Raw genomic sequence first — 115,343 nt, forward strand, 5'->3', positions numbered from 1 at the left:
AATGGAACTCATGCAGCTTGAATGGTAATGATGGATATGGCTCATCCTAAAGGAGTGAGTACCCGCCTCCTGCCGAACTACACACAACCTGAAATCGAAAGGCAAGCCCTTGGCTCCCACGGCGTTGGGGGTTGTTTTTTGGGCTTACGGCCAGGGTTCACTTCTGTACACAAAAGAGTTAAAATGATAATATTGATAAAAATAGTGTGCAAAGGATGGAGACCATGTCAAAACAACAAATCGGCGTCATCGGCTTGGCCGTCATGGGCAAGAATTTGGCCCTGAATATTGAAAGCCGGGGCTTTACTGTGTCCGTATATAATCGTTCCCCTGAGAAAACGCATGATCTGCTGAACAACGAAGGCAAGGGGAAAAACCTCGTCGGCACGTTTTCCGTTGAAGAGTTCGTGAACTCGCTGGAATCGCCGCGTAAAATTTTAATTATGGTACAAGCTGGTCCGGCGACTGATGCTACGATTGAACAGTTGCTGCCTTACCTGGATCAAGGTGACATCATCATCGACGGAGGCAATGCGCACTTCCCTGATACGCAACGCCGCAGTAAAGAGCTGGAAGCCAAAGGATTCCGCTTTATTGGTACCGGGGTATCCGGCGGTGAAGAGGGCGCTTTGAAAGGGCCTGCGATCATGCCAGGTGGACAAGAATCCGCTTATAAGCTGGTTGAACCGATTTTGACGGCGATTTCTGCCAAAGTAAACGGTGATCCTTGCTGTACATATATTGGTCCGGACGGAGCCGGCCATTACGTAAAAATGGTGCATAACGGCATTGAATATGGCGATATGCAGCTGATCTGCGAAGCTTATCATCTGCTGAAAGACGTGCTGGGCGTGGATGCCAAGGAACTGCACGAGATTTTCAGCGAATGGAACAAAGGCGAGTTGGACAGCTATCTGATCGAAATTACCGCCGACATCTTCTCTCAATACGATGAAGAAACCGGCAAACCGATGGTCGACGTCATTCTGGACGCTGCCGGCCAAAAAGGGACGGGGAAATGGACAAGCCAAAGCGCTCTCGACCTTGGCGTGCCGCTGTCCATGATCACGGAATCGGTATTCTCCCGTTTCCTCTCGGCGATGAAAGAAGAGCGCGTAGCCGCCAGCAAAATTCTGAGCGGACCTGCGAAACAACCGTTCAGCGGCGACAAGAAGGAATTTATCGAGAACGTGCGTAGAGCGCTGTTCGCGTCGAAGATCGTTTCGTATGCCCAAGGGTTTGCGCAAATGCGTGCGGCTTCCGAAGAGTACGGCTGGGATTTGAAATACGGCAACATCGCCATGATCTTCCGCGGCGGCTGCATCATTCGCTCCCAGTTCCTGCATAACATCAAGGAAGCGTATGACCGTGACCCTGCGCTGAAAAACCTGCTGCTCGACCCTTACTTCAAAAATATCGTGGAAAGCTATCAAGACGCATGGCGCAACGTGGTTTCCACAGCTGTGGCGTACGGCATTCCGGTGCCTGGCTTTGCCAGCGCGCTGTCCTACTATGACAGCTACCGTACGGAACGTCTGCCAGCAAACCTGCTGCAAGCGCAACGCGATTACTTCGGTGCGCATACGTTCAAACGCGTGGACAAGGAAGGCGTCTTCCACCATCAATGGTTCTAAACTACAGGTTAGGCTAAACGCGAAGCCGGAGGGACGAAAGCGTCTCTTCCGGCTTCTTTTTTCATGGTGAAAACAGGACAGCCTGTGTTATGATATGAAAAAGTTTACTCTGAACGAGTGCCTTTAGGATCGATGCAGAGCAAGTAGGTGATAACATGTTGCATCATAACATCGTGCTCATCGGCATGATGGGGACGGGAAAGTCCACCGTCGGCTCCCTGCTGGCAGCCGCAACCGGCAAAACGTTCGTTGATCTCGATCAACGGATTGTCAGGGAGGCGGGGCGGTCGATTCCGGATATTTTTGCGGCTGAAGGAGAAGCTTATTTCCGTGACCTGGAGTCTGCGGCATTGCGGAACACGCTGCAAGAGCAAGGGATTGTACTGGCGACCGGCGGCGGTGCGGTACTTCGTGAGGCAAATCGCCTGGCGATGCGAGACGGCGGCCTGGTGGTGGCGCTCCAAGCGACGGCGGACGAGATTCTCGCGCGAGTCGGGGAGGACCCGAACCGACCGCTCTTGGCCGGGGGGGCGAAGGAGCGGATCACCGCGCTGTTGGAGGAACGGAAGGAACTTTACGCTTTTGCTCATCTGACCGTGGATACTTCGGGGAAAAGCGCGGAACAAGTGGCGGCTGAGATTTTAACGCATTACCGCGGTTCTTGATTAATCACAACAAAGGGGAATGTGAACACTATGGACGTTATCGTTAGGCCTACGCTGGAGTTAAAGGGCGAAATCGGAGCATTATCCTCCAAAAACTATACAACTCGTTACCTGCTGGTTGCGGCTTTAGCGGAAGGGACAAGCACGGTATATTACCCGGCGCACAGTGAGGACAGTGACGCCATGCGCCGCTGCATCGCCGATTTGGGTGCGGTGCTGGAAGAGGACGAGGAGAAGATCGTCATCACCGGTTTTGGACGGCGGCCGAAGGACGTCAAGGAGCTGAACGTTGGGAACGCCGGGGCGGTTCTCCGGTTCTTGATGGCGATCGCGTCACTCTGCCCGGAGGTGACGTTCGTGAACACGTATCCGGATTCGCTGGGCAAGCGGCCGCATGATGACCTGATCGACGCCCTGGGACAGCTTGGTGTGGAAGTGAGTCACAACGAGGGGAAATTGCCGATCACCATTCGCGGTGGTGCGCCGAAGGGCGGGAAGATCCGCGTCTCCGGTTCGGTCAGCTCGCAGTACCTGAGCGCTTTGCTGTTCTTGACGCCGCTGCTTGACGAAGACAGCGAAATTGAGGTGCTTAACGATCTGAAATCGAAGGTCGTTGTGGGGCAAACGCTGGAAGTGCTGGAGCAAGCCGGGATCGTGATCCATGCCAGCGACGATTATATGCATTTCCGCGTGCCTGGACGGCAAAGCTATCAAGCGAAGACGTATACCGTGCAGGGGGACTATCCGGGCTCGGCGGCGATTTTGGCTGCGGCTGCCGTGACGAAATCGGACGTGAAGGTTCATCGGTTGGCCGAGCAGAGCAAGCAGGGTGAGCGCGCTGTTGTAGACGTGCTGCAGATGATGGACGTGCCGCTGACACATCAGAACGGTACGGTCCACGTGCAGGGCAATGGCCGGTTGCGGCCGGTGGAATTCGACGGCGATGCGGCGACCGACGCTGTGTTAGCGATGGTCGCGGCTGCAGTCTTTGCTGACGGGACGTCCCGGTTCTATAACGTGGAAAATTTGCGTTACAAGGAATGCGACCGGATCACCGACTTTTTGACCGAGCTGAAAAAAGCCGGCGCGAACGTCGAAGAACGCCAAGCGGAAATTATCGTCCACGGGCGTCCGACCGGCCTCGAAGGCGGAGTGACGATAAATGCGCATTACGACCACCGCGTCATTATGGCGTTGACCGTCGTCGGCTTGCGCTGCCGGGAGCCGCTGGTGATTAAGGATGCGCACCATGTGGCGAAATCGTATCCGCAATTTTTTGATCACATCACTTCGCTTGGTGCATCGATCGAACGGGTAGAATAAACTTGAACTAAGAGGCAAGGCGCTGGCTTCGCTGGCGTCGATAAAGGAGGATGGCCAAAATGGCATTTGAAAATCCAAGCCGTGAGGAAATCAAGGAGATTCTGTTGAACGCCGGTAACATTGCCGTCGTGGGGTTGTCGGACAAACCTGACCGCACCTCGTACATGGTTGCGCAAGCTTTGCAAAATAACGGCTATCGTATTATCCCGGTGAATCCGATGGTTAGCGGTGAAATTCTGGGGGAGAAGGTCTACCCAAGCTTGTCGGATATCCCGGAGCCGGTGGATATCGTCAATGTGTTCCGTCGCAGCGAGCAGACGCCGCCGGTCGCAGAGGAAGCGGTGAAGATTGGGGCTCGCGTGCTTTGGCTGCAACTGGGGATCTTCAGTGAAGAAGCGTATGAGATCGCCTCGAAAGGCGGACTCACCGTCATTATGGACCGCTGCATCAAGGTCGAAGATAGCATTCTGATCGGAAAACGCAGTTAAGCATGGCCCATCCAAGAGGACCCATCCGAATTCGGAGGGCCCTCTTTGAGTTGCGTGTTTTTTCTTTGACAAATTTAAGGGGCTAGGATTACCATAATGAAATAGATAGAGGGCATCCTATAGAGAAAGTTCAAGAATGAATAGTGCCTTAGGTTAGGAACTTACAAGCAGGACTAGGGGGTCACTACATGATACAGGGGATCGGAGCAGCAGCGGGAGTCGCCATCGGCAAAGCTTTTGTGCTGCCCGCCTGGGAATGGGACGTACCGGATCGTCGAATGGAGAAGGTGGATCTCGCCAAGGAATTCGAGCGATTGTACGAAGGTATTCGCACGTCCAAAACCGAAATCGAAGTGATGAAGAACGAGATTAAGGAGACGGTGGGTGCGGAGGAATCCGGTATCTTTGATGCCCATCTGGCGATCCTGGAGGATCCCGTATTTATGAGCGAAATCCAGGGGATTATCGAACGCCAATACAAGGCGGCGGAGGTTGCCGTCAAGGAAGCAATCGATCATTTTGTCACGATGTTTGACCTGCTGGATGACGAATATATGAAAGAACGGGCCCTCGACATCAAGGATGTCGGCAATCGCCTGCTGAAGCATTTGCTGGGAACGCCGGACATCACTTTGCCGGCGGATACGCAGCCTTATATTTTGGTGGCGAAGGAGCTTTCTCCCTCGCAGTTGGTCCATTTGAATCCGGACAACGTCTTGGGCATGGTTACGATGGCCGGCGGGAAAACGTCGCACTCGGCGATCATGGCGCGGGCACTGGGCATTCCGCTGGTATCGGGGCTTGAGAACAAGCTGACCGAGCCGTTGCAGACGGGCGATTTGCTAGTCATCGACGGCGACGAAGGGTACGTATATCTGAATCCGGAGCCGGAGATCATCGCCCGGTATACAGAGCTGGCGGAGAAGCAACGCCGCCGCAAAGAACAACTGCAGCTGCTGGCTGCTGTGGAAGCGGTCACCAAAGACGGCGTACGCATGCGGCTCGCCGGCAATATCAGCTCCGTGAAGGACTTGGAGCAGGCGTTAAAGCACGGCGCGGAAGGCGTAGGATTGTTTCGTACAGAATTTTTATATATGGACCGGTCCACTTTTCCTGGGGAAGATGAGCAATTTGAGGTGTACCGGCAGGTTGCGGAGAAGGCTGGGCCGCATCCGGTTACGATTCGGACGCTGGATATTGGCGGCGACAAGCAGCTGGAATATTTCGAGCTGCAGGAAGAGGAGAACCCGGTGCTGGGCTATCGTGGAATTCGCATCAGTTTGGACAGCCGGGAGTTGTTTCAAACCCAGCTTGCTGCGATTTTGCGCGCCAGCGCTTATGGGAAGATGAAAATCCTGTATCCGATGATCTCCTCGCTGGAGGAAATCCGTGCGGCGAATTCGATTTTGGAGGAAGCCAAGCAGGATTTGACCCGGCGGGGAATCGCCTACGATCCCGATATACAAGTTGGCATTATGATTGAAATTCCGGCCGCGGCGGCGATTGCCGATCTGCTGGCCCAAGAGGTGGACTTCTTCAGCATCGGCACCAACGATCTGGTACAGTATGTGCTTGCTGTTGACCGGATGAACGAGCAGATCGCTCACATGTATCATCCGTTCCATCCAGCCGTCTTGCGACTGTTGCGTCAAACGGTGCAAGCGGCTAAGGATGCCGGCATCACCGTAAGTGTCTGCGGTGAAATGGCCGGGGACGAGAAGGCGGTGCCGTTATGGCTGTATCTTGGCGTCACCGATCTGAGCATGTCGCCGCAGGCGCTGCTGCGGGTGAAGCACCGCATCTTGAACTCCGATTCGCGGGAGAGCAAGGAAGTGGGCGCGGCTTGCTACCGCTTACCGACCAGCAATCAAGTTGAAGCCGAACTGGTCCGCTATGCACACGAGCTGGAGCAAGAGCGTTTGAGCAAATAAAACAGGCCGTCCTTCCGGGTCAGCATGGACATCGGGGACGGCCTTGTTTTGTTATGTTGCGGCTTGGGGGCGCGTGCGGCTGGAGTGCAGATGGCGAATAGATCCCTCGCTAACTCCACGTTCGCTCCGTGCCTTCCTGAGTTGAGATGTAAAAGTGCAGTTGAGTTTTGTCGAACTCGCCTCAATCGGCTAGTTGAAATGCAAAAGTACAGTTAACTTTGGGGGAATCGGTCCGATAGCGGACTTTTCAGCCGATCTGAACTGCACTTTTGCATTTAAGACCCGAATTTCAGGATGCTCGGCGGATTTAAGCTGCACTTTTACATTTGGCGGAAACAAGATGCGCACGTCACAATCCCGCTATTCTCCGCGCCGACACACACATCTCCGCACTTATACTACCTTACGCACCATTACCCCCGGTTCGCCACCGCATCCACGAACGCTTTGCCGTAAGCCGGCAGGTCCGGCGGGCGGCGGGCCGAGATGATGTGCCCGTCCACGACAACGGGCTCGTCCACCCAAATCGCGCCTGCGTTCTGCATATCGTCGCGGATCCCTGGTGTAGACGTAACGGTCACTCCTTTCAGGATCCCCGCGGAGATGAGTACCCAGCCGGCGTGGCAGATTTGCCCGATCGGCTTCTTCGCTTGGTGCAGCTCGCGAACGAGCTGAAGCACCTTGTCGTATCGGCGAAGCTTGTCCGGCGCCCAGCCGCCGGGGACAAGAATGCCGTCATACGCGTTGGCATCGATTTCCTCGAAGGCAAATTCCGCTTCAGCGGGGACCCCGTATTTGCCAATGTATTTTTTGCCTTTCACTGGACCGGCTAAATGCACCTCCGCTCCCTCTTCGCGAACGCGGTAGACCGGGTACCATAGCTCCAAATCTTCAAACTCCTCATCGACTAAGGCAATGATCCTTTTACCATTTAATCTCAAATCCAACTCCTCCTGTCTTTTATGGCACTTGACGAAAATTCGATTCAATATTTTAATTGTATCAAAAATGATGACTCTTACTATGCCTGGCTCTTTCTGAAACCTTTCCAAATATGGCAATTTAAAGTATCTTTTGCTAACGGAAGGAGATTCTTGCGGGCGAGTCGAATAAGAACAATATTCTAAATTAAAACGTCTATCGATGTGCACGCGGTGTGTACGTTCTAAGTCACGAGTTGAGTGGAGCGGCAGTGAAATCGTTTTGCCATCTAAGGCAGCGGAGGCTCCGATACAAGAGACTTACTTATACTAGCAATATCAGTCGGAACAAAAAAAGCAGAGGACTAAGATGAGGTGGTACTGTGCGTAAGCACTGTCAGTGCGGGAAAATGATGAACCTGGGCTTCAGGCTGGTCATTTTTGAAGGAATCTATGAAATCGACCGTGTTCCAATTTACGAGTGCGAAGATTGCGACTTCTACGAAGTGCTTCCGGAGGTGAAGTCGGATTTGACGGACCTGCTGGCTGAGCTCAAGAAGGAGGCGCCGAGCGGCCGCATTTATTTTACCGAGCGGAACGAGCTGGCAGACTTGATCTTCAGCATTTATCGTCAATGGGACGGAGCGGATTACGAATCCTTTGAAAATCTGTTGGAGCAGCAATGTGAGGAACGAATCAACATGCTATTGGACCTGTACGGCGGGGCCAAGAACTTAGGCGATCTGGATTGGATGAATGAAATCTCCAAACGTCTATCCCAATTGTCTAAATTTGTAAAGAATCGACAACTTTCCAAGGCTAATTGACGATTTTACTCGATTTTTGCAAATCATTTGTAAATAAAAGTTGTATTTTCATTTCTCTTTTTGTTAAGATATCAACAGAACATCTGGAGATTCTTATTCGATCAAAAAGGGGATGAGACGTCATGTCCAAATGGATGAGAATACAATCGATCCAAGAGCTGAACGATGCTTTGGAACGCTCCGCAAGCCAGCCGTTGTTGCTATTCAAGCACAGTACCCGCTGCCCGATCAGTGCCGGGGCACATATGGAAGCGGAGGCTTATTTAAACGGAACTCCGCGGGAAGACGTTACATACGGGCTGATTTACGTTATCGAGAACCGAGACGTATCGAATGAGGCAGCCGAGCGGCTTGGCGTCAAGCATGAATCCCCGCAAGCGATCCTGATTAAGGATGGACAAGCCGCCTGGCATACGTCCCATTCTAAGATCACGAAGTCGACTTTAGAGGAGATTTTACGCTAAGTGAAGCGTTAACATTGCATTAAGTAGTATTTTGTCGTATCATAAATTTAATTGAAGCTCTGGATCTTTACCGGATGAATGAGTGAAAATCTATTGGCAATGGAGAGAAGAATGTGACGGTTACCATTTATGATGTGGCACGTGAAGCAGGCGTCTCGATGGCCACGGTTTCCCGGGTTGTCAATAACAATCCGAACGTGAAACCGCAGACCCGGAAAAAGGTTTACGAAGCGATAGAACGGTTAGGCTACCGGCCCAACGCTGTAGCCAGGGGGCTTGCCAGCAAGAAGACCACCACTGTAGGTGTGGTTATCCCCGATATTTCGAATTCGATTTTTGCGGAAATCGCTCGGGGCATCGAAGATATTGCGAACATGTATCACTATAACATTATTTTGTGTAATGCCGACAAACGGAAAGAGAAGGAGATCCGCGTCATCAACACCTTGCTCGAGAAGCAAGTGGACGGGCTCCTGTTCATGGGCGGAACCGTAACGGAGGAGCATATTCAAGCGTTCCAGACGTCTGCGGTACCGATCGTGCTGTGCGCAACGAGCGACGAGAACGGCCAATATCCATCCGTGGATATTGATCACGAAGCCGCTGCATTTGACGCCGTCAGCACACTGGTTCGCCATGGACACCGCGAAATCGCGATGATCAGCGGAACGTTGCAGGATCCGGCGAACGGCTATGCCAGATTCCAAGGGTACAAGCGTGCGCTGGAAACCGCAGGCATTCAGTACCAGGAGGACCTGGTGCGGATCGGCAACTACCGTTATGAATCCGGCGTGGAAGCAATGAAGTATTTCCTGGGGCTGAAGAAACGGCCGACAGCGATTTTCGCCGCAACGGATGAAATGGCGATTGGCGCCATCCACAGCATTCAGGACGAAGGCTTGAAGGTGCCGGACGATTTCTCGATCATCAGTGTGGATAACATCCGCATGGCTTCGATGGTACGTCCTCAGCTGACAACGGTCGCTCAACCGATGTATGATCTCGGTGCGGTAGCGATGCGTTTGCTGACGAAGCTGATGAAGAAGGAAACGGTTGAGAACCCTCGGGTCATTCTGCCGCACGAGACGATCTTGCGCTTGTCTGTTAGCCACCTGTAAGGCTATTGTTGCGATTGACGTTTCGGCTTAGAGAGATAAGTAACACATAGATATATATGAAAAAGGTTAACAACGGACAAAAAGCTCCTTGCATAAGGAGCTTTTTTGAGCATTTTGAGCGATTTTTGGTGAATCGGAGGATCGGAGGGAGGATTGAACCATGTACAAAACCATTGGCCTGATGGGGGCCATGGATGAAGAGATCGCGTTACTGCTCGACAAGGTGGAGCACCAGGAGGCGGTTGACGTGGCTGGAACGCGGTTCGTCAAGGGCGTGCTCCATGGGCAGAATGTAGTCGTGTGTAAATCCGGCGTCGGCAAAGTGAACGCGGCAGCTACAACACAAGCCCTGATCGACCGCTTTGGCGCGGATACGATCTGGTTTACCGGGGTGGCGGGAGCAGTGCATCCTGAGCTGAATGTAGGCGACATCGTCATCTCGTCAACTTGCCAGCAGCACGATATGGACGCGCGGCCGCTAGGTTTTGCGCGCGGAATCACGCCGTACCAGGATGTCTCTGACTTTCCGGCTGAATCTGGACTCATCCGCTTGGCCGAGCAAGCCTGTGCCCGTCAGTGTACAGACCATCAATATCGGGTTGGCCGGGTGCTGTCCGGTGATCAGTTTATTGCGAATCGGGAGTTTGTCAGCTCGGTGCTGTACGGGGAACTGAACGGTGCTTGCGTGGAAATGGAAGGGGCGGCGCTCGCCCAGGTCTGCCATCGGAACGGAGTGCCGTTTATCGTACTCCGCTCCATTTCGGACAAAGCCGACGGCTCTGCGGATGTTAATTTTGCCGAGTTTACGGTGCTGGCGGCCCGTCGTTCATTTGCCATTCTCAACGATATGGTTCAGCATGTGGGTGAGCGAAGTAAATCATAAAAACTCAGGTGGGGTTCACAGCGAAGCCCCACCTGAGTTTTAGGGATAATCCTGTAAAGCGACCGCGAGACTCTCGCGGTTTTTTGCTGTAATTTCCGCACGGCGGGGAATGCCCTCCCAGTGGGATAGATCATCAAGCCAAGCCGCAGGAAGCTGGAACGGGGTCTGCGGCTGCCAGCGGTTGATCCAGGCTTGCGGCAGCGGAAGCAGCGGGCTCTGAGACAGGGAAGCGATTAATGGGTTATCGCTCATCTCCAGCCATAGCAAGCTCCACGCCCGCGGGACGACTCGCCAGAAATCGTAACCGCCGCCGCCCATCGCCACCCAGCGGCCCTCACAATACGTATGGGCCAGCTCGTGCAGGATCGCCGGCATATCGCGATAGATCGCCATGCTGCAGTGCATATGCGACAGCGGATCCAGCGCATGGGCGTCGCAGCCGTGCAGACTGACAATCACATCCGGCTGAAAATGCGCGGTTAAGCGCCGAATTGACTCCTCGAAGCATTCCATCCAAGAGGCATCCTCCGTATAAGGCTGGAGCGGCAGATTCATACAAGCGCCGTAGCCTTGATGCTCGCCGCGTTCCGGAAGGAAGCCGGTACCTGGGAATAAGTATTTTCCGGTCTCGTGGATGGAATAGGTGCAAACATCGGGGTCTGAATAGAAGCTCCACTGTACCCCATCCCCGTGATGGACGTCCGTGTCAACGTACAGAACGCGTGCGCCATACTTTCGACGGGCATAGTCAATGGCCACTGCGGCATCGTTGTAGACACAGAAGCCGGCGGCTTTCGCCGACAGGGCGTGATGCAGGCCGCCGCCGAGATGCAGGGCGTGGGTGGTGGAGCCGGACAGCACGGCTTCTACAGCCGTAATCGTTCCTCCAACGACCCAGGCAGCCGCTTCATGCATGCCGGGAAAATACGGCGTATCCTCGTCCAACAGCCCGAACTGCTCGCCGCGCGTGATCCAGTCCGCCTCGGGATTCGGGCGGCTCAGCTGTTTCACCGCTTCAACATACGCTGGCTGATGGATCCATAGCAGTTCCTCGTCGGTTGCCGGGCGCGACAGGTGCATTTGCTGCGGCGTCAGTGCGCCCAGCTCCTGCAGCAAGTCCATCGTCAGTTCCAGCCGGATCGGATGGAACGGATGGCTGTCGTGAAACCGGTAGTTCATCGCCTGTTCATGGTGGACAAATAAAGCGCTTCCAGGCATGGATTCATCACGCCTTCCTTTTGAACTATCAGTACATAAAACGCTGCTGAAAACGAATCCGGTCAAACTGCTCCTCGGACGACAAAGGAACCTCCTTGCCGATCCGCACCATCAGGCAGTTGGCCGGATGGGAGCAAATTTCCGGGTCGTCAGTGGCATACCAGACCATGTCGACCGTCTTCATCAGCCGCTCCATCATGCTGCGGTATTCCCATACGGATAGCCCGCTCTTTTTCAAATCCCAGTGCCAATAATATTCAGTCGTAAAAACGATGTATTTCTCCATCTGCTCGTCTTCGAATGCAGTGCGGATCATTTTCGATCCGATTCCGAGCGACCGATAGTCATCGGCCACTTCGATCGCTCCCAGCTCGATGAGGTCAGGCATATTGCCCTGGGACCACCTCTCCATCTCGTCGGGATAGTGAAAGGTGACGTATCCTACAATGGTTGAATCCTCCCGGGCTAGGATAATCCGTCCCTCTGGAAGTCCGGCAATTTCCACCAGCGCGGCATGTTGATCAGCAGGCTTGCGGAATGCGTCCAGATCGGGATGCATGGTTAAGGTTTGAAGATGGGAAGGGGATACGGGTCCTTCCACAACAATTTCACGTTGCTGATGGGGCAGGGTGTGGCGGATATACGTTTTTTTATGCTCCATGGAACCGCCTCCTTTGCTCGTTCCCCTCACTTATAACAGAAAAAAGAAAAAATGAAAAGTGTAGCCTGTGTGTAAAAACGTGTGCTATAATGTTCTCCGACATAAAATTTTCACATTTTCAGTCCGCTCGTGTGATCGTTGTCCTCGTAAATCGCCTCAGTTGTTTAAGTTCTGTCGTTGCTTTTTCGATCAAAACGGATGCCCACACCCATGACGCTAAACAAAGCTTTCAACTTACGTTGCTATGTATCCGTTTTCATAAACTTTGATCTATTGCTTGGAGATTTCCAAAGATTAAGGGAGGATGAAACGATGAGTCAACTGCAAGGGGAAGTCATTTCATCGGGCGTTCCGTCGTCCAATATGGGCAACTACGAAGAGGCGTATAAGAACTTTAAGTGGGAGGATGTCGAGAAGAAGTTCTCCTGGTACGTCACTGGCAAAGTCAACATGGCGTACGAGGCGATCGACCGCCATGTCGATGCGGGCAAGGGCTCGCGCACGGCGCTGTTGTTCAGTGATCCGACGCGTGAGGAGTCGTACACGTACGAGGACATGCAAGGGCTGACCAACCGGTTTGCCAACGTGCTGCGCAAATACGGAATCACAAAAGGGGATCGGGTCTTCGTCTTTATGCCGCGGACGCCGGAGCTCTATGTGAGTGTATTGGGCACGCTGAAAGTTGGTGCGGTGGTTGGGCCGTTGTTTGAGGCGTTTATGGAAACGGCGGTTAAGGATCGCTTGGAGGACAGCGGTGCGGTTGCGCTGGTCACGACGCCGGCGTTGCTGCCGCGGGTGAAGCGCGAAGAGCTGCCAACGCTGCGGACGATCATCGTTGTAGGCGACGATGTGAAGGCCGGGGACGGTATCGTTAATTATAAGGCGGAGATGGAAGCCGCATCCCCTGAGGCCGAGATCGAGTGGGTGAACCGCGAAGATGGCCTGATTTTGCATTATACATCGGGTTCAACTGGCAAACCCAAAGGGGTTTACCATGTGCATAATGCCATGATTCAGCATTATCATACTGGCCATGTCGTGCTGGACCTGAAGGAAGACGACATTTATTGGTGTACGGCGGACCCGGGATGGGTAACTGGCACCTCTTATGGGATTTTTGCCCCGTGGCTGCATGGGGTGACCAACGTTGTGCGCGGCGGTCGCTTCAGCCCGGCAGATTGGTACGAAACGATTCAGAAGTACAAAGTCACCGTGTGGTATAGCGCGCCTACGGCATTCCGGATGCTGATGGGAGCTGGACAGGATATCATTAAGCAATATGATCTGTCGTCGTTGCGCCATGTGTTGTCGGTGGGTGAGCCGCTAAATCCAGAGGTTGTTCGTTGGGGGATGAAGGTGTATAACCGCCGCATCCATGACACCTGGTGGATGACGGAAACGGGCGGCCAGCTCATCTGTAATTACCCGTCGATGCCGATCAAACCGGGATCGATGGGCAGACCAGTGCCTGGCATTCAAGCGGCGATTATTGACGATAACGGGAAGGAGCTGCCGCCGTACCGGATGGGGAACCTGGCGATTCGCACCCCGTGGCCGTCGGTGATGCGGCTGATTTGGAACAACGCGCCGAAGTACGAGGAGTATTTCCGCATCCCGGGCTGGTACATTTCCGGCGATACGGCCTATATGGACGAGGACGGATACTTCTGGTTCCAGGGTCGGATCGACGACGTGATCAACTCCTCCGGCGAACGGATTGGTCCGTTTGAGGTCGAGAGCAAGCTCGTCGAGCATCCGGCTGTTGCAGAAGCAGGGGTGATCGGGAAGCCGGATCCGGTGCGTGGAGAGATCATCAAGGCGTTTATTTCGCTGCGCGAGGGCTTCACGCCGTCCGAGGAGCTGAAGGCGGAAATCGCCAGGTTCGTCAAGGAAGGACTGTCCGCCCACGCCGCTCCGCGTGAAATCGAGTTCAAAGACAAACTGCCGAAGACCCGCTCCGGCAAAATCATGCGCCGTGTGCTTAAAGCCTGGGAGCTCAACCTCCCAGCCGGCGATTTGTCGACGATCGAGGATTAAGGTATTTGGAATAGATAGGAATATCCCTTCAAGCTGAGGCTTGAGGGGATTTTTTTGGTTAAGGTGGGGGAGGGATCGGCCGTTAGGTTTGGGAGCGGGTTGAGTCTGGACTGAATTGGACTGGTCTTGTCTGTCCCGGGCTCGGTTTGGCTTGAACTGGTCTAGTCCGGTTCGGTCTGGTCCGGTCCGGGAGCACACCCTCTTCCGCCAAAACGGAATTCTATATGAAAAATCAAGTATATTCTCAGGAATCCGGCGAATTTAACCAATTCTATATGAAATTTCATATAGAATCACCCTCCTGAAGCCCAAAGCTTGAGATTCTATATGAAAAATCGAGTATATTGCCGCCAAACGGGGGGATGCCACCAAATATACTCGAAAAATCATATATATTTCAACGGACAACGGAGTTCTGGCTGAAAACTAATCCCACACAAAAAAGCAGCAGGCACACACCTGCTGCTTTTTCGCTATTTACTATACTGCACCGGCGCCGACGGCGGGGATTCACCCAGCACGTTGACGGCGGTGACTTGGATCCAGACGGAGCTGGAGTCGGTCTTGAACGAGAAGTGCGGGTCCGAGGTGGAGCCGACCTTCGTGTAGGTGCCGCCTTGGGCATCGGACACGTAGACGTTGTAGCTCGTCACCAGGTCAAGGGGACCGTTCGCATCCCAGCTCACCGTGAATCCGCGGTCGTCCTGCTTCACGCTCACGTTAGCTGGCGATGAAGGTAATGGACCGTTGTTGCCATTGTCGCCAATGATACCGCCGTCGCTGCCGCCTGGCATTTCACCATGCGTATCCGGCGTCGAACCGTCGCCCGGGAATACGCCGCCGCCAAAGACGTTAACGATCGCGCTTGGCGCCGATTCCTTGCCGGCCACATCAACGGCCGTGACGTAGTACGCGGTGGTGAAGCCAACGGATCGATCGTCGGTAATTACCGCCGGATCTCCAACCAGTGCGGCTTTCCCAGTATACTGGAACGTCACGCCGTCATCCGCGCGGTACAAACGGTAACCGACGACGTCTTTTTCCGTATTTTCATTAAACGTGATCGTCGCTGCTCCACTGCCTGCAGACAAGGCAACATTCGCCGGAGGCGCTGGTGCCTGACCATCGTCGACACGAGGATCTGGCTTGTAAGGCGCATCCTCCCCGGCATCCTTCGGCAAGTAGAAGCTCAGCGGTTTGTGACTGCCGGACATTCCGGCGAACGCCTGCTCCAGTTGTTCCTTGAGCACTTCGATCGGCGTCTCGCGCTTCACGACAACTTTCTCACGAAGCATATCCGAAGGCGTTGTTTCGAGCGGCACGTAGTTGATGCCTTCGTATGTCACGTACTTGGCGCGAATCAATACGTCGTCCGGTTCGGTTGGCACATATTTCGCATTAAAAATATCCGTAACCAGCTTCCCGGCCTGTTGGGTCAACTGGGTAGGCAACTTCCCGCTGTAGCCGGAAACTGTCTTCTTCACGATGCCGTCCGGCTTCGTGAACGCTTCGGTCGTAAACAATTCCGGTCTGCTATCGGTAACCTCGTTCATCACGAGCGCCCAAATTTTGCGCGCCCGGGATTTGCCGGCCTCCGACAGCGTGTTCACCGGTTCGCGATACCCGATCCATACGCCCAGCGTGACGTCCGGCGAGTAACCCATGAACCAGACGTCGGCATAGTTTTGTGTGGTTCCGGTTTTGCCGACAACCGGGATTTTGCCATATTTCTTGAAGTCACTCTTGATCGATTTGCCGGTGCCGTCCGTGATAACGGTGCGAAGCATATCGGTCATCAGGTAAGCCGTTTGCTCGGAGAAGACTCGCTCCGGCTTCACCTCATGTTTGTAGACGATGTTGCCTTTCGCATCGGTAATCTTCTCTATCATATATGCGTCGGTAAACTGCCCCCCGTTAGCGATAGAACTGTACGCATTGGTCAGTTCTTCAACGGTGACGCCATACTTCAAGCCGCCAAGTACACCGGTTTGCGCATGGTAATCCTCTTCTTCCAATGTGGTGATGCCCAGCTTCTTGGCAAAGTCCCAAGCTTTGTCGATGCCCACGATATTGTTGAAAACTTTAAGCGCTGGGATATTCCGCGATTCATTCAAAGCGGTCCGCGCGGTCACCAGCCCTTTATAGCCGCCGCTGGAGTTCACCGGGATGTGGAAGCCTTTTTGGTAGTCCTTCAAAATAATCGGCGAATCATCAATGATCGATGCGGGCTGAACTAACCCTTCTTCAAGCGCCGGTAAATAAGCGGCGATCGGCTTCATCGTAGAGCCGGGTTGCCGTTTCATTTGCGTTGCATAGTTCATTTGCTCCGTATAGAAGTCGCGGCCTTCGATCATGCCAAGGATTGCGCCGGTCTTGTTATCGATCATCATCGAGGCGACCTGCTCCAGCCCCTTCTTCTCACTGTACGGAGAGAAATTGTCCGCGTTCTCCGATACCTTGTGCATAGCGTTGTAGACCTTCTTGTCGATGGTCGTGTACACTCGGTATCCCCCGGTCAGCAACTCCTGCCGAGCTTCCTCGAGGATGGCGGAGTTGGCGGCAATCTCTTCTTTGGTCATCTCCGGATTGTTGAGCATCGCCAGGACAATGGCACCTTGACGTTCCGTCTCCAGCATCAGATACGGGAACGTGTCATACGCCTTCTTCGTTGGCTTGGCCAGCGATCCTTTGATATCGAAGGCCATCGCTTCATCGTATTGCGCTTGCGTGATTTTGTTCTCCTCAAGCATACGTTGCAGCACCAGCTGCTGGCGTTTGACCGCCCGCCCGAACGCCTCCTCGTTAAACTCCCCTTTGCCGTTAAAAGCGGAATAGGTAGAGGGAAGCTGAGGCAGACCCGCCAAATAGGCCGCTTGGGCGATATTCAAGTCCGACAGATTGCTGACGTTGAAGAGCCCTTTGGCCGCGGCTTTAATGCCGTAAACCTGATACCCGTTCGAACCGTTGCCGAAGGGAACCTTATTCAAATAAGCTGTAATGATTTCTTCCTTGGATAAAAAACGCTCCAACCGAAGTGCGAGCAGCATTTCCTTAATCTTCCGGTCTTCGGTCTTATCCAGGTTCAGGAACACGCGCCGCGCCAGCTGCTGAGTCAGCGTACTGCCGCCGGTCTGCACGTCCTCTTTGAGCACCCGTTGCTTCACCGCCCGCAACGTCCCCTTAAAGTCGATCCCAATATGTTCTTCAAAGTGATTGTCCTCGATAGCGATTACAGCATCGATCACGATTTGCGGGATTTCTTTATAGGTGACAGGACGGCGATCCTCTTCCGATCGCAGCTGGCCGATCGGCTGGCCGTCACGGAAATAGGCGAAGCCGGTCATTTCATTATGATTGATTTTTGCTTCAATGTCGGCACGCGACCGCACCGGATCGTCCTTAACGATGGAGGATACGTATCCGAATACGGCTCCACCGGCAAACAGAGCGCCGGCAAATCCAAACAGAACGAGCCAACCCACAATCGCCCAGGCTAATCTGCCTTTTTTGCGCTTCCGGGCGGGTTTTGCGGTTTTTTCGCTCCGTTTATTGCGCCGCAGCTTGCCGGAGTTTTTGTCGTTCTCATGATCCATGCATGATCCTCCTTTATAAACAGCAACATTATAGCATAAAAAAGGGGATTTGGATGTTTTTTCAGCGTATTTTGGCGTGTGACGAATCCGACTTCCTGCTTATGACCTAGCTTTCGTAGATTTGACTTAGGGAATGCATCTATGTTATATAATATTTTAAATTGCAAATCGACAAAGGCTTAGAAAGACTCAGTAGAAGGCGGATTCCCGCTGCTCAGAGAATCGGTGGTTGCTGCGAACCGATGAGCGGATCGCTTTTGAATTACCGTCTGGAGCCGTCCGGGGGAACGCGCGTCAAGATGCGCTAGTAGTCCGGTACCGGGATATCCCGTTATGTGAATGAAGTGAAAACCGTCATCGGTACGTCTGGCAATTTGCTGCAGGAACCGCAAGCGGTTTTAATTAGGGTGGTAACGCGAGTGCTCCTTCTCGTCCCTTGGGATGAGAAGGAGCTTTTTTGCGTTTAGATTTCTTAAGCAGGTCTAATGAATATGGAGGTAAGAAGAGCAATGAAATGGGAAGAATTAAGCGCGGCCCAGCAGGCCGAGGTGGAACGCCAGCTTCAGGTAATTTCCCGCGGTGTCGTGGAGATCGTGCCGGAGGATGAATTGAAGCAAAAAGTCATCAAGTCAGTTGTAACCGGCAAGCCGCTCAAAGTAAAGCTGGGGTTGGACCCGTCCGCACCGGATATTCATATCGGTCACACGGTGGTGATGCAGAAGCTGCGGCAGTTTCAGGAGCTGGGCCATCAGGTGCAGTTGATCATCGGCGATTTTACGGGACGGATCGGCGACCCGACCGGTAAATCGGAAACTCGCAAGCAATTATCCGAAGAAGACGTGCAACGGAATGCGGAAACGTACCGGAAGCAAATTTTTAAAATTCTGGACCCGGAAAAAACGCAAGTCAACTTTAACTCGGAGTGGCTTGCACCGATGACGTTTGCCGACGTCGTGAAGCTGTCCGCAAAGGTAACCGTGGCACGTATGCTGGAACGCGACGATTTTACGAAACGGTATACAAGCGGTCAGCCGATCAGCATCCATGAGTTTTTCTACCCGCTGATGCAAGGCATGGATTCGGTGGCGCTGGAGAGCGATATCGAGCTGGGGGGAACGGACCAGAAGTTTAACCTGCTCATGGGCCGGACGCTGCAGAAGGAATATGGCAAAGACACGCAAGTGGCCATCATGACTCCAATCATCGAAGGCTTGGACGGCGTGCAGAAGATGAGTAAGAGCCTTGGCAACTACATCGGTATTGATGAAGCGCCAAACGAAATCTACGGTAAAGCGATGTCCGTGCCGGACGAGCTGATGACGAAGTACTTTGAGTTGGTGACTGACCTGTCTCTCGAAGAGCTGGCAGAGCTTACGGAAGGTCTTAAATCGGGGGCCGTGCATCCACGCGATGCCAAGATGAAACTGGCTCATACGCTTGTCCGGATGTACCATGGTCAGGAAGCCGCCGATGCGGCGCAAGAGCATTTCGTCACTGTGTTCCAGCAACGGGCGCTGCCGGAAGATATTGAAGAGAAAGAAATTCCTGCTGCTGAACTGGACAATGGTAAAATCCGTTTGATCAAGCTGCTGACACTGATCGGATTCGCTGCCTCCAATGGGGAAGCAAGACGCAGCATCCAGCAGGGCGCGGTGAAGCTGAACGAAGCGAAGATCAGCGACCCGAATGCCGAAGTCGAGTTGACGGGCGGCGAGATCATCCAGGTTGGCAAGCGTAAATTCGCGAAGCTTCAAATAATATAATCGGATATTCACAAAGCCGGAATGGAATTGAGGATCTGACTTTATATAAAGATCCTTCTCCGATATTTGCGTACAAACATCAATAATCACAGTTAAAAGAGGAACGGAACTTTTCCTGTTCCTCTTTGGAAAGGATCTGCTATGACCGATTGTATACTTTGCGAAGTTATAAATTCGCGGGATGCCGTTGTTTTACACGAGTCCAAGTATTCTCTATGCATATTCGATCTGTATCCGGCCACGAAGGGACATTTGTTGATTTTACCAAAGCAACATATTGAGCAGCTTCATCTGATCGACGATGTTAATCTTCAAAACGATTTGTTTGATATGTTAGTTACGGTATGTAGGTGGCTTGAGGAGAGTCATTTTTGTATGGCTTACAACATAGTTCAAAGTAATGGTCCGCTAGCTGACCAAGATATCCGACATGTTCATTTTCACGTCATTCCACGGTATGAAGATGATGGAATCGTGATCGCTCTTAATGAACATACCGAACGAGCGGATCGGGAAACCTTGCAAGCGATTTGCTCGATTATCAAACTTGGAAACATACAGAAATAAATAAAACCGACCCAAGTCGTTATCGACTTGGGTCGGTTTGCTTATACGAATCTTAACGGTTGTAGAATTCGACGATTTGCTTCTCGTCGATGTCTTGCGACAGCTCGGAACGTTCTGGCAAACGGATGTATTTGCCTTCCAGCGTCGTGTCGTTGAATTCCAGGTAAGCTGGAAGATGTGTGCGGTTCTCCAGAGCTTCCTTCACGGAAGAGAGACCGCGGCTTCTTTCACGCAGGCCGATAACGTCGCCAACGTTAACGCGGTAAGAAGCGATGTCTACTTTCTTGCCGTTAACCGTTACGTGACCGTGGGATACGAGCTGACGTGCACCTGCACGAGAGTTCGCGAAGCCCAGACGGTAAACCAGGTTGTCCAAACGGCTTTCAAGCAAGATCATGAACGTTTCGCCCGCGATACCAGGCATGTGCTGCGCTTTCTCGAACAGGGTGCGGAATTGCTTCTCACCCAAACCGTACATGTGGCGCAGTTTTTGCTTCTCGAGCAATTGTGCTCCGTAGTTACTTACTTTTCTGCGTTGGTTAGGACCGTGTTGCCCCGGAGGGAACGGACGCTTCAAATCTTTGCCAGTGCCGCTCAAGGAAATGCCAAGACGGCGGCTGAGTTTAAATTTAGGACCAGTGTAACGTGCCATTGTATAGGTAGACTCCTTTGTTAGTTAAATTTCGTCTAGGGTTCTACTTGCGCGGGTTTTGTTTGGTTGAGCGAAGGATAGATCATGATACGCTCCCTGACAGGAAAGTTCAGCCGCTGTCCCGTCAGCAACAAAAACCGAGAGGGTGCTCGCATGCGTTACGCCCTAAGTAAGACTCTATCCAGTCTTCATCAACAATATATATTATATGAATTGGGGTTATAAAGTCAATAAGTGATTTTGTTGAGATGGGCTGATTTTTGTCGATAGGGCTTTAGTCCCAAAAAAATGCCTTGAACCGCAGGATTTATAATGCAAAACCCTAAATAAGGTAGTAAAATAGAGATATCAGATCGGATACGGCGGAGATGGACAAGCTTGAACTCCAGAGGGCAAGAGCTTGTCCGTTTAATATTTATTGCAGTCGAGAGGTACAATTCCAACGTAACATATAAAGGAGCATTTTTATGGCCGATCAATCCTTGGGTCAGCCGATGCTGAACCTGAACAACGTTTCCGGCCTGCCGCGGCTTGATGATCTTAACGAACATACAGATTGGTTGCGGCAGCTCGATATTACCGTCCACGATTTTCCTTATATTGATTCTATATTAAAACAGGCCTTCGCAGAATGGCGCAAGCAGATTTCCGATATGCCGGAACTCGGCGAGGTCGATGTCTTCCTTGCCGGCAGCTGCGGCGAGAAGCTGCTAATCGATTCACTAAACCCGCGGCAGCTGCTGGAACGTTCCTGGCCTAGCGGAATGGAAGAGGTCATCAAGGAGAGCCTGTGTGAACGCAAAGCCATCGCAGTCCAGAAAGCCGACGGCGTTTATGCGGCAGTACCGGTGCATACGCGCATTCATGGCGAGTTGTTTGCGATGATTGGCTGTCTCATGCGTGAGAGCTGTACATCAGAGGCGCTCTTGTTTGCCAAGATGACAGCTCGGCTGTATCAAACTTGTTTTTATCGTTGCTTTGAGGGCATGTTCATTACGGATTTGGTGCGCATCCAACAGCAAGCCAAACGGGAGGAGCAGCGCCGTTCCAAGCTGTTTCAAATGGTGCAGAAGCTTCATGATAAGATCGACGTAGATTCGGTGCTGACCGAGGTGTTCGAGCGGGTGTCCAACATGTATCCGAATGCCCGTCTGGAGTTGCTGATGTCCCAGGACCATGTAAGCTTCGATCCGCGAGTTAAATCATTTCAATTGCTTGGACAAGGCGATGAACTGCTCGTGAGGGCATTCATGGAGGGGCGCATGCAAACTAGGAACATCATAGACTCAACGGGAGATGGCGAGAGCAGTTTGGAAATCGCCGTACCTCTCAGCGGAAAACAAGGGGTGTACGGGGTTTTCCATTTGCAAATCGAACGGGAAGAGATCGATGATGTGGATTTACAGCTGATCAGCATGTTGGCCGATACGGCCGGCACTGCATTTGAGAATGCGAAGCTGTATGAACAGTCAAACTTGCTAATTAACGAGCTGAGGTTGATTAACGAACTAACGAAACGACTGAATCAAAGTTTGCGGCTCAAGGAAGTATTCCAATTTGCAACCGAAGAGCTTCTATCGATCTTCCAAGCGGAATATTGCTGCATTTCTCAAGTCAACAAACATACAGAAACGTTTGAGATTATGTCTTGCAACGTGCCGGGGCTGTCGAAAGAGCATTTTTCGATGACCTATGGATTCAGCGGGCTGGTCTATTCCACGCAGGAACCGATCATCTTGTCGGACTTCCAAGCCTACGGGAAGGTAACCTCAAGATTTATGGAGGAGACGAACTCCCGCTCGCTGATCACTGCACCTTTATTCGTCCGGGGTGAAGTGATCGGGGTCATTATGCTGGCTCACCGCAAGCCACGCTTCTTCTCCTATGATAATTATAAGCTGCTGCAGGTCCTATCCTCCCATATCGGGCTGGCCATTGCCAACGCGTCGTTGCATGCGGAGGTACGCCGGATGGCGAATCGGGATATGCTGACGGGGCTTTATGCCCGCCATTATGTTGATGATGCGATTAAGGAATTTCAGAAAAGAGACGCGAACGGTTCCTTAATCATCGTAGATATCGATCAGTTTAAGCAGGTCAATGACACGTTTGGGCACCAAACTGGGGACAAAATCCTGAAGCAGGTGTGCTCCATCGTCAAGAACTCGATCCGCAAGACCGATATCGCCGCCCGTTGGGGGGGCGAAGAGTTGGCCGTGTACCTGCCCGGTGCGAGCGCAGAGAACAGCTACGAAATCGCAGAAACGATCCGGTTGCGTGTCGCGATGGATACCGATCCGCCGGTGACCGTCTCATGCGGGATCGCTGAGTGGGGAAAAGACGATGAGAAGCTTAGTGTGGAGTCACTGTTCTATGTGGCGGATATGGCACTGTATAAAGCGAAGAACAATGGGCGGAACCAGACGCAAATCGGCTCCAGAGAAGACGCCCCTTCCTTGTAAATGGTGTAATTGGTAGAGAACGCTCTACGCCGGATTTATGGACGGCGGGAGCGTTCTTTTTTGGATCATCGGACGAACCTGCGAATAGAGCGACCGTCCCCGTGGCAGGATACTGCTAGAACTAGCATAAGGAATGCTCCGGTGGAGAACCGGTTTATTTTTTCAGGCGGGGGCTTGCGTATGAAGGGGATATCACGGAGATGGCCTACGTATAAATATCGGTTAGGGAAGGTCATCGGCGGCCTGCTAGTTACGGTAATCCTGGCGTCATGCGGGATCAACGAAGCGAGAACGCCGGAGCAGTGGTTTGACTTCACCTGGTCCGGACTGGCGGGCTGTGATACGTTGACCTTTCGCGGCTTAGCCGCCCTGCAGCGTGGAAATGGGCAAGGGCTGGAGGAGAGCTTCAGTTATACGGGACGTCTTCAAGAGCATAAAGAATTAAGTATCCGAGGCGAACCTGTGAGTCAACGGGGAGGTCACCTAGCAGGTCATCTGCAAACGGCGGGGCTCGCACAGCCGAACGGCTGGGAAGCCAAGCTCCGGTTAGAGCACGGGAACTGGCAGGTGCAATCCGATGACCACAATGCGCTGCTGCAAGGGGTGGTTCGTCTAAACCCGCTGGAACAACTAGAGGAAATCCGAATGGCCGCTAAGAAAAAGATCACTTCCGAAAGCGGCGCAGCACGAGGGACCAAGGTACTTCGAATCGAGATGGATCCGGCCGAGGCCACCATTCGGCTAAAGGATCGCTTGCTGTCGGAAATGGAGCTTATGCGTGAAGCAGGATTGGCGAAGTTAGAACAGGTGTCGGCTTCACAGCAAGAGCAGCTGCGGGATGAGTTATCGCAGATCTGGACGACGGGCAGCAAGCAGTTATCTGTCATGCTTGAGCAGATGAAAGCGACCGTCGTCTACCATTTGACGATTGATCGCAAATCGGGATTACCTTCCAGGCTGACCTCAGAGACCACACTAAATTACTTGTCCCCAAAAGGTGTGCCGCAGCGGGAGGTGCTGCGAACCGATAACCGGTTTGGGGGTTATCAGTAGGGGGAATGACTTCCTAGGTCAGGCTGACTTTCCGACCCTATCGTGCTACAATAAAGCAGAAGAATTAACCAATGGTTAAACCAACGGGGTGTTTGGACGGCCGGCACGGGTTGTAAATGCCAAATCCCACAACGAATATTGAGGAGAGTGTGAAGCCAGATGCGAGATCCTAGAATTCAGAAGCTGGCGGAAAACCTAGTTGGTTATTCCGTTAATGTACAACCGGGAGAGAACGTCCTGGTTGAAATGATTGGCGATGAACGCGATTTGCTGAAAGCGGTCGTGGAAGAGGTTGGTAAGAAGGGCGGGAACGCTTTCGTCGAGATTACGGACCGCGCTGTGCAACGTGCACAGTTAAAATACGCTACGGAAGACGGCATCAAAACGTGGGCAGAATACGATTTGAAACGGATGGAAATGATGGACTGTTACATCGGCATTCGTGCGGGTTCTAACGTCAACGATCTGTCCGACGTACCCGAAGATAAAATGAAGCTGTACAATTCGCTTTATTCCCACCCAGTACATAGCGAACAACGGGTAAAACGTACGAAATGGGTGGTTCTCCGTTATCCGAATGCCAGCATGGCTCAATTGGCCAATACGAGCACGGAAGCGTTCGAGGATTTCTATTTTGACGTATGTAACCTGGATTATGCCAAAATGGATCGGGCGCAAGACGCCTTGGCCGATCTGATGAACCGAACGGACAAAGTCCGGATTGTTGCCCCAGGCACCGATCTGACCTTCTCGATTAAAGATATTCCGTCGGTTAAATGCTCCGGTCAGAAAAATATTCCGGACGGGGAAGTGTATACAGCTCCGGTTCGCGATTCCGTAAACGGCACGATCAGCTACAATACAGCAACGCTGTATAACGGAATTACGTTTGAGAATATTAAATTCCGGTTTGAGAACGGTAAGATCGTTGAAGCTACAAGCAACGACACGAAACGGATGAACGAGATTCTGGATTCGGACGAAGGGGCAAGATATATCGGGGAGTTTGCGATCGGATTTAACCCTTATATTTTGCATCCGATGAAGGATATCTTGTTCGACGAGAAAATTGCGGGCAGCCTTCACTTTACCCCAGGTCAAGCTTACGAGGAGGCCGACAACGGCAACCGTTCCTCGATTCACTGGGATCTTGTGTTGATCCAGCGTCCGGACTACGGCGGCGGAGAAATTTATTTTGACGATGTGTTGATCCGCAAGGACGGCATTTTTGTGCTGCCTGAGCTGGAGGGGTTAAACCCGGAAAACCTGAAGTAATCCGAAATCCTCCTTGCTAGGAAAGCGGATTCAATGTATGATTGAAGTATGTTATTTCCAATGTTAAAGACGGAGGGATCCTATGGCCACGAACAATGAAGCGGTAGTCGAAATTGCCCAAACAGCAGGCAAGTTCACGTCTTCCATTGTGCTCCAAGCGGACAATAAGTACATTGATGTAAAAAGTATCCTCGGCCTCTTCACCACACTCGTAAATACGAAGAGCTATGAGCTCCACGTTCACGGACCGGATGCGGAAGAAGCGAAGAAAGCCGTAACCGAAGTGTTTGCCAAACACGGGTTGGACGTCAAAGTTGTTGCTGATTAATGTCAATGAGAAACACTCCCAACTTAGGTTGGGGGTGTTTTTTAATGCCTGCGAACAGCGGTGTTCAGCGGTTTTTCATAGATAGGTTAATTTAAGCAGGTTCTTGTATTGACCCTCGATTTCGTCTAATATTAAGAATAGAGATGAATGGTAGGCGATTTTGGACATAGGGGGGAAGAAGCATGACTTCATCTGAGTTGCAGGAGCAACTAAACCTGAAGGCACTTAATCTTCTGAAAGAAGATGCAGATAAAATTGAGAAGCTGATCGAAGTACAGATGGAGAACTTGGCCACACGTTATTGCCCTCTCTATGAGGAAGTGCTGGATACCCAGATGTATGGATTCTCCAGACAAGTAGATTACGCGATTCGCGTCGGACTTATTCAAGAAACGGTAGGGAGACAAATCCTCAGCAGATTGGAACGTAACTTGGCCTCGCTGTATGAAGCCATGAACAATAGACAACAGTAAGGCGTTTGCTGTTGCTGCGAAATAATACAAGCGTATGCTTCGGAAGTTGCCGAAGACATACGCTTGTTTTTGTTGTTGGAGGTTATACAAGATAAAACGAGACGCCGAGAATGATATACACTGCCAGCAGCAGCACCCCTTCAAACCAGTTGGTTTGGCCGTCCTGCGTGATGGACTTGGCGATAAACACCGAGACGCCAATCGCGGCTAGCTCGATGACGGTAAATACGATATCCATCGGGTTGCCAAACAGATGGCTGACGAAGATAAGCACAGGAGCCACGAACAAAGCGATCTGCAAGCTGGAACCTACGGCGATTTCTACAGCTGCCCCGATTTTGTTCTTCATCGCCAGCATGATGGCCGCGCTGTGCTCGGCGGCATTCCCGACAATCGCAACGACGAAGGCCCCGACGAACAACTCGCTCAGACCGAAATCGGCGGTCAGGGTGTCCAGCGTATGTACCAACCATTCGCTGACGAACGCAACCATCACAGTAGCAATCACCAGGTATATAATCGACTTCCCTTTGGACCAGGTGGGGGCATGTTCATGCGGAAGCTCTTCTGCGTCCTTCTCGCTAATATCTGCCAGATGATTCTTGTGCGTAATCATGGAGAAGATCAGCCAGAGGATATAGGCGACAATAAGTACGCCAGCGACAACCAAACTGAGCGTGGAACGATCCTCCTCATGCAGCACATGGGTTTGCAGGAAGATCGCTGGGACGAACAAGGCGATGATCGCTACAATCATCAGAGAGCCGTTCATGCCGGCTAACGTGACGTTATATTTTTGCACCTTGTGCTTTATGCCTCCGGCAAACAAGCTAAGCCCAAGCACGAGCAGCAGGTTCCCGATGATCGAACCGGTGATGCTGGCTTTCACCATGTCGAACAGCCCTTCGCGGACCAGCATGATGGCGATAATTAATTCGGCCGCATTCCCGAAGGTAGCGTTCAGGAAGCCGCCCAGCCGTTGACCTGCGTAATGCGCGACGCTCTCCGTTGCCCGGCCGAGAAAGCCCGCCACAAGGATGACGGCGATCGCGGAGATGATAAATTCAAGCGTTGCTGACCAATGCGCGTAATGACCAATGGCGCTGAGTGCAAAGAAAATCAGCAACAAAGCAGGTGAGATCAACTTTTTCATGGTACACCTCGAGTTAGTCATTTTTTGGCAAAAAACTGAACGTAACAATTTTACTCAAAATTAGACGAAAGGTCTACATTTGCTTTCATACGACTTCCGATTTACAATGAAATTAATGAGGTTGAAGGAGGAATGACCATGACCGAACAACTGCAGTTGGATAACGGGCTTATTCGGATTTCAGATGATGTTGTCGCCAAAATCGCCGGAATGGCTGCGCTGGAGACACCGGGGATCGCCGCGATGTCCGGTGGGTTGTCCGAAGGTTGGGCTAAACGGTTAAGCGGCAAAAATGTGCAAAAGGGCGTCACGGTCGAAGTCGGTCAATTGGAGGCAGCAATCGACCTGCGAATTATCGTGTTATATGAGACCCCCATCCACGAAGTTTGCCGGATGCTTCAGCAAAATGTTCGAGAAGCGGTAGAGAGCATGACAGGACTTAAAATTGTAGAAGTGAATGTAAAAGTCGAGGGCGTGGCGTTTAAGGACGATGAAATCTGATCGCCCCTTCCTTGACCTTCTGCAGCATACCTGAGTTTCGCTTTCGGCCTCGAATGACCGGATTGCTGGCATATGCTTAAGCATAAAGAAGACTACGGAGAATCCCTCCGTAGTCTTCTTTTATTATGGCTTTAGCCAGTTGAGCTCGCGAAGCGTGCGAAACAAAAAACCACCCGCTATGCGGGTGGAGGAACGAAGGTTTGACCAACTAGACCATTCCCATAAAATTGAGATGTTCAGGCTCAATAAAAGAAAGGAATGGTCTTAGATGGCAAACAAGAGCTATAGTTTAGCTCACACGAAGTGGATGTGCAAATACCATATCGTGTTCACCCCGAAGTATAGACGGAAAGAGATCTATAATCAAGTGAGGAGAGATTTGATCGAAATATTTAAGCGTCTGTGCAAATACAAGGGAGTGGAGATCATAGAAGGCCACATGATGCCGGATCATGTACACATGCTGGTAGCGATACCACCCAAAATCTCAGTATCCTCATTTATGGGGTATCTGAAGGGAAAGAGCTCACTAATGATATTCGAAAAGCATGCCACCCTAAAGTATAAATATGGAAATCGGAAATTTTGGGCGGAGGGATACTACGTAAGCACAGTGGGCTTGAATGAGGCCACTGTCGCAAAGTATATCCGCGAGCAGGAAGCACATGACCAGGCAATCGATAAACTGAGCGTCAAAGAGTATGAAGATCCATTTAGCAGAAACGGTAGCAAGAAAAAGTAAACCAGTTTAACTGGTAAGTGAAAGTGACAAAAACACTGAGCCTGAACAATTTTATTGTCAGGCTAGCGTCTTTAGGCGCAGTTTGGCAACAAGGGGTTATACCCCAAGAGCAAACCACCCGTTGGACGGGTGGTTATGATTAGCTTTAAATTATAAGCCGCGCCGGGCTTCTCTGCGCAGTTCGAACGGCGTTGGTTCGCGGATAATCACCGATTTCGTGCGCTCCTGCTTCATCGGCAGAGACGATTCACGCGAAATGCTAAGCACGATGCCCATCGAGACCATCATCACAAGCAACGAAGAGCCGCCGTAGCTGATGAAGGGCAAGGTAACACCAGTCACCGGAATCGTATTGGTGACGCCGCCGATGTTCACGAACGCCTGGATGGCGATCAAGCCCATGATCCCAACCCCAACTAACGTGCCAAAGGTGCTTTGGCAGCGCAGCGACACGAGCAGTCCGCGCCATATGAAATAAATATAAAACAGTAAGAAGATCAACGTACCGATAAATCCAAATTCTTCGCCAATGACGGAGAAAATAAAATCGTTATACGCATTCGGCAAATAATGCAGCTTCTGAATGCCTTGTCCAAATCCCGTACCGGTTAGTCCTCCATGGCCAATCGCAGTGAGCGATTGAATCAGGTTGTAGCCGGTTCCTTGCGTATCATGCCATGGGTCGAGGAAGGCTTCGATCCGGCCCATCCGGTAATCGCTGCTTGCAGCAACGGTGGGATCGGGTGGATTGATCTTGTCCCACAATGCTTCGACACCCAGCACAATGCTGGCACCTAAGATGAGCAACCCGATGGAACCGAGAATGTGCTTCAAATTCGCGCCGCCGGCGAAAATAATCAGCCCGGCGGTAGCCACAAGAATGAGACAAGAGCCAAGGTCAGGCTGGAGCATGATCAAGCCGGCGACAAAGCCAACGATGACCATGACCGGGATATACCCGGTTCTTAGATCCCGGAACCGCTCGCCTTTCTTGGAAATGAGGGCCGACAGGTACAAAATCGTCGTGATTTTAGCCAGCTCCGTTGGTTGAATCCCGAGCGTGCCGATCGTGAACCAACTCGTCGCGCCATTGATGCGTCCGCCGATAAACGGGACGAGCAGCAGCATAATGATGGCCAGGATGAACACAGGGATAAACAGCTTCTTATATTTCTCGTAGGGGATATTCATCGTCACGAACATGCCGACTAACCCGATTATGGCGAATATAATCTGCCGTTTCGTAAAATACATCGGGTCATAACCAAATTTGGCATCAACCAGCGTGATGCTGGAGCTGGAGCTGAACACCATGACGATTCCGAAACCGGCCATCAGCAAGGTTAAGATGAGCAATTGGAAATCGGGGGCTCCGCGTCTTGGTTTCTCTGTGCCTTCTTTCATCGCGTTACCGATTAGGCCTCAAGAAGTTCCTTTAATTCCGTCAACTTATGATTGGCGGTCTTCATGACCATCGCAGGAATCTCCGATTCATACTCCAAGCCGTGCGGAAAAGTGGCCCGCCCCATATAGACCGCTTCGATGGCCAGTACCGTGTCTGGACGTTCCAGTTTGCCTTCGACTACCCGCGTATTGATGCGGAGGTAATAGTCGCTGTTATTATATTCGATTTTATAATCGTATGTAGCGCGGTAATATTCCCATTGCCAACGGATGAAGCCTACCTTCTCCGCAGCTTCGTCTAAGTATGCCAAATCGCTTTGCAGTCCGTCCAATCCGGTATTTTCTACGATCATTGTAAAGAGTGCCCCCTTCAAAATATTGATCCAAAGTTCACGGTTCGATTTAAATGTGAACTTTTTTCATCAAAGTTATCACACTTATCCCCATGATATTATGTTTCCATCGGTTGTGCAAGCATGGGAAAACCTCGCAAATCGGCGCCTTTCCTTAATGTAAATCTGAACGAGTCACCCATTTTCTGCTACAATAAGCTAAACGAGATCGTGGAAAGAGGAGTGGGACGATGGAGGAGAAGCTGTTAAGCGATTTGTTTCCATCCATGGTGGAGCGGCGGCGTTATTTTCACCGCTATCCAGAGCTTTCCTTCATGGAAAAGGAGACCTCGGCGCTGATTGCCGATAAGTTACGGGAGCTGGGGATCGAAACGACCACTAATGTCGGCGGGTTTGGCCTTGTAGCCCGCATCCGGGGAGAGCTTCCTGGCAAAACGGTGGCGCTTCGGGCGGATATGGACGCACTGCCGATCCAGGACGAAAAAACATGCGAGTACGCTTCTCAGCACCCCGGCGTGATGCACGCCTGCGGTCATGACGGCCACACGGCTACGCTACTGGCACTCGCGGAATATTACAGCCGCACAAAAGCGAAGCTGCGCGGGGAGATCCGCCTAATCTTCCAGCCGGCCGAAGAGGTATGCCCGGGAGGGGCCAAGTCGATGATCGAGGAAGGTGCGCTGGACGGGGTAGACGTCATTTACGGGGTACACCTGTGGACACCGATTCCAGTCGGCACGGTAGCGAGTGCGCCGGGGCCGCTGATGGCTTCGACCGACGAGTTCTTCATCGATGTGCAGGGGCGCGGCGGGCATGGCGGCATGCCGCATAAAACGGTAGACAGCGTGGTGGCCGCTTCGGCCCTTGTGCTGCAGCTGCAAAGCGTGGTGAGCCGCTCGGTGGATCCGCTGGACCCAGCCGTGGTGACGATCGGCTCGATCCAAGGCGGGACGGCGCAGAATATCATCGCCGACCGCTGCAGATTGTCCGGTACGGTCCGCTGCTTCCGTGAGGAGACGCGGGAGCTCATCCGCGAACGGATTCATGCGTTAGCCCAGAACACGGCGGAAGCTTACGGCGCAAAGGCGCAGATCAACTATATGATGGGGTACCCAAGTTTAGTGAACGATGAAGGGGAATACGAGCGTTTTCGGAAAGTAGCTCCGGAGGTGTTCGGACTGCGGGCTGAGTTGTCGCCGAAGATCATGCCGGCGGAGGATTTTGCCTATTATTTGCAGCAAGTCCCAGGCTGCTTCATGTTTGTTGGGGCGGGCAATCCCGGCAAAGGCGCGATGTATCCGCATCATCATCCCAAATTCGATATTGACGAAGATGCGATGCTGCTGGCGGCGGGGCTGCTGGCGGCGATGGCGGAATCCTATCAGAACGACCGCGCATAATCGGATTCCCACTTTGGAACCCTATGTCCAAAGGAGGGATTTATGTTGAGAAAAGTCAGCGAGATTATGACGAAGAACGTCGTTACTGTGTCGCCGCAGGATAATGTATATGAAGTAGCGGTGAAAATGAAAGAGAACGACACGGGCTTCATTCCGGTAGTGGAAGGCGGAGATAAGCTGATTGGCGTCATCACAGACCGGGATTTGGTGATCCGCGGAATCGCCGAGAAGCGTCCCGGCTCGACGGCGGTTACCGAAGTGATGACCAAAGGGATCAAGACCGCTACCCAAGAGATGTCGGTAGACGAGGCCGCAGAACTGATGGCCGAGCAGCAAATCCGCCGGCTCCCGGTATGCGAAGGGGATCGTTTGATCGGGATCGTATCGCTTGGCGATTTGGCGGTGCGTAATATTTTTGCCGACAACGCCGGGGAAGCTCTGTCTGAAATCTCGGAGCAGGTCCATTAATGACGAAGAGGTAGGAAGCGGGAGAGGTTCGCAGCCTTGGCGGCGGACTTCTCTTTTTGCTGGTTGCAAGAGGCTGATCTAAAGGAGGGCATAACCGATGATAGAAACGGGAGCATGTATCGTTCAGCGAGATTTGACGGTGCTGCTGGAGAAGGAGCATCCCGGCTTCGAAACGGCGCGGGAACAGTTGTCCCATTATGCCGAGTTGGTGAAGAGCCCGGCTTATTATCATACATATCGAATCACTCCGCTCACCTTGTGGCATGCGGCTTCTTGCGGGATTGATGCAGACCGAGTGCTACAAGAGCTTAGGGCCATGGCCCGATATGGACTGCCGAGCGGCGCAGCTGAGGACATTCGTAACTGGATGGGAAGGTTCGGACAGTTGAAGCTGCGCCCGTTTCCGGATGAAGCGGAGCGATTGGAACTGGAGTATGTTGGAGCGGAAGAAGAGTTTCTGGAGCGTTTATCCCGACAACTGGATTTACCTGCAGGGACTTGGAATTTGGTGGATGAGCATCATCTTCTTCTTTCTGCGGCTTCGCGCGGCAGTTTAAAACGGGAGCTTGCCCGGCTAGGTTATCCTGTCGTGGACGAAGCGGGCTATCACCAAGGCCGCAATCTGAAGTTTGCGCTTCGAGAGGAACTGGAAGGAGGAAGGCCGTTTCGACTTAGACCGTACCAACAGGAAGCAGTCGCTGCATTTGCCGGTAAAGCTGGCGAAGGCGGAAGCGGGGTTGTCGTACTTCCTTGTGGGGCAGGGAAGACCGTAATAGGACTAGCTGCCATGGAACGGTTCCAGTGTGAGACACTGATTTTAACCTCCAATGTAACCTCGGTACGTCAATGGATCGCCGAAATTACTTCGAAAACGACTTTGCCGCCGGAAGCGGTTGGAGAGTATTCGGGAGAGAAAAAGCAAGTCAAGCCGGTGACGGTTTCAACCTATCAAATCTTGACTCATCGAGCTCGAAAAGAAGACGACTTCAAGCATATGTCCTTGTTCCAAGAACGGGATTGGGGACTGATTATTTACGATGAAGTTCATCTCCTTCCGGCACCGATTTTCCGTGCAACCGCTGATATTCAGGCGACCCGTCGGTTGGGGCTGACCGCCACCCTAGTTCGTGAGGACGGTTGCGAGCGGGACGTCTTCTCCTTGATCGGACCCAAACGGTATGATGTCCCGTGGAGAGCGCTGGAAGAGAGCGGTTTTATCGCCCAGGTCAATTGTCAAGAGATCCGGGTAGCGATGCCCGAACCGCAACAGAATCAATACGCCCGCGCAGAAGGGCGGGAGAAGTTTCGAATCGCCGCGGAGAACCCGTATAAGAACGAGATCGTGCGGCGCTTGCTGGACCGGCATCGAGATCGTCAGGTGCTTATTATCGGTCAATATTTAGATCAGCTGCAAAGCATCGCCGCAGAACTCCATGTTCCGCTCATAACCGGAAGTACGCCTCAGGCGGAACGAAGCCGATTGTTTCAGGCATTCCGCGAAGGGGAAATTCCGGTCCTGGCCGTATCTAAAGTAGCTAATTTTGCGGTGGATTTGCCGGATGCGTCGGTAGCGATTCAAATCTCCGGCAGCTTTGGTTCGCGTCAAGAGGAGGCGCAGCGCCTCGGTCGAATTCTGCGGCCGAAGCGAGACGGCGGCAGGGCTTATTTTTATACCCTCGTGTCGGAAAATACCCGTGAACAAGAATTTGCGCTCCGGAGGCAGTTGTTTTTGCTGGAGCAAGGTTATGAGTATGCCGTGCGGCGTGAGCAGGAGGGGGTCGAAGCATGAGCGGTCGGTCAGAAATGCCGGCGTACGAAGATTGTTTGGTAGATGAGCCGGTTCGAGGTCATTTAAACGAAGTGGAGATCGAGGCGCTCCGACTTCTGTTTCGGCGTTACGCTGGACAGCCGTTTCGGCTGGAGCAGGCGAATGCCGCCGCGGCTGGCAGCATGAGTGGGGCTGACGTTCGTGCTGCATTGCCGGCACTCCTGTGCTCCGGGGAGATCGCGGCGGTTCGCAAAGCTTGGGGAGAGAAGCTGTATTACATTCCGCTGGACCGTCAGCTAGACCTGTGGAAGACATGGGGGTATACGGAACTGCGGGAGCAGGACCCGGCGCGTGTGGAACTTGAACGAGAGGCCAAATCTGGATTGGCTTTAGATTTATTCCGCGCTTTGACTTGGATTGCGGGCAATGGATTGCGGATGACGGCGAAAGGGACTATCCATCAGAAGGAACGCAGTAAGCTGGAAGATCGAATTGTACTGAAAGCCGAAGATATCGCAGGTCTGCAGCTTAACTATCCACATCCAGACGTTTATTCTCCTGCGTTAGCGGTCGTCATGGATCTGCTGCTGGCGCTAGGATTGATCGCCAAGGAGAGGGCCGTTTGGCGGACGGATGTACCGGGAATGGCAGCATGGCTGTCCTTGGACGTCCCCGCAATGAACTTCGTCCTATTGCGCGAGATACTACAGCGCTATGTTCCGGCGGACGTCGGACTGCAGCATGTCGCATTACGACTCACGGCACCGGATTTGAAACGCGGCGTCTGGTATTCGGTGGAGGAACTGCTTGGTTCGCTCCAAGATCAGGGGTTGCTGGGAGCTGGGGGAGGCGACCTGTCGCCGGAGCGCGCTGCTTGGACCGAGGGTTGGCTTGAAGCTTTATGCGGCTTCGGCTGGATGGAGCTTGGCCGCCATCCAGAGGATGGCCTGATGTTCCGTTGGCTGATTGACCGGGAGACTTCTTCGCCTGAGGTTCTCCCTTCACCTCAGTCCTCCCCCTCGGTGAAGGAGAAGCTTATCGTGCAGCCGGATTTTGAGCTGTTGGTTCCGCCGGACGTGCCGTTTACGGTCCGGTTTGAGCTGGAGTTTTGCGCGGAACTGGCTTCGTCCGGCATGATGAGCGTATATCGTCTGACGCGTGCAGGTCTGGAGCAGGCCGGTCGGTTGGGGCGTACGCCGCAGGAGATCTTGCAGTTGCTGGAGGAGCATTCCGCCGGAGTGCCGGCGCCTGTTCGAGACAGCTTGCTCCAATGGGGGCGGGAAATCGGCCGCACGACGCTTACCGAAGTGAAGCTGCTCAGCTGTGCAGATTCGGAAGCTGCGGATCGTATTGCCGACTTGGCATCGCTGGCCGGCAAGCTGGAGCGAATTGGTCCCCTTCATTTTCTTGTAACGTCGGAGAGCGAAGCAGAAGTGATTAAGATTCTGGATAGTGAGCGATTGGCCCCGGCTCAACGGGGCACTTCTGTCCCTGATGATCCGGTGCTTCCGAAGCTTACGGAAATGGAGGTCACCCGGTCAAATGACAAGGAGCAGATCGTGCAGAAGGGGCAAGGTTGGATTTATAAAGGAGCAGATCTGCACTTTTATGAGCAGGAAACCCGCCCGCCAGATGTAGACGAGCTGTTCCCGGGTTTATCGGAGATCCCTGTCATGTGGTGGAAGGAATTACGGCGTTATCACGCTTCGACCGCTCGTGAACTGATCGAACGAGCTTTGGCCTGGTCTGCCAAGCTCATGCTGCAGATCGGCGGAGATACCGTGGTTTGCGTGCCGCTGGCCATCGTGGAGGGCGAATCGGATTGGCTTGTCAGAGTGCGGCAGGTTCCGTCATCAGCGGCTCAGGAGAAGGACATCTCAGAGAAGGAAGTGCAGCTGTCTCCCCGAGATTGGCAAGCGATTCGCCTAATTCTCCCAGCAGGCATACGCAAATGAGAGTCAAGGAAGGATGAACCTCTTCTGCTCACTAAAGGATTGTGGTATGATAGTGACGTCTACCTATTGGGTGGAACATTAACCGCAAAAGCGAGATGAAAATTCATGAGCGTAGTCGCGAAGAATACGGTCGACATGGCCGAAGTGCTGATCAACGCCTATGAATTGGGCGATATGATAAACCAATCCGCCGCTGTATCCGAATATTTGTATTGGAAAAAGCGCGTGGAAGAAGATAGCGAAATTCAGGCATGGGTCAAGAAGCTGGAAGCTCAGAAGGAGCTGTTCCGGGAAACCGAACGCTTCGGACATTACCATCCAAATTATCACGAAGCCAAGGAGAAAGTGGCCGAGGTGGAGCGAGAGTTAGAGCGTTTCGAGGCAGTTCGGAAGTTTAAAGCTGCTGAGAACGAGCTCGACGATATCCTTCACCAGATGTCGGAAATGATAGCACATGCCGTTTCCGATACGATCAAGGTGCCGAGCAATGATCCGAATCCAAAAGGCGGATGCGGCGCTGGTGGAAGCTGCGGTTGCGGCTAAGCGAGTAAGCAGCCGATCATTCCGGATCATTGTTACCGGAATTTCCAGGTAGTTAAGCCACGGGAGGGGAAAGTCATGTTTCCGGAGCGTACAGGATATATCATATGGGTGAGTGACTTGAAAGCGGCTAGGAACTTAGAAAAATACGGAAGCGTGCATTATCTATCCCGCCGCATGCATTACGTGGTGATGTATGTGAATGCAGATCGAGCGGAAGAGACGATGCGCAATATCCGTAAGTTATCTTATGTTCGCAAAATCGAGCGGTCTTACCGTGGGGAAATCAAAACCGAATACAGCAAGGACGTCCCGGACAAAACCCGCTTCTACGGACTCTAATTGAAGTAGATCAAGCGATTCCGAATGCCAAAAGCCGCGCAGCGAGCAACCGTTGCGCGGCTTTTTTGCGTTTGAACTCTTGCAGATTTTTTTGCGCTAAATATAGTTCTATCGACCCGTTTTTTCTTGGCAAAAAATACTTAAATCTTGTAGAAAATTAGGGATTGTTGTAATATAATAGGTAAAAGAGCTTAGTTAAAAAGTCCTAATTATTGGCAAATGACCTACTTTTCTATCCATAAAGACCTATAAAATGCGAGGTGCGGCATGAGAGACAAGGCAACGGAACGCTGGAGAACCTATGAATCCTTCTATATTCAACTAGGGGACAAGAGAGTTGCCGATATCGTAGTAACGAACCATGCCAAGCTCCGATACCAGGACAGAATTGATCGGGATAATGTCGGGTTTGAACAGATTGCCGGATGGGCTTGGGAATGTTTAAAGCAGGGACGCATTACGCCATATTATCGCAAGGAAGAGGACGTCTATTTAGTTGATGACGATCTTGTGATGGTGGCCGAATTTGCGGAAATTCCCGGCGAGTTCGACCTTGCCGGACGCCCGATGCACCGCATGATCATCGTTACCTTTCTTGGACGGATGTCGGAAACCATTGAATTACGTGATCTAAAATCTTATTATTCCTGGCTTCGCCATTCCCGGCGAATGACGCTGATGAAGAACAGTCGCAAGCGCCGCTAGGAGCTGCGGGAATAGGACAGACAAAAACAAGGCTGAAAACGAAAATGAAGATGAAAGCGAAAACAAAGAACGATCTGGAAAGAAGCAGCCGTTAACCGGTCTGCTTCTTTTGACATTTTAGCCTGTTGTGTCAAATCCGATTTCCCTGATTTTTCTGCAACTTGAATACGCCCTCTTTCGTTCCCTGACGTTACTCACGTCTACGCTTGTGTAGGGGTGTGAGGGGATAGGGTGTGATGACGGGCAGGATTAATGTAGTCTTCCCACTCCTTTTACACCATTATCCCGTTACATCAGGTGATGGAATAAGTGAAAACTGGGGATCGAAAATGCTCAGAAGTTAAGAAAGCGATAAAGGTATGAAAATAGTTGCAAGGAGCTGATCAGTACGTTTCAAAAAGGCAATTAAGTGGTTTATTGCAAAAAATATGGCTAACTCGATAAATACGAGTGACTAAATAAATACATACGGACAACTCACTAAATATGGAGTGCTCGAAACCCCTCGATTAAGCCGCATCCGCAACTGGTGAGATTACACGACTTGAGATTAACTGGCGGTAAGGGAGCGCAGGAGCAGTGAATTAAGCCGCTGTTGCAATGGACGGGTGTTTTTGTCGATGTGTAACTAACTGGTCGTAAGAGATCGCAGGAATGGACAAGCACATCTGCAGCAGGTTTTGGCGCATCTCTTCCTCGGAACAAGTCATGCGCAGGTAACGGCGGACGGTGTGCTCGTTCAAATACGCCTGCAAATGCGTTATTCCTAGCGAGACATACGTGCGTCGGATCGAGTCTCTTGCTTGTCTCACGACTCTCCGCAAGGGCAGATACATCCGATAAGCGAAAGGAAACCACCGCTTGGTTGAGGTGTGTTGTCCATCGACATACTTGTTGATGAATGCCTCAAGATCGCTCCGGTCAGCCTGTTGCTCGCCCCCTCCTCTTTTGTGCGGAATCAGTTGAATCTTCACTCGCTCGGGTTCGCCAGTCTCCGTTACCGTGCAGCCGGTAACAACCGCGGTGGCATAAGGTTGATCAGCAGGATGAAAGCGTCTGGTATCCGTCCCATATTGATCGCGGCACACTTTGACTTCTCCAGAGAGCAAAACCTTCGCATCGCATTCACCGAGGGTATGGCGGATTTTGTGCAGCATGAGCCAAGCGGTCTTGTAGGTCACTTGGATTACCTGACTCAACCGCAGCGCCGAGATGCCATCTGGGAGCAGGAACAGCTCCAGTGCTTGAAACCACTTCACCAAAGGCAAATGGGTTCTTTCAAAAATGGTGCCGACCAAAGGAGAGGCTTGATAGCCACATTTTCCGCATTCAAATAAAGGAATATGTCGAGTGGACAGACGGGTGCACTCGGTATAAGCGCAGCGCGGGCAGACAAAGCCATTTGGCCACTTCATCGCGATGATCGCCTCGATGCAGTCGGCTTCATTTTGAAAACGATGGCTGATAGCTTGATGCTCCGTATTCATGCCTAATTTCATGTCCGCTTCCTCCATTAAATGCGCACATACGTTCTCTTTTCTAAATTATACCAAACGTACGTTCTATCATCAAGAAAAAAATACACATTGACCATCCGATATTCAGAGGTTGATCGGATTTCCGGGTAACCTCCTTACCATCGGGCTTATCGGCCCCTCTTTTCTGAACAAAGGGGATAATGGTGCAAAAAGGGCGGTAAGAAGATGATCCTCCTGAATCTCCCTCTTCTGAGCAAAAGGGATAATGGTGCAAAAGAGGCGCACAAGACTATATACAAGCGCGTTTTTTTGATCCTGCATCAAATTCATGGTACGGGCACTTTATGTAGTTGGGGCGAGCATGCTATTGTTAATGGAGAGCTTTGCAATGGAGAGAAAGGGGAGTGCCGGACGATGGCGTTAAACTATCACCAGCTTCATATTTTCTATACGGTGGCGCAGCGTGGCAGCTTCTCGGCTGCAGCCCAGGCCCTGCACATGACTCAGCCTGCGGTTACGATGCAAATCCAATCGCTGGAAGATTACTTCGGCACCAAGCTACTGATCCGTTCTACCAAAAGAATCGAATTAACGGAAGCCGGACAAACTTTAATGCCGTTTGCTCGCCAAAGCGTTGAGTTAATTCGTGAAACGGAGCAGGCCATGTCGCGGCATACGTCAATGCTGGAAGGGCGGCTTCAGCTCGGCTCCAGCTTGACGATCGGGGAATATGTCCTTCCTCGGCTCCTAGGTCCGTTTGGGCAGCGATATCCTCATATTTCAATTGTGATGAAGGTAATCAATACGACGCAAATCATTGAGGAGATTCTGAATCACCAACTGAATTTTGGGTTAGTTGAGGCACCGGTTCAACATCCGGATTTGGTATCTGAACCTGTCATGGAGGATGAGCTTAAGCTGATTGTTCCCGCCGGTCACCCGCTGTCAGGGAGAAGGTCCGTAACGGTGGAGGAAGCGATTCATTACCCCTTTGTACTGCGGGAAAAAGGCTCTGGCACCCGTCAGGTGATGGAGGATGAATTGCGGAGATGCGGCGTTGACATCAACCAACTTCGTACTGTGATGGAGCTTGGCAGCACGGGGGCGGTAAAATCAGCCGTCGAGGCCGGGATCGGCATCACAATTATTTCGCCTTCTTCCGTTAAGCATGAGCAGGCGCTGGGACTGCTGGAGGTGCTGGATATTGAAGGGTTGTCTTTTAAACGGATGTTTTATTCGATCCATTTAAAATCGACGCTGTTGCCGGTCACCGCAGTGACGTTTTTGACTTTTCTGCGGGAAAATTCACAAACTGCATAAAACCATTGAGAAAATGAAGGATGGGATCACATGAAACCATTGGCAGACGAACGTTATGACCTTCATTCACATACCCAAGCTTCGGACGGGATGAATAAGCCGGCGGAAAACGTAAGGCTGGCCAAGGAAAAAGGGCTCACTGGCTTGGCTATCACAGATCACGATACCGTTGCCGGGATTGAGCAAGCATTGCTGGCCGGGCAGGAGCTTGGCGTGGACGTTGTCCCCGGCATTGAAATCAGCACAAGGGCCGGGGGCAAAGACATCCATGTGTTGGGATACTTCCTGGATTACGAGGATGAGCAGCTTCAGGAGCGCTTGGCCCGGCTGCGCTCGGTTCGGGAGGAGCGAAATCATCTAATTATCGCGAAGCTGCAGCAGTTAGGCGTTGAGATTACGATGGAGGAAGTGCAAGCTGGGCTGGACCGGCCGCTGCGTCCGGGGGAAAGCCTAGGCCGGCCTCATATCGCAGATGCCCTTGTTCGCAAGGGATATGTATCGGATATGCGCGAGGCTTTTGATCGATATTTAGCCGAAGGCAAACCCGGCTATGCTTCTCTGCCGCGCATAGCACCGGAAGAGGCCATCATGTGGATTCATGAGGGAGGCGGCGCGGCAGTGTTAGCGCATCCGGGTTTGTACGGGGACGACGAGTTGGTACGGTCAATCCTGGAGCACGGGAAGCCGGATGGGATTGAAGTGTACCATTCTGACCACGGCCCAGAAGAGGAGAGCCGTTATACCGCCATGGCCGAGCAGTACGGGCTAATCGTTACCGGGGGATCTGATTATCACGGTGTGCGGCAGGGGGTTGTTTTTCACGGTGATTTAGGTGGACGCACGGCACCGCCGGGTACGGTGGAACGGTTGAAACAGGCGGCAGAGGCGGCCAGACGGACTGCAAAGAACTGAAAAAACGGTGTTCCAAAGGGTCTATACATCTATGGACCCTAATGGAACACCGTTTTTGATTGGGCTACCAATAGCCATCAGCCGTTCTTCACCGTGTTTGGCAACGATTTAATAAGCTGCTCATCCGGCGTGACATACAACGTCCGTTGGTGGTCATAAATGACGAAGCCGGGCTTGGCGCCGTTTGGCTTGCGGACGTAGCGGATGAGCGTGCAGTCCACCGGAACGCTGCTGGATTGCTTCGCCTGGCTGAAATAAGCGGCAAGTTGCGCGGCCTCATTCAGCGTTGCGTCTCCGTATGACTCGCTGCGGATCAGGACGTGGGAACCCGGGATATCCTTCGTATGGAGCCAAGTATCGTTGGGTTTGCCGAGCCGGTTGGTGACGTATTCGTTTTGCAGGTTGTTTTTGCCGACGTAAATTTCGATGCCCTCCGACGAAGTATAGACGTGCAGCGTCGGACGGTCGTTCTTTTTCTTCTTCTTGCCCCGCTTGGCCCGGTCTCGCAAATATCCCTGCTGAGTCAACTCCTCGCGGATTTCGTCGATATCGCTTAACGTCGCATCGTTTAACTGCTGCAGCAAGCCGTCGAGGTAAGCAATTTCCTCTTTCGCCAGCTTCATCTGTTCTTCGATGACCGCGAGACTGTTCTTAAATTTGTTGTACTTCTTAAAATACCGCTGGGCGTTCTCCGATGGGGTTAGCAGCGGATCCAGTGGAATCGTCTCCATTTTCTGCTCTTCATCGTAGTAGTTGATCAGCTCCACGCTGGTGTCCCCTTTGCGAATCGCATGCAACGAAGGCAGCAGCAACTCACCCCAGATGCGGTAACGTTCGGCATCCTCGGCTTCGCTTAGATCCTTCTCCAGGTTGGTCAGCTTCTTGATGTTTTTGTTTCGCTCGTTTTGCAGGAAGCGCAGCAGGTCGCTCGTCTTCTGTTTGACCGTATCCCGCAGCGCTTTATCCCCGTAGTAATCTTCCATGCATTCACTGATCGAAGAATAGGTGCGAATCTCCCCGTGGGCGCTTGTGAGACGGACGGCGGAGAAGATGCTTTTTCCTTTGGCGTTTTCGCCGGTCATGGGGGAATAGTTCTGGCTGCGAACCTCCTCCATCAATCCGTTAAAAGCCCCCCATAACCGCTCCGCCTCCTCCGGGTTAAGCCCGATCTCGGCTGCAATGCCGCTGACTCCGGCGCGGGCGTAGATTTCGCCGGCGATTAGCGGGCTGAGCCCGGCGAAGGCATCGACCAGCCAGTTGCTGCCGGTGCCTTTGCCTTCGGCTGTTGCCGTTTGCCAGGCGCCCATAAACGCCGCCCGATCCGCTTCGAGCGGATGAAGCTTGTGCTGCTCCGGCGGCGCGGTATAGGCGAAGCCGGGCATGACGACCCGATAGCCGGAAATGGCCGGCGTCACGTGATGTATCCCGTCCAACTGGGTGCCGGTGGCCGGATCAACCAGGATGATGTTGCTGTGCCGTCCCATCAATTCGATGATGATCCGCTTGATGGATAAATCTCCAAGCTCATCGCGAGTACGGACGTCGATATGGATGATCCGCTCCATGCCGACCTGCGTCACCGCTTCGATGGTCCCGCCTTCACAGTGCTTGCGCAGCAGCATGCAGAACATCGGTGCCTCCAGCGGATTCGGAAATGAACTTTCCGTGAAGTGAATCCGCGGGTATGTCGGATTCGCCGACAGCAGAAGCCGCTTATTGCCTGCTTGCGTGCGCAAGTGAAAGACGAGGTCGCTTTCCGCGGGCTGGTGTATTTTATTGATGCGACCGCCGATGCAGGCTTGCAATTCGTGTACGATCGCTCGGGTTACGATGCCGTCGAGTGCCATTTTATGATAATCTCCTGTTCTGAAACTTTGGTATGAAAACGGCGCCTTCACGAGAAAGCCCCCTTCTATGATGCCATACTTCGGGCAAAAACTTAAGGGCTCCCCTGTGATAATTTGGGACTGGCTGGAATACATTTACCCTAGGTGGAAAAGCCTTCACGCCGATACTGCATAATAAACGGAAGGGGAATTAAGGAGGATGGAACAAAAAAACTGGCACCAGTGGAGCAGTGATGCGCTTCTGCAACACTTCGGCGTCACGCGTGAACAGGGCCTGACCGATGAAGAAGCGCAGAAGAGACGCGAGGAATTTGGCTGGAACGAACTGAAGGAAGGAGAGCGCATCTCTCCAATTCTGCTGTTCCTGAACCAGTTCAAGGATTTTATGATGCTGGTGCTGATGGGTGCCACGCTGATATCCGGTTTTCTCGGCGAGTATCTGGATGCCGTCACCATCATCGCCATCATCATTCTGAACGGGGTGCTTGGATTTATCCAAGAATTTCGTGCGGAGCGTTCCCTGCGGGCATTAAAAGAACTGTCCGCGCCCCATGCCAACGTGCTGCGCCAAGGCGTCGTCAAGCATATTCCTGCCAGAGAGCTTGTTCCAGGGGATATTGTCCTGCTGGAAAGCGGGGACCGGATTCCGGCTGATATCCGGTGGTTATCTACGAACAGCTTGGACGTGGAGGAATCTGCGTTGACTGGCGAATCGCATCCGGTGGGCAAACATGCGGGGGTGCTTAGTGAAAGCGACGTCCCGCTGGGCGATCAGAAGAACATCGGCTTCATGGGCACGATGATTACCCGCGGGACGGGCCGGGGGATCGTTATCCGCACGGGCATGGACACCGAGATGGGGAAAATCGCCGATTTAATCCAAAATACCGAAGTCCAAGAAACCCCGCTGCAACGACGTCTGGAGCAGCTCGGCAAAATTTTGATTTATGTGGCGCTTGGATTGACCGTCGTTGTGGTGCTGCTGGGGATTCTGCAGGGACAGCCGGCGGCCAGCATGTTCTTCGCCGGAGTGAGTCTCGCCGTGGCTGCGATCCCGGAAGGTCTGCCAGCTATCGTGACGATCGCGTTGGCACTAGGCGTGCAGCGTATGATCAAACGCAAGGCGATCGTCCGCAAGCTGCCGTCGGTGGAAACGCTGGGCTGCGCTACGGTCATCTGTTCGGACAAGACCGGCACGCTGACTCAAAACAAAATGACCGTAACCCGGGTGTGGCTGGAAGGCCGGTCGCTGGAAGTGACAGGCGAAGGCTACGAGCCGGTTGGCAATATTCTGGACCAGGGCAAGCCAGTCGATATGCGCAATGATCAAAGCTTGCGCCGGTTGTTGCAGATCAGCGCGCTGTGCAGCAATGCGGTGATCTATGAGGACGATCCGGAGAAGCGCGGCCGCCGCAAGACGAAGGAGGAAGCCGCTGCAGGTGGTTCGGTCTGGAAGCTGAAGGGCGATCCAACCGAGGGAGCGTTGGTAACGCTGGCGTCCAAAATGGGAATGACGCCGGGAACCTTGAGCGGAATGTATGTCCGCGATCAGGAGTTTCCTTTTGATTCCAAGCGGAAGCGGATGTCCGTCATCGTCTCCCATCAAGGCGGCAAAATGGCGCTTGTCAAAGGGGCACCGGATATGTTGCTTGAACGCTGCTCTTATATCCTGTGGGATGGCAAAGTGGTGCCCTTCACCGGCACGTTCCGGCAGAAAGTGCAAGCAGCCAACGAACAAATGGCCCGCAGTGCCCTTCGGGTGCTTGGGCTGGCCTACCGCGATTTGAAGCCAACCGAGGGGGCTGAGCATGAAGATCAAGTGGAATCCCAACTGATCTTCGTAGGCCTCACCGGCATGATCGATCCGCCGCGCCGCGAAGTGCGGGACGCGATTACCGTCTGCCGCCGGGCAGGCATCAAGACGGTGATGATCACCGGCGACCATGGGCTGACCGCCGAAGCGATCGCCGCCGATCTGGGTATTTTGCCGCGGGGCGGCACCTCGATGTCAGGCCAGCAGCTGGAGATGCTGAGCGACGAGGAGCTGGAGAAGCAGGTAGAGCACACTTACGTCTACTCCCGGGTGTCGCCGGAGCATAAGCTGCGGATCGTGAAGGCGCTGCAGCGGAACGGGCATGTGGTGGCGATGACCGGCGATGGCGTAAACGATGCGCCGGCCATCAAAGCCGCTGATATCGGCATCGCCATGGGCATGACCGGCACCGACGTCTCCAAAGAAGCGTCCTCGCTCATCCTCAGCGATGACAATTTTACGTCGATCGTCGCTGCAATTGAGGAAGGACGCAGCATTTACGAGAACATTCGCAAGTTTATTCGTTATTTGCTGGCCTCCAATGTCGGCGAAATTCTGACGATGTTCTTCGCCATGCTGGCAGGCTTGCCGCTGCCGCTGCTGCCGATCCAGATATTGTGGGTGAACCTGGTGACTGACGGTTTGCCAGCGATGGCACTCGGTGTCGATCAACCGGAAAAAGACTTGATGGAGCACAAGCCGCGCGGCAAGAACGAAAATATTTTTGCCCGTCGGTTAGGGTGGAAGATCATCAGCCGCGGCGTGCTGATCGGCGTATGTACGCTGGGGGCGTTCTGGCTGACGCTGCGCCATGCGCCGTCGGATCCGGCCCAACTGGTCAAAGCGCAATCCGTCGCCTTCGCGACGCTGGTTATGGCGCAGCTGATCCATGTGTTTGATTGCCGCAGCTCGCGGTCGATTTTCCATCGTAACATTTTGCAAAATAAATATTTAGTGGCCGCCGTCCTGTCGTCGATTGTGCTGCTGCTTGGCGTCATGTACATTGAACCGCTTCAGCCGATCTTCAAAACGGTACCGCTTGGCACGCGGGAGTGGGCAATCACGCTGGTGGCCGCAGGCATTCCGACCTTCCTAATGGGCGCGGGCAGCGTCTGGTCAGGCAATCGGAAACGGCGCAGCAGTGGGCCGCGTCCCTTTGTTACCGCGAAAAGTACAAACATTCGTGCATAAAATCAATAGCTTTTCTCCCGGGCAAAGGCGTAGACTAACCCTATCATCCAACGATGCAGGAGTGGGGTTAGCATGGAATTTACAAAAATGCATGGACTAGGTAACGATTTTCTCGTATTTTATGGTGAACAACAGCTGCCGGATAACGTATCCGAACTGGCGATCCGGTGGTGTGACCGATATTTTGGCGTTGGCGGGGACGGATTGGTATTTATTCTCCCGTCGGACAAAGCGGATTTCAAAATGCGGATTATTAACTCGGACGGTACGGAAGCAGAACAATGCGGCAACGCGATTCGCTGCGTAGCCAAATACGTCTATGACAACCGTCTGGTGGATAAAGACAGCGTAACGATTGAAACGTTGGGAGCAGGCGTTCAGCAAGTGACCTTGCAGGTCGAAGACGGTGTGGTCAAGACGGTGCGGGTCGACATGGGCGAACCGATCCTGGACGGCCTGACAATTCCAACGACGCTGAATCAAAATCCGATAGTAAGCCAGCCGATTGAGACGGACGGTCAAGAATTTAAGTTTACGGCCGTCTCGATGGGCAATCCACATTGCGTCATCTATGTGGATGATGCGTCGAATTTCGAAGTGACCACGTGGGGACCGAAGCTGGAGGTACACCCATACTTCCCGCGCAAGATCAACGTAGAATTCGCCACGGTGACGAATCGTGAGCGGGTGGAGATGCGCGTATGGGAACGCGGGGCAGGCCCAACGCTGGCTTGCGGTACAGGCGCTTGCGCTACGCTGGTGTCCTCCGTCCTAAACGGATTGACGGATCGCGCCGCCTGGATTGGACTCAAGGGCGGAGACTTGTTCATCGAATGGGATGAACGCGACAATCATGTCTATATGACGGGGCCAGCCGAAGCGGTATACAAAGGTAACGTCGAAGTTTAAATCGGAGTTTACGTGGTCGAAATAATCGAAGTATAACGTTCATCCGAGAGGACGATGAATAATTGCCGGGTTCCCTGATCGGGAGTCCGGCTTTTTTTACGGTAACTACCAGCGATCTTCACCGGCGATACCTTATCAATCAGAACGATTTATGATAAATTAATATGATAATAGTTTGCGCCGGGATTGATTCATAATGCGAGTTAACTTCACGGCAGTCAGGGGGCAGAAGCATGAAACCGGATTTGCGTGCGACTTTGGAGCGCGAAGTTATTGTCGGCGACGGGGCCATGGGGACGTATTTGTACCAGTTGGGTTTTCCGGTCGGCATTTCTTATGAAGAATTTAATTTGCTGCGCCCCGACGTGATCGGCGACATCCATCGCCGCTATCTCGATGCTGGGGCAAGGCTGTTGGAAACCAATACGTTTTCGGCAAATTACTATAAATTGTCTAAATTCGGACTGGAGGCCAAGGTGGAGGATATCAACCGGGCTGCAGTACGGATCGCGAAGCAAGCAGCGGGCGAACGTGCGTATGTTGCAGGAGCGGTTGGTTCCATCCGCGGCGGCAAGCGGGCGAACGTCACCGACCAAGAGCTTGGCAAATATTTTGAGCAGCAAATTGCTGCTTTGCTGAGCGAAGGGGTGGATGCGCTGCTGTTCGAGACGTTTTACGACCTTGGGGAAATGCGAATCGCTTTGGGACAAGCTCGCAAGCTGACAGACGTTCCGGTGATTTGCCAGTTCGCCGTCGATCAAATCGGACGCACGCTGGACGGATTTACGATTCCAGATGCGTTTGGAGCGGTGGTTGAAGAAGGGGCGAACGTGGTTGGCTTCAACTGCCATTCCGGTCCAAAAGGCATCATGGGTGTGATGGATGACGTGGAGGGGCCGCTCAACGTGCCGATGTCCGTTTTCCCAAATGCAGGTTTGGCGGACTATATCGATGGAGAATATGTATATGGAGCGACTCCGGATTATTTTGGAAAGTGTGCCCGTGCTTTCGCCGATTTAGGGGCGAGATTGATTGGAGGCTGCTGTGGTACGACACCGGAGCATATTGCCGCGATGGCCAAAGCCTTGGAAGGGTACGCTGCTCAGCCGCTGGCGAAGGAACAGAAGCTGCCTAAGCCGCAGCTGTCTGCTAGCCTATCAATCAACGAGCAGTCGAATGCCGTGCCTGTCGCCTCCAGCGACAAGGAGGCTGTATCCGGCGGCGGGGAGAACCGCAAGCTTCCGAGCTTAACCGAGCTCGTGAAAGAACGGCATACCGTTATCGTTGAGTTGGATCCTCCGCGCGACCTGGATATTGCCAAATTTATGGAGGGCGCAGCTGCTTTGAAAGAAGCGGGCATCGATGCGCTTACGCTGGCGGATAACTCGCTGGCGGTGACGCGGATGAGCAACATGGCGCTTGGACATCTCGTCCAGTCTCAGCTTGGCGTAAGACCGCTGGTGCACATCGCCTGCCGGGACCGCAATCTCATCGGTACGCAGTCGCATATGATGGGCTTCGATGCGCTGGGCATCGACCACGTGCTCGCGGTGACGGGCGACCCTGCCCGCTTTGGCGATTTGCCGGGAGCGAGCTCGGTGTACGACTTGACGTCATTTGAGATCATTCGGATGATCAAGCAGTTGAATGAAGGGATTTCTTTTTCTGGGAAGCCGTTAAAGCAAAAGGCCAAATTCGTCGTAGGCGCTGCGTTTAATCCGAATGTAAAGCATTTGCACAAAGCGGTGGAGCGGCTGGAGAAGAAGATCGCCTCCGGCGCGGATTACATCATGACTCAGCCGGTATACGATCCGGAGCTGATCGTGGCGATCAAGCAGGCAACGGCGCATTTGGACGTGCCGATCTTCATCGGCATTATGCCGCTGGCCAGTGGCAAGAACGCTGAATACTTGCATAATGAGGTGCCTGGAATCCAGCTGTCGGATGAAGTTCGCAAGCGGATGGAAGGCCTGCAAGGCGAAGAGGGACGGGCGATGGGCGTTGAGATCGCCAAAGAGCTGCTCGATACGGCGATGGAGCATTTTAACGGGATTTATCTCATGACGCCGTTTATGTTCTATGAAATGAATGTCGCATTAACGAATTATATTCGCGAGAAGTCCAAACGGGGCTCGGCCCACTTGTCTCGGTTGTCATAATCAATTACAATAGGGTAACGGATGTGATGCCTATGTCGCACAGTATGACTGGGTACGGTGGGGCCGTCAGATCATATGGCGGTTACGTCGTCCAATTTGAAATCAAGTCCGTCAACCATCGGTATGCTGAGGTTGTTCTGCGGATGCCGCGGGAATGGACGTGCTACGAAGACGGACTAAGGCGTCTGGTTCAGCGCCATATCAAACGGGGACGCATTGATGTATACATCAGTAAAGAACGCGATGAATCCGGCACCCTTCCTTACGTATTAAACCGTCCGGTCGTCGAAGCATACCTGAAGGCAGCGGGTGAGCTCGCCAAGCACTACGGTGTTGACGCGAAGCTAAGCGCCAAAGATTTGCTATCTCTGCCGGATGTCTTGACGACGCCCGAGGAAGCAGCTCCGGCCGGCAGTGCTGATCCCGGATGGGAACAGGTGCTGACCGAAGGCTTGGAGGAAGCGCTGATTGGGCTTTTAGGCATGCGGGAACGGGAAGGGAAGCATTTAGCCGCCGATTTGGGTGCGCGACTACAGCGGCTGGAAGCGATCCATGGCGAACTGGTTCGGTTGGCTCCGGAAGTTGTGAAAGAGTACCGAACCCGTCTGAAGAATCGGCTAACTGAACTGCTGGACGGGAACTACGATGAGCAGCGATTTGCGATGGAAGTGGCCGTGTTTGCGGACCGGTCGAACATCGACGAGGAACTGATTCGGCTGAAGAGTCACTTCGAACAGTGCCGCAGTCTGCTTCAAGCTTATGAACCGGTAGGGCGCAAGCTGGATTTTCTCATACAGGAAATGAACCGGGAAACCAATACGATTGGATCTAAAGCCAATCATTTGGCTCTAGTCAACCTGGTTGTCGAGATGAAGGCTGAGTTAGAGAAGATCCGCGAGCAGGCGGCGAATCTCGAGTAAGCCATCTACCCGGCGCCGGGTGAGTGAAGCAAATTAGGGGGAACTACCTGAACATGGCAATTAAACTTATTAACATCGGCTTTGGTAATATCGTATCGGCCAACCGGATCATATCGATCGTCAGCCCCGAGTCTGCGCCGATCAAGCGGATCATTCAAGAAGCGAGAGATCGCCACATGCTGATCGATGCTACATACGGGCGGCGTACACGCGCGGTGATCATCACGGACAGCGATCATGTGATATTATCGGCGGTCCAGCCAGAGACCGTCGCTCATCGTCTGTCCACCAAAGAAGAAGACAACGACGAATAAAATGGAGAGAGCTATGTCTAAAGGGTTACTTATCGTATTATCCGGACCGTCTGGCGTTGGCAAAGGAACAGTATGCACTGAGCTGCGCAAGCGGATGCCGGAGCTGGTTTATTCCGTCTCGGCCACCACACGGCAACCCCGAGCTGGGGAAGAGAACGGCGTCAATTATTTCTTCAAAACCCGTGAGCAATTCCAGGAAATGATCGAGAATGATCAGCTTCTGGAGTATGCGGAGTACGTCGGCAATTTTTACGGGACTCCCCGCGATTTCGTGGAGGAGACGCTGGCTGGCGGGAAGGATATCATTTTGGAAATCGAGGTTCAGGGAGCGCTCAAAGTGAAAGAGAAATTCCCTGAGGGCGTGTTCGTGTTCCTGCTTCCTCCATCGCTTGATGAACTGAAAGGCCGGATTCAAGGTCGGGGGACGGAGAACCAGGCGACGATCGATCACCGCATGAGCGTGGCAGCCCATGAGATCGGACTGATGGAGAATTATGATTACGCCGTCGTGAATGACGAGATCGATTTAGCTTGTCAGAGAATACAATCCATTATCATCGCGGAGCATTGCAGAATTCGCAAGTCGTGCTAGCTAACGCTTCATATGGCGATGAGTCCAAATAAGAAGAGGTGTTTTTGAACATGCTGTATCCATCGATTGACAAAATGCTTGGAAAAGTCGGCAGCAAATACTCTTTGGTTGTTGCGGCTTCCCGGCGCGCGAGACAGCTGCGTGAAGGGGAGAAGAGCGAACTGAAGCAACCGAAGTCGCACAAGCAAGTGGGCATTGCCCTCGAAGAGATTTACGGGGACTACATTAAGCTGAAACAAGATGACGTAGTGACGGAAGAGATCAACAAAGACTAACACCAGACTCATTCAGAGAACAAAGCATATACGAAAGGCCTCCGGGCTTCTTTTTACGACAACCGCGAGGTTGTTATTTTTTTCGTTTGGGGAAAGCGAGGGATAGCGATGTTAACCGGCAAGAAGGTTTTGTTAGGCGTGACCGGCGGTATCGCCGCGTTCAAAGCGGCATCCTTGTGCAGCAAGCTGGTGAAGGAAGGCGCGGAGGTTCGCGTCATTATGACCCAATCTGCGACCAAATTTATCACAGAGCTGACGATGCAGGCGTTATCGAAAAATTTCGTATACACCGATACCTTTGACGAAAAACACGCCGATTCCATCGCACATATTAATTTGGCGGATTGGGCTGATCTGGTGCTGGTCGCTCCGGCCACCGCGAACATCATCGGCAAAATGGCAGCAGGGATCGCAGATGAGATGCTCTCGACGACGCTGCTGGCGACCCAGGCGCCAATTATGCTGGCACCGGCGATGAACGTGCACATGTACGAGCACCCGGCGGTTGTCCGGAATATGGCAGAGCTGACGGCGCGCGGCGTCATGATGATCGAGCCCGGCGAAGGTCTCCTGGCGTGCGGTTATGTCGGGAAAGGACGGATGGAGGAGCCGGAGTCGATTGTCCGGGTGGTAAAGGATTATTTTGCACGGGAAGCCCGTATCGAGCAGAAACCTTTGGCCGGCAAAAAAGTTGTCGTCACTGCGGGAGGGACCGTGGAACGAATTGACCCGGTTCGCTATATTACCAACGATTCCTCGGGAAAAATGGGCTTCGCCATCGCCAAAGCAGCACAGCGCCTCGGTGCGGAGGTCGTGTTGATCGCCGGGCACACGCAGGTAGAGCCTCCAGTTGGCATTTCGGTTACCCGCGTGCAGTCGGCTCAGGATATGTTCGAGGCGGTACAAGCAGTATGGGCGAATACCGACATCCTTGTTAAAGCGGCCGCCGTTGCAGATTACCGACCGAAGGAAGTAGCCGAACAGAAAATTAAGAAATCTGGGGATTCGCTTGTGCTGGAGCTCGTAAAAAACATCGATATCCTAGAGACCCTAGGCAAGCAAAAAACAACGCAGTTCCTGATCGGCTTTGCCGCGGAAACAGAAAATGTGGAGCAGTATGCCATGGATAAGCTGAAACGCAAGAACTGCGATCTTCTGGTTGCGAACGATGTGACCGCGCAGGGAGCGGGATTTGGTTCCGAAACGAACATCGTGAACATCTACGACGCATCCGGCCTAGTTAGATCCGTGCCGCAGAGACCCAAAGATGAGGTGGCACTGCAGATTATGGAGCTGGCTGCCGAACGGTTGGCGGGAATTGACCAATGACCTACCGTATGGCCAAAGTGATTGTTGATGTGCCGAGCCGGGAAACCGACCGGCCTTTTGACTATTTAATCCCTGAATCGATGGCTGGCTGGATCGAGGTGGGCAGCCGGGTGGGTGTTCCGTTTGGGCGCCGTACGGTTCAGGGCTTTGTCGTGTCCTTACATGAGCAGCCGGAGATGGACCCGGCGCGGATGAAGCCGATTCAGGAGCTGCTTGACATGATGCCGCCGCTGCCGCCGGACCTGGTGGAATTAGCGGAATGGATGAGCCGCAAATATGCCTGCAGTCTCATTGCCGCGCTGCAAGCGATGATTCCGGCGGCGCTGAAGGGCAAGGCGGAGCGGTATATTCGCGTGGCGGATGACGCCGCTGAAGAAGGGGCGTTGACCGGGGCGGTTGGACGGGCAGAAGGCGAAACCAATAACTTCACGTTATCGCAGTTACTCACGCCGGCGGAAGAGGAAATTTTACGTTTCGTCCGAGCTTCCGACACCGTCACGATGAATCAGCTAGGCGCTAAATATCCGGAGGCTGCCGGCCTCATTAAAGATATGTTAGCCCGGGGCGTGCTGACGGAAAGCCAGGCGATCAAGGACAAGGTGCGCAAGAAGACGGTCAAAACCGTTGCTGCCGCAGTCAGCGGCGAGGCGGCGCAGGAGGCGCTCGCGTCGTTTGGCCCGCAGGCGCGTCGGCAAAAGGAAGTATTGCAATACCTGCTGGAGGTGGGGTTGCCGCAGTCGCTTCAAGACGTTCTGCAGGCGCTGCAGGTAACCGCCGGTACTGTGAAGAAGCTGGCGGAGAAGGGATTTGCCGTCATCGAGGATGTCGAGGTGTTCCGCGATCCGTACCAAGGCCGGCGCTTCCAGCGCAGTGAGCCGCTGCCGCGCACGCCGGAGCAGGAGTTGGTCTACCAACGTCTTGCGGAAACGCTGGACGCTCAGCGGCATGAAGTGTTCTTGCTGCACGGTGTGACGGGCAGCGGCAAAACCGAAGTGTACTTGCAGACGATCGAACGCTGCATTGCTTCGGGTCGCCAAGCGATCGTACTCGTGCCGGAAATTTCGCTGACCCCGCAAATGGTCGAACGATTCAAGGGGCGCTTCGGCGCGAAGGTGGCGGTACTGCACAGCCGCTTGTCCACCGGCGAACGGTACGACGAATGGCGTAAAATCCGCGAAGGCCGCGTCGAAGTAGCGATTGGCGCGCGCTCGGCGATCTTCGCCCCGTTCAGCAAGCTTGGGCTGATCGTAATGGACGAAGAGCATGAAACCTCCTATAAGCAGGAGGAAACGCCAAAATACCATGCTCGCGACGTAGCGGTGAGACGGGCCCGCCAGCATGGGGCTGCCGTGATTCTAGGTTCGGCCACGCCGTCGCTGGAAAGCTACCACGCGGCGCGTTCCGGAGGCGGCGAGTACGGGGAGTTCGCCCCGATTCTGCTGGAGATGAAGCAGCGTCCGGCCGGCAGCCGGCTGCCCGGCGTGCAAATCGTCGATATGCGTGAAGAGCTGAAGGAAGGCAATCGCTCGATGTTCAGCCGTGCGCTGCATCAAGGCATCGCCGCCCGGCTGGAGCGCGGGGAGCAAACCGTGCTGCTGCTGAACCGGCGGGGATATTCGACGTTTGTCATGTGCCGGACCTGCGGGTATGTAGCAAGTTGTCCGAATTGCGACATCTCGCTCACGTATCATCAGAAGTCAAACAACCTGCGTTGTCATTATTGCGGTTATGCGGAAGTCGCGCCCTCTGTTTGCCCGGAATGCGGCAGCGAGCATATCCGTTACTTCGGTACCGGAACCCAGCGGGTGGAAGGGGAGCTGGCCAAGCTGTTTCCCGGCATCCGCGTCATTCGCATGGACGTCGACACCACTAGCGAAAAAGGCGCCCATGAGAAGCTGCTGCAGGCGTTCCGCGAGAAAAAGGGCGATGTACTGCTAGGCACGCAGATGGTCGCGAAGGGGCTGGATTTTCCTGATGTGACGCTGGTCGGCGTCATCGCGGCGGATACGGCGCTGAATTTCCCGGATTTCCGGTCGGCGGAGAAGACGTTCCAGCTGCTCACGCAGGTTGCAGGGCGTGCAGGGCGGCACCAACTGCCAGGTGAGGTATTTATCCAGTCTTATATGCCAGAGCATTATTCGATCGTCCATGCCAGCGGCCACGATTATTTATCGTTTGTCCGCGAGGAGCTGAAGACGCGCAAGACGATGCATTATCCGCCGTACAGCCGGTTGATCCTGGTTACGCTGTCGCATGAGAAGCTGCCGCTGCTGCTGCGCATGGCTGAAAATTTTGCCGGCGATCTGCGGGCAAAAGCTCAACGCCAGGGATGGTTCGGCAGCCTGGATCGGTTCGTACCGGCGGCGCTGGACATACTTGGCCCGGTCGCTTCGCCGATCCCGCGAATCAAGAACCGTTACCGAATCCAATGCATGGTGAAATACCGCGGCGATCTTGATGCGGTAGGCCTGGTCCGGGAGACGGCCGCGGCAACGCTGGACCAATGGCGCGATGCAATGCTTCAGATCAGTATCGATGTCGATCCGCAAATGCTGATGTAAGCACGGAAGAAATGATCCATTTTTCATCCGCTAGCATATATTTGGGATAAAATAGGGAAAGAGCAAGAGAAACTATGAAAGTGAAGACGGGAAAGGGAGTGCCATCATGGCGATTCGGATTATTGTGAAGGAACCGGATGAAGTGCTACATCAGGTAGCTAAAGAAGTGAAGAAGATTACGCCGAATATTCAAAAACTGTTGACGGATATGGCGGAGACGATGTACGACGCGGAGGGCGTAGGTCTGGCTGCGCCGCAAATCGGCATCCTCAAGCGGGTGATCGTGGTTGATGTCGGCGATGAGCACGGACTGATTGAGTTGATCAATCCCGAGATCGTGTCCAAGGAAGGTGAGCAATTCGGGCCGGAAGGCTGCCTCAGTATTCCGGGATATCGCGGGGATGTTCGCCGTGCTATGACCGTTACCGTGAAGGGACTGGACCGCAACGGCAACGAAGTGACTTATACGGGCTCCGAGCTGCTAGCGCGCGCGTTCCAGCATGAAATCGACCATCTCAATGGTGTATTGTATACGGACATTGCGGAAAGAGTGTACGAAATTACCCCTGAGGGTGAAGAGAAGGAGTGAACAGCGCCCGATGAATATCGTATTTATGGGGACGCCGGCGTTTGCGGTGCCTTCGCTGGAAGGACTGCTGCGCGAAGGATACAACGTCGTAGGCGTGGTCACGCAGCCGGATCGGCCGCAGGGGCGCAAAAAAGTGCTGACGCCAACGCCGGTCAAGGAAGCCGCTTTGCGTCATGGGCTTTCGGTGCTGCAGCCGACGCGGATGCGTGCGCCGGAGGCGGTGGCGGAGGTCGCCGCTTTGCAGCCCGACTTGATCGTCACTGCAGCGTACGGCCAAATTTTGCCGAAGGGCGTGCTCGACCTGCCGAAGTACGGCTGCCTGAACGTGCACGGCTCGTTGCTGCCGAAATACCGCGGCGGGGCGCCGATCCAGCGGGCGATTATGAACGGCGAGAAAGAAACGGGCATCACCTTGATGTACATGGCCGAGGGGCTTGACACCGGCGATATGATCGCCAAGACGGTGGTGCCGATCGACGATGAGGATACGTCGGGGACGTTGTTCGAGAAGCTGAGTGAAGCCGGGGCACGGCTGCTGCTGGAGCAGCTGCCGTTGATCCTTGACGGCAAGGCAGACCGGATTCCGCAGAACGATGCGGAAGCGACCTATGCACCAAATTTGACGCGGGAGGATGAGCGCATCGATTGGAGCGCAACCTCGCGGCAAATTTATGATCGCGTGCGGGGACTGGTGCCTTTTGCCGGCGGGTTTACGACCTGGAACGGCGAGGTCTTTAAGGTTTGGGCGGTGGCCAAACCTGCGGAGACAGTAGCCTCTGCGAACGGTAAGGCATCTGAACCAGTGCCCGGGACGGTGCTGGAGCTATCGGCGCAGGGCATCAAAGTGAAAACCGGGGACGGCGCGGTATGGTTGACCCGGGTGCAGCCCGCTGGTAAGAAGGCGATGGAGGCCGGCGATTTCATTCGCGGCGGCGTAATGCAAGTTGGGACGGTCTTGTCATGAGCGGCACCGAAAAGCGGCCGGGTTCAGGCTCGGGCGGTGTCAAAGGACCTGGAATCAGCGCGAAAACAGCTGGACAAGCCAGCCGCAGCGGGGGAGTAAATAAGCCGTCTGGCACGCCTTCATCCCGCGGGGGCGGTCGAAATCAGACGGCTGCATCGGCCCGCAGCGTAGCGCTGCAAGTGCTGACCGCCGTTGAGCAGGAAGGAGCCTACAGCAATTTACTGCTGAATGGAGCGCTGCAAAGGTCCGGATTAACCGGGCCGGACGCAGGCCTGGCTACCGAGCTCGTCTACGGCACCATACAGCGGTTGAACACGATCGATTATTTTCTCGAGCAGTTTGTGACGAAGGGGCTGGCGAAATTAGCGCCTTGGGTGCGTAATCTGCTTCGACTTAGCTTCTATCAGCTGCAATATCTGGACCGGATCCCTCCGCATGCCGCTGTGAACGAAGCGGTGAACCTGGCGAAACGCAAGGGGCATCAGGGGATATCCGGCATGGTGAACGGCGTGCTTCGCAACGTGCTGCGCCGCAAAGCGGAGTTGCATTTACCGGAGGGACTGGCCCCTGTGCAGCGCATTGCCCTGGAGCATTCGCACCCGGAATGGATGGTGGCGCTCTGGATCCGGCAATACGGCGAATCTGCCGCAGAGGCGATCTGCCGTGCCAACAATGAGCCGCCTTCGGTCAGCGTTCGAGTTAATCGCACGAGAGCGAGTCGGGACGAGGTGTTGCGCCTCATGGAGGAGCAAGGGTTGCGAGCCTCGGCCTCGCCGATCTCCCCGGACGGCATCGTCGTTCACAGCGGCGGCAATATGGCGCTGACCTCCTGCTACCGGGAAGGCTTGATTTCCGTACAAGACGAAAGCTCTATGCTGGTTGCCGAAGCGTTGGATCCCCAGCCAGGGATGAATGTACTGGACTGCTGCGCTGCGCCCGGCGGCAAGACATGCCATATCGCTGAGATCATGGAAGGCCGCGGCCGGGTGCTGGCGAACGACATCCATCCGCACAAGGCGAAGCTGATCGAGGAGCATGCCAAGCGGCTGGGGCTGGACAACGTCGATACGTTGTCAGGCGACGCACTGCAGCTCGCGGAGCGGCTGGAGGCCGCTTCCTTCGACCGGATTTTGCTGGACGCTCCTTGTTCCGGACTTGGCGTGATTCGCCGCAAGCCGGACTTGAAGTGGGCGAAGACGCCGGAGGACATCACGGAGATCACCGGCATCCAGAAGGCATTGCTTGATTCGGTGAGCAGACTGCTCAAGCCGGGCGGCTTGCTCGTCTACAGCACTTGCACGATTGAGCCGCGAGAAAATGCCGAGATGGTCGCCTCCTTCCTGAGCCGCCATCCGGAATTCGAGCTGGCGGATGAGCTGATCAGCTGGAAGGAACGTGGTGCTTTGGCAGCTGCCGCTGGGCGAGTCGAGGCTGGCCTGCAGATTTTGCCGCAGGACGCTCACTCAGATGGGTTTTATATCGTCCGACTTCGCAGGAAGTTGATAGAGAAGAATTGACATGCCAAGGTCAAGCAGCCGTTTGAAACGGCGGGCTTGGCCTTTTTGCGCCGCTGCGGCCGGAAGGTCGACTTTAGTCGGAAGCCAATTTATGATAAAATGGGAAGAATGAGTGGGCAACTTTTCAAAATCGAGATGGACAGGTGTGTGAAGATGAAACCTTTTATATATGATTATACGTTGGAAGAATTACAGGAATGGGCCGTATCGCAGGGAGAACCCGCGTTTCGCGGAGGGCAGATCTTCGATTGGCTGTACGTCAAGCGCGTCAGCTCCTTCGATGAGATGACCAACCTGTCCAAGGCGCTTCGGCAGAAGCTAAATGACGAATTTGCGTTCGTTACGCTGCAGGAGATTACGAAGCTGGAATCTAAGGACGGAACGGTGAAGTTCCTGTTCGGGCTGCATGATGATCATGCTATTGAAACGGTCATCATGAAGCATAACTATGGCAACAGCATCTGCGTGACCACCCAGGTCGGCTGTAAGGTCGGCTGTACGTTTTGTGCCTCGACATTAGGGGGGCTGAAGCGGAATCTGACGCCGGGAGAAATCGTCGCCCAGGTCGTGCAGGCGCAAAAGATTCTGGACGCCAAAGGCGAACGCGTCAGCAGCATCGTGATCATGGGGACCGGCGAGCCATTTGAAAACTATGATGCCACGATGAAATTTTTACGGATTATGATCCATGAAAAGGGCTTGAACATCGGACAACGGCATATTACTGTATCAACGAGCGGGATTGTCCCGAACATTTATCGGTTTGCGGACGAGAATACGCAAATTAACTTGGCGATTTCGATCCATGCGCCAAATGATGCGCTCCGCTCGAAGTTGATGCCGGTCAACCGGCGCTTTCCGTTTGACGACGTGATGGAGGCGCTCCGTTATTACATCGCCAAAACCGGCCGCCGCATTACGTTCGAGTACGCGCTGATCGGCGGGGTGAATGACCAGCCGGAGCATGCGGAGGAACTGGCCGACGTGATCAAGGATATGCTTTGCCACGTCAATTTGATTCCAGTCAACTATGTGCCGGAGCGTAAGTATGTGAGAACGTCGCGTAACGATATTTTTAAGTTTCAGCGCGTATTGGCGGATAAAGGCATCAATGTGACCATCCGCCGGGAGCAAGGCCATGATATTGCCGCTGCCTGCGGACAATTGCGGGCGAAGCACATGGAGTCTGGTGCGAGGTGAGCGAATGTGATGAATTGTGTGTTTGTAAGTGATGTGGGACGAGTCCGTTCCGTCAATGAAGATTGTACCTGGGTGGACCAGCTGGAATCCGGATACACGCTGGCGATTGTTGCGGACGGAATGGGCGGCCATCAGGCTGGAGACATTGCCAGCCGCATGGCGGTAGATACCATTACCGAGGATTTGGTATCGCTGCCGGCAGGGTTGTCGGCGGAGGCTTGCGGGGAAGAATTGAAGAAGGCGATTCTTCACGCGAACGAAGCCGTATTCCGCAAAGCGTCAGAGCATGTGGAGTACCATAGCATGGGCACCACAGTTGTTGCGGGGATCTTCGCAGGCCGCGACGGCGTGATCGCCCATATCGGTGACAGCCGGGCCTACCATTTCCGGCAGGGCCAGCTCGTCCAACTGACGGATGACCACTCGCTGGTCAATGAGCTGCTCAAGAACAACCAGATCAGCGCGGAGGAGGCGACGGTGCATCCGCATCGGAATGTCGTAACCCGCGCGCTGGGAACCGATGAGCAAGTTGAGGTCGACTTGAACCGGGTGTCGTTGGAGCCGGGGGATATTTTGCTGCTCTGCAGCGACGGTCTCAGCAACTACGTAACACCGGAACAAATGGCTCTGACGCTAGGATCAGAAGATCTTGGGTTACAGGGCCGGGCCGACCAATTGCTCCAGCTGGCGCTGAACGCAGGAGGCGACGATAACATTAGCGTTGCCCTGCTGGAACAACATGAGGATGCCGGGTCGGGCAAAAAGGAGTGGAATTCATGATCGGACACGAATTGGGCGGTCGTTATCAAATTATCGAGAGGATCGGCGGAGGGGGCATGGCGCTTGTCTACAAAGCGCAGGACCTGCTGCTGAACCGCTACGTGGCCATCAAAGTGCTGCGTCAACAATTTGTGAACGACGAGGAATTTATCCGGCGTTTCCGCCGGGAGGCGCAGTCTGCTGCATCCTTGTCGCACCCGAATATCGTCAGCGTGTATGACGTTGGACAAGAAGATGAGATCCATTACATCGTGATGGAATACGTTGAAGGGCAGAATCTCAACGAAATTATTAAGGAGCGGGCCCCGCTGCAGGTTGAAGAAGCCGTTCGCATTGCGTCGCAAATCGCCGATGCGCTGGACCACGCCCATCATAACCAAATTATTCACCGGGATATCAAACCGCATAACATATTGATTGGACGAAACGGACGCGTCAAAGTGACCGATTTCGGGATTGCCCGTGCCGTCACGTCGGCGACCATTACGCAAACCGGCTCAGTGGTGGGCTCGGTGCATTATTTCTCGCCGGAGCATGCGAAAGGCGTAGCCACTGGGGAGAAATCCGACCTGTACTCGCTGGGGATCGTGTTGTACCAGATGCTGACCGGTCGGTTGCCGTTCCTTGGTGAAAGCCCCATCAGCGTAGCCTTAAAGCATTTGCAGGAGCAATTTGATGAGCCGCGCATGGTGAATCCGATGATTCCGCAAAGCGTGGAGAACATCATTTTGAAATCGATGCGGAAAAATCCGAACGAACGCTACCAGTCTGCCAAAGAGATGCTGCGCGACCTGGAAACCTGCTTGTTGCCGGAACGAAGAATGGAATCGAAATTGGCCTTTATAGATGATCATGACGAAGACAGCACGCGAGTCATTCCGGCGATTCGTCCGCAGTATCAACCTCAAGGTGCGGCGGCAGGGCCGTCCAAACTGTCCCGCGACGGCGGGTCAACGATGGCAGAGGAACGGGAAAATGCTCCTAAGAAAAAGGCTTGGAGCAAGCCGACGCTTTGGGTCAGCCTGACGCTGGTTGTCCTGCTCGCCTTAGCCGGTGTGGCCTGGTATGTGACGAGCTTGGTGACCGTCCCTGAAGTCGCTGTGCCAAACGTGCTTAACTTAGAAGAGCAACAGGCGATCCAAACTTTGGCCGATAAAGGGATTGCCGTCGGGGAGATCACCCGGGAATACAAAGAAGGCGTGGACGAAGGGATCGTCTATGAGCAGAGCAAGCCGGAAGGGACGATGGTCAAGGAAGGTTCGGTCATCGACTTGAAGGTGAGCACGGAGAAACCGCCGGAGAAGATGCCGTCATTAACGGGCAAAACCTATGATGATGCGCTCCAGCAATTGAAGGATCTTGGAGTAGACGAGTCCCGCGTGCAGAAAGTAGAGGAAAACAACGCCGAGATTGAGCCAGGCAATGTCCTCAGCCAATCGCCGGAAGCGGGAGAGGATTTTAACCCAGAGACGGATACGATCGTGCTGAAGGTCAGCAAGGGACCGTCTGAGGTGAAAATGCCAGACCTCGTGAACAAGACACAAGCGGAAGCGGAAAAAGCGATCCGAGACGCAGGGCTGGTGTTGGCAGAGGATGGTATCAAAGAAGAATCGAGCTTCGAGGTCGAGGCGGGCAGAGTAACGAAGCAGTGGCCTTATGCCCCGGACGATCTGGTGGCACCAGGTTCAAAAGTAACCTTGTTTATCAGCACCGGCTATCCGCAGGAAGCGATTAACTATACGTTCCAAGTACCGGCTGCACCTGCACAGGAAGGCCAAATCAGTAAATATACGATCGTGTACGGCGATGCTCGCGGGGAAGGGCGCGAATGGGGTTCGCAAAAGGTAGGCAAACCGCAATACCTGTCGGTTGACCTGGTTCTGGCGCCGAACAAGAACGGTTACGTGACGGTGACGCGTGACGGCGTCTTGCTGGACACTTACCCGATCTCGTATATCGATGCGAAGCAAGGAACCGTACCTGTGCCGCAATTCCCGGACCAAGGCGGCGGTACGGAAGATGAGAACACCATGGATATGAACTCGGGCGATAATCCGCCCGATACCGGCATGATCTTATCCGGTAAGCTGGCTTCGGTCCAGAAGGAACAAGGCATAGCCGAAGGTAAAGGAAAGGCGGGTAAACGAAACGAACATGGTAAGGGCAAAGACAAATAAGTCAGACCGATATGAAAGCGAGGCCGGCATCTATGCCTGAAGGCTTGATTGTGAAGGCATTAAGCGGATACTACTACGTGAAGCCGGCTACGGCGCAGGTTGGGGCAGCGGATGGGTATATCCAGTGTCGCGGACGAGGGATTTTTAAGAAGAAAGGTATTACGCCCTTGGTGGGTGACAGAGTGATCTATTCCCCTACCGAGAATGGGGAAGGGACCGTGGATGAAATCCTGCCAAGGGAAACCGAGCTGATCCGTCCGCCGATCGCCAACGCCAAGCTGGCGGTGCTGCTGTTCTCCCTGCGGGAGCCGGATCTCAATCTGCAGCTGCTGGACAAGTTTCTGGTGCATATCGAGCACGCGGGTTTGCAAGCCCTGATCTGCCTTACCAAGGAGGATTTGCTGGAGGAGGATGGAGCGGAAGAAACTCCAGAAATTATTCGCCAGGTCAAAGCCATGTATGAATCCATCGGCTATGAGGTTATTGTCACCAGCTCCGTGACCGGAATGGGAACCGAGGAAGTCAAATCCCGTTTGGCTGGGGAGATCAGCGTCTTCTCGGGCCAATCGGGGGTCGGAAAATCCTCGCTGCTTAACGCGATGCTCGGGTTATCGCTGGAGACAAGTGAAATTAGCCTCAAGCTGGGCCGGGGACGTCATACGACGCGGCATGTCGAGCTGATTGAGCTGGAGAACGGCGGTTACGTGGCGGATACCCCCGGCTTTAGCCAGCTGGATTTTCTCGAGTTAGGGATCGAGGAGTTATCCAGCTGCTTTCGGGAATTTACCGATTACGCGGAGGGCTGTAAATTCCGCGGCTGCAGCCATTTGCATGAGCCCGGCTGCAAGGTCAGAGAGGCTGCGGACCAAGGAGAAATCGCCGCCAGCCGTTATGAACATTACGTACAGTTCTATGAAGAGATGAAGGACAAGAAGCGGAGGTATTGACGTCATGAGCAACAACATCTATATCGCGCCGTCGATTTTGTCGGCGAATTTCGCCAAGCTGGGTGAGGAGGTCGCTGACGTAGAGCGGGGAGGCGCTGACTGGCTGCATGTGGACGTAATGGACGGTCATTTCGTCCCGAACCTGACGTTTGGTCCGCTGGTGCTGCAAGCGATCGCTCCGCAAACCAAGCTGCCGCTGGACGTCCATCTGATGATTGAGAAGCCCGAGGAGTATATCCCGGCCTTTGCCAAAGCAGGTGCGCATCTGATCACCGTACATGCGGAAGCTTGCGTCCATCTGCATCGAGTGCTGCACCTCATTAAGGAGCAAGGGGTGAAGGCAGGAGTAGCAATTAATCCAGCCACTCCGGCTTCAGCTGTTCGCGAGGTGCTGGAAGACGTTGATCTCGTGCTGGTTATGACGGTAAATCCCGGCTTTGGCGGACAGGCGTTTATTCCGGGTACGCTGCGCAAGATTCGGCAGCTGAAGGCCTGGAAGGATGAGCTGGGCTTAACAGACTTGCGGATTGAAGTGGACGGCGGGATTGCTGCGGCGACGGCGCCGCTGGTTGTCGAGGCGGGAGCGGATGTGCTGGTCGCCGGCAATGCGGTGTTTGGCCAAGCTGACCGACGTGCGGCGATGGCAGAAATCCGCGAGAGCCTGATCGGATTGGCATAGGCGCCTTAAGATGCGCATACATTGGTTACATGAGCGAAGGTTCTCATGTAGCCTTTTTTTTGTGGCGGGAATACACGGGTAAATGACATCAAACATAGAATATGGGTGAAGGCATGAGCACGATGGGGAGGGTGAACGATGAAATTTTACACATTCAAGCTGCCTAAGTTTTTGGGAGGATTCGTTAAGGCGGTACTGAACACGTTTCACAAGAACTAACGGGCGGGGCCTGAATACCCGCCCCGAGCAGCGGAAGGCGCGCCTGGCGGTTCCCGCCAACAAGGATTGCTTGGGCGCTGACTTCAAGGGAAAATGCGCAGTAAAAAAGCACCTCCATAGGAAAAGGTGCTTTTTGTCTATAATTCGTCCCGTCTGTTACACGCGGGTCACTTTACCGGATTTCAAAGCCCGAGTACTAACGTATACGCGTTTCGGTTTGCCGTCTACCAAGATCCGGACCTTCTGCACGTTTACGCCCCAAGAGCGCCGATTGCGATTGTTTGCGTGAGATACATGGTTACCGCTGCCTGGCTTCTTGCCAGTCACATAACATTTGCGAGCCATTCATTACACCTCCTGTTCCAAATACACCTGTCTTGAAAATAACACTAACACTTCAATATCACGGTTATTGACAATACTTAAATATAATATCACAGTAAAAAAAGCTCCGTCAACAGCTATTGACGTTCGACTCTTTTATTTATTTCTCTCTGCTCTTATAGTACAATATAGTTTAGTCCATAATAATTTCTATGGAAGGAGTGAGATAGGCGTGGCTGTAAATCTTACGACCGAATATGGACGAATCGATATTTCGGAGGAAGCCATTAAGGTGATCGCCGGATCGGCCGCCATGGAGTGTTATGGACTGGTTGGAATGGCAAGCCGAAAGCAGTTCAAGGACGGCATTGCCGAATTGCTGGGGCGCGAGAATTTGGCCCGGGGTGTGGAAGTGAACCTGGATAATCATCGATTAGCTATTTATCTTTATATTATAGTCAGTTATGGCACGAAAATTTCCGAGGTCGCACACAACATACAGCTCAAAGTGAAATACGTATTAAATGAAATCGTTGGACTCGAAGTGGATCAGGTGAATATCGTAGTCCAAGGTGTACGCGTATCAAGCTAGGAAGGGGAATTTTCATTGAGTAAGCGTTCTTTAACTGGAACAGATTTCACCGCTATGGTATTGGCAGGCGCGAAGCGGCTGACAGAGCATGCTGAGCACGTCAATTCCTTGAACGTATTCCCGGTACCCGATGGGGATACTGGAACGAATATGAATTTGACGATGACCGCCGGCGTAACGGAATTGAAAGATCACGGAACCGGAGGTTTGGGCAGCAGAGCAGCCACTTTATCCAAGGGCCTGTTGATGGGCGCACGCGGGAATTCCGGCGTGATTTTGTCCCAACTGTTCCGTGGCTTTAGCCGTTCTGCTGCATCATTGGAAGAGATGAATGCAGCCCAATTTGCCGCTGCGCTGCAAAGCGGGGTAGATACCGCTTATAAAGCGGTCGTCAAACCGGTGGAGGGCACGATTCTGACGGTAGCCAAGGAAGCAGCTAAGCATGCCGTCTATTATTCGCGCAGAACAACGGATATCACGGAATTGATGAGCGAGGTGCTGGCCAAAGCGAAGGAAGCGCTCGCGAATACGCCGGAGCTGTTGCCGGTATTGAAACAGGTTGGCGTCGTGGATTCGGGCGGTCAAGGACTTGTTTATATTTATGAAGGATTTTTACAATGGCTGCAAGGCGGCGCCAGCAGTGAAGCCGCTGCGACAGTGGGACAAGCCCCCGCACCCGTTGCCAAACCAGAGCTGCGTGCTCCAGCGGCCGCACCGGTGCATGCTCCAACTTCGGCACAAGCTAAGCTCGAAACAGAGGATATCGAATACCTCTATGACATGGAATTTTTCATTAATCGAAAAATCGGTGAAATCAAGGATGCTGTTTTTGACGAGGATCAGTTCCGGAAAGCGCTTTCGGTCAATGGGGATTCGATTATCGTGATCGCGGACGACGAGATTATCAAAGTCCATGTCCATTCGAAAACGCCGGGCGACGTGCTGAATCTGGCACTGCGTTACGGTGAAATTACACAAATTCATATTTTGAACATGCGTGAGCAGCACCGGGATCTGTTGATCGCGGGGATGGATGCCGCGCCGCCGATGCCGGAGCTGTTCGCCGAGATTCCAGCAGAACCGGCTCAACCGGTGGATCCAGCAGGGATTCCTGCGGATGAGCTGGCGCCTTATGGCTTTATCGCCGTTGCTTCTGGAGACGGGATTTCGGAAATTTTCAAGAGCTTAGGCGTGGATGTCGTCCTGTCCGGCGGGCAGACGATGAACCCAAGCACGGAAGATTTCGTGAAGGCGATCCGGTCGATTTCGGCTCAGCACGTGTTCGTTCTGCCGAATAACTCGAATATTATTCTGGCTGCACAGCAGGCGCGTGATTTGCTTGAAGGGGAGCGCAATGTGACAGTCATCCCAAGCAAGAGCATTCCTCAGGGGATTGCCGCAGCGTTTGCTTTCCAAGAAGAAGAAAGCGTGGAAGTCAACACGGATAACATGCAGAACGCCGTGCAACACGTGAAGACGGGTCAAGTGACGTATGCGGTCCGTGACACGATGTTTGATGATTTGGAAATTACCGCAGGTCATTATATCGGTATTGCCGATTCTAAAATTGTGGCCACTGAAGAGGGCTTGCTGGAAACGAGTCAGGGTTTATTAGCCAAGATGCTCGCTGGCGGCGATGAAATCGTTACGGTACTCGCCGGTGAAGAAGCTGACGAAGAGATGACGAATGCGCTGGTGGCCTGGATTCATCAGGAATATCCCGACGTCGAGGTAGAGGTCCATAACGGCGGGCAACCGATTTATTATTATCTGTTTTCGGTAGAGTCCTAATCCCCATGAGAGGATGAAGATACCTATGAATCAGGCTGTCATTATTGCCGACAGTACGGCGGATATCCCGCAGGCGACTGTCTCGGAATACGGCATCCACATCGTACCGATGCGGCTGGCCTTCGGAGACCAATCTTATCTTGAAGGCATCGACATCACCGCGGAAGAGTTCTACGATAAGTTGATCAAATCGAAGGAACTGCCTACCACTTCGCAGACCTCGCCGTCTCAGTATGTGGAGGTATACCGCAACTTGCTTGCCGCCTATCCCGGTTCACCGATCATTTCGATCCATATCTCTTCCGGGATGAGCGGAACTTATCAATCCGCAGTGCTGGCGAAGGAGATGCTGGAAGAAGAGCTGGGGCATCCGGTCGATGTCACGGTCATTGACTCGCTGTGTGCGACGTACGGCTTTGGCCTTCAGGTTGTGCATGCCGCGCGGATGGCGAAGCAAGGGGCTTCGGTCGAGGAGATTCGAGCCGAGGTTGAGCGGCTAGGGAAGGCGCGTCGGTTATATTTTCTCGTCGATACGCTGGAATACTTGCAAAAAGGCGGACGGATCGGTAAAGCCGCAGCCATTCTGGGCAACCTGCTGAACATTAAGCCGATCTTGTCGGTGGACCAGGAGGGCGTGATTTACGCTGTCGATAAAGTCCGAGGCCGCAAGAAGGCTATGGCCCGCGTCATCGAGTTGTTTGTGAATGATTTTGCCGGGGTGAAGGACATTAACGTGGCCGTTTGCGATTGCGTGAATCCGGAAGGCTCCGAGGAGATCCTGGCTCTGCTGCGGCAGCACTTTACGCTGCATGAGGTTGTCCGCAACAGCATCGGTGCCGTGGTTGGAACGCACGTAGGTCCGGGGACCGTGGCGACGTTTATTTGGCCGGCGAAGTGATGGGGCTAGGGGCGAAACTGGTGATGTCCGGATGAAGCAAGTCGTTGTGCCTGGACAGCAAATCTAACGGACTGTAAAGACCTTATTTGCTTATTTCCCGGATATTTCCTGCGTTAACGGACTCCGGAGACCTTATTTGGCATATACGAACGGTATCTGGTTGGTTTTGATCCAAATAAGGGCTGCTCGGTCCGTTAGAAACGGAAGTTATCGAGAACTGGTGGATTAACGCCTCTGGTGTCCGTTAGACTGCCCACCGGGCTTGCGCCCGCGCTTCATGATCCGAAGATGCGTTTTTGAACTACCTCTATAAAGTGAGGGGATGAAGTTGGATTTACATCACATCCCCGTAAAGCAAGTCAGCGGCGTGAGCGCTCTTAAACAAGAAGAGCTTCACGCCTTTGGCATCTTTACGGTGAATGATTTGATTGAATATTATCCGTTCCGGTATGAGGATTACCGGCTGCGCTCCTTGACGGAAGTGAAGGACGGAGACAAGGTGACGGTACAGGCGAAAATCATGGGGCTTCCGGTCCTGCAACGGTACGGGCGCAAATCCCGCCTCACCTGCAAAATGATCGCCGATGACTGGATGTTCACGGCGACATGGTTTAACCGTCATTTCCTCAAGGATCAGCTGACGACGGGACGAGAGATTATCCTGACCGGCAAATGGGACATGCGTCGCAGCCAGCTGACGGTGTCCGAGTCGGAGTTCCCCGACCGCGGGACGCTCCGCAGCGGCAGTTTGCAGCCGGTCTATTCGGTCGGCGGTAAAATTACGCAGCAGTGGATGCGGAAGACGATTGGACAAGCTCTGCAGCAATATGGGGAAATGATCCCGGAGATTCTGCCGCTCGAACTGCTTCGCAAATATGGGCTGATGCCCCGCAAGACGGCGATTTTGCGGCTGCACCAGCCGCAGGACAGTGAGGAGGGGCAGCAAGCGCGGCGCCGTATGGTGTACGAGGAGCTGTTCCTGTTCCAGCTCAAGCTGCAGGCGTATCGGGCGATGAACCACGAGCGGATGGACGGGGTTGCGCATGTGGTGGATAACGCCACGATTCGGGAATTCGTGCGCAGCTTGCCGTTTGAGCTGACCGATGCTCAGAAGAAGGTGGAGCTGGAAATTCTAAAGGATATGCGCTCGCCTTATTGCATGAACCGATTGCTGCAAGGCGACGTCGGTTCCGGCAAGACGGTCATCGCCGCCATCGCGTTGTATGCGGCGGTGAAGTCGGGGCACCAGGGTGCTTTTATGGTGCCGACGGAAATTTTGGCCGAGCAGCATATGCGCTCCCTGTCCCGGCTGTTTGAGCCGTTTGGTATCACGGTCGGCCTGTTGACCGGCAGTGTGACGGGACGCAAACGCAAGGATTTGCTCGGCTCGCTACAAATGGGGCTCACCGACATCGTGGTGGGGACGCATGCGTTAATCCAAGAGGACGTGTTCTTTCGGTCGCTGAGCTTGGTCATCACCGATGAGCAGCACCGGTTTGGCGTGAATCAGCGCAGCATTTTGCGGCGCAAAGGCTTTAACCCGGACGTGCTGACGATGACGGCCACGCCAATTCCGCGTACGCTGGCGATTACCGCCTTTGGCGATATGGACGTATCCACCTTGTCGGAGCGTCCGAAGGGACGCAAGCCGATCACGACCTATTGGGTGAAGCACAGCATGATGGACCGCGTGCTTGGCTTTATTGAGCGGGAGGTATCGCAAGGCCGTCAAGCCTACGTCATCTGCCCGCTGATCGAAGAGTCGGACAAGCTGGATGTGCAGAACGCTATTGACTTGTACGTGTCGATGCAGCAGGCGTTCCCGAACATGAAGGTCGGGCTGCTGCACGGGCGGATGACCGCGGCGGAGAAGGACGAAGTGATGCGCGCGTTCTACGAGAACGAGGTGCAGCTGCTCGTCTCGACGACCGTCGTAGAGGTCGGCGTCGATGTGCCCAACGCCACGCTGATGATCGTGATGGATGCCGACCGCTTCGGCTTGTCCCAGCTCCACCAGCTGCGCGGGCGCGTTGGCCGGGGGGAGCACGCGTCGTATTGCGTGCTTATCGCCGATCCGAAGTCGGAGGTGGGTCAGGAGCGGATGAAGGTCATGACCGATACGGACGACGGCTTCGAGGTGGCTCGGCGGGACCTGGAGCTGCGGGGTCCCGGGGATTTCTTCGGCACGAAGCAAAGCGGCGTGCCGGATTTTCGTGTCGCGGACATGGTCAGCGACTACGCGGTGCTGGAGGCGGCGCGGGACGACGCCGCCCGGCTGGTTGCGGGCGAAGCGTTCTGGACTTCGCCCGAGTACGGACCGCTGCGGGATTATCTGCGGCGGGAGCAGGTTTTTCAAGGTGAGCTGATCGATTAAATTTCATACGAAAAAGCAAGTATCCAACCGTTCGCGGGATCCGCGGACGGTTATTTTTTACCCGAAAATCCATCCTAAAGTTGACAGGTTGCGTCTAGCGTTGCTCTTTTTACTGGAATATCTGGGATGTCAGGCCTGAAGCGGATACGTTCTAACCTCTTCAACTAGCAAGAAGTGACATGGTTTGACATATTATTTCAACCAAAAAGTTATATATTGAAATAAAATATCAAATGAATTATAATCATGTCGAAAACACTTACAACTAGGGTTGTTGCAAACAAAGGAGTGTATCTGAAATGCTGGAAAATTTGACAACTGAGGCGAGAAACGAGCGAACGATGCGTTTGGATGAAATGGATGTAACTGAGCTGCTTACGGTGATGAACGAGGAGGACGCGAAAGTTGCTGGAGCGGTGAAAAAGGAAATCCCCAAAATCGCCCAAGCCGTGACTGCCATTACGGAATCGCTAAAAAAGGGCGGTCGACTGATTTATATGGGAGCCGGCACGAGCGGACGGATCGGCTTGCTGGATGCGGTGGAGTGTCCGCCGACATTTGGGACTTCCCCGGACCAGGTGGTTGGTCTGATCGCAGGCGGAAGCAACGCTTTTATCAAGGCCGTTGAGGGAGCAGAGGATCGGGCCGAGCTGGGGCGCATCGATCTGCAAAACCTCGAGCTTACCGCCAAGGATGCAGTCGTTGGAATCGCTGCCAGCGGTCGTACACCTTATGTCATCGGGGGATTGGAATACGCGAAGCAAATGGGTGCCAAAACGATTAGTATCAGTTGTAACAAGAATGCGGTGATTAGCACCATTTCCGATATCGCAATCGAGATCGAGAACGGTCCCGAGGTGCTGACCGGGTCGACACGGCTGAAGGCAGGAACCTCGCAGAAGCTGGTCTGCAATATGCTGTCTACCGCGTCGATGATCGGCTTAGGTAAGGTTTACGGCAATTTGATGGTTGATGTTCAGCCCACCAATGAGAAACTGGCCGATCGCGCGAAGCGGATCGTGATGGAGGCAACCGGCTGCGATGCATCAACTGCGGAGAACACCTTGCGCCTTACCGAAGGTAAACCGAAACCGGCGATTCTGATGATTTTGACGGGATATTCGTATGAGGTCGCTTTGGAGAAATTAGAGGAGAACCAAGGGTTTATCGGTAAAGCTGCGAAGTCTGCGACTGCAATACGTTAAGAAAAAAAGTTAGACCATCCTATAGAGGCAGGAGGCTTCCCAATGAGCAAATATGAAACGATGGCGAAACGGATCTTGGAATCCATCGGCGGTTCTGACAATGTGGAGCAATATACAAACTGCATGACCCGGTTGCGGGTGTCGGTCCGGGATCGCAGCCAAATTGATGAAACTGGGCTTAAACAGATCGAGGGCGTACTTGGGGCGGTGGATGATGAGACGTATCAAGTGATCCTCGGTCCGGGGGTTGTCAATAGTGTGGCGGAGGAATTTGGCAAACTTCTGAAAGCGCAGGGTCACGGCGGCGGTCAAGGAGCTGCAACTGGCGGTCAAACGGCGGCGCTCCGCGAGGGCTCGGACATCAAGGCCGAGCTTAAGAAGAAGAACAACACGCCTTTCAAAAATTTTCTGCGTAAAATCGGCAACATCTTTATTCCACTGATTCCTGCGTTGGTCGGGGCCGGGATCATTAACGGTATTGCAGGTCTGATCAACAACCTGATTACCTCCGGCAATGGGGCGGATTGGTTGCTGACGCTCCAACCGATTATCAGCGTCATTGGTTCGGCCTTCTTCGGATATTTGACGATCTTTGCCGGGGTGAATGCCGCGAAAGAGTTTGGAGGAACGCCCGCGCTTGGCGGTGCTGTGGCGGCGATTATCGTTGCACCGGCGGTGGCGAATATCTCTTACACCTATCCCTTGTTTGGGGAAATTAAGCTGAATGCGGGACAGGGCGGTATCATCGGGGCGATTTTGGCGGCAGGGTTGATCTCGGTGTTGGAAAAATGGATCCGAAAACGGATGCCGGCAGCAATTGATATCATCGTCACTCCTACAATTGCGTTGCTGCTTGCCGGCTTAGTTACCGTGTTCTTCCTGATGCCGGTCAGCGGTATTATCTCTCAAGGCATCGGACAGGCTACTACTTGGCTGCTAGCCCATGGCGGACCGCTGTCCGGATTTGTACTCGCTTCGCTGTTCCTGCCGTTGGTTATGTTCGGCTTGCACCAGGCGCTCATTCCGATCCATGCTGAATTGATTTCGCAGGTTGGATACACCGCGTTGCTGCCGATCCTAGCTATGGCAGGCGCAGGTCAAGTTGGCTCGGCGATCGCCATTTATATCAAGCTGAAGCAGAACTCCCGGATGCGCAACATGATCAAAGGGGCGTTGCCCGTCGGATTTCTTGGCATCGGTGAACCGCTCATTTACGGGGTCAGCCTGCCTCTGGGCCGGCCGTTTATCACCGCTTGTCTCGGCGGTGGTTTTGGCGGGGCTGTGCTTGGTTTGTTCGCAATGACCGGGAACTTCATCGGTTCGGTCGCGATTGGACCTTCCGGCCTTGTCCTGATCCCGCTGATTCAAGGACCGATGGGAATCGGCATGACGATTCTCGGTTACTTGGCCGGGCTCGTTGTCTCTTATATCGCCGGATTCTTGCTCACGTATTTCTTTGGTTTTACAAAGCAGATGCTTATAGAGCATAATAGATAATACAAGTCAGCAGAAGAAACGTTGGGCTGCCTTTTACCGGGCTGCCGCGTTTCTTTTGCGTTTTAGGGAATTGGAAATAAGCATCAGACGGATGGGGAAAACGGAGGGGATGCCCGTGACGACGGGAAGTATACTTACGCAAATGGAGGCCATGCTGGAACAACTGCCTGAATCGGAACGAAAGGCGGCCCAATATATTTTGGCGGCTTCGGCGGAAGTCTCCGGCTTAAGTATTCATGCAGTCGCCGATAAAGCGGGGACCAGTGCGGCGGCGATTACCCGGCTTTGCCGTTCGCTGGGGCTGAGCGGTTTTCCTGATCTGAAAATGCGTTTGTCGGTCGATAATGCCAAACCTCAACGACCGGGTTATTATGACATCGAACGTGGGGAGACGCTCCAAAACGTTATTCAGAAAACGGTCTCCAATAGTCTGCAAGCGATTCAAGATATGATGCTTCACCTGCAGCCCGGACTGATTGAACAGGTGGTGGACAGCTTCCGACAAGCTTCCGTCATCCATATGTACGGGGTAGGCGCTTCGGCAATCGTTGCGGCGGATGCTGCGCAAAAGTGGCTGCGCTTAGGGAAGCAAGCGTTCGCTCTGCAGGACGAGCACCTGATTGCGGCCGCGCTGGCCAGCGCTCCGCCGGGGGCTTTGTTTATGGGGATCTCTTACAGCGGGAACACCAAGGAAGTGCTGCAATTGTTCCGGGTTGCCCAAAAGTACGGCGTGCGCACCATCGGCTTGTCCCGTTTTGGCAATCATAAAGTAGCCGAGCTGGCCGATTTGATGCTGTATACGCCGCAGGCACCGGAAGCAACCTTGCGCAGCGGGGCGTCCAGCTCGCGGCTTACGCAATTGGTCATGATCGATATTTTGTTCTTTGCGTACGCCTCGACGCAATACGAAGAGACAATCCTCAGATTGAGTCAAACCCATGAGGCAACGGCGTTCCTCAAACAGAACTAGCGGGTTTCTTGCGTGCTTTTGGATTTTCAGGCACTATGGACAGCCTTACCGTCATATATTAGGGTTGAAGTCCGGAAATGACGGGACAGGAGGTGCTAGTCACGATGCCCAGCTATTATCAGTATGGAATCAGTCCGCAGCTGGTCGAACGGGTGAAGTTCAAAATGAAAAATCCGGCGATCAAAGAGCGGATGAAACAGGTCGTCGACGGCCTCACCCGCGCGGATTTGCAGGATCGCGTTAAGGTGCGCAGGCTCGTTAGAACGGCCGCTTCTGTGCTTGGCGAAAGATTAAGCGGCGTTCAAGAAGAGCAGATCGTCCAATTCGTTATCGATCAGCGAATCGACCCGCGAAATACGCTTCACTTGCTGCGGTTATGGGGAATGTTCCGCTAAAGTAAGTGCGCAGCGATGCAGCGGGACGGGTGATAAGGCCCTGGGGAGGTACCCCGGCGGCCTTTTGCTATTTTTTCGGAGGATGATCCGGGGACAGGCGGGATAAGCTAAACGATACATAAGCGGGGCACAGGAGCGCCAGGAGTGATTTCTGCTTGCCAATCTCCGTGTTTTGTTTTATATTGACATGATAGTAGGTCAAAAATAAGGGAGGTTGTGGCGGATGACCCCGCGTACGAAGGAACAAAATGAAGAAATCAGGCTGCGCCGATTGGCTCAAATTCGTGTCGCGGCCGCCGATGTGTTTCTGGAGAAAGGCCTGACGCTAGAGATTCGGGACGTGGCCACTGAGGCCGGGCTTGGTTACGGTACGGTCTACCACTATTACAGCAATAAAGGGGATCTGCTGTATGACGTGCTGTGGACGGCGATGGACCGGGCCGGGGAATGGATCGACCTGAGGCCGGCGGAGCCGGAAGCGGCCGCCGTTTCCCTTGTTGCAGCCGGCACTCGGCTGCTGAAGTTGTGGGCCAAGGATCACGGCGTTTATCTGTTGTATAAGCTGGCGGCGGATGGATTCCAGATGCTTCCAGAAGCGCGGGCGCTGCCGCTGGCGGAGACGTTCCGCCGTCAGGTGTTGCAGCCGTTCGCCGCGGTGCTGGAGCATGGGGGATCGCCGGGGTCCGGTGTGATCGTTGCGACTGCGAGCACAGCAGCGGCGGGACAAGAAGCCGTTGGAGAGGGCGTCCGGCAGGCAGAACGGTTGCTGGCTGCGCTGGCCGGTTGCGCCGGCTCTCCGCTGCGCCAAGGCACGCTGGACCATGAAGCGGAAGACATTGCGCGCCTGCTATTGTATCGGCTGTCGGAGCGAACCCGACAGACCCTCGAAGGAGTGAGAGCTGAATGATCATTTTAAAATCGCCGCGGGAAATCGAAGAGATGAAACGGGCGAATCAAATTGTTGCGGATTGTCACCGGGAAGTCGCCAAAATGATTCAACCCGGAGTGACGACCAAGGAAATTAATGATTTCGTCGCCCGGCATATTACGAAACTGGGCGGCAAGCAGTTTACGAAAGGATACAACGGGTTTCCGGCCGAAACCTGCGCTTCAGTAAACGATGTGGTAGCCCATGGTTTCCCTTCCGACCGGCCGCTGCAGAACGGCGATCTGCTTAAGCTGGACATCGTGGCGGAGGCGGATGGCTGGTTTGGCGATTCGTGCTGGTGTTATGCGGTAGGTCAGGTGAGTCCTGAGGCGGAAAAGTTGATGCGGGTGACGAAGGAATGTCTGGAGCTGGGGATCGCCCAAGCGATTCCGGGCAACCGGCTGGGCGATGTGACTTCAGCAATTCAGAAGCATGCGGAAGCGAACGGGTATTCCGTCGTGCGCGATCTGCTGGGTCATGGGATCGGACGCAGCCTGCATGAGGAGCCCAACTACGAGCATGTCGGCGTAGCGGGTAAGGGCATTCGGCTTAAGGAAGGCATGGTGTTTACGATTGAGCCGATGATCAATGAAGGCACGTTCCGCATCATGATTGACGATGACGGCTGGACGGCGCGTACGGCGGACGGCAAATTGTCGGCCCAATTCGAGCATACGATCGCGCTGACGGCGGACGGACCGCTGATTTTAACAGCTCAATAAGCAGCAGCAAGCAGGAAAGGAAGGCGGATGCCCAAAGTCCGAAGGGACAAGGGCTCCGCTTTTTTTGGCATGCTTTCGCTCTGCCAAATTATCCAACATAAACCTGTTGCGAAAGGGAATATTTGTTCGTATTATGAATATAATAGGAACAGACGTTCTGATTAGAGGGTGAGCATATGACAGACAGCATGAAGAAGGGAGACGCATGAGCCCTATTCCCTGGCAAACGCAGGAGGAAGCGGAGATGATCAAGCAATATGTGCTGCTTCCTCTGTTGCTTGATGTGCTGGAACGAGACCAGCGCGCATTGGCATCCGCTTCGTTGAAGCTGCCTCAGGTATACAAGGGGCTGATCCGCTTGCTGCAGAACGCCGCAGCCGCGGATTTGGCCCGGGTGCGCCAAGGCATGCGTGAGCATGGACTGAAGGTATTCGAAGAGCGGCGGACGAACCTGGGGATTGAAGCCCGCTATTTATGCCGGGGGTATACGTACGAGTTCTCCATGCTCTGGGGATTGGTGAAGGCGGAACTGATCCGTCGGCTTTGCGCCTATCTAGGGATCGATGGGACGAAAGAGGGGATGTCCTCATGAAAGGCATCCCCCCAGCGCCCTTGGAGACGGAAGAAGATCTTCAACTGGTCAAAGAATACATTCTACTCCCTCTTCTCTTGGATGTGTTGGAAAGGGATATGAGAGCATTAGGGACCGTAAAGCTAAAGATGGACGTGGTATACGCAAGAGCCTTACACACTGCCCAAGATGTGATCACTGCAGATTTGACGTCGGTTCGGAAACAAATGCGCGACAGAGGGATCAAGGTGTTCGAGCAACAACGCACTGAATTGGGCATGGAGGCCCGCTATTTGTGCAGGGGCTATCAACATAGATTTTCCATGCTTTGGAGCTTGGTGAAAGCGGAGCTTAATCAATATTTGAGTAAGTATCTTAACGTCGACTTAAGGAGCGACAGCCTATGAAAAGCGATAACAAAAGTCGAGTCATCATGCTGGCGGATTGTCAATCCTTTTACGCAAGTGTTGAAAAAGCGGCCCACCCCGAGTATGCAGACAAACCTGTTGTGGTTGCAGGAGACCCCGCGCGTCGTTCCGGGATTATCCTCGCCGCGTGTCCCCTTGCCAAGCAATATGGGATCACTACGGCAGAGAGGCTGGGAGAGGCACTTGCCAAATGCCCGGATCTTGTGGTCATTCGTCCCCGTATGGAGGAATACATCAGGGTATCCTTGCAAATTACAGAAATTTATCAATCCTACACGGACTTGGTCGAGCCGTACAGCATCGATGAACAGTATTTGGATGTCACGGGAAGCTTACAGCTTTTTGGCGGTCCTGATAACATTGCGCGGAGCATTCAGGATAAAGTCATGAAGGAGACGGGAGTTCGTGTACGCATTGGAATTAGTGAAAATAAGGTGCTCTCCAAAATGGCCTGCGATAATTTCGCCAAACGGAATGCCTCAGGGATTTTTTACTTGCCTGTGAAAGACGTGCAAGAAGTGCTTTGGCCGTTGCCGATTCATCAGATGTTTATGGTGGGCTCCCGGATGCGCCGGCATTTAATGAGAATGGGGATATATACCATTGGCCAGCTGGCCCAGACTCCCCTGACCAAATTAAGAGCCAAATGGGGAGTGAATGGGGAAGTTCTGTGGCTCATTGCCAACGGCAAGGATCATTCCCCGGTAACGCCAAGTACACATGATTTGCAAAAAGCCATCGGTCATCAAATGACCCTTCCCTACGATTACTGGGAGTTTGATGACATCATGGTTCCCTTGTTAGAGCTGTCGGAGTTAGTGTGTCAACGAGCTCGAACGAAAGGGTATATGGGCTGGGTGGTCTCGGTAGGATGCCAAGGGGCCGATTTTGATCACCCTTCCGGCTTCTACAGACAAATGAAATTACCCGACCCGACGAGCCTCACGGATGAGGTGTTCGACGCAGCGAAAAAACTGTTTAAACGTCATTGGGATGGGTTGCCTGTTCGCAAAATTGGGGTCACTTTAAGTCAGTTAGTAAGCGACCAGGAATATCAGCTTACTTTGTTCAATAACCGCGAAGTTAAGTTAGCCTTGGAAAGAACCACGGACCGAATTAAGGAGAAATACGGAAGCACCGCGATTATGAGGGCCTCTTCTTTAAAAGTGTCGGGCCAGGCGCGGGATCGTGCGCAAAAAATTGGAGGACATTATAAATGAGCAAAAAACTGAAAGGAAACGGCTTGTTCGAATCGTCAAGAATGATGCTTCCAGAGCACAAGGAAGCTTATCTCATGCACCAGCAGAATTTGAGAAAGAACACGCGGCCGCAATTAGATGATCAAGAGATGGAACGGATCTCCAGGCTCATTGCTGAATCCATGCAGCTCAGGAAAGAGATCACTTTAGTATTATTTGGCGAATTGAATCGAGCGGAAATAACCGGAGTCGTGACGAAGATCGATCTGCAACAAAAAAACATCAGAATCACTGATGGAAATGATTTTCGTTGGATCAAGCTATCGGACATTATTGATGGTATGTGGAAATGATATGAAATAAAGAATGCCTGAAGAGCTATCCTTAAAAGTCGTCGTAGACGGCTTCCGGGATAGCTCTTTTTATTGAAATATGCAAAGTTAGGATAATGTTGACAGATTAGCAGTCTTCAGCAAGAAACTTTTCGACACGCGACTTAATCGCGTCCCGAACTGCTCGAAATTGGCTTATGATTTCTTCCTCGGTGCCGGTTGCCTTGGCTGGATCATCGAAGCCCCAATGCCACTTCACGACGTTTTTATTCGAAATCACCGGACAATGTTCGTCTGCATGGCCGCATAACGTAATCACATAGTCAGCCCGATTCAAAATCTCCGGATCGATAACATCCGATGTATGACCGCTAATATCGACGCCAGCTTCCTTCATCACCTGGACGGCACGCGGATTCAGCCCATGTGCCTCCAACCCGGCGCTTTTTACTTCGTACCGATCATTACCGAGCGCCTTCAACCAACCATCCGCCATTTGGCTGCGGCAAGAGTTTCCTGTGCAAAGAAAATAAACGAGTTTTTTGTTATCTGACATGATGATACCTCCTGTTTATGTTAAGCAGCTTCCTTTGAAAAGTACTTTCGCTGAAATCGGAGCGCGACGTTGACCAACGCAATCATCACAGGGACTTCTACAAGAGGTCCGATCACGGCCGCAAATGCAGCGCCGGAATGAATTCCAAAGACCCCAACGGCAACAGCGATTGCCAACTCAAAATTATTTCCCGAGGCGGTAAATGCCAGTGTAGAAGTCACTGGATAGTCAGCTCCGGCTTTTTTGCCCATGAAGAACGAAATCAGGAACATAACGACAAAATAAATTAATAGCGGAATCGCGATCCTCACGACATCCGAAGGCAATTGGATGATCATCTCGCCTTTCAGTGAGAACATGACGATAATCGTAAACAGCAATGCGATAAGTGTGATGGGACTGATTTTTGGAATAAAGACCGTTTCGTACCAGGATCGCCCTTTTGCTTTTACAAGCGAATAGCGAGTAATCATTCCGGCTACAAACGGTATCCCTAAATAAATAAACACGCTCTTGGCGACTTCGACCATCGTAATATCAACAACGACGCCCTCCAACCCGAACCATCCCGGCAAAATCGTAACAAAGATATAGGTGTAGACGGAGTAAAACAAAACTTGAAAGATCGAGTTGAAAGCAACGAGTCCCGCCGCGTACTCGGCATCCCCTCTGCACAAATCATTCCAGACGATAACCATTGCAATACAGCGGGCTAAACCGATCATGATCAGGCCGACCATATATTCTGGATAACCTTGGAGAAAAATTATAGCCAAGAAAAACATTAAGATCGGGCCGATAAGCCAATTTTGAATCAATGAAATGGATAACACTTTGCCATTTCGAAAGACACGGCCGATTTCTTCGTATCGTACTTTCGCCAGCGGCGGATACATCATTAAAATAAGGCCAAGTGCAATCGGTATCGACGTGGTTCCAACTTGAAATTCATTCAAACCGGCGACAAAGTTAGGAAATACGTAACCCAAGCCAATTCCTATCGCCATCGCAATAAAAATCCATAACGTCAAATAGCGATCCAGAAATGAGAGTCGCTTTTTCTTTTGTTTACTCAATTACTGTACACTCCCTTTACTCGCATGTAACTGTCATTCCTCGTTGCTCCAATTTCCGCAGCTCCTCGGACAGATCAGGCAAATGGGACAGAGCATAACCAATTTCCTCTAACCGCTTCTCGTTGATCGAATAGAACACCCATTGCCCCTTTCGCGTTTCGCGGACCAATTCAGCCGTTTTTAGACGGCTTACATGTTTAGAAATGGCTGGCTGGGAAATGTTAAAGATGGGAACCAGTTCACACACGCAGCAATCGCGAATACGGAGCAAAGAGAGGATTTTCAACCTTGTCGGATCGGCTAGAGCTTTCAGAATATCCGCTATCTTTTCAAATTCCATTGTCATGATTATCACCCCATATTAAAACCATATAACCATATTGTTATTTGTATTAAAAAAAGTCAATACCGAAATTTACGCCCTCCTCATAACCCATTTCCTGAGATAAAGGTAAAGTTAATACTTGCAAATTGCAAATAAATGCGGTATAACTGTTTCATGAGAGGTGAGGCACCGTGGAAAATGTGGAAAATGTACGTGAATTATTTCAGATCATGACTCGTCGCTTTGGCTTTCTGAATAAAAACTGCTGTTCTGCGGGTGGCTGTGACATCTCCGTCATTCAAAGCCATATCCTTTATGAAATTGATCGTCAGCACAAGCCTTCTATTCAGCAAGTAGCAGAGACATTAGGGACCGATATCACGACATTTAGCAGACAGGTTCAATCGTTAATTAAGATGAATTTAGTCAAGAAAACGCCCGATCCAAAAGACCGCAGGGTGCATCTTCTTTCCTTAACGACGGAAGGCAAGTATGTTGCGGGGGCAATTGACCAGCAAATGAAAGATTATTTCAACGAAATCTTCTCGCACATGAACGATTTTGAAAAAGAGACCGTCATCCGCTCGATCAAACTATTAAACGAAGCGATGGCGAAATCCAGCCAATGTTGTTCAGCCCCTTATTAAGGGCGATCTTTTCAATAATATTTGCAAAATGCAAATAATTATAAATATAAAAAAGTAAAGGAGAGAGGATTCATGAATCAAGTCAAGAACGATCAAATTCGCCAAAATGTACGCAGCCGGTACAAAGAAATTGCTTTGCAAGGGGCGGAGGAGTCCAGCTCGTGCTGCTCGTCAGAATCAAGCTGCTGCGGTACGGCCAATGAGGTCTCTTCGCAGTTGGGTTATTCTACTGAAGAACTAGCGGCTGTTCCAACTGGCGCGAATCTAGGCCTAGGATGCGGGAATCCGCAGGCAATAGCAGAGCTGAAACCGGGGGAAGTCGTATTGGATCTCGGAAGCGGCGGCGGTTTCGATTGTTTTCTGGCATCAAGGCAGGTTGGGGATACCGGTTATGTGATAGGGGTCGATATGACGCCTGAAATGGTGAGCCGCGCTCGGGGCAACGCTGTCAAAGGCGGGTTCACGAATACGGATTTTCGGCTGGGGGAGATTGAGCATTTACCGGTTGCGGATCAAACGGTGGATGTGATCATATCTAACTGCGTCATCAATCTCTCGCCGGATAAACAACAAGTCTTTGATGAGGCATTCCGTGTTTTACGCTCCGGCGGGCGTCTAGCCATTTCCGATGTCGTTACGACGGCAGAGCTTCCGGCGGAAATCAAAAACGACTTGGATGTTTTGTATTCGGGGTGCGTATCTGGGGCTTCATCGGTTGAGGAACTCAAAGCGATGCTTAAGCAAAGCGGATTTAAGGATATCGTAGTCGAGCCGAAAGAGGAATCCAGAGCGTTTATTAAAGATTGGGTCCCTGGTTCGAAGGTAGAAGACTACATTGTTTCTGCCGTCATCAAAGCGGTCAGACCCTAAGGTTCATCGATTCCGACCGCGCATTCTCGGGCACTCGCTGTGAACCGGAAGGTCGGTTCCCCTAACGTCTCTAAGGGGGATGGCAAGGACGAGAGGTCCTAGGAACTGTGCCGAGAGTCGATCCCGGGGCACGACGGGCGTGCCTTCAGACCGAGTCTGGACCAGAAGGGATTGCGTTTGCGGACATTATTGGAGCCGACATCGATTCGCCGGATTAACGACGAGTAAATTTGTGCAAAGCTAAAGTAAAACCAATGAAGCTGCTGATCTGCCGCTGGCGGATCGGGAGCTTTTTTTGTTAACAGAAGGTGAAAAATGGATGAGCTGGGATCTGGAGGGAGTGGGCGGGAAAACGTCATTTTTTAGGAAGGAAGTCGCCGATCAAGGCAGGATGGCATGACGCAAAAACGTATTCCAAGATGCTGAAAAAACGATAGTCCCAAGCTGGGACCTGGGAAGCTTTTTTTGTGAGGGGCTGTAACGGAAGCAAATCGCGAAAAACCGCAGAATGATGCGATTTTCGGACAAGACTTTGGTATCAATTTTGTAACCATTATGGAAAAGGGTGTAAAAATTGAGCGAAACCTAGATGAATTTCGCACGTCTATTATCACGAAATGAACCAACCGGACAAGGGTGCCGAAAATCCGTATCCCCCCGGAAAACAGGCCCAACTGTAAAACACTCCCAACAGCCTAGTTACACGACAGGTCCGGTTGGTTCATGATTAAAAGTGATTTTGAGAAGCGGAGGTGCGAATCGGCCATACTGCATCATCACCTGCATAGCTGCATAGAAAAGCGGCCGTACGTAAGGTTGCTGCCCTTATTGCTCATCGGAGGCCAGACACAGCAGGGGCATCGATCTTAAACGGAACGTGCACGAGAAGAAGAACAGCGAGGTGAACTAAGAGGTAAATCCGATGACGACATTAGCGAAGAAACGATTAGCGATCGGGCTCGTTCTGGCAGGCCTCTTGATCGCAGGCTGCGTGGTGCTGGTCGTATTAAACTGGCCGCCGCCCCATTACAGCTATGCGGCAGAGGACGGAACCGAGCTGAAGTTCCGCACCAAAGGGGACAAATTTCTCGCCTATGACGGCGAGAGCCGCTGGGAGGAGCTGTTCGTCAAAGGCGTCAACCTGGGGGCGACGGTGCCGGGACATTTTCCTGGGGAATTTCCGATCACGGAAGACGACTACTTACGCTGGTTCCAACAAATTGACGATATGGGCGCAAACGTCATTCGTATTTATACGGTGCACAACCCGGTGTTCTACAAGGCGCTCGTCAAATACAACCGGGACAAAGGGAAGGATCCCCTCTATTTCATTCAAGGGATCTGGTCGCCGGAAGAGCAGCTCATTGAGCAGCAGGACGCTTATATTCCGGGGATCAAGGAAGCCTTTCACAAGGAAATTGAAAAAGCGGTCAAAGCTGTATACGGCGATTTGAAGGTGCCCAAGCAGCCGGGAACATCGGGCGGCAAATATACCGCCAACGCCGGTCCTTATCTCATGGCTTGGCATATCGGCACCGAATGGGACCCGGAAATGGTGGATAATACGAACCGCAAGCACGCGGATGTTACGCCGTATCAAGGACAGTATTTTGCGGCGACCGAGGAAGCAACCCCGTTTGAGAGCTGGCTCGCGGAGCTGGTGGACGACACGGCTCAGAAGGAGCGGGCTTACGGTTGGGAGCATCCGATCACGTTTACGAATTGGGTGACCACGGATGTGCTGGAGCATCCTGGTGAACCGTTGTTCGAGGAGGATCTGGCCAGTGTGGATGCCACCCATATTCGGCCGGTGAAATGGGAAGCAGGATACTTCGCTGCTTATCACGCGTATCCGTACTATCCCGACTTTTTCCATCTGGATAAGACGCTCGAGACGATTCCGGATGGAAATGGGGATTACAACACCTATAAAGCTTACTTACAGGAGCTCAAAGCTTACTATAAGGACATTCCGGTTATGATTACCGAATATGGCGTCCCGTCTTCGCTGGGCGTCTCCCACCTCGGCCGAGGGGGACGGAACCAGGGGGGGCACAACGAACAAGAGCAAGGTGAAATCAACGTCTCTTTGACGAAGGATATTTACGATACCGGATATGCCGGCGCGATCTTGTTCATGTGGCAGGATGAATGGTTTAAGAAGACGTGGAATACGATGCGCTTTGAGATCCCGGAGGATCGACGCGCCTTTTGGCTGAATGTGCTTACGAACGAAAAACAATTTGGCCTGTTGTCCATGGGTCCCGGAAAAGAAGACGATCTCATCATCGACGGCAAGCTGGACGATTGGGACAACCTGCCGGAGGGAGAGGTCCAAGCCTGGGATCAACCAGCATCTGGCATCGACCGGCTGCAGGTGACCCATGACGAAGCTTATGTGTATGTCGGGCTGCGGCTCAGCGAGCCGTTCGACCCTGCGAAGCGGCTCATCCGCCTCGGTGCAAACACACAGCCTGGCGGCAACCAACCGGTGACGGAGATGCCAGGGCTGCGGTTAGACGACGGCCTCGAAGCGATCGTGAATATCGGAAGCGATGAGGAGACTGAGGTGCGGGTGGCGCCAAGCTACGATTTCCACCGCCGTCTCTACGGGCGGTACGGTTATTGGATGCTGGACGATCCTACCGAGGAGCAAACCGTGCAGTTTCAACCTTGGAAGCTGGCGGTCAGCTTGACCATGAAACCTCCGGATACCCGATCGGCCCATCCGTTTCAGGACATGACCGTTGGGCAGCTGATTCGCGGCACAACCGACACGGGAAGCGATGATTTCAACTCTCTCGCTTCGTGGCAGTACAGCGGCAATGAGGTAGAACTGCGCATTCCTTGGATGTTGCTGGGCTTCGCTGATCCCAGTTCGCGCCAGGTCATCGACTACCGGCCTTTGAAGGAGGACCTCGCCTTCTCGACGACCGAGACCGACGGCATCACCTTCGTGCCTTGGATTGAGGAGCGAAGTGAATCGGGGACAGATCACGGTGACAGCGGGGAGAACGTTGCTTTGGACACGTTCCCCAAATACGTATGGCAGCCTTGGGAAACCGTGCAGTACACCGAACGGCTTAAGTCCGGTTATTACGCCTTGCAGGCGTTCTACCGCACCTTGCCAGATCGCAGGACCACGGGAGAATAACCAGGCGCCGAGAGGAGGAAATGAAGATGGCGGGTCAGCATCTTGGCCTAGCAATTGCCTTTATTTATGTATGCCTGGGGCTGATCGGCATAGGCATACTGCTCTTGTTTTACTTAAAGATCCGGCATTTGCGCATTCAGCGTAAAACGAAGGAATACTTGCAGAAGCACCAAGACTATTTCATGTTCCTTCAGGCTCATTTGGGCGATGCTGAGGAGCTTCCGCTGCCGCCGGGCAAGCTGACTGAGCTGGAACGGCGGGTGATCCAACAGCGGGTAACCGAATGGATCGAACAATTTAAGGGCGATCTGCAGCAGAAGCTGATCGCATTATGTTACAACGCTGGCTTTGTCCAGCAGGACCTGAAGCTGCTCGACAGCTTGTTCTACGGCCGGCGGATCGCCGCCGCCTACCGGCTTGGCGGGATGCGGGCGGCGGAGGCGGTGCCGCGGCTGCTCACGATGCTGAAGGATCAGAAATACAGCCCGCTGAGCATCGTCATTGCCCGCTCAATTGCCAAGAGCGCGGAGCATGAGCAGCAGCTCAGAGATATGCTGGTCTATTTGTTGCGTCATGGCAAACCGATTCACCATCTCGCCGCTGATATTCTGATGGAGACGCGGCTGGACACCAGCCGGCTTCTCCTTCAGTTGATGAAGGAAGACAACCCGGATCTGGTGAAGGTGGCGATGGCTGCGATGCGCGGCCAAGAAATGCCGGGGCAAGTCCCGGCGCTGGGGCGTTATGCGTTTGCGCTTGAGAGGAGGGAGACCACTGCTTAGAGATATTTTGCTGATTTATGGTCTGTTTGCGACGTATTACGTCATGTCGGTTAACTTGATTTATTTTTCGATTATGACGTTCTCGTTCCGCCAAATTCTGACGATCTTCCGCCGGGCGGCCTATTCGAAATACAACACGCTGTCCGGTTCTGAACTGGTACCGCCGGTCTCGCTGCTGGTGCCTGCCTTTAATGAGGAACTCACGGTTATTGAGAACGTGAAATGCTTGATGACCCTGAACTATCCGACCTATGAAGTTATCGTTATTAACGACGGATCGAAGGATAACACGCTGGGCGTGCTGCGGGAAGAATTTGAGCTGATGCCGCTAGAGAATCCAGACGTTCGTCACACGATCGACTGTCAGCCGATTACGGCGGTGTACCACAATCCGAAGTACCCGCATCTGTACGTCATCGACAAACCGAACGGCGGTAAAGCCGATTCGTTGAATGCCGGCATCAACCTGGCGCATTATCCGCTCATTTCTTCGATTGATGCCGACTCGTTGCTGGAGAAGGACGCGTTGATCCGGATGGCTCGGATGTATATGGAAAATCCGGAGGAAACGGTGGCCATCGGCGGCGACGTGCGGATTGCCAACGGCTGCGTGATTGAGAACGGGGCAGTGAAAGAGGTTTCGCTGCCTCGCAAAATCTGGCCGATGTTCCAGGCCACGGAATACTTGAAGGCGTTCCTCGGCGGCCGGATCGGCTGGAGTTCAATCAATGGGCTGATCATCGTCTCTGGAGCGTTTGGCCTGTTCCGCAAGGATTACGTTATCGCCGTCGGCGGTTATCGCGGCGGGTATCCCGGCGAGGATATGAACATCATCATTAAACTTCATCGGTACATGCTGGAGAACAAGCTGAAGTACCGTATCGCCTTCTGTCCGGAAGCGGTGTGCTGGACACAAGCGCCGGACACGTACCGGATTCTGTCGAACCAGCGCAAGCGTTGGGGCCGCGGGAACCTGAAGAACATGATCGAGAACTACGACATGGCCTTTAATCCGAGATACAAGGTGATGGGGCTTCTGACGATGCCGTACAACATTATTTTTGAAGCGCTGAACCCTTATTTTAAAATCACGGGGCTGCTCGCCCTGATTGGGTACACGCTGATGGACATGACGCACTGGCGGATTCTTGCGATCTTCTGGCTGATCAACTTCCTCAGCGGTTACGTGCTCAGTATCGGGGCGCTCTTACTGGAGGAACTGGCGTTCAAACGATTCGACAAGCTGTCGGATTTGTGCAAGCTGTTGTTGTTCTCGGCGCTAAAGTTTTTCGGTTACGCGCAGCTCGGGGGATTGTGGCGCATCCAGGGACATATCCAGTTTATGCGCAATAACAACTCCTGGGGGACGATGACCCGTCAAAGCTGGCAGGACAAAGGAGATTCGGCTGCCAAAACAGCCAAGCCGGCCAAGTCAGCCTAGGGAACGGAGAGCTCCCTCCCCCGCTTTGCGGCGGTTGCCGGAAAGGAGATGATAGGGCAAAGGAAGGCTTGGATCCAAGAAGTAACCAAACTTAAGGATAAACTTACGGAAGAAGAAAGGCGGGAATGAATGATGTCAAACCTGACAGCACTGCATAACCAAACGGAACAATCCGGCTTATACGCCGGCATGGGGCAACGCGTGAGGGAAACAGCCAGCGAGGTAAACGGGGTGGTATTCATTTATTCCGCAGGCGGCCCCTCTAACGTGGCATCCCAGGTGCGGGGAATTTTGGAGTCTGAACCTGGACTTCAGTTTGATGTATGGAGCGGGGATGAGCCAGGAAGCGTGGCGGTACTGCTGCCAGGCCTGACACTGGATGCGGTTCACTATCAAGGCTTGCGCCTGAAGCAGCAGCTGCAGGAGCGCATTGCCGATTACCGTCCGCGGATGGCGCTGGCCAGCTTCACTTCGCAGGCAGCGATTACCCCGCAGGTGCTGAGTCAAATCGAGGAAAAAGCCAAACAGAATTACTCCGATGATATTTATATTTTTACCAAGGCTGACATGCTGGTTGTCAAAAGCCGAGTCCTAATCGTGGAAGGGGATCCGGCGGTACGCGAATTCCTTCAAATCCGGCTGAATATGCAGGGCTATGAAACGATGACAGCCGATAACGGCTTGACCGCCCTGGACTTGATTGCCGATTGGAAGCCGGATCTGGTGCTGACGGAGCTGAACCTGTACGGGATCGATGGACTGCCGTATATCCATCAAATTCAGAAGGTCGGCAACGAGCAGATGCCTAAAATCGTTGTGCTAACGGAGCAGCGGGTCGAGAAAACGATCAGCTTATGCTTCCAAAACGGGGTAGACGATTATATCACCAAGCCGTTCTCCCCGGTTGAACTCGACGCGCGAATTCGCCGTTGCATCCAATAACATCTGATTCCAATACAGAGAACATAATGGAGGTAGAAACCTGTGAACAATCATTACCAGAAGCTGATGAATGCGATTGAATCGAAAACCGCCGTACTGGGCGTAGTGGGTTTAGGTTATGTCGGCTTGCCGCTGGCAGTGGAAATGGTGAAGCAAGGATTCCGAGTGGTGGGCATCGATCTGGATACATCAAAAATCGAGAAAATCCACCGCGGAGAATCGTATATTCACGATATCCCGTCCGAAACGCTGGCCGAAGTGATGGCCACAGGGCGATTCCAGGCAACCACGGATTACGCGGTATTGTCCGAGATTAACGCGGTCAGCATCTGCGTGCCGACGCCGCTGAGCGAAAATCAGGATCCCGATACCTCCTATATCGTCACCGTGGTGGATCAGTTGAAGCGGTACATGAAAAAAGGCATGCTGATTACGCTGGAAAGCACAACTTATCCGGGGACGACGGAAGAGCTGATTCAACGCGAGCTGGAGAAGCTGGGCTATACGGTAGGTGAGGACTTCTTCCTCTGCTTCTCGCCGGAGCGGGTCGATCCGTCCAATCCGAAATTTAATACTTACAACACCCCGAAAGTCATCGGAGGAACTACCAAGGCTTGCTTGGATTTGGGGACGGCACTGTATTCCCAATATGTCCAAACGGTTGTTCCTGTGTCCTCGCCGAAAGTGGCAGAAATGTCCAAACTGCTGGAGAACACGTTCCGCAGCGTGAATATCGCTTTTGTGAATGAAATGGCTATGATGTGCGACCGCATGGGCATCGATATTTGGGAAGTCATCGACGCGGCGAAGACCAAGCCGTTTGGCTTTATGCCGTTCTATCCGGGACCAGGCATCGGCGGTCACTGCATCCCGCTGGATCCGATGTATTTGAGCTGGAAAGCGAAGGGCTTCCGGTTTTACAGCCAATTCATCGAGCTGGCGCAGTCGACCAACGACAACATGCCTTATTATGTCGTGAATAAAACGTCCAAAATCATGAATGAATACGCCAAATCGATTAAAAAATCCCGCATCCTGATCCTTGGCATGGCGTACAAGCCGGACATCGCCGACCTGCGCGAATCGCCGGGATTGTCCGTATACGAGCTGTTTAAGGACAGCGGCGCCAAGGTGGACTATTACGACCCGTATGCGACAAGCTTCCGTGAAAAATCCGGCGGCGTGGTGCACAGCGTCGAATACGACCTTGATCGATTCAAAGCCTATGACTGCATCGTTCTGGTGACGAATCACAGCAACTTCGATTATGAAGGCATCGCTCACCTCGGCGTTCCAATCGTGGACACGCGCAATGCGTTCCGTGATTATCCGCTGCCGCATGTGTATAAGATCGGCCACTCGGTTGCACATGTTCAGGAAGAGTCCCCAGCGTTGATCGTAGGTTAAGGATACGAGAGTTGATACTCAAAAAACCGATCTTCGTCCGCCTTCGGATGTTGTCGGGAAGCAAGCGGCCGACCCTGCTGGTGCTTGGCGGAATGCTGCTATTGGCTTTGCTTATGTTATTGGCTTTTATCCGGCCATCAGGTTCACAAGCGAAGGCAACCTGGATTTGGGAAACGAAGGTGATCGAACAGCAACCGGACGAGCTGCTGAAGTTCGTCCGCAGGCAGGGCGTGAATACAATCTTCTTGCAAATTGGCAGCGGGGTGGAGCAGGGCGGTTACCGGAGCTTCATCCGCGCTGCCTCCCAGGCAGGTATCCAGGTACATGCTTTAAGCGGTCATCCGGATTGGGCGCTGCGGGAGCATCGGGGCGAAGCCGAGGCGTTTCTGAAATGGGTGATCGACTTTAACCGGGAAGGGAAGCCGGAGGAGCGGTTTGCGGGCGTCCAACTGGACGTTGAGCCCTATTTGCTGGACCGTTGGCAGCACGATCAAGAAACCGTGATAGAGCAATGGATGGAGGGCATCCGTATCTGGACTGAAGAGGCGAGATATAACGATCTTGCGATCGGTGCGGCCGTTCCATTCTGGCTGGATCGGATAGATCACCCGAGCGGAGCCCTGCAGCTGCCGCTGGGCGACTGGATGGTTGATCAGTTCGATTACTTGGCGATTATGGCCTATCGGGATGCTGCTGGCCGCATCTATGAAATTTCACAGCGGACGCTAAATGAAGCGGATCGGCAAAAGAAACAGGTTTGGGTGGGCGTCGAGCTGGGCGAGAGCCGGGAAGGGCCCGGCGTTTCCTTCCATGATCTGCCGCTTGCTTCGCTGGACCGGGAAATGAAAAGGTTAGAGGAGCTGGGGAAAAGGCACGGATCGTTTGCCGGCATTGCCGTTCACAGCTATGAGGCTTGGCATCGTAAACTCAACGGGCCGTAATAACAGAAGGCTGCCCCATAGAAATAGACGGGGGCAGCCTTTGTTTTGATCTTGGTTAGGACAGTCTTCTCTGTTTTTGCTATAATAATACTAATTGGCAGTTGTGGAAATGGAGAGATTGGCATGATCCTGCATAAAGGCGAAATCTTGTTCCGTCAAGGGGACGATGGTTCTTTTCTATACCATATTAAGAGCGGGCTGTTTAAGGTAACGCGTCTGCACCCAAATGGGAACATGGTTTTGTTTAATATTTTGTACCCGGGGGAAACGGTACCGCATCATTCCTTGATTACCCCGAAAGAGGTGCACGGGACGGCGATCGCTCTCATGCGCAGCGAGGTTGAAGCGATCCCTGCGCAGGTGTGGTATCGCGAGCTTCAGGAGGATCCGAAGAAGCCGCTGGAGGTCGCGCAGCTGCTGCAGGAGAAGGTTCGGTTCATGCAGGAGCGGCTTGACCATTTGACGATTGGGACGCCGGCCGAACGGCTGGAGCTGCTGACGAAATGGCTGGGACAGCATGCTCATGGCGTACCTTTGACCGATTATTTGACTCAAGAAGAGATCGGACAGCTGATCGGCGTACGGCGAGAGACGGTGAACCGGTTGCTGCGCAGCCATGGTCACGAACGGTCATAAGAAACGGCTTCACGAACAAAAGCGCGGATAACCGGGATTGCTCCGGTTATCCGCGCTTTTGGTAAGCCGCTTATTCGTCCAGGGTGCCAGCCGGTCCAAAAAATTCAAAGTGAATCCGCTCTTCCGGCACGCCCCATTCCTTCAAGGCGCGGCGAACCGCCTTCATGAAGGGAACCGGGCCGCAGAAGTAAAAGTCGCTGTCAGCTGTCGTAATCGTCTTCAGCCAAGGCAGATCGATATAGCCGGTTTTGTCGCAGCCTTCGCCGGCTTCGGACGTTTCATATACGGTGTAGGCACGCAGATTGTCGTTGATCCGTGCGAGCTCGGCAATATGCTCCTTCATCGCATGGTGCTTCGCGTTGCGAGCGGCGTGGACATAGACGATATCGCGTTTGTTTTCGCCTTGCAGCGCTGCTTCCAACATGCTGACCATCGGCGTAAGACCAACGCCGCCGCTGAGCAACACGAGCGGCAGGTTCGACGATGGATTCAATGTGAAATCGCCGGCCGGCGCGCTAAGTTCGAGCACATCGCCTTCTTCGATCTGAGTATGCAGATAGGTCGAGACAATGCCCGCTGGGCGGTCCTCCGCAGCATCTTCCCGCTTCACTGAAATCCGATAATACGGCTTGCCCGGTGCCGTGGACAGGCTGTAATGGCGCAGATGGGTAAACTCCTGGCCTTCTGGTTTTACACGGACGGTAATGTATTGCCCCGGCTCATAGGCGGCAATCGCTTGGCCGTCCTCCGGCTTCAGATAAAAGGAGGTGATCACGTCGCTCTCCTTAATCTTCCGGTCAACGATGAAGCGGCGGAATCCGCGCCAACCGCCTTCTTTTTGCTCGGCTTCGCGGTACATCTCCGCTTCTACGCTGATAAATACGTCCGCAATGACGCCATATGCCTTAGCCCAAGCATCAAGGATTTCCTCGGTGGCGGCGTCACCCAGCACCGTCTTGATGGCGGCGAGCAGGTTCTCGCCAACAATCGGGTATTGCTCCGGCTGGATTCCTAACGCCCGGTGCTTCTGGGCAATGCCGCGAACGACCGGAAGAATCTCTTCCAGACGGTCGATGTGCGCCGCAGCGGCATACACCGCATTCGCCAGCGAGGTAGGCTGCTTGCCTTGGCGTTGGTTGGCATGGTTAAACACGTTGAGCAGTTCAGGATGATTTTTGAACATGGTCTGATAGAAGGTTTTCGTAATCGTTTGTCCATGAACTTCGAGAACAGGTACGGTAGATTTAATGATTTCGATCGTCTTTGAATCAAGCATCGGTGGAACCCTCTTTCCTTGATTTTTCGTTCCACCTCAGTATAGGAAGGCTTGAATGGCCAAAAGGTGACTTTCGTCACATCGAAAATTGCCAATGTGTGAACTGTTACTAAAATGCAATGACATCTATCACATTATCCAAGGAAATAAAATGGCTTGTCGTCTGTCCCGTGGAGTCATGATTCGTTTTGTGGTATAATATGAATAGAAGAAATTCTAACAGAAAGGATCAGGATACCATGAGTCCCCGAAGGACGAAATCCCAAAGGACGATTTGGAAACGTTGTGATCTCTCTTACACTTAGCTCCTTTCGTAGCTAGTCGGTATTTCGGCGACAAACCTACGAAAGAAGCGTGAAATCATGCGAAGGATGAATTCCTCATGGACTCACTCCGTAGGGTGTTGCCGAATGGTCAACCAAACTACGATAAGAGGGATTCCAAATGAGGACAATAGCAAGATGGCAGACGTACGGTACTCGGTTATTAATGATGTTAGCAGGATCTAGTTTATTGGCGTTTACGTATTACCACATCAATTTTCAGAACGGATTGTCGGAAGGCGGATTTGTTGGCCTGGCGTTGCTTGGCAAATATTTGTTTAACCTGCCTCCGGCCTTGACCATGATCGCACTTGATTTGCCGATCGTGGTGCTTGCCTGGTGGTTGAAGGGCCATCGGTTCGTGCTGAATACGGTGGTGGCATCACTGACGTTTTCGCTGGTTTACGAGTTGTGCGAGCAATTTTCGCCGCTGTCGATGAACCTGCACGGCAACCTGCCGTTGGCCGCATTACTGTCGGGTCTTCTCACCGGTTTCGGTGCGGGACTTGTACTGCGGGCCGGCGGAGCGAGCGGCGGGGACGATATCTTGTCCATGCTGCTAAGCCAGTGGTCCGGCATCAAGATCGGTACAATGTTTATTATCATGGATGCGGTCGTGCTGACGGTCTCATTGTTATATTTACCATTCAAAGAAACGATGTTTACCATATTGGCAGTGCTGATCGCCGGCAAAGTGATTACCTGGACCGTCCATTACGGTCAGGGACAGCTTACGCCGATGCGGCTGCCTTACCATCCAATCAAAGAGAAAACGGCTCGAGCTTAAGGCTCGGGCCGTTTTCTCTTTGATTGGATTAGGATCTCCAAGAGCCCTGCTGCCGGCGGATCAATACGATTTGTCCGGCATGATAGGCATCATGCAGCATCCAGCGGGAGAGTTCGTGTCCGTACGACTCGCCCGTATTGACATAAGGTGCCGCCAGGGCTTCAGCGGTCAAGGAAGCGATCACTTCGCGCAATTCCAATTGAATTCGTTTCGTTTCAGCGAGCACGTCATCCCAGGCCGCTTCGTCCTGAGCTCCAGTACCGTTGAAGCTCTCTTCGTTCGTTTCGAATCGGGGGCCCGGTTCGATTCCTTTCAAACGGCTGAGCATCCGCCCGTTATAGTAGTTGATATGATTGACGATTTGCCAGATCGTATTTCCGCCTCCCAGAGGAGCCCAAGCAGCTTGCTCGGCGGTCAATCCCTCCAATGCTGTCGACAACGGCACGATCCATTCCTCGACATCCCAAGTATTGTCCTTTTGTACAACGAGTAAATCGACGGGGGTAATGCTCATTCCATTTCCTCCTTATCATTGTAACTGGCTAATTATGATTTCAAGGGTTACAATGGCATTGTAGCAGAAGAAATGAAAAATGTAACTATTTATTTATTGATTAGGTCGTTACGAATTTGGGGGCTTCGAAGTGGAGACATTATGGAGCGATTTTTTGAACAGCGAGTGGCATGATTGGCGGAGAAGCGGACGCAGCGAAGATCGGCTGGAGAAGCTGACCTGGCAGCAGTGGTTCCTTAATCACTGGCAATTGACTGCTCCTGTACCGATGCCGGTGGAAGAGGTCTTGGCCATGCGTCATTTTCGGGAACGCCTGCATGCCTTAGCGGTCAAATTGGCGGGAGGCGGCCAGATGGAGGAAGCGGATTGGCAGATGCTCAATGAACATTTGGTGCAGGATCCGGTTACCCGCAGGTTGTCCGGAGAACCGGGAGACATCCGGCTGCAATATGTTCCAGTGACGGAGGACTGGCGCCATGTGCGGGCAGAGATTGCCGCCAGCTTCAGCGAAACGCTGCTTCACGGGGAAACGTCAAGAATTCGCCTGTGTGACAACCCGGATTGCCGCTGGTTTTTTTACGATGACACGCGTAACCGGACGAAGAAATACTGTGAAGACAAGACGTGCGGCAATTTGATGAAGGTGCGGCGGTTTCGCGCCCGAAAGAAGGCGGGAGCCGATCCAAGCGAGCAATAGCTTGTTCTTCATAAATGACAAGAACCAGGCAGCCGAGAGGGGCTGCCTGGTTCTTGTTTCAGTATTATTTTTGCGATTTTGGCTCATCTTCAAACAGGTACAGATATTCACCGTATCCTTCCTTCTCCAAATCGGCCTTCGGCACGAAGCGGAGCGCTGCGGAATTGATGCAATAGCGGAGTCCTGTTGGTTCCGGACCGTCCTCGAAGACGTGGCCCAGGTGGGAATCGCCCAGCCGGCTGCGCACTTCGGTGCGAATCATGAAATGGCTGGTATCGGTCTTCTCCTTGATGTGGTAGCTCCGGATCGGGCGGGTAAAGCTCGGCCAACCGCAGCCGGCATCGTATTTGTCACGGGAGCTGAACAACGGCTCGCCGGAGACGACATCCACGTAAATGCCTTCTTCTTCATGGTCCCAATACTCTCCGGTAAAAGGACGCTCAGTCGCATTATTTTGTGTGACCTCGTATTGGATTGGCGTCAGCTTGCGCTTCAGCTCTTCCCGATTGGCAGGGCCGGACCAGTGGCGCTCCAGGAAATCTTCACGTCCGGAACCTTTGCGATACAGCCGATAGTGTCCCGGATTTTTCTTATGATATTGCTGATGATACTCTTCGGCAGGATAGAATGGGGCTGCCGGCAGAATCGGGGTAACAATCGGTTTATCGAAGCGGCCGCTTTGCGCAAGCTCTTGCTTGGAAGCTTCCGCCTCCTGACGCTGCTGCTCATCATGATAGAAAATTGCGGTCCGATACGAATCCCCGCGGTCATGGAATTGGCCGCCTGCGTCAGTTGGATCAATTTGCTGCCAATACAACTCCAGCAGTTTGCGGTAAGGAAAGATGTCCGGATCGTACGTAATCTGCACCGCTTCATAATGGCCGGTGTTCCCAGCGCAAACCTCCTCGTACGTAGGGTTTACCGTGTGACCGCCGGTATATCCAGAAATAATGCCGTGAACGCCGGGCAGCTCCTCGAATGGTGACACCATGCACCAGAAGCAGCCTCCGGCAAACGTGGCTAATTTGAGATTGGAATTTGTTGATGGACTCATTTGGGATCCCTCCATTTCATCACTATTATAACTTGTTTTGACACAAAGCCAAAATGATAGCATAAAAGGCTGGTTCTCTCGTAAAGTGCGTGCTATAATATAACTCAATAAAACATGCATGGTTCCCAAAGGGGAGTAGCTGTTACAATAAAGTCGTCATTACGGGAGTTATACATACCCCGGCTTTATTGGCAACGAAGAGTTGTTAGCGAGACCTTTGCCCGTAGCGAGTATTGGGTAAAGGTCTTTTTTGATGCGTATATGCGTCGTGCCCAATACGGACACGGCGCATTTTTTTTGGAACGGTGGGATCTTCCCGTAGTCCCAGCCATCTCGATCGTCCGATTGAACCGTCTCGCAGCCTTTGCAGGCCTGCGGCAATTGACGTGAATGGCGAGGCCGTGATCCAGAAAAAATAGATCCGTTGCATGGAACATTTAGAAAGGGGAGAGAACATGGACTTACTGTCACCGGAATTTTGGATGGCCTTATTATCCATCGTCCTGATCGACCTCGTCTTAGCCGGGGATAACGCGATCGTCATTGGGCTTGCCGCCCGCAATGTGCCGCAACAGGATCAGAAGAAAGTTATCGTATGGGGGACCCTGGGGGCGATTCTGATCCGGGTCGTCATGACACTGCTCGTTGTGCAGCTGCTCAACATCCCGGGACTACGGCTTGCCGGAGGGCTTGCTTTAGTCTGGATTGCTTATAAACTGCTGATTGAGGAGAAAAGTCATGAGATCAAGGCCGGGAACCAAATGTGGGCGGCCATTCGCACGATTATTATCGCCGATGCCATGATGGGTCTCGACAACGTGCTTGCAGTCGCTGGCGCAGCGCACGGGGACACCTTGTTGGTCATTATCGGTTTGGCTGTATCCGTACCGATTATGGTATGGGGCAGCACGATGATTCTGAAGCTGACGGAACGCTTTCCGATCGTCATTACAATTGGGGCGGCTGTGCTGGCTTGGACTGCATCCAAGATGATCGTTGAAGAACCGTTGATTCATGACTGGTTCGCCAGCCCTTGGATTAAATACGGCTTCGAGCTGCTCGTCATCGCTGCGGTCGTGCTGCTTGGCAACCTCATGAAGAAGCGCAAGGCGCGGCTTCACCAAGCGAAAGCGATGCCGCAAACAAACGGAAGCTAATAGGAAACGCTAGAGAACAACGCCGCAGGCGGCCGATTAACGGCCGTCGCGGCGTTATTTTTTGTGTTTGTTGGCTCGCTCGTTAAGTGTTGTTCTCCCGGGCAGATAAACGAAACTGCTTGGGCGACATGCCAAATCGCTTGCGGAATACTTTATGAAAGTAGTTGTAGCTAGGGAAGCCGGAGCTTTCCGCAACATGCTCCAGCGATAAAGGGCTAAAAATAATCCGCTCCCGCGCCATGTTCAGCCGCACCTCCAGCGTGTATTGAATCATGCTGGTGCCAAAGGCCTGCTTGAAAAGATGCACCGCCCGCGACACGCTGATGCCGACGTGGGCTGCAGCGTCCTCCAGTTTAAAGGGCGAGGAGGCGTTCTCTTCGATATAATTTTTTAGACGGTGGGCAAGATAGGTAGGATAGGTGGGCTGCGGCTGCTCGAGCAAATTTCGTTCAATCTCCAAGCACAGAATCTTCAAGTAATATTCGGAGATTTCCGGCATGGGGTTAGAGATGCGGCGCTGCTCCAGCATAATCTGACGGAAGGCTCCAACCATCCCTTCGGACAGGGGAACCTTCAAACGGTGTGGAAGCGGCCGGCGATTCCACCAGGACTCAATCCATTCCCCGGACAAGAAAATATGGTAATCTCCGCTGGAAACCACGGGTTCACCAGTTCCGTTCGTTTCGGCTTCGATTTTCAACTCATAAGGGTCCCCGGGGGCGAACAGCAGCAAATCCCCAGGCTCCAGCAGCTCCAGCCGCCCGTTTAGCCGCGTGCGGCATTTGCCTAACGTCTGCAGGCGGATGAGATAATTTTCGTGCCCGTTCGGCAGGGTCGTGTGGAACGGTTTGCGGTGCAACGAATAACCAGCATATAAAATTTGCAGGTTTGCCTCTTTGTTCATCGGTGTCCTCCACAGGGTTCTCGAAAAAAATGACCAGATTGTTCATGTTTCAATCATATTATTCATTTTACATTGGAGCAATTTGAAATACCATGGTACATGGGTAGCGCATCAAATAGACAAACATCTGCTTGGCAGGAGTGACCAAAATGACAGACATCCAGATTGGCATTATCGGCTGCGGCAACATCAGTCCGGCTTACCTCCGTCATTTGGCGAAGAGCGACAGGCTGAAGGTTGTGGCGCTGGCCGACCAGTTTCCGGAGAAGGCGCGCGAGCGGGCCGAGGAATTCGGAATTGAAAACGTATTCACAGTTGAAGAATTGTTACGGCATCCTAGAATCGACCTGATTCTGAATCTCACGGTGCCTTCATCCCATGCGTCGATTAACATTGCGGCTCTGGAGCACGGCAAGCACGTCTACGTGGAGAAGCCGTTGGCGATCCGCTTGGAGGACGCCAGACGAATGCTGGAGCTGGCTGCGGCACGCAACCTCCGCGTCGGCTGTGCCCCGGATACCTTCCTTGGCGCCGGGCTGGAAACGGCCCGCAAGGCGATTAACGACGGGTTGATCGGACGTCCCGTGGCAGCTACCGCGTTTATGGTCAGCGGAGGCCCGGAGCGCTGGCATCCGAATCCGGAGTTTTTCTATGCCGAAGGCGGCGGGCCGATGTTTGACATGGGGCCGTACTATCTGACGGCGCTAGTCCAATTGCTAGGACCGATTCGCCGGATCAGCGGTTCGGTGGGAAGTCAGATTCCGGAGCGGACGATCGGCTCGGGACCGAAAGCGGGCACCCGGATCCCCGTTCATACGCCAACCCATTACAGTGCTTCGCTGAATTTCGTGGGAGGGGCGATCGGTACGCTGGTGACCAGCTTTGATGTGCGAGGCGGGAGCATGCTGCCGCGGATGGAGATTTATGGCACCGAAGGCACGCTGGAAGTCCCAGATCCGAACTGGTTTACCGGCGAGGTGAAGCTTCGTCGGGCCGGAGAAGAGACTTGGGAGACGTTGCCGCCGGTATTTGCCAGCGAAGATAACGAGCGGGGACGCGGTATTGAGGAAATGGTGCAAGCGATACAGGAAGGCCGGGAGCATCGAGCCAGCGGCAAACTGGCTTATCATGTTCTGGAAGCGATGCATGCGGTTACTCGGTCCTCGAATGAAGGTCGGCATATCCTGTTGAGCCCTGTAGAGCTCTAAGGGACTTACTTATGATGAAGAGGAGAAATGAACCCATGACGAAACTTGGTTTGCAGTTGTATACGGTAAGAGATCATTTGGAACGGGATTTTGAAGGAACCTTGCGCAAGGTGGCGGAGCTTGGTTATCAAGGCGTCGAGTTTGCCGGTTTTTACGGACGAACGGTAGAGCAAGTCCAGGAGATTCTGCAGGAGACAGGATTAACAGCGATTGGTGCGCATACGCCCTATACCCGGTTGAAGGAAGCGATCGACGAGGAATTGGCGTTTAATAAAGCGATTGGCAGCCGCTATATTATCGTTCCTTATTTGGCGGAGGAAGACCGCAACCGTTGGTCGGAAATCATCGAAGATTTGAAAATATTCGGTGAAAAGTGCAAAGAGGAAGATTTAGTGCTTTGCTATCATAATCATGATTTTGAGCTGACATTACAACACGACGGCAAGCCGGTGCTTGACGCCATCTACGAGCAAGTGCCTGAACATCTGCTGCAGGTGGAGCTCGATTCCTGCTGGGTTGCCTTCGCTGGAGCGAATCCGCTGGATTATATCGCTAAATATAAGGGGCGGCTTCCGCTGGTGCACTGGAAGGATGTAGTCAAGAAGGCGGACGGTTCGCCGGATACGGTTGAGCTTGGCCGCGGGGAGATTGCCATCACGGAGATCGGCGATGCTGCGATTGCTGCGGGGGTAGAATGGCTAATCGTCGAGCAGGACCATTGTGCCGGAGATTCGCTCACGAGCATTCAGACAAGCATGGAATGGGTGCGTGACTATGCGCAAAAAGGAGGTAAACTTCATGTCTAAAACGTTGAAAGTAGCTATTATCGGCTGCGGCGGGATTGCGAACGGTAAACATTTGCCAAGCCTGGCCCAGCAGCCTGAGGTGGAGATGGTCGCATTCTGCGATATCATCGAAGAACGCGCAGCCAAGGCTGCTGCCCAATACGGCGGCGAGAATGCCAAGGTATACACCGATTATCGTCAGTTGCTGGCGGAAAGCGATGCCGAAGTCGTACATGTGTGCACGCCAAACGATTCCCACGCTGAAATTACGGTTGCTTCGCTGGAATCCGGCCGCCATGTTATGTGCGAGAAGCCGATGGCTAAGACGGCAGAACAGGCGCGTCAAATGCTGGATGCGGCGAAGCGTACGGGCAAGAAGCTGACGATCGCTTATCAAAACCGCTTCCGCAGCGACAGCTTGTATTTGAAGGAAATTTGCGAAAAGGGTGAGCTCGGTGACATTTATCTGGGGAAGGCGCTGGCGCTTCGCCGCCGGGCCGTGCCAACTTGGGGCGTCTTCCTCGATGAGGAGAAGCAAGGCGGCGGTCCATTGATTGATATCGGTACGCACGCTCTGGATCTGACCTTGTGGCTGATGGACAACTATGAGCCGAAGAGCGTCACCGGTTCTGTCTTCCACAAGCTTGGCAGCCGCGAGAATGCAGCGAATGCATTCGGGCCATGGAATCCGGAGGAGTTCAAAGTGGAGGACTCCGCATTTGGCTTCATTACGATGAAGAATGGCGCGACAATCATTCTGGAATCAAGCTGGGCGCTGAACATCGTGGATATCGGCGAAGCCAAAACACTGCTGTGCGGAACGGAAGGCGGCGCGGACATGACCAACGGACTACGGATCAATGGGGAGAAATTGAGTCGCCTGTATGAAACGAAGATTGATTTGGGCTCGGGCGGCGTTGCCTTCTTCGAGGGGAAACAGGAGACCGAAGCTACTCGTGAAGCAAGAGCTTGGGTACAAGCGATTCTCGAGGATAAGGAACCGCTGGTGAAACCGGAGCAAGCGTTGGTTGTCACGGAAATTTTGGAAGCGATTTACGAGTCGGCGAGAACGGGTAAAACGGTTTATTTTGATTAATCACGGGAGGGACCGGAGATGAAATTAGGCGTATTTCTCGTATTGTTCGGAGGACTCCCCTTGGAGCAGGCGCTGGATAAGGCAGCCGCGCAAGGGCTAAAAGCTGTAGAGATCGGGACTGGAGGCTATCCTGGCAATGCGCATTGTAATCCCGATGTATTGTTGGAAAACAAACAAGCGCGGGAGGAGTTCAAACGGGCGGTGGAATCGCGCGGGTTAACGATCAGTGCGCTCAGCTGCCACGGCAACCCCCTGCACCCGCAAAAGGCGGTGGCGCAAGATTTCCATGACGCTTTCGTCAAGACCGTTCAATTGGCTGAATTGCTGGAGGTGCCGGTGGTAAATACGTTCTCCGGCTGTCCCGGCGATCACGAGGACGCGAAATATCCGAACTGGCCGGTTGCACCGTGGCCCAACGATTACCAGGAGATCCTCGATTGGCAATGGAACCAGAAGGTGATTCCGTATTGGTCGGAAATGGGCCGTTATGCCGCAGAGCATCATGTGAAGATCGGTCTGGAGCTGCACGGCGGGTTCTCCGTGCATACGCCGGCCACGCTGCTTCGCCTGCGCGAAGCGGCTGGGGAAGCCATCGGCGCCAATTTGGACCCTAGCCATATGTGGTGGCAAGGAATTGATCCGGTACAGGCGATCTCGATCCTTGGCCGGGCTGGGGCGATTCACCATTTCCACGCCAAGGACACGACGATTGATCCGGTGAACGTGAATCGTTACGGACTTACGGATATGCAGCCTTATACGATGATGCAGGATCGAGCCTGGCAGTTCCGTACGGTGGGTTATGGCCATGATTTGAAAACTTGGGCGGACATTATCAGTGCCCTTCGCTTGTATGGCTACGATTATGTTGTCAGCATCGAGCATGAAGACGGCCTGATGTCGATCGACGAAGGGTTCACGAAGGCGGTACGCAATCTCCAGCAGGTGTTGGTGGAAGATTCTGCCGGCGAAATGTGGTGGGTATAAGTTACAACCAGCGTAATATACTATACTAGCGGCCGCCGCCTAGGCGGTCGTTTTTTTTAAATGACCGGGCATCCCCCTTACTTTCCTCCAATAAATATGCTATTATGAAATATACTAACAAATTGTAAGCTTTCAGCCCTTAGGTCGGCGATGATAACGAGGTGAATTTTATGGATGAGCATTCCCAGGCAATGTGTCCGCGATTTGAATCGGCATTTTCGTTTTTAGGCAAACGTTGGAACGGTCTGATCATCAAAACGCTGATGGACGGTCCCAAGCGATTTAAGGATATTTCGAATCAGATTCCTTCCATGAGCGATAAAATGTTATCCGAGCGGATGAAGGATCTGGAATGTGAAGGAATCCTGGTTCGCCATGTCTATCCTGAGACGCCGGTCCGGATTGAATATGAACTAACGGAGAAAGGCCGGGCGCTTCGTCCCGTTATGGAACAAGTGCAGTCCTGGGCGGAAGAGTGGATTAAATAAACAACGAACATGCCGTTACCGGCGAGCGGGCGGCATGGAATATCATAGAAAGTAGGTGTACGTGTGGCTGATGTAATTGTTATTGGAGCAGGACCTGCAGGAGCAAGTGCAGCACTTTTCTTGGCGAAGGCAGGTAAAGAAACGCTCGTTCTGGACAGCAACTCCAGCATGACCAAACGGGCATGGATCGAGAATCATTACGGTGCGAAGGACATTTCCGGACCCGATTTGCTGAAGGTCGGCCGGGAGCAGGCGGAGAAATTCGGCGCGAAGTTCATTGAAGAGAAAGTGTCTGACATCGATACGAACGGTGGTTCAACGGTTACGGTGAAGACCGAATCCGGCCGCAGTTATGAAGCGTCCCATATCATATTGGCCACCGGCGCGTTAACCGACCTTGCAAGCGCTATCGGTTTGGAGCTGAAGGAAGGCCGCGAACCTCGAATCAAAACGGTGATTGCTACGGATGGCCAAGGCCGTACGAGCATTCCACGCATTTGGGCAGCAGGAACGGTTGCCGGGGTAAGCGTGCATACGATCATCACCGCGGGCGACGGTGCGAAGGTCGCGATTGAGTTGATTAGCGAAATGAATGGCGAACGCTACGTTGATCACGACGTACTTAAGTAAGACATCTGAACATACAACAGGCCTCCGATGACGGGGGCCTTTTTATTTTGCCAATATCCATCAGGGAGCCTGAAATTTGAGAACCTGCACTTTGTCCGGTATGCTTAAGAAGAAGGAATACGATCTGGCCGAAGTTGGGAAAATGATGAGGAGAAAGGCAGGGCGGTTATGTTTAACAGATGGCGATGGTTCGTTGGATGTATGGCAGGACTGACTATAATCATAATCGCGTCGGCGTGCGCCCGCGGTCAGATTATGGATCAACCGACACCAGCGGAGACGCAGACAACAGAAGTAGAACACCCCCACGATATCACATTAATGATTGATGGTGGCACCTTTATCCCTGATGTGACGCGTAACCTGCATTTTGATTATATCGACGGGTTAACGGTACGTCATGCCTTGGCAAGCAGCGGGATTGTCAAATTTACAGAGGACCAGTCCGCCATTCAATCGGTGGGGGAGGTGTCGCTGGATTCGGCGTTGGAATGGGGGACCCGGCTAAATGATAAGGAACTGGCCTCTACCAACTGGGATCAGGAGCTGCAAATGGGTGACAAGCTGCTGGTTTACGTCAAGACGGTGGACAGCTATGAAGCGATCTCACCGCTGGCGTCCTTGCTGTTGATTATCGACGGGGGCGGTCAGAAGCAATATTTTGTCCATAAATACAGTGATAACACCACCGTTCGAGATCTCCTGAAGCACAGTGGAATGGTTCAGTTTAATCCCAACCATAAATCAATTATCTCCGTCGGCGGCTATACCCCTAAGCAGGACGAGCAATGGATCCTGAAAGTGAATGGGAAGAAGCTGCTGGATAATGGCCTAGATATGAGATTAAAGCCGCAAGACTACGTGGAGATTAGCTTGGCGACGCAATAGAAGTACGATGTAACTTAGAGATCCGTAATCCTGGTAATCATCCGGGAGAGCGGATCTTTTAATAGAATATTGAAAAAGTTATGACAAAAGCATGTTAAAATTTTCACAATTAATGTGAATGGAATCACAAAGTCCTCCTTATTTGAAAAGTATACTGGGAGCATGGGATCACTTCAAATTTTAACTATCGCCAAGTCGCATGAGACCCAGGTGTTTATTGGAGGAGGCATTTTAAAGATATGGGAATGGAACGAGAGAAACTAGTTGTTATCGGTAACGGAATGGCCGGAATCAGCACGGTAGAGCAAATCCTGAAGTTGACTACGAAATTTGAAATTACGGTATTCGGAAGCGAGCCGCATCCGAACTACAATCGGATTATGCTGTCATATGTGCTGGAAGGCAGCAAAACGCTGGACGATATCGTGCTGAACGATTTGAACTGGTACAAAGAGAACGGGATCACCCTGCATCTCGGAACTGCAGTGGAGCGGATTGATGCCGAAGCCAAAGAGGTCGTCGCCGAAAATGGGGTGCGCGTCCCGTACGATAAAGTGCTGATCGCAACGGGCTCCAATTCGCTGATCTTGCCGATTCCAGGCAGCGATAAGGAAGGGGTCGTTGGCTTCCGTGACATCGCGGACTGCAAGCAAATGTTGGAGGCGGCGAAGACCTACAAGAAGGCGGCCGTCATTGGCGGTGGACTGTTGGGATTGGAAGCGGCCAAAGGTCTTGTGCAACTGGGGATGGACGTGACGGTTGTGCATTTGATGGAAGATCTGATGGAACGCCAGTTAGACCATCAGGCAGCGAGCATGTTGAAAGCAGAGTTGGAGCGGCAAGGGATCAAATTTAAGATGGGTGCACAAACGACGGAGCTGTTTGGCGACCATCGGGTTCGCGGCCTGCGCTTTGCCGACGGGACGGAGCTGGAGGCAGAATTCGTTGTTATGGCTGTGGGGATCCGACCTAATGTTGCGGTTGCTAAAGCCAGCGGCATCGAAGTGAACCGTGGGATCGTCGTGAACGACTATCTGCAAACCTCGCTTGAAGGCGTGTATTCAGTGGGGGAATGTACGGAGCACCGCGGGGTTTGTTACGGTCTGGTTGCGCCTTTGTTCGAGCAGGGGATGGTGTTGGCGAAGCATATCAGCGGCGTGGATACCGCGCCTTATGAGGGTTCGGTCGTATCGACCAAGCTCAAAATTTCCGGCGTGGATGTATTCTCCACCGGTGAATTTATAGATGGACCGGAGCATACGGTGATCGTCAGCAAGGACGAGTGGAAACGCACCTATCAGAAAATTTTGCTGAAGGACGGCAAGCTGGTTGGGGCAGTGCTGTTCGGGGATATCACAGATTCGGCTGAGCTGCAGAAGCTGATTAAGCAAGGCGCGGAGATGACCGATGAGTTGTACGAATCGCTGATGGGCGGGGGCTGCTGCGGCGGCACCAAGAAGAAGGCATCGGTCGAAACGATGAGCGATGAGGAAATCGTCTGCGGCTGTAATGGGGTGACGAAAGGCACGATCGTAGACTGCATCGTAAATCAAGGGATGACGACGGTCGACGAGATTAAAGCGAGCACCGGAGCGACTCGATCTTGCGGCGGCTGTAAACCGGTCGTCGAGCAGATCCTGCAATATGTGCTTGGTGATGGCTTTACCCAATCGGCGAAACAGGGGATTTGCAGCTGCACTACGCTTAGCCGGGACGAGATCGTTGCCGAGATTAAAGCGAAAGGGCTGCAGACAACCAAAGAAGTGATGAATGTGCTCGGATGGACGCAGCCGGAAGGCTGCTCGAAGTGTCGGCCGGCGATTAACTACTATCTGGGCATGATCTACCCGGATACCCATGAAGATGAAAAAGCTTCGCGTTTCGTCAACGAACGGATGAATGCCAACATCCAGAAGGACGGCACGTATACCGTGGTGCCGCGGATGTACGGCGGCGTCACGACGCCGGAAGATCTGAAGAAAATCGCCGATGTTTCGTTGAAATACAATGTCAAGGTGGTCAAGGTCACGGGCGGACAACGGCTGGATTTGATCGGCGTGAAGAAAGAGGACCTGCCGAAGGTGTGGGCGGAGCTGGATATGCCGTCAGGTTATGCTTATGCCAAATCGTTGCGCACAGTAAAGACCTGCGTTGGTTCGCAGTTCTGCCGTTTTGGCACCCAGGATTCAATGGATATGGGCGCGCTGCTGGAGCGCAAATTCGAGCGGCTGGACTTCCCGGCGAAATTTAAGATGGCGGTTAACGGCTGCCCGCGTAACTGCGCCGAGTCGTGCACCAAAGATATCGGGATCGTTGGCAATGACGGCGGTTGGGAGGTCTTCATTGGCGGTAACGGCGGGATCAAGCCGCGCTTGGCGGACTCGCTGTGCAAGGTGAAAACCGATGAAGAATTGATTGAAGTGTGCGGCGCGCTGATGCAGTACTACCGTGAAACCGGCAACTACCTGGAGAGAACGTCGGAATGGGTGGAACGGATGGGCCTTGAACATATCCGCTCGGTTATCGTTGACGATGTGAAGAACCGCAAAGCGCTGATGGAACGGATTGAATTTGCTTTGAAGCAAGTATCCGATCCATGGAAAAAAGTGCTGAACGACAACGAACAGCTTGGCAAATTGTATCACTCGTTAGAAGTGAGCAGCCAGCTGTAATACAGCGTCCTGGAGAAAGGGGTCATGGTGCATGAGTATGGAGAGTAAGGGCGAAACGTTTTATCCTGTTGGTGCCTTGGAGGATTTTCTGCCGCAAATCGGGCGTGTCGTGGAAGTGGCCGGCCTGCAAATTGCCGTGTTCCGAACATCGGATGGCCGGATTTTTGCGGCGCTGAACCAAAATCCGCATCCAAAGGGCGGACCGCTGGCCGAGGGGATTGTATCGGGTCATTATCTGTATGATCCGTTGTATGATTGGAAAATCGACCTGACCACCGGGCTCGTTCAAGCACCGGATACCGGGCAGGTCACGATGTTCCCGGTCAAGGTGGAGGACGAACAGGTCTACATTGCCGCTGCTGCTCTGCAGCAAGCGTAGTGCGGCTATCGACAGCGCGGTGATCGGAAGGTCGCCGCGCTATTTTTGAAGCATGAGGCAAGTTTGATTTGGGGGCGGTGCGGTATTCGTCGCAATGGCATATTGGTTCATTTCGCCCATGCGCAAGAAAGCACAGGGCTCATAACCACATAAGTATCCCCCAACCTCATTGGGTAGCGAAGAGGATTGGGGGATTTTTTTACGCGATGGGAAGAAAGCAAAAAAACCGCCCTCCAATCATGGGACGGTTCAATACACCGGAACTAACGCCGTATATAGGGCGAGTACTAGGCGGTTAAATACGGCAGATTTCGTTCGGGCACAGCTCGCAGTGGCAAATATCTTGCAGCATGACCAGGTCTTTGATTACGATCATCCCGTTCTCATAGTCCAGCGCTTCCTTTTTGCGCAGGTCGCTTAGCATTCGGTTGACACTTTCGCGCGTTGCCCCGATCATGTTGGACAAGTCAGTATGGGTGATCTTCTTATTAATCAGAATTGCATCTCCGTGCGGTTCACCGTACGTATTGCTCAAGCGAATCAAGGTCGAGCACAAAGCGCCCGGTTTGCCGTACATCATCAAATCGCGGAATTTGGTTTGCGTCAAACGGTGATGGATGCCCATCCATTTCATGAAATCGATGGCGAAATCGCAATGCTGGCAAATCATGATTTCCAGGTCCTTCTGCTCAATAATACCGATTTCACAGTCTTCGATAACTTCGGCGGTAAAACTATGCTTCGAGCTGAAGAACGGATCGGCTTGCCCAACCATATCGCCGACACCATACATGTAGAGGATCAACTCTTTGCCCTCATCTGTCGATTTCGTCAACTTCACGCGGCCGCGCTTGATGTAGAACAGTTTATCGGAATAGTCTCCTTCCCAGAACAAATGTGTCCCCTCGGGATAAGATTTGTCTTTCATCGTAACGAGAAGGCGATTGAAGTTTTGCTCTGAAAAACAGCTCGTATTGCCGCGGGGCAGGGTGGCATTCACAATTTCACTCATCATCGATTTCCCCTTTGTGCTCCAAATTTTTCTGAAAATTTTAAATTAATTATAACTGGTTTTTTTTAATTTTTGGGGGCTATAAAGCCCGAAAAAGTGAACATTGTGAGAAATTTCACTATGTCGAATCGGATATTCACGCTAAAAACGGTGCAAATTAATAAACTGGCGCTCGCAGCATTCGATAAGTATTTCAAAGAGACACTATGTACACAATGTAAAGTATATATGAAAAATTTATCGTGGCAAGCGAAAAACTTTCAACTTTTTTAAAGTATGTGAAAAAATTCACTATACAAAACAAAAAGCCTGTGCTATGATCAAGACATAAAGAGAAGCACACAAGCTTCATAGGGATTCGCTTATAAGTGAATTTTTTCACAATATAAAACTTAGTCCACCATGTGCAAGCAAATCCCTAATCCAAAAATTTAGGAGGATGAGAGAGATGGCTGTTAAAAACGAAGTGGCTGTGAAAGCTCAGCCAACCGCACAAGAGTATATTCAAACGTTGATCGACAAAGCGAAGAAAGCTTCCGAAGCTTTCATGAGCATGGATCAGGAGCAGATCGACAAGATTGTGCAAGCGATGGCTTTGGCTGGACTCGACAAGCATATGTATCTGGCGAAAATGGCGATCGAGGAAACGGGACGCGGCGTTTACGAAGATAAAATCATCAAGAACATGTTTGCAACGGAGTATATTTGGAACAGCATTAAGTACCAAAAAACAGTTGGCGTCATCGAAGACAATCCTTACGAAAGCTTCCAAAAAATCGCCGAGCCGCTCGGGATCATTATGGGGATTACTCCAGTTACGAACCCGACGTCTACTACGATTTACAAAGCGCTGATCGCCGTGAAGACACGCAACCCGATCATCTTCGGCTTCCATCCATCCGCGCAAAAATGTAGTGCAGAAGCCGCTAAAATATTGCTTGAAGCGGCCGTTAAACATGGCGCACCTGCGGACTGCATTCAATGGATCGAAGATCCTTCCATGGATCGCACGAACGCACTGATGAATCACCCGGACGTTGCTTGCATCCTGGCTACCGGCGGTTCCGCGATGGTTAAAGCGGCTTATAGCTGCGGTAAACCGGCCCTCGGCGTAGGCCCTGGTAACGTTCCTTGCTTCATTGAGAAGAGCGCCGACCTGGATCAAGCGGTTAACGACCTGATCTTGTCCAAAACGTTCGACAACGGCATGATTTGCGCATCCGAACAGGCGGTTATTATCGAAGAACCGATCTTCGACCAAGTGAAGAAGAAAATGATCGCTAACGGCTGCTATTTTGTAAATAAAGAAGAAGCTGCGAAGCTGACCGCAGGCGCGATCAACGCTGAAAAATGTGCGGTGAACCCTGCGATCGTTGGTCAATCGGCCGTAAAAATCGCAGAAATGTGCGGCATCGACGTTCCGGCCGGAACGAAAATCCTCGTTGCCGAGATCGAAGGCGTTGGCCCGAAATTCCCATTGTCTGCAGAGAAGCTGAGTCCTGTACTCGCTTGCTACAAAGTGAAAAATGCAGAGGAAGGCATTAAGCGTGCCCTGGAAGTGGTGCAATTCGGCGGTATGGGTCATTCCTCGGTCATCCACTCGAATAATGATGAAGTGATTCAACAATTTTCCGAACGGATGCCAACCTGCCGGATCCTGGTGAACCAACCTTCTTCGCAAGGCGGTATCGGCGACATCTACAACACGAACCTGCCGTCGCTGACACTGGGCTGCGGGTCGTACGGACGCAACTCGACTTCGTCGAACGTAACGGCCGTGAATCTGATCAACGTGAAAAGGGTGAATCATCGTACCGTGAACATGCAATGGTTTAAAGTGCCTAGCAAAATTTACTTCGAGAAAAACTCGACGCAATACTTGGCGAAGATGCCGGACATCTCCCGCGTCATGATCGTGACTGACCCGATGATGGTGAAGCTCGGCTACGTGGAAAGAGTCGAACATTTCTTGCGTCAACGCCAAACGCCAGTCGCCATCGAAGTGTTCTCGGACGTTGAACCCGATCCATCGACCACGACTGTACAACGCGGTACAGAGCTGATGGCGAAATTCCAGCCGGACTGCATTATCGCGCTGGGCGGCGGTTCGCCGATGGACGCAGCCAAAGGCATGTGGCTGTTCTATGAATATCCGGATACCGACTTCCACAATCTGAAGCAAAAATTTATGGATATTCGCAAACGGATCTACAAATATCCGCGTCTCGGCCAAAAAGCGAAGTTCGTGGCGATTCCAACAACGTCGGGTACCGGTTCCGAAGTGACCTCGTTCTCGGTAATCACGGATAAAATCAACGGCAATACGAAATATCCGTTGGCGGATTACGAGCTGACGCCGGACGTTGCAATTATCGACCCTGAATTCGTATACAGCTTGCCAAAAGTTGCAGTCGCAGATACCGGTATGGACGTACTGACGCACGCGATCGAAGCTTACGTCTCGGTTATGGCGAACGACTACACAGACGGTCTGGCGATTAAAGCGATCCAACTGGTATTCCAATACCTGGAGAAATCGGCACTGACCGGTGACAAGCTGGCCCGTGAGAAAATGCACAACGCTTCGACGCTTGCAGGGATGGCGTTCGCCAACGCATTCCTTGGCATCAACCACAGCTTGGCGCACAAATGGGGCGGTCAATACGGTACGGCTCATGGACGTACCAATGCGATTCTGATGCCGCACGTCATCCGCTACAACGCGAAGAAACCAACGAAATTCGCGGCATGGCCGAAATACAGAAACTTCGTTGCCGATGAACGTTATGCAGAAATCGCCCGCATTCTGGGTCTGCCGGCTCGCACGACGGAAGAAGGCGTGAAAAGCTTGATCAAAGCGGTGCGCGATCTGAACAAGAAGCTGGGCATTCCGGAATCGTTCCAAGCGCTTGGTTTCGATGCGAAGGATTTCGAATCGCGCGTCGATTACCTGGCGGACCGTGCCTTCGAAGATCAATGTACGACGGCGAATCCGAAGCTTCCGTTGGTCAGTGAGCTGGCTGAGATTTATCGCGACGCCTTCTATGGTAGATTTGAAGAATAAGTGAACAGGCGGGGAAAAAAGGTGACAAATATCACTCAATGTGATATTTGTCACAATCTTTTTGGATAGGAAGAGCTATGATTACAGTATAAATGATCCCTCAGAAATAAGTGAGTGGAACCCGGTCTTTCGGGGCCGGGTACCATAATTGTCTAAGTTGTGAAAAGTATCACAAATTTTAGGGATCATGAGGCGCGGGATAGACCTTCAACCGCGACCACATATATAAATGGAGGGAATCAAGATGTCGGTGATCGAAAGAGAAGTAACAGAAACGAAGGCACAAAACGCATGGAGAGGCTTCAAAGCTGGGAAATGGATGAAGGAAGTGGATACGCGCGATTTCATCCAATCCAACGTGAATCCTTATGAAGGAAATGAATCCTTCTTGAAAGGCGCTACGGCGAACACGAAAGCGTTGTGGGATATCGTATCGCAGCTGTCCGTGAAAGAACGGGAAGCTGGAGGGGTCCTGGATGTAGACGTGAATACGCCATCGACGATCACTTCCCATGCTCCTGGATATTTGGATAAAGAGAAGGAACAAATCGTTGGCGTTCAGGGTTCGGCCCCGTTCCAACGCACGATCCATCCATTCGGCGGGATCAACATGGTTATCAATGCATGCAAAGCTTATGGCTTCGATCTGCCAGCTGAGATCGTCAACCTGTTTACAACGATTCGTAAAACCCATAACCAAGGGGTATTTGATGCTTATACATCGGAAATGAGAGCCGCCCGTAAAGCCGGGATTATCACTGGCCTTCCTGACGCATACGGACGCGGTCGGATCATCGGGGACTATCGCCGCGTTGCTCTGTATGGCGTGGACTTCTTGATCAAGCAAAAACAACAAGAACTGAAATCCCTTGAAGTGGATGTCATCGATGAAGATGTGATTCGCTTGCGGGAAGAAATTTCTGAACAAATTCGCGCTTTGGGTGAATTGAAACAGCTCGGCGAAATGTACGGATTCGACATTTCCAGACCGGCGAACAATGCGAAAGAAGCATTCCAATGGTTGTACTTCGGTTATCTGGCAGCGGTCAAAGAACAAGACGGTGCCGCCATGTCCCTCGGACGTGTATCTTCGTTCCTCGATATTTACATTGAACGCGACCTGGCAGAAGGAACGTTAACTGAAGAAGCAGCCCAAGAATTGGTTGACCATTTCGTTATGAAGCTGCGCATCGTGAAATTCTTGAGAACGCCAGAGTACAACGAACTGTTCAGCGGTGACCCAACCTGGGTAACGGAATCGATCGGCGGGATGTCCGTAAATGGTCAGACGCTTGTAACCAAGAACAGCTTCCGCTTCCTGCATACGCTGTACAACCTGGGACCGGCTCCAGAACCAAACCTGACCGTTCTCTGGTCGGAGCAACTGCCTGATGCCTTCAAGAAATACTGCGCGAAGGTATCGATTGAAACGAGCTCGATTCAATACGAAAACGATGATCTGATGCGTCCGATTTACGGTGACGATTACGGGATCGCCTGCTGCGTCTCCGCGATGAGAATCGGGAAACAAATGCAATTCTTCGGCGCTCGTGCGAACTTGGCGAAAGCTCTGTTGTACGCGATCAACGGTGGTAAGGATGAAAAATCCGGCGTCCAAGTGGGTCCGGAATATCCAGCGATCACTTCGGAATATCTCGACTATAACGAAGTAATGAAACGCTTCATCCCAATGATGGAATGGTTGGCTAAGCTGTATGTCAACACTCTGAACGTGATCCACTACATGCATGATAAATACTGCTACGAACGGATCGAGATGGCGCTGCACGACCGTGACATTCTTCGTACGATGGCTTGCGGTATCGCCGGCTTGTCCGTGGCAACCGATTCGCTCAGCGCGATCAAATATGCGAAAGTGAAACCGATCCGCAACGAAAACGGCATTGCAGTAGACTTCGAAATCGAAGGCGACTTCCCTTGCTACGGCAACAACGACGACCGCGTTGACCAAATTGCGGTAGAGCTGGTTGAAACGTTCATGAGCATGATCCGCAAGCATAAAACGTATCGTAACTCGCTGCCAACTCAATCGGTGTTGACAATTACGTCGAACGTTGTATATGGTAAGAAAACAGGCAGCACGCCGGACGGACGTAAAGCTGGCGAACCGTTCGCACCAGGGGCGAACCCGATGCACGGCCGCGACAAGAAAGGGGCGTTAGCTTCCCTGAGCTCGGTAGCGAAACTGCCATATGAGCACAGCTTGGACGGCATCTCGAATACGTTCTCGATCGTGCCGAAGGCATTGGGTAAAGAAATCGAAACTCGCCAATCGAACCTCGTATCGATGATGGACGGATACTTCGGCAGCAACGCGCATCACTTGAACGTCAACGTCTTTGACCGTGAACAACTGCTTGACGCTATGGAACATCCGGAGAACTATCCGCAATTAACGATCCGTGTATCGGGGTATGCGGTGAACTTCATCAAGTTGACTCGTGAACAACAATTGGATGTCATCAACCGGACCTTCCACGGCAAAATGTAATAACCTGCTGACTAGCAGCAACAATTGAAGCTGAACGATAAAATGGGGAGTTGGGCTTGGATCGCCTTTCTCCCCATTCCATTATCGGGAGCGATTTAGGGAAAGGGTGACGAAGATGCTTAAAGGTCGCATACATTCATTAGAAACATTCGGAACCGTAGATGGACCGGGGATTCGTTTCGTCCTCTTTATGCAAGGCTGCTTGTTGCAGTGCCAATATTGCCATAACCCGGACACCTGGAGTTTGACGGAAGGCAAGGAGATGACGGTTGAAGAAGTTTTGGCCGAAATCGAGCCATACTTGAACTACTATCGTACATCGGGCGGCGGGCTGACGGTTTCGGGCGGCGAAGCGACGCTGCAGGCGCCGTTTGTTACGGAATTGTTCCGGGAAGTGAAGCAGCGCTGGAACCTTCATACGACGCTGGATACGAACGGCTATAACGAGGGCGACAAGATCAAAGATTTGCTGGATGTCACCGATTTGGTCCTGTTGGATTTAAAACATATCGACAACGAGAAGCACATCAAGCTGACGGGCAAACCTAACGATCGAATGTTGAAGATGGCTCGTTGGCTGTCGGAACATGATCGGAAAATGTGGATTCGTCACGTGTATGTGCCCGGAATTCACAACGATGAGCAAGATTTGCTGGAGCTCGGGCGGTTTATCGGCAGCCTGAAGGGGGTAGAGAAGTTCGAAATTCTCCCTTACCACCAAATGGGCGTATACAAATGGCAGGAGCTCGGTTGGGCTTACCCGCTGGAAGGTGTACCTTCGCCCACGGATGAAGAGATCGAACGAGCTTATCGGTTGATTCGCGAAGGTGAGCAGCAAACAGCAGCTAAACTTTGAATTATATGTTATATATACTTACACGAAAATACAATATCTCGAATATAAACGGTTAAACCTATCGTTATACGTTAGGTTTAACCGTTTTCATTTTGCTTTTTAGATGATATTATCCCCTTAATAGAAAAATGTCCTCCTTATCAAAGGGAATGACGCTTTCTATAATGAGGGTGTATCACATAAATGAGTTTGAGGAGGGTCTATCTAACATGAGGAAGAGTTTGGTGCTGCTGCTGTCTCTTGTGTTTGTTGCATCCGCGCTGCTCGCCGGCTGCGGCAAATCCGGCAACAACGGAAGCAATGCTGCCCCTGCCCCGTCGAATAGTCAGGGCACAAATGCGGGGACCGAAACGGAAACGAACAACGATCCGTTTGAGATCACGATCCGTCACACCCAGGTTGGCGAATCCAAGAAGTTCCGCCTGGCGATGCTGGAGGACGTCGTTAAGAAGACGGAAGCTGCTGTACCGGGCTTAACGATCAAGCTGGATGCGGTAGACTCCGAAGTGAACCGCAAAGAGAAGCTGCGGGGTGAAATGGCTGCTGGCAAACCGCCGGAAATCTTCGACGTCTTTGGCAGTCCGGATGCCCAGCTGTATGCCAAGGAAGGCTTGATGCTGGATTTGACGCCGATCATCGAAGAATTGGGGATCAAAGATAAATTTACGACACTAGATCCGTTTACCCTTGACG

General features: G+C 52.8%; 105 protein-coding genes and 1 other annotated feature (2 of these 106 running past the window's edge). Of the genes, 86 read left to right on the forward strand and 19 right to left on the reverse strand.

Features of this window, described 5'->3' with window-relative positions; all coding sequences use genetic code 11:
- From C812_RS04905 to ptsP, 6 genes are all read left to right on the forward strand, one after another.
- Positions 1 to 28, forward strand: the end of a protein-coding gene (locus C812_RS04905) for a hypothetical protein (protein WP_016311574.1). It extends 569 nt beyond the left edge of the window; the window shows 28 of its 597 coding nt (coding positions 570-597); its start codon lies off the left edge, out of view; its stop codon occupies positions 26 to 28.
- Between the two features lie 196 nt (positions 29 to 224).
- Positions 225 to 1,634, forward strand: a complete 1,410-nt coding sequence (gene gndA / locus C812_RS04910; protein ID WP_016311575.1) for an NADP-dependent phosphogluconate dehydrogenase — start codon at positions 225 to 227, stop codon at positions 1,632 to 1,634.
- 155 nt (positions 1,635 to 1,789) lie between these two features.
- The gene (locus C812_RS04915) at positions 1,790 to 2,299 is read left to right on the forward strand and encodes a shikimate kinase (protein WP_016311576.1); all 510 of its coding nucleotides are present in this window, start codon (positions 1,790 to 1,792) and stop codon (positions 2,297 to 2,299) included.
- Between the two features lie 30 nt (positions 2,300 to 2,329).
- A complete protein-coding gene (gene aroA, locus C812_RS04920; protein ID WP_016311577.1) occupies positions 2,330 to 3,622 on the forward strand; it encodes a 3-phosphoshikimate 1-carboxyvinyltransferase in 1,293 nt (430 codons plus the stop codon).
- A gap of 59 nt (positions 3,623 to 3,681) precedes the next feature.
- A complete protein-coding gene (locus C812_RS04925) occupies positions 3,682 to 4,110 on the forward strand; it encodes a CoA-binding protein (protein ID WP_016311578.1) in 429 nt (142 codons plus the stop codon).
- Between the two features lie 188 nt (positions 4,111 to 4,298).
- Entirely contained in the window at positions 4,299 to 6,041 is a 1,743-nt protein-coding gene (ptsP, locus tag C812_RS04930; protein WP_016311579.1) for a phosphoenolpyruvate--protein phosphotransferase, read from the forward strand.
- A gap of 413 nt (positions 6,042 to 6,454) precedes the next feature.
- Here ptsP and C812_RS04935 read toward each other — a convergent pair whose 3' ends face one another.
- Positions 6,455 to 6,982 (reverse strand): type 1 glutamine amidotransferase domain-containing protein, encoded by a 528-nt coding sequence (locus tag C812_RS04935; RefSeq protein ID WP_016311580.1) that lies wholly within the window; start codon positions 6,980 to 6,982, stop codon positions 6,455 to 6,457.
- A gap of 362 nt (positions 6,983 to 7,344) precedes the next feature.
- On the opposite strand from C812_RS04935, the gene C812_RS04940 reads away from it, so the two are divergent.
- From C812_RS04940 to C812_RS04955, 4 genes are all read left to right on the forward strand, one after another.
- Positions 7,345 to 7,788 carry a hypothetical protein gene (locus C812_RS04940; protein WP_016311581.1) on the forward strand — a complete coding sequence of 148 codons (444 nt, stop codon included), beginning with the start codon at positions 7,345 to 7,347 and terminating at the stop codon, positions 7,786 to 7,788.
- Positions 7,789 to 7,910: 122 nt separating this feature from the next.
- Entirely contained in the window at positions 7,911 to 8,252 is a 342-nt protein-coding gene (gene ytxJ, locus C812_RS04945) for a bacillithiol system redox-active protein YtxJ (RefSeq protein ID WP_016311582.1), read from the forward strand.
- Positions 8,253 to 8,365: 113 nt separating this feature from the next.
- Positions 8,366 to 9,370 carry a catabolite control protein A gene (ccpA, locus tag C812_RS04950; protein WP_016311583.1) on the forward strand — a complete coding sequence of 335 codons (1,005 nt, stop codon included), beginning with the start codon at positions 8,366 to 8,368 and terminating at the stop codon, positions 9,368 to 9,370.
- Between the two features lie 160 nt (positions 9,371 to 9,530).
- Positions 9,531 to 10,253: a 5'-methylthioadenosine/adenosylhomocysteine nucleosidase gene (locus tag C812_RS04955; protein ID WP_016311584.1), complete on the forward strand. Its 723-nt coding sequence runs from the start codon at positions 9,531 to 9,533 to the stop codon at positions 10,251 to 10,253.
- Positions 10,254 to 10,292: 39 nt separating this feature from the next.
- Here the strand turns inward: C812_RS04955 and C812_RS04960 are convergent, their stop codons facing one another.
- Positions 10,293 to 11,471, reverse strand: a complete 1,179-nt coding sequence (locus C812_RS04960; protein WP_016311585.1) for an acetoin utilization protein AcuC — start codon at positions 11,469 to 11,471, stop codon at positions 10,293 to 10,295.
- A gap of 28 nt (positions 11,472 to 11,499) precedes the next feature.
- Positions 11,500 to 12,132 (reverse strand): GNAT family N-acetyltransferase, encoded by a 633-nt coding sequence (locus C812_RS04965; RefSeq protein WP_016311586.1) that lies wholly within the window; start codon positions 12,130 to 12,132, stop codon positions 11,500 to 11,502.
- Between the two features lie 312 nt (positions 12,133 to 12,444).
- Between C812_RS04965 and acsA the strand changes: the two genes are divergently transcribed.
- Complete coding sequence (acsA, locus tag C812_RS04970; protein WP_016311587.1) at positions 12,445 to 14,169, forward strand: acetate--CoA ligase; 1,725 nt, start codon at positions 12,445 to 12,447, stop codon at positions 14,167 to 14,169.
- A gap of 473 nt (positions 14,170 to 14,642) precedes the next feature.
- On the opposite strand, the gene C812_RS04975 is transcribed toward acsA, so the two are convergent.
- Positions 14,643 to 17,762, reverse strand: a complete 3,120-nt coding sequence (locus tag C812_RS04975; RefSeq protein WP_016311589.1) for a transglycosylase domain-containing protein — start codon at positions 17,760 to 17,762, stop codon at positions 14,643 to 14,645.
- A 171-nt stretch (positions 17,763 to 17,933) separates the two neighbouring features.
- Positions 17,934 to 18,202 (forward strand) — a binding site (T-box leader).
- A gap of 69 nt (positions 18,203 to 18,271) precedes the next feature.
- On the opposite strand from C812_RS04975, the gene tyrS reads away from it, so the two are divergent.
- Both tyrS and C812_RS04985 read left to right on the forward strand, forming a co-directional pair.
- Positions 18,272 to 19,525: a tyrosine--tRNA ligase gene (gene tyrS, locus C812_RS04980; protein WP_016311590.1), complete on the forward strand. Its 1,254-nt coding sequence runs from the start codon at positions 18,272 to 18,274 to the stop codon at positions 19,523 to 19,525.
- 141 nt (positions 19,526 to 19,666) lie between these two features.
- A complete protein-coding gene (locus C812_RS04985; protein ID WP_016311591.1) occupies positions 19,667 to 20,092 on the forward strand; it encodes an HIT family protein in 426 nt (141 codons plus the stop codon).
- Positions 20,093 to 20,144: 52 nt separating this feature from the next.
- Here C812_RS04985 and rpsD read toward each other — a convergent pair whose 3' ends face one another.
- Positions 20,145 to 20,744 (reverse strand): 30S ribosomal protein S4, encoded by a 600-nt coding sequence (gene rpsD, locus C812_RS04990; RefSeq protein WP_016311592.1) that lies wholly within the window; start codon positions 20,742 to 20,744, stop codon positions 20,145 to 20,147.
- A 467-nt stretch (positions 20,745 to 21,211) separates the two neighbouring features.
- On the opposite strand from rpsD, the gene C812_RS04995 reads away from it, so the two are divergent.
- From C812_RS04995 to C812_RS05015, 5 genes are all read left to right on the forward strand, one after another.
- Positions 21,212 to 23,206, forward strand: a complete 1,995-nt coding sequence (locus tag C812_RS04995; protein WP_016311593.1) for a diguanylate cyclase — start codon at positions 21,212 to 21,214, stop codon at positions 23,204 to 23,206.
- A gap of 180 nt (positions 23,207 to 23,386) precedes the next feature.
- Entirely contained in the window at positions 23,387 to 24,259 is an 873-nt protein-coding gene (locus C812_RS05000; protein ID WP_016311594.1) for a hypothetical protein, read from the forward strand.
- 159 nt (positions 24,260 to 24,418) lie between these two features.
- The gene (locus C812_RS05005) at positions 24,419 to 25,534 is read left to right on the forward strand and encodes an aminopeptidase (RefSeq protein ID WP_016311595.1); all 1,116 of its coding nucleotides are present in this window, start codon (positions 24,419 to 24,421) and stop codon (positions 25,532 to 25,534) included.
- Between the two features lie 82 nt (positions 25,535 to 25,616).
- Positions 25,617 to 25,862 (forward strand): HPr family phosphocarrier protein, encoded by a 246-nt coding sequence (locus C812_RS05010; protein WP_009225225.1) that lies wholly within the window; start codon positions 25,617 to 25,619, stop codon positions 25,860 to 25,862.
- Positions 25,863 to 26,044: 182 nt separating this feature from the next.
- A complete protein-coding gene (locus tag C812_RS05015; RefSeq protein WP_016311596.1) occupies positions 26,045 to 26,335 on the forward strand; it encodes an Fpa/YlaN family protein in 291 nt (96 codons plus the stop codon).
- An 82-nt stretch (positions 26,336 to 26,417) separates the two neighbouring features.
- Here the strand turns inward: C812_RS05015 and cax are convergent, their stop codons facing one another.
- Positions 26,418 to 27,488 carry a calcium/proton exchanger gene (cax, locus tag C812_RS05020; RefSeq protein WP_016311597.1) on the reverse strand — a complete coding sequence of 357 codons (1,071 nt, stop codon included), beginning with the start codon at positions 27,486 to 27,488 and terminating at the stop codon, positions 26,418 to 26,420.
- Between the two features lie 138 nt (positions 27,489 to 27,626).
- On the opposite strand from cax, the gene C812_RS05025 reads away from it, so the two are divergent.
- Both C812_RS05025 and tnpA read left to right on the forward strand, forming a co-directional pair.
- Complete coding sequence (locus C812_RS05025; protein WP_016311598.1) at positions 27,627 to 27,989, forward strand: Asp23/Gls24 family envelope stress response protein; 363 nt, start codon at positions 27,627 to 27,629, stop codon at positions 27,987 to 27,989.
- A gap of 268 nt (positions 27,990 to 28,257) precedes the next feature.
- Positions 28,258 to 28,731 (forward strand): IS200/IS605 family transposase, encoded by a 474-nt coding sequence (gene tnpA / locus C812_RS05030; RefSeq protein WP_016311435.1) that lies wholly within the window; start codon positions 28,258 to 28,260, stop codon positions 28,729 to 28,731.
- 150 nt (positions 28,732 to 28,881) lie between these two features.
- Here tnpA and ftsW read toward each other — a convergent pair whose 3' ends face one another.
- Both ftsW and C812_RS05040 read right to left on the reverse strand, forming a co-directional pair.
- Entirely contained in the window at positions 28,882 to 30,135 is a 1,254-nt protein-coding gene (gene ftsW, locus C812_RS05035; protein ID WP_016311599.1) for a putative lipid II flippase FtsW, read from the reverse strand.
- Positions 30,136 to 30,146: 11 nt separating this feature from the next.
- Positions 30,147 to 30,488, reverse strand: a complete 342-nt coding sequence (locus C812_RS05040; RefSeq protein ID WP_009225230.1) for a YugN family protein — start codon at positions 30,486 to 30,488, stop codon at positions 30,147 to 30,149.
- 230 nt (positions 30,489 to 30,718) lie between these two features.
- Here C812_RS05040 and C812_RS05045 point away from each other — a divergent pair, with 230 nt between their 5' ends.
- The 7 genes from C812_RS05045 (at position 30,719) to C812_RS05075 (ending at position 37,666) form a co-directional block, all read left to right on the forward strand.
- A complete protein-coding gene (locus C812_RS05045; RefSeq protein WP_016311600.1) occupies positions 30,719 to 31,888 on the forward strand; it encodes a M20 family metallopeptidase in 1,170 nt (389 codons plus the stop codon).
- A gap of 45 nt (positions 31,889 to 31,933) precedes the next feature.
- Positions 31,934 to 32,356, forward strand: coding sequence for a CBS domain-containing protein (locus C812_RS05050; protein WP_028539429.1), 423 nt, complete (start codon positions 31,934 to 31,936; stop codon positions 32,354 to 32,356).
- A gap of 97 nt (positions 32,357 to 32,453) precedes the next feature.
- Positions 32,454 to 34,145, forward strand: coding sequence for a DNA repair helicase XPB (locus C812_RS05055; RefSeq protein ID WP_016311602.1), 1,692 nt, complete (start codon positions 32,454 to 32,456; stop codon positions 34,143 to 34,145).
- Positions 34,142 to 36,079 carry a helicase-associated domain-containing protein gene (locus C812_RS05060; RefSeq protein ID WP_016311603.1) on the forward strand — a complete coding sequence of 646 codons (1,938 nt, stop codon included), beginning with the start codon at positions 34,142 to 34,144 and terminating at the stop codon, positions 36,077 to 36,079. Before C812_RS05055 ends, C812_RS05060 begins: the two co-directional genes overlap by 4 nt.
- Positions 36,080 to 36,184: 105 nt before the next feature.
- Complete coding sequence (locus C812_RS05065; RefSeq protein WP_016311604.1) at positions 36,185 to 36,622, forward strand: YlbF/YmcA family competence regulator; 438 nt, start codon at positions 36,185 to 36,187, stop codon at positions 36,620 to 36,622.
- A gap of 75 nt (positions 36,623 to 36,697) precedes the next feature.
- Positions 36,698 to 36,961 carry a YlbG family protein gene (locus C812_RS05070; RefSeq protein WP_009225236.1) on the forward strand — a complete coding sequence of 88 codons (264 nt, stop codon included), beginning with the start codon at positions 36,698 to 36,700 and terminating at the stop codon, positions 36,959 to 36,961.
- Between the two features lie 267 nt (positions 36,962 to 37,228).
- Positions 37,229 to 37,666 (forward strand): hypothetical protein, encoded by a 438-nt coding sequence (locus C812_RS05075; protein ID WP_016311605.1) that lies wholly within the window; start codon positions 37,229 to 37,231, stop codon positions 37,664 to 37,666.
- Between the two features lie 584 nt (positions 37,667 to 38,250).
- On the opposite strand, the gene C812_RS05080 is transcribed toward C812_RS05075, so the two are convergent.
- Positions 38,251 to 39,165, reverse strand: a complete 915-nt coding sequence (locus C812_RS05080) for a transposase (protein ID WP_016311606.1) — start codon at positions 39,163 to 39,165, stop codon at positions 38,251 to 38,253.
- 393 nt (positions 39,166 to 39,558) lie between these two features.
- Here C812_RS05080 and C812_RS05090 point away from each other — a divergent pair, with 393 nt between their 5' ends.
- Positions 39,559 to 40,464: a selenium metabolism-associated LysR family transcriptional regulator gene (locus tag C812_RS05090; RefSeq protein WP_036624348.1), complete on the forward strand. Its 906-nt coding sequence runs from the start codon at positions 39,559 to 39,561 to the stop codon at positions 40,462 to 40,464.
- A 30-nt stretch (positions 40,465 to 40,494) separates the two neighbouring features.
- Positions 40,495 to 41,376, forward strand: a complete 882-nt coding sequence (locus C812_RS05095) for a PHP domain-containing protein (RefSeq protein WP_016311608.1) — start codon at positions 40,495 to 40,497, stop codon at positions 41,374 to 41,376.
- Between the two features lie 77 nt (positions 41,377 to 41,453).
- Here C812_RS05095 and C812_RS05100 read toward each other — a convergent pair whose 3' ends face one another.
- Positions 41,454 to 43,223, reverse strand: coding sequence for an Rqc2 family fibronectin-binding protein (locus C812_RS05100; protein ID WP_016311609.1), 1,770 nt, complete (start codon positions 43,221 to 43,223; stop codon positions 41,454 to 41,456).
- Positions 43,224 to 43,422: 199 nt separating this feature from the next.
- Between C812_RS05100 and C812_RS05105 the strand changes: the two genes are divergently transcribed.
- The 18 genes from C812_RS05105 (at position 43,423) to spoVM (ending at position 64,358) form a co-directional block, all read left to right on the forward strand.
- Positions 43,423 to 46,227: a calcium-translocating P-type ATPase, SERCA-type gene (locus C812_RS05105; protein ID WP_016311610.1), complete on the forward strand. Its 2,805-nt coding sequence runs from the start codon at positions 43,423 to 43,425 to the stop codon at positions 46,225 to 46,227.
- Positions 46,228 to 46,299: 72 nt separating this feature from the next.
- Positions 46,300 to 47,136 carry a diaminopimelate epimerase gene (gene dapF / locus C812_RS05110; RefSeq protein ID WP_016311611.1) on the forward strand — a complete coding sequence of 279 codons (837 nt, stop codon included), beginning with the start codon at positions 46,300 to 46,302 and terminating at the stop codon, positions 47,134 to 47,136.
- Between the two features lie 233 nt (positions 47,137 to 47,369).
- The gene (locus tag C812_RS05115; protein ID WP_016311612.1) at positions 47,370 to 49,295 is read left to right on the forward strand and encodes a bifunctional homocysteine S-methyltransferase/methylenetetrahydrofolate reductase; all 1,926 of its coding nucleotides are present in this window, start codon (positions 47,370 to 47,372) and stop codon (positions 49,293 to 49,295) included.
- A gap of 32 nt (positions 49,296 to 49,327) precedes the next feature.
- Entirely contained in the window at positions 49,328 to 50,215 is an 888-nt protein-coding gene (locus tag C812_RS05120) for a YicC/YloC family endoribonuclease (RefSeq protein WP_016311613.1), read from the forward strand.
- Between the two features lie 53 nt (positions 50,216 to 50,268).
- Complete coding sequence (gene remA, locus C812_RS05125) at positions 50,269 to 50,529, forward strand: extracellular matrix/biofilm regulator RemA (protein ID WP_009225246.1); 261 nt, start codon at positions 50,269 to 50,271, stop codon at positions 50,527 to 50,529.
- A gap of 13 nt (positions 50,530 to 50,542) precedes the next feature.
- Positions 50,543 to 51,121 carry a guanylate kinase gene (gene gmk, locus C812_RS05130; protein WP_016311614.1) on the forward strand — a complete coding sequence of 193 codons (579 nt, stop codon included), beginning with the start codon at positions 50,543 to 50,545 and terminating at the stop codon, positions 51,119 to 51,121.
- Positions 51,122 to 51,171: 50 nt separating this feature from the next.
- On the forward strand, positions 51,172 to 51,396 hold the full coding sequence (rpoZ, locus tag C812_RS05135) for a DNA-directed RNA polymerase subunit omega (protein WP_016311615.1): 225 nt from the start codon (positions 51,172 to 51,174) through the stop codon (positions 51,394 to 51,396).
- 108 nt (positions 51,397 to 51,504) lie between these two features.
- Positions 51,505 to 52,725, forward strand: a complete 1,221-nt coding sequence (gene coaBC, locus C812_RS05140) for a bifunctional phosphopantothenoylcysteine decarboxylase/phosphopantothenate--cysteine ligase CoaBC (RefSeq protein ID WP_016311616.1) — start codon at positions 51,505 to 51,507, stop codon at positions 52,723 to 52,725.
- Positions 52,722 to 55,286, forward strand: coding sequence for a primosomal protein N' (gene priA, locus C812_RS05145; RefSeq protein ID WP_016311617.1), 2,565 nt, complete (start codon positions 52,722 to 52,724; stop codon positions 55,284 to 55,286). Before coaBC ends, priA begins: the two co-directional genes overlap by 4 nt.
- Before the next feature lie 106 nt (positions 55,287 to 55,392).
- On the forward strand, positions 55,393 to 55,875 hold the full coding sequence (def, locus tag C812_RS05150) for a peptide deformylase (RefSeq protein WP_016311618.1): 483 nt from the start codon (positions 55,393 to 55,395) through the stop codon (positions 55,873 to 55,875).
- Between the two features lie 10 nt (positions 55,876 to 55,885).
- Positions 55,886 to 56,839 (forward strand): methionyl-tRNA formyltransferase, encoded by a 954-nt coding sequence (gene fmt, locus C812_RS05155; RefSeq protein WP_016311619.1) that lies wholly within the window; start codon positions 55,886 to 55,888, stop codon positions 56,837 to 56,839.
- The gene (gene rsmB, locus C812_RS05160; protein WP_016311620.1) at positions 56,836 to 58,356 is read left to right on the forward strand and encodes a 16S rRNA (cytosine(967)-C(5))-methyltransferase RsmB; all 1,521 of its coding nucleotides are present in this window, start codon (positions 56,836 to 56,838) and stop codon (positions 58,354 to 58,356) included. The genes fmt and rsmB overlap by 4 nt, the downstream gene beginning before the upstream one ends.
- Positions 58,357 to 58,509: 153 nt before the next feature.
- Positions 58,510 to 59,556 (forward strand): dual-specificity RNA methyltransferase RlmN, encoded by a 1,047-nt coding sequence (gene rlmN / locus C812_RS05165; protein WP_016311621.1) that lies wholly within the window; start codon positions 58,510 to 58,512, stop codon positions 59,554 to 59,556.
- Between the two features lie 6 nt (positions 59,557 to 59,562).
- The gene (locus C812_RS05170) at positions 59,563 to 60,336 is read left to right on the forward strand and encodes a Stp1/IreP family PP2C-type Ser/Thr phosphatase (RefSeq protein WP_016311622.1); all 774 of its coding nucleotides are present in this window, start codon (positions 59,563 to 59,565) and stop codon (positions 60,334 to 60,336) included.
- Positions 60,333 to 62,513 carry a Stk1 family PASTA domain-containing Ser/Thr kinase gene (pknB, locus tag C812_RS05175; protein ID WP_016311623.1) on the forward strand — a complete coding sequence of 727 codons (2,181 nt, stop codon included), beginning with the start codon at positions 60,333 to 60,335 and terminating at the stop codon, positions 62,511 to 62,513. Before C812_RS05170 ends, pknB begins: the two co-directional genes overlap by 4 nt.
- Before the next feature lie 32 nt (positions 62,514 to 62,545).
- The gene (gene rsgA, locus C812_RS05180) at positions 62,546 to 63,460 is read left to right on the forward strand and encodes a ribosome small subunit-dependent GTPase A (protein ID WP_016311624.1); all 915 of its coding nucleotides are present in this window, start codon (positions 62,546 to 62,548) and stop codon (positions 63,458 to 63,460) included.
- Positions 63,461 to 63,464: 4 nt separating this feature from the next.
- Entirely contained in the window at positions 63,465 to 64,139 is a 675-nt protein-coding gene (gene rpe / locus C812_RS05185; RefSeq protein WP_016311625.1) for a ribulose-phosphate 3-epimerase, read from the forward strand.
- Between the two features lie 138 nt (positions 64,140 to 64,277).
- Entirely contained in the window at positions 64,278 to 64,358 is an 81-nt protein-coding gene (gene spoVM / locus C812_RS05190; RefSeq protein ID WP_036621610.1) for a stage V sporulation protein SpoVM, read from the forward strand.
- A gap of 156 nt (positions 64,359 to 64,514) precedes the next feature.
- Here spoVM and rpmB read toward each other — a convergent pair whose 3' ends face one another.
- Complete coding sequence (gene rpmB, locus C812_RS05195; protein ID WP_009225259.1) at positions 64,515 to 64,703, reverse strand: 50S ribosomal protein L28; 189 nt, start codon at positions 64,701 to 64,703, stop codon at positions 64,515 to 64,517.
- Positions 64,704 to 64,914: 211 nt separating this feature from the next.
- Between rpmB and C812_RS05200 the strand changes: the two genes are divergently transcribed.
- The 14 genes from C812_RS05200 (at position 64,915) to C812_RS05265 (ending at position 78,605) form a co-directional block, all read left to right on the forward strand.
- A complete protein-coding gene (locus C812_RS05200; protein ID WP_016311626.1) occupies positions 64,915 to 65,274 on the forward strand; it encodes an Asp23/Gls24 family envelope stress response protein in 360 nt (119 codons plus the stop codon).
- A gap of 15 nt (positions 65,275 to 65,289) precedes the next feature.
- A complete protein-coding gene (locus C812_RS05205; RefSeq protein WP_036624351.1) occupies positions 65,290 to 67,065 on the forward strand; it encodes a DAK2 domain-containing protein in 1,776 nt (591 codons plus the stop codon).
- 25 nt (positions 67,066 to 67,090) lie between these two features.
- Positions 67,091 to 67,963, forward strand: a complete 873-nt coding sequence (locus tag C812_RS05210; protein ID WP_009225262.1) for a DegV family protein — start codon at positions 67,091 to 67,093, stop codon at positions 67,961 to 67,963.
- Between the two features lie 322 nt (positions 67,964 to 68,285).
- Positions 68,286 to 70,337: an ATP-dependent DNA helicase RecG gene (gene recG, locus C812_RS05215; protein ID WP_036624353.1), complete on the forward strand. Its 2,052-nt coding sequence runs from the start codon at positions 68,286 to 68,288 to the stop codon at positions 70,335 to 70,337.
- Between the two features lie 299 nt (positions 70,338 to 70,636).
- Positions 70,637 to 71,542, forward strand: coding sequence for an N-acetylmuramic acid 6-phosphate etherase (murQ, locus tag C812_RS05220; protein ID WP_016311629.1), 906 nt, complete (start codon positions 70,637 to 70,639; stop codon positions 71,540 to 71,542).
- Positions 71,543 to 71,584: 42 nt separating this feature from the next.
- Entirely contained in the window at positions 71,585 to 73,039 is a 1,455-nt protein-coding gene (locus C812_RS05225) for a PTS transporter subunit EIIC (RefSeq protein ID WP_016311630.1), read from the forward strand.
- A gap of 91 nt (positions 73,040 to 73,130) precedes the next feature.
- Complete coding sequence (locus C812_RS05230; RefSeq protein ID WP_244268273.1) at positions 73,131 to 74,009, forward strand: MurR/RpiR family transcriptional regulator; 879 nt, start codon at positions 73,131 to 73,133, stop codon at positions 74,007 to 74,009.
- A 104-nt stretch (positions 74,010 to 74,113) separates the two neighbouring features.
- Positions 74,114 to 74,404: a stage VI sporulation protein F gene (locus C812_RS05235; RefSeq protein WP_016311632.1), complete on the forward strand. Its 291-nt coding sequence runs from the start codon at positions 74,114 to 74,116 to the stop codon at positions 74,402 to 74,404.
- 223 nt (positions 74,405 to 74,627) lie between these two features.
- Positions 74,628 to 75,311 carry a TetR/AcrR family transcriptional regulator gene (locus tag C812_RS05240; protein ID WP_016311633.1) on the forward strand — a complete coding sequence of 228 codons (684 nt, stop codon included), beginning with the start codon at positions 74,628 to 74,630 and terminating at the stop codon, positions 75,309 to 75,311.
- Complete coding sequence (gene map / locus C812_RS05245) at positions 75,308 to 76,054, forward strand: type I methionyl aminopeptidase (protein ID WP_016311634.1); 747 nt, start codon at positions 75,308 to 75,310, stop codon at positions 76,052 to 76,054. Before C812_RS05240 ends, map begins: the two co-directional genes overlap by 4 nt.
- Positions 76,055 to 76,259: 205 nt before the next feature.
- Positions 76,260 to 76,646: a YhjD family protein gene (locus tag C812_RS05250; RefSeq protein ID WP_016311635.1), complete on the forward strand. Its 387-nt coding sequence runs from the start codon at positions 76,260 to 76,262 to the stop codon at positions 76,644 to 76,646.
- On the forward strand, positions 76,643 to 77,032 hold the full coding sequence (locus tag C812_RS05255; RefSeq protein ID WP_016311636.1) for a YhjD family protein: 390 nt from the start codon (positions 76,643 to 76,645) through the stop codon (positions 77,030 to 77,032). Before C812_RS05250 ends, C812_RS05255 begins: the two co-directional genes overlap by 4 nt.
- Entirely contained in the window at positions 77,029 to 78,273 is a 1,245-nt protein-coding gene (locus C812_RS05260; RefSeq protein ID WP_016311637.1) for a DNA polymerase IV, read from the forward strand. The genes C812_RS05255 and C812_RS05260 overlap by 4 nt, the downstream gene beginning before the upstream one ends.
- Positions 78,270 to 78,605, forward strand: a complete 336-nt coding sequence (locus C812_RS05265; protein WP_016311638.1) for a YolD-like family protein — start codon at positions 78,270 to 78,272, stop codon at positions 78,603 to 78,605. Before C812_RS05260 ends, C812_RS05265 begins: the two co-directional genes overlap by 4 nt.
- Before the next feature lie 106 nt (positions 78,606 to 78,711).
- Here C812_RS05265 and arsC read toward each other — a convergent pair whose 3' ends face one another.
- The 3 genes from arsC to C812_RS05280 are packed head-to-tail and all read right to left on the reverse strand — an operon-like array spanning position 78,712 to position 80,556.
- Positions 78,712 to 79,140 carry an arsenate reductase (thioredoxin) gene (arsC, locus tag C812_RS05270; RefSeq protein WP_016311639.1) on the reverse strand — a complete coding sequence of 143 codons (429 nt, stop codon included), beginning with the start codon at positions 79,138 to 79,140 and terminating at the stop codon, positions 78,712 to 78,714.
- A gap of 20 nt (positions 79,141 to 79,160) precedes the next feature.
- Positions 79,161 to 80,216, reverse strand: a complete 1,056-nt coding sequence (arsB, locus tag C812_RS05275) for an ACR3 family arsenite efflux transporter (RefSeq protein WP_016311640.1) — start codon at positions 80,214 to 80,216, stop codon at positions 79,161 to 79,163.
- Positions 80,217 to 80,232: 16 nt separating this feature from the next.
- Positions 80,233 to 80,556: an ArsR/SmtB family transcription factor gene (locus C812_RS05280; protein ID WP_016311641.1), complete on the reverse strand. Its 324-nt coding sequence runs from the start codon at positions 80,554 to 80,556 to the stop codon at positions 80,233 to 80,235.
- A gap of 185 nt (positions 80,557 to 80,741) precedes the next feature.
- Between C812_RS05280 and C812_RS05285 the strand changes: the two genes are divergently transcribed.
- From C812_RS05285 to C812_RS05325, 9 genes are all read left to right on the forward strand, one after another.
- Positions 80,742 to 81,188, forward strand: a complete 447-nt coding sequence (locus C812_RS05285) for a MarR family winged helix-turn-helix transcriptional regulator (RefSeq protein WP_028538299.1) — start codon at positions 80,742 to 80,744, stop codon at positions 81,186 to 81,188.
- A gap of 72 nt (positions 81,189 to 81,260) precedes the next feature.
- Entirely contained in the window at positions 81,261 to 82,058 is a 798-nt protein-coding gene (locus C812_RS05290; RefSeq protein WP_016311643.1) for an arsenite methyltransferase, read from the forward strand.
- A 922-nt stretch (positions 82,059 to 82,980) separates the two neighbouring features.
- Complete coding sequence (locus C812_RS05295) at positions 82,981 to 85,212, forward strand: hypothetical protein (protein WP_016311644.1); 2,232 nt, start codon at positions 82,981 to 82,983, stop codon at positions 85,210 to 85,212.
- A gap of 26 nt (positions 85,213 to 85,238) precedes the next feature.
- Positions 85,239 to 85,994, forward strand: coding sequence for a hypothetical protein (locus tag C812_RS05300; RefSeq protein ID WP_016311645.1), 756 nt, complete (start codon positions 85,239 to 85,241; stop codon positions 85,992 to 85,994).
- 43 nt (positions 85,995 to 86,037) lie between these two features.
- The gene (locus C812_RS05305) at positions 86,038 to 87,435 is read left to right on the forward strand and encodes a glycosyltransferase family 2 protein (protein WP_036624697.1); all 1,398 of its coding nucleotides are present in this window, start codon (positions 86,038 to 86,040) and stop codon (positions 87,433 to 87,435) included.
- Positions 87,436 to 87,567: 132 nt separating this feature from the next.
- Positions 87,568 to 88,377, forward strand: coding sequence for a response regulator transcription factor (locus tag C812_RS05310; RefSeq protein WP_016311647.1), 810 nt, complete (start codon positions 87,568 to 87,570; stop codon positions 88,375 to 88,377).
- A 66-nt stretch (positions 88,378 to 88,443) separates the two neighbouring features.
- The gene (locus C812_RS05315) at positions 88,444 to 89,784 is read left to right on the forward strand and encodes a nucleotide sugar dehydrogenase (RefSeq protein ID WP_036624699.1); all 1,341 of its coding nucleotides are present in this window, start codon (positions 88,444 to 88,446) and stop codon (positions 89,782 to 89,784) included.
- A gap of 11 nt (positions 89,785 to 89,795) precedes the next feature.
- Positions 89,796 to 90,725, forward strand: a complete 930-nt coding sequence (locus tag C812_RS05320; protein ID WP_016311649.1) for a hypothetical protein — start codon at positions 89,796 to 89,798, stop codon at positions 90,723 to 90,725.
- Between the two features lie 123 nt (positions 90,726 to 90,848).
- Positions 90,849 to 91,361, forward strand: coding sequence for a Crp/Fnr family transcriptional regulator (locus C812_RS05325; RefSeq protein ID WP_009225289.1), 513 nt, complete (start codon positions 90,849 to 90,851; stop codon positions 91,359 to 91,361).
- 70 nt (positions 91,362 to 91,431) lie between these two features.
- On the opposite strand, the gene hmpA is transcribed toward C812_RS05325, so the two are convergent.
- The gene (gene hmpA / locus C812_RS05330; RefSeq protein WP_016311650.1) at positions 91,432 to 92,637 is read right to left on the reverse strand and encodes an NO-inducible flavohemoprotein; all 1,206 of its coding nucleotides are present in this window, start codon (positions 92,635 to 92,637) and stop codon (positions 91,432 to 91,434) included.
- A gap of 444 nt (positions 92,638 to 93,081) precedes the next feature.
- Between hmpA and C812_RS05335 the strand changes: the two genes are divergently transcribed.
- The gene (locus C812_RS05335) at positions 93,082 to 93,747 is read left to right on the forward strand and encodes a YitT family protein (RefSeq protein WP_028538293.1); all 666 of its coding nucleotides are present in this window, start codon (positions 93,082 to 93,084) and stop codon (positions 93,745 to 93,747) included.
- Between the two features lie 28 nt (positions 93,748 to 93,775).
- Here the strand turns inward: C812_RS05335 and C812_RS05340 are convergent, their stop codons facing one another.
- A complete protein-coding gene (locus C812_RS05340) occupies positions 93,776 to 94,261 on the reverse strand; it encodes a DinB family protein (RefSeq protein WP_016311652.1) in 486 nt (161 codons plus the stop codon).
- A gap of 130 nt (positions 94,262 to 94,391) precedes the next feature.
- Between C812_RS05340 and C812_RS05345 the strand changes: the two genes are divergently transcribed.
- On the forward strand, positions 94,392 to 94,958 hold the full coding sequence (locus tag C812_RS05345) for a CGNR zinc finger domain-containing protein (protein ID WP_016311653.1): 567 nt from the start codon (positions 94,392 to 94,394) through the stop codon (positions 94,956 to 94,958).
- A gap of 64 nt (positions 94,959 to 95,022) precedes the next feature.
- On the opposite strand, the gene msrB is transcribed toward C812_RS05345, so the two are convergent.
- Positions 95,023 to 96,012 carry a peptide-methionine (R)-S-oxide reductase MsrB gene (gene msrB, locus C812_RS05350; protein WP_016311654.1) on the reverse strand — a complete coding sequence of 330 codons (990 nt, stop codon included), beginning with the start codon at positions 96,010 to 96,012 and terminating at the stop codon, positions 95,023 to 95,025.
- A gap of 455 nt (positions 96,013 to 96,467) precedes the next feature.
- Between msrB and C812_RS05355 the strand changes: the two genes are divergently transcribed.
- The gene (locus C812_RS05355; protein WP_016311655.1) at positions 96,468 to 97,169 is read left to right on the forward strand and encodes a TerC family protein; all 702 of its coding nucleotides are present in this window, start codon (positions 96,468 to 96,470) and stop codon (positions 97,167 to 97,169) included.
- An 82-nt stretch (positions 97,170 to 97,251) separates the two neighbouring features.
- Here the strand turns inward: C812_RS05355 and C812_RS05360 are convergent, their stop codons facing one another.
- Positions 97,252 to 98,073 (reverse strand): AraC family transcriptional regulator, encoded by an 822-nt coding sequence (locus tag C812_RS05360; protein ID WP_016311656.1) that lies wholly within the window; start codon positions 98,071 to 98,073, stop codon positions 97,252 to 97,254.
- A gap of 149 nt (positions 98,074 to 98,222) precedes the next feature.
- Here C812_RS05360 and C812_RS05365 point away from each other — a divergent pair, with 149 nt between their 5' ends.
- From C812_RS05365 to nirD, 9 genes are all read left to right on the forward strand, one after another.
- Entirely contained in the window at positions 98,223 to 99,281 is a 1,059-nt protein-coding gene (locus C812_RS05365) for a Gfo/Idh/MocA family protein (protein ID WP_016311657.1), read from the forward strand.
- 35 nt (positions 99,282 to 99,316) lie between these two features.
- Positions 99,317 to 100,087, forward strand: coding sequence for a sugar phosphate isomerase/epimerase family protein (locus tag C812_RS05370; protein WP_016311658.1), 771 nt, complete (start codon positions 99,317 to 99,319; stop codon positions 100,085 to 100,087).
- On the forward strand, positions 100,080 to 101,162 hold the full coding sequence (locus tag C812_RS05375; protein WP_016311659.1) for a Gfo/Idh/MocA family protein: 1,083 nt from the start codon (positions 100,080 to 100,082) through the stop codon (positions 101,160 to 101,162). The genes C812_RS05370 and C812_RS05375 overlap by 8 nt, the downstream gene beginning before the upstream one ends.
- 18 nt (positions 101,163 to 101,180) lie before the next feature.
- Entirely contained in the window at positions 101,181 to 102,149 is a 969-nt protein-coding gene (locus C812_RS05380) for a sugar phosphate isomerase/epimerase family protein (protein WP_016311660.1), read from the forward strand.
- A gap of 170 nt (positions 102,150 to 102,319) precedes the next feature.
- The gene (locus tag C812_RS05385; protein WP_009225301.1) at positions 102,320 to 102,637 is read left to right on the forward strand and encodes a winged helix-turn-helix transcriptional regulator; all 318 of its coding nucleotides are present in this window, start codon (positions 102,320 to 102,322) and stop codon (positions 102,635 to 102,637) included.
- Positions 102,638 to 102,700: 63 nt separating this feature from the next.
- Positions 102,701 to 103,267, forward strand: coding sequence for an FAD-dependent oxidoreductase (locus C812_RS05390; RefSeq protein WP_016311661.1), 567 nt, complete (start codon positions 102,701 to 102,703; stop codon positions 103,265 to 103,267).
- 255 nt (positions 103,268 to 103,522) lie between these two features.
- The gene (locus tag C812_RS05395) at positions 103,523 to 104,155 is read left to right on the forward strand and encodes a hypothetical protein (RefSeq protein WP_157274699.1); all 633 of its coding nucleotides are present in this window, start codon (positions 103,523 to 103,525) and stop codon (positions 104,153 to 104,155) included.
- A gap of 239 nt (positions 104,156 to 104,394) precedes the next feature.
- Complete coding sequence (nirB, locus tag C812_RS05400) at positions 104,395 to 106,827, forward strand: nitrite reductase large subunit NirB (protein WP_016311663.1); 2,433 nt, start codon at positions 104,395 to 104,397, stop codon at positions 106,825 to 106,827.
- Between the two features lie 31 nt (positions 106,828 to 106,858).
- Positions 106,859 to 107,206, forward strand: a complete 348-nt coding sequence (gene nirD, locus C812_RS05405; RefSeq protein ID WP_016311664.1) for a nitrite reductase small subunit NirD — start codon at positions 106,859 to 106,861, stop codon at positions 107,204 to 107,206.
- Positions 107,207 to 107,501: 295 nt separating this feature from the next.
- On the opposite strand, the gene C812_RS05410 is transcribed toward nirD, so the two are convergent.
- The gene (locus C812_RS05410) at positions 107,502 to 108,218 is read right to left on the reverse strand and encodes a Crp/Fnr family transcriptional regulator (protein ID WP_028538282.1); all 717 of its coding nucleotides are present in this window, start codon (positions 108,216 to 108,218) and stop codon (positions 107,502 to 107,504) included.
- A gap of 448 nt (positions 108,219 to 108,666) precedes the next feature.
- On the opposite strand from C812_RS05410, the gene adhE reads away from it, so the two are divergent.
- The 4 genes from adhE to C812_RS05430 all read left to right on the forward strand — a co-directional run.
- The gene (adhE, locus tag C812_RS05415) at positions 108,667 to 111,282 is read left to right on the forward strand and encodes a bifunctional acetaldehyde-CoA/alcohol dehydrogenase (RefSeq protein ID WP_016311666.1); all 2,616 of its coding nucleotides are present in this window, start codon (positions 108,667 to 108,669) and stop codon (positions 111,280 to 111,282) included.
- Positions 111,283 to 111,526: 244 nt separating this feature from the next.
- Complete coding sequence (gene pflB / locus C812_RS05420; protein WP_016311667.1) at positions 111,527 to 113,794, forward strand: formate C-acetyltransferase; 2,268 nt, start codon at positions 111,527 to 111,529, stop codon at positions 113,792 to 113,794.
- A 115-nt stretch (positions 113,795 to 113,909) separates the two neighbouring features.
- Positions 113,910 to 114,650 carry a pyruvate formate-lyase-activating protein gene (pflA, locus tag C812_RS05425; protein ID WP_016311668.1) on the forward strand — a complete coding sequence of 247 codons (741 nt, stop codon included), beginning with the start codon at positions 113,910 to 113,912 and terminating at the stop codon, positions 114,648 to 114,650.
- 209 nt (positions 114,651 to 114,859) lie between these two features.
- A protein-coding gene (locus C812_RS05430; protein ID WP_016311669.1) for an ABC transporter substrate-binding protein crosses the window boundary here: on the forward strand, positions 114,860 to 115,343 show its start. Its footprint extends 902 nt past the window's final position; 484 of the gene's 1,386 nt are visible here — the first part of the coding sequence; it begins with the start codon at positions 114,860 to 114,862; the stop codon falls past the right edge of the window.

It is taken from the genome of Paenibacillus barengoltzii G22, assembly GCF_000403375.2.
GTDB classification, from domain to species: Bacteria; Bacillota; Bacilli; order Paenibacillales; family Paenibacillaceae; genus Fontibacillus; species Fontibacillus barengoltzii.

What these genes read in the sequence shown, in the direction of transcription:
- gndA (WP_016311575.1), top strand. Translation starts at nt 225, where the DNA reads ATGTCAAAACAACAAATCGGCGTCATCGGCTTGGCCGTCATGGGCAAG.
- C812_RS04915 (WP_016311576.1), top strand. Translation starts at nt 1,790, where the DNA reads ATGTTGCATCATAACATCGTGCTCATCGGCATGATGGGGACGGGAAAG.
- aroA (WP_016311577.1), top strand. Translation starts at nt 2,330, where the DNA reads ATGGACGTTATCGTTAGGCCTACGCTGGAGTTAAAGGGCGAAATCGGA.
- C812_RS04925 (WP_016311578.1), top strand. Translation starts at nt 3,682, where the DNA reads ATGGCATTTGAAAATCCAAGCCGTGAGGAAATCAAGGAGATTCTGTTG.
- ptsP (WP_016311579.1), top strand. Translation starts at nt 4,299, where the DNA reads ATGATACAGGGGATCGGAGCAGCAGCGGGAGTCGCCATCGGCAAAGCT.
- ytxJ (WP_016311582.1), top strand. Translation starts at nt 7,911, where the DNA reads ATGTCCAAATGGATGAGAATACAATCGATCCAAGAGCTGAACGATGCT.
- C812_RS04955 (WP_016311584.1), top strand. Translation starts at nt 9,531, where the DNA reads ATGTACAAAACCATTGGCCTGATGGGGGCCATGGATGAAGAGATCGCG.
- C812_RS04960 (WP_016311585.1), bottom strand. Translation starts at nt 11,471, where the DNA reads ATGCCTGGAAGCGCTTTATTTGTCCACCATGAACAGGCGATGAACTAC.
- C812_RS04965 (WP_016311586.1), bottom strand. Translation starts at nt 12,132, where the DNA reads ATGGAGCATAAAAAAACGTATATCCGCCACACCCTGCCCCATCAGCAA.
- acsA (WP_016311587.1), top strand. Translation starts at nt 12,445, where the DNA reads ATGAGTCAACTGCAAGGGGAAGTCATTTCATCGGGCGTTCCGTCGTCC.
- C812_RS04975 (WP_016311589.1), bottom strand. Translation starts at nt 17,762, where the DNA reads ATGGATCATGAGAACGACAAAAACTCCGGCAAGCTGCGGCGCAATAAA.
- tyrS (WP_016311590.1), top strand. Translation starts at nt 18,272, where the DNA reads ATGAAATGGGAAGAATTAAGCGCGGCCCAGCAGGCCGAGGTGGAACGC.
- C812_RS04985 (WP_016311591.1), top strand. Translation starts at nt 19,667, where the DNA reads ATGACCGATTGTATACTTTGCGAAGTTATAAATTCGCGGGATGCCGTT.
- rpsD (WP_016311592.1), bottom strand. Translation starts at nt 20,744, where the DNA reads ATGGCACGTTACACTGGTCCTAAATTTAAACTCAGCCGCCGTCTTGGC.
- C812_RS04995 (WP_016311593.1), top strand. Translation starts at nt 21,212, where the DNA reads ATGGCCGATCAATCCTTGGGTCAGCCGATGCTGAACCTGAACAACGTT.
- C812_RS05000 (WP_016311594.1), top strand. Translation starts at nt 23,387, where the DNA reads ATGAAGGGGATATCACGGAGATGGCCTACGTATAAATATCGGTTAGGG.
- C812_RS05005 (WP_016311595.1), top strand. Translation starts at nt 24,419, where the DNA reads ATGCGAGATCCTAGAATTCAGAAGCTGGCGGAAAACCTAGTTGGTTAT.
- C812_RS05010 (WP_009225225.1), top strand. Translation starts at nt 25,617, where the DNA reads ATGGCCACGAACAATGAAGCGGTAGTCGAAATTGCCCAAACAGCAGGC.
- C812_RS05015 (WP_016311596.1), top strand. Translation starts at nt 26,045, where the DNA reads ATGACTTCATCTGAGTTGCAGGAGCAACTAAACCTGAAGGCACTTAAT.
- cax (WP_016311597.1), bottom strand. Translation starts at nt 27,488, where the DNA reads ATGAAAAAGTTGATCTCACCTGCTTTGTTGCTGATTTTCTTTGCACTC.
- C812_RS05025 (WP_016311598.1), top strand. Translation starts at nt 27,627, where the DNA reads ATGACCGAACAACTGCAGTTGGATAACGGGCTTATTCGGATTTCAGAT.
- tnpA (WP_016311435.1), top strand. Translation starts at nt 28,258, where the DNA reads ATGGCAAACAAGAGCTATAGTTTAGCTCACACGAAGTGGATGTGCAAA.
- ftsW (WP_016311599.1), bottom strand. Translation starts at nt 30,135, where the DNA reads ATGAAAGAAGGCACAGAGAAACCAAGACGCGGAGCCCCCGATTTCCAA.
- C812_RS05040 (WP_009225230.1), bottom strand. Translation starts at nt 30,488, where the DNA reads ATGATCGTAGAAAATACCGGATTGGACGGACTGCAAAGCGATTTGGCA.
- C812_RS05045 (WP_016311600.1), top strand. Translation starts at nt 30,719, where the DNA reads ATGGAGGAGAAGCTGTTAAGCGATTTGTTTCCATCCATGGTGGAGCGG.
- C812_RS05055 (WP_016311602.1), top strand. Translation starts at nt 32,454, where the DNA reads ATGATAGAAACGGGAGCATGTATCGTTCAGCGAGATTTGACGGTGCTG.
- C812_RS05060 (WP_016311603.1), top strand. Translation starts at nt 34,142, where the DNA reads ATGAGCGGTCGGTCAGAAATGCCGGCGTACGAAGATTGTTTGGTAGAT.
- C812_RS05065 (WP_016311604.1), top strand. Translation starts at nt 36,185, where the DNA reads ATGAGCGTAGTCGCGAAGAATACGGTCGACATGGCCGAAGTGCTGATC.
- C812_RS05070 (WP_009225236.1), top strand. Translation starts at nt 36,698, where the DNA reads ATGTTTCCGGAGCGTACAGGATATATCATATGGGTGAGTGACTTGAAA.
- C812_RS05075 (WP_016311605.1), top strand. Translation starts at nt 37,229, where the DNA reads ATGAGAGACAAGGCAACGGAACGCTGGAGAACCTATGAATCCTTCTAT.
- C812_RS05080 (WP_016311606.1), bottom strand. Translation starts at nt 39,165, where the DNA reads ATGAAATTAGGCATGAATACGGAGCATCAAGCTATCAGCCATCGTTTT.
- C812_RS05090 (WP_036624348.1), top strand. Translation starts at nt 39,559, where the DNA reads ATGGCGTTAAACTATCACCAGCTTCATATTTTCTATACGGTGGCGCAG.
- C812_RS05095 (WP_016311608.1), top strand. Translation starts at nt 40,495, where the DNA reads ATGAAACCATTGGCAGACGAACGTTATGACCTTCATTCACATACCCAA.
- C812_RS05100 (WP_016311609.1), bottom strand. Translation starts at nt 43,223, where the DNA reads ATGGCACTCGACGGCATCGTAACCCGAGCGATCGTACACGAATTGCAA.
- C812_RS05105 (WP_016311610.1), top strand. Translation starts at nt 43,423, where the DNA reads ATGGAACAAAAAAACTGGCACCAGTGGAGCAGTGATGCGCTTCTGCAA.
- dapF (WP_016311611.1), top strand. Translation starts at nt 46,300, where the DNA reads ATGGAATTTACAAAAATGCATGGACTAGGTAACGATTTTCTCGTATTT.
- C812_RS05115 (WP_016311612.1), top strand. Translation starts at nt 47,370, where the DNA reads ATGAAACCGGATTTGCGTGCGACTTTGGAGCGCGAAGTTATTGTCGGC.
- C812_RS05120 (WP_016311613.1), top strand. Translation starts at nt 49,328, where the DNA reads ATGTCGCACAGTATGACTGGGTACGGTGGGGCCGTCAGATCATATGGC.
- remA (WP_009225246.1), top strand. Translation starts at nt 50,269, where the DNA reads ATGGCAATTAAACTTATTAACATCGGCTTTGGTAATATCGTATCGGCC.
- gmk (WP_016311614.1), top strand. Translation starts at nt 50,543, where the DNA reads ATGTCTAAAGGGTTACTTATCGTATTATCCGGACCGTCTGGCGTTGGC.
- rpoZ (WP_016311615.1), top strand. Translation starts at nt 51,172, where the DNA reads ATGCTGTATCCATCGATTGACAAAATGCTTGGAAAAGTCGGCAGCAAA.
- coaBC (WP_016311616.1), top strand. Translation starts at nt 51,505, where the DNA reads ATGTTAACCGGCAAGAAGGTTTTGTTAGGCGTGACCGGCGGTATCGCC.
- priA (WP_016311617.1), top strand. Translation starts at nt 52,722, where the DNA reads ATGACCTACCGTATGGCCAAAGTGATTGTTGATGTGCCGAGCCGGGAA.
- def (WP_016311618.1), top strand. Translation starts at nt 55,393, where the DNA reads ATGGCGATTCGGATTATTGTGAAGGAACCGGATGAAGTGCTACATCAG.
- fmt (WP_016311619.1), top strand. Translation starts at nt 55,886, where the DNA reads ATGAATATCGTATTTATGGGGACGCCGGCGTTTGCGGTGCCTTCGCTG.
- rsmB (WP_016311620.1), top strand. Translation starts at nt 56,836, where the DNA reads ATGAGCGGCACCGAAAAGCGGCCGGGTTCAGGCTCGGGCGGTGTCAAA.
- rlmN (WP_016311621.1), top strand. Translation starts at nt 58,510, where the DNA reads ATGAAACCTTTTATATATGATTATACGTTGGAAGAATTACAGGAATGG.
- pknB (WP_016311623.1), top strand. Translation starts at nt 60,333, where the DNA reads ATGATCGGACACGAATTGGGCGGTCGTTATCAAATTATCGAGAGGATC.
- rsgA (WP_016311624.1), top strand. Translation starts at nt 62,546, where the DNA reads ATGCCTGAAGGCTTGATTGTGAAGGCATTAAGCGGATACTACTACGTG.
- rpe (WP_016311625.1), top strand. Translation starts at nt 63,465, where the DNA reads ATGAGCAACAACATCTATATCGCGCCGTCGATTTTGTCGGCGAATTTC.
- spoVM (WP_036621610.1), top strand. Translation starts at nt 64,278, where the DNA reads ATGAAATTTTACACATTCAAGCTGCCTAAGTTTTTGGGAGGATTCGTT.
- rpmB (WP_009225259.1), bottom strand. Translation starts at nt 64,703, where the DNA reads ATGGCTCGCAAATGTTATGTGACTGGCAAGAAGCCAGGCAGCGGTAAC.
- C812_RS05210 (WP_009225262.1), top strand. Translation starts at nt 67,091, where the DNA reads ATGAATCAGGCTGTCATTATTGCCGACAGTACGGCGGATATCCCGCAG.
- recG (WP_036624353.1), top strand. Translation starts at nt 68,286, where the DNA reads ATGAAGTTGGATTTACATCACATCCCCGTAAAGCAAGTCAGCGGCGTG.
- murQ (WP_016311629.1), top strand. Translation starts at nt 70,637, where the DNA reads ATGCTGGAAAATTTGACAACTGAGGCGAGAAACGAGCGAACGATGCGT.
- C812_RS05225 (WP_016311630.1), top strand. Translation starts at nt 71,585, where the DNA reads ATGAGCAAATATGAAACGATGGCGAAACGGATCTTGGAATCCATCGGC.
- C812_RS05230 (WP_244268273.1), top strand. Translation starts at nt 73,131, where the DNA reads ATGGGGAAAACGGAGGGGATGCCCGTGACGACGGGAAGTATACTTACG.
- C812_RS05235 (WP_016311632.1), top strand. Translation starts at nt 74,114, where the DNA reads ATGCCCAGCTATTATCAGTATGGAATCAGTCCGCAGCTGGTCGAACGG.
- C812_RS05240 (WP_016311633.1), top strand. Translation starts at nt 74,628, where the DNA reads ATGACCCCGCGTACGAAGGAACAAAATGAAGAAATCAGGCTGCGCCGA.
- map (WP_016311634.1), top strand. Translation starts at nt 75,308, where the DNA reads ATGATCATTTTAAAATCGCCGCGGGAAATCGAAGAGATGAAACGGGCG.
- C812_RS05250 (WP_016311635.1), top strand. Translation starts at nt 76,260, where the DNA reads ATGAGCCCTATTCCCTGGCAAACGCAGGAGGAAGCGGAGATGATCAAG.
- C812_RS05255 (WP_016311636.1), top strand. Translation starts at nt 76,643, where the DNA reads ATGAAAGGCATCCCCCCAGCGCCCTTGGAGACGGAAGAAGATCTTCAA.
- C812_RS05260 (WP_016311637.1), top strand. Translation starts at nt 77,029, where the DNA reads ATGAAAAGCGATAACAAAAGTCGAGTCATCATGCTGGCGGATTGTCAA.
- C812_RS05265 (WP_016311638.1), top strand. Translation starts at nt 78,270, where the DNA reads ATGAGCAAAAAACTGAAAGGAAACGGCTTGTTCGAATCGTCAAGAATG.
- arsC (WP_016311639.1), bottom strand. Translation starts at nt 79,140, where the DNA reads ATGTCAGATAACAAAAAACTCGTTTATTTTCTTTGCACAGGAAACTCT.
- C812_RS05280 (WP_016311641.1), bottom strand. Translation starts at nt 80,556, where the DNA reads ATGGAATTTGAAAAGATAGCGGATATTCTGAAAGCTCTAGCCGATCCG.
- C812_RS05290 (WP_016311643.1), top strand. Translation starts at nt 81,261, where the DNA reads ATGAATCAAGTCAAGAACGATCAAATTCGCCAAAATGTACGCAGCCGG.
- C812_RS05295 (WP_016311644.1), top strand. Translation starts at nt 82,981, where the DNA reads ATGACGACATTAGCGAAGAAACGATTAGCGATCGGGCTCGTTCTGGCA.
- C812_RS05300 (WP_016311645.1), top strand. Translation starts at nt 85,239, where the DNA reads ATGGCGGGTCAGCATCTTGGCCTAGCAATTGCCTTTATTTATGTATGC.
- C812_RS05305 (WP_036624697.1), top strand. Translation starts at nt 86,038, where the DNA reads ATGTCGGTTAACTTGATTTATTTTTCGATTATGACGTTCTCGTTCCGC.
- C812_RS05310 (WP_016311647.1), top strand. Translation starts at nt 87,568, where the DNA reads ATGTCAAACCTGACAGCACTGCATAACCAAACGGAACAATCCGGCTTA.
- C812_RS05315 (WP_036624699.1), top strand. Translation starts at nt 88,444, where the DNA reads ATGAATGCGATTGAATCGAAAACCGCCGTACTGGGCGTAGTGGGTTTA.
- C812_RS05325 (WP_009225289.1), top strand. Translation starts at nt 90,849, where the DNA reads ATGATCCTGCATAAAGGCGAAATCTTGTTCCGTCAAGGGGACGATGGT.
- hmpA (WP_016311650.1), bottom strand. Translation starts at nt 92,637, where the DNA reads ATGCTTGATTCAAAGACGATCGAAATCATTAAATCTACCGTACCTGTT.
- C812_RS05335 (WP_028538293.1), top strand. Translation starts at nt 93,082, where the DNA reads ATGAGGACAATAGCAAGATGGCAGACGTACGGTACTCGGTTATTAATG.
- C812_RS05340 (WP_016311652.1), bottom strand. Translation starts at nt 94,261, where the DNA reads ATGAGCATTACCCCCGTCGATTTACTCGTTGTACAAAAGGACAATACT.
- msrB (WP_016311654.1), bottom strand. Translation starts at nt 96,012, where the DNA reads ATGAGTCCATCAACAAATTCCAATCTCAAATTAGCCACGTTTGCCGGA.
- C812_RS05355 (WP_016311655.1), top strand. Translation starts at nt 96,468, where the DNA reads ATGGACTTACTGTCACCGGAATTTTGGATGGCCTTATTATCCATCGTC.
- C812_RS05360 (WP_016311656.1), bottom strand. Translation starts at nt 98,073, where the DNA reads ATGAACAAAGAGGCAAACCTGCAAATTTTATATGCTGGTTATTCGTTG.
- C812_RS05365 (WP_016311657.1), top strand. Translation starts at nt 98,223, where the DNA reads ATGACAGACATCCAGATTGGCATTATCGGCTGCGGCAACATCAGTCCG.
- C812_RS05370 (WP_016311658.1), top strand. Translation starts at nt 99,317, where the DNA reads ATGACGAAACTTGGTTTGCAGTTGTATACGGTAAGAGATCATTTGGAA.
- C812_RS05375 (WP_016311659.1), top strand. Translation starts at nt 100,080, where the DNA reads ATGTCTAAAACGTTGAAAGTAGCTATTATCGGCTGCGGCGGGATTGCG.
- C812_RS05380 (WP_016311660.1), top strand. Translation starts at nt 101,181, where the DNA reads ATGAAATTAGGCGTATTTCTCGTATTGTTCGGAGGACTCCCCTTGGAG.
- C812_RS05385 (WP_009225301.1), top strand. Translation starts at nt 102,320, where the DNA reads ATGGATGAGCATTCCCAGGCAATGTGTCCGCGATTTGAATCGGCATTT.
- C812_RS05395 (WP_157274699.1), top strand. Translation starts at nt 103,523, where the DNA reads ATGGATCAACCGACACCAGCGGAGACGCAGACAACAGAAGTAGAACAC.
- nirB (WP_016311663.1), top strand. Translation starts at nt 104,395, where the DNA reads ATGGGAATGGAACGAGAGAAACTAGTTGTTATCGGTAACGGAATGGCC.
- nirD (WP_016311664.1), top strand. Translation starts at nt 106,859, where the DNA reads ATGAGTATGGAGAGTAAGGGCGAAACGTTTTATCCTGTTGGTGCCTTG.
- C812_RS05410 (WP_028538282.1), bottom strand. Translation starts at nt 108,218, where the DNA reads ATGAGTGAAATTGTGAATGCCACCCTGCCCCGCGGCAATACGAGCTGT.
- adhE (WP_016311666.1), top strand. Translation starts at nt 108,667, where the DNA reads ATGGCTGTTAAAAACGAAGTGGCTGTGAAAGCTCAGCCAACCGCACAA.
- pflB (WP_016311667.1), top strand. Translation starts at nt 111,527, where the DNA reads ATGTCGGTGATCGAAAGAGAAGTAACAGAAACGAAGGCACAAAACGCA.
- pflA (WP_016311668.1), top strand. Translation starts at nt 113,910, where the DNA reads ATGCTTAAAGGTCGCATACATTCATTAGAAACATTCGGAACCGTAGAT.